The following is a 111,237-nucleotide window of genomic DNA, read 5'->3' on the forward strand; positions in this document are numbered from 1 at the left end:
AATGAAGCGCAGGCCGAGTACAAGAAGGCATGGACCGCCCTGGCGCAGGACGCGGCCTATCGCAAGCTGGTGGAGGTCAAGCTCAACGCCGTGGGCGTCGACCCGGCTTCGCTCTCGGCCCAGGCCTCTTCCTGAAACGGATTTGATTCATGACCCTGTCGAAGCTCTCCACGCCCCTCGCTAGCGTTCTGCGGGCCACCTGTGCCGGCATCGTTGTGGCTGCCCTGGCCGCCTGTTCCGGCACGTCGAAGCCCAAGCCGGACGAACTGCCGGCCAATCCTTCGGTGCTGGGCGTCAGCCAGGCATGGAGCGTCAAGCTGCCGGCGGTGAGCTTTCCGTTGAGCACTGCGGTCAGCGGCGACCGGGTGACAGTGGCGGCTTCCGACGGCACCGTGGTGGCCATCGACGCGCGCCAGGGGCGTGAGCTGTGGCGCGCCCAGGCCGGCGCGCCGCTGTCGGCAGGGGTGGGCAGTGACGGCCAACTGGCTGCTGTCGTGACCCGCAACAACGAGCTCGTCGCCATCGAGGCGGGCAAGGTCATCTGGAAGGAGCGCCTGCCTGCCGAGACGTTCACGCCGCCGCTGGTGGCGGGGCGCCGGGTGTTTGTCCAGACGGCCGACCGCACCACGGCAGCTTTCGACGGACAGACCGGCCGGCGTCTTTGGCAGCAGAGCCGCGCAGGTGGGGAGACGCTGGTGCTGCGCAAGCCGGGCGTGCTGATGCCCTTTGGCGACACGCTGGTCACCGGCATCGGGGCGCGGTTGGTCGGCATGAATCCCGCCAACGGCAGTTCGCGCTGGGAAGTCCCGGTGGCTTCGCCCCGGGGCACGAACGACGTGGAGCGCCTGGTCGACTTGACCGGCAGCGTCAGCCGGGTGGGCGACAGCATCTGCGCGCGCGCCTACTACGCGGCTGTCGGCTGCGTCGATGCCCAGCGCGGCACCCTGGCCTGGACCCAACCGGCAGTGGGCTCGGAAGGCGTTTCGGGCGACGACAGCTTCGTCTACGGCGTGGAAAGCAACGGCACGGTGCTCGCGTGGCGCCGGGCCGATGGGCAACGTGCCTGGAGCATGGATCGTCTGCGCCTTCGCACGCTGACGGCGCCGCTCGCCGTCGGTCGCACGCTCGTGATCGGTGAAGACACGGGCGCAGTTCACTTCCTGTCGCGCCAGGATGGTGCCGTGCTCAACCGCCTGGTGCCGGATGGTTCGGCCGTCGCCGCAGCGCCGACGATCGCCGCCGACACGGTCGTGATCGTCACCCGCAACGGCGGCGTGTTCGGTTACCGACCCGAATGATGTCTGCACGGCCGGCGCGTGCCGGCTGGTTTTTCAATGATCCGCTCTGAACGAAGGTTTGCATGAAGCCGGTTCTCGCGCTCGTAGGGCGCCCCAACGTCGGCAAGTCGACCCTGTTCAACCGCCTGACGGGCACGCGCGACGCCATCGTGGCCGACTTTGCCGGCCTGACCCGTGACCGCCATTACGGCAGTGGCCGGGCCGGCCCACGTGAGTTCATCGTCATCGACACCGGTGGCTTCGAGCCGGATGCCGGCAGCGGCATCTACCAGGAGATGGCCAAGCAGACGCGCCAGGCCGTCGCAGAGGCGGATGTGATCGTGTTCGTGGTGGATGCGCGCGAGGGTCTGTCGGCCCAGGATCACGACATCGCCAAGGAGCTGCGCCGGCTCGGCAAGCCGTGCGTCCTTGCGGCCAACAAGGCCGAAGGCATGAAGGACAGCGGGCGACTGGCGGAGTTCTATGAGCTGGGGCTGGGCGAAGTGCATGCCGTGTCGTCGGCCCATGGCCAGGGCGTGCGGTCGCTGGTCGATCTCGCCCTCGATGCGCTGCCGCCCGTCGAAGAGGACGAAGCAGATCCGCAGGACGAGGAGGGCGCGCGGCCGATCCGTCTGGCCGTGGCCGGCCGACCCAACGTCGGAAAGTCGACGCTGATCAACACCTGGCTTGGCGAGGAGCGCCTGGTCGCCTTCGACATGCCCGGTACCACGCGCGACGCCATCATGGTGCCGCTGGAGCGCAATGGTCAGCGCTTCGAGCTGATCGACACCGCAGGTCTGCGTCGCAAGGGCCGTGTGTTCGAGGCTATCGAGAAGTTCTCGGTGGTGAAGACCCTGCAGGCCATCGAGTCGGCCAACGTCGTGCTGCTGTTGATCGACGCCACGCAGGGTGTGACCGATCAGGACGCCCACATCGCCGGCTTCATCCTGGAAGCGGGGCGGGCGGTGGTCATCGCCGTCAACAAGTGGGACGCGGTCGACAGCTACGAGCGCGAGCAGTTGCAGCGGCAGATCGAGAACCGCCTGCCCTTCCTCAAGTTCGCCGCATTGCACTTCATCTCGGCCAAGAAGCGGCTGGGTGTCGGGCCGGTGTGGCAGTCGATCGTCCAGGCCCACCGATCGGCCACGCGCAAGATGGCGACGCCTGTGCTCACACGCGTATTGCTGGAGTCGGTGCAGTTCCAGGCGCCCAAGAAGAGCGGCATGTACCGGCCCAAGCTGCGCTATGCGCACCAGGGCGGCATGAACCCGCCTGTGATCGTCATCCATGGCAACTCGCTGGAGCACGTGAGCGACAGCTACCGGCGATTCCTCGAGACGCGCTTCCGCAAGGAATTCGATCTGATCGGCACGCCACTGCGCATCGAGTTCAAGACCTCGCATAACCCCTATGCCGACAAGGACGGTTCGTGATCCGTCATCATGGTGTTTCGCCCGGGCAGTAGCCGCTCTTTTTGCGACGGCTTTCGTACGCGAATGTTGCAGTGCGGAAACCCTGTGTTAAGGTGCCCGGTCCAACAACTCTTCTTCTGAACACGGAGAATATCGTGAGCAACAAAGGGCAACTCCTACAAGACCCGTTCCTGAACACGCTGCGCCGCGAGCATGTTCCTGTCTCGATCTACCTGGTCAACGGCATCAAGCTGCAAGGCCAGATCGAGTCTTTCGACCAGTACGTCGTGTTGCTGCGCAACACGGTGACGCAAATGGTCTACAAGCACGCCATCTCGACCATCGTGCCCGGCCGCGCCGTCAACTTCTCGGTCACCGAGAGCGACGCCAGCGCCTGAGCGGCATGGGACGGGTTGGCGGACACGTCAACCCGTCCACCATGAATCAGGCTCCCCCGCATTTGTCTGAATCCATCTCCCGCCAAGAAGGCGCGGCCGTTCTGGTCGGCGTCGACTTCGGCCTTCCCCATTTCGATGGTGAACTCGAAGAGCTCGGCCTACTCGCCCAGACCGCTGGGCTCGACCCAGTCGCCCGGCTGAGCTGCAAGCGCAAGGCGCCGGATGCCGCCCTGTTCGTGGGCAGCGGCAAGGCCGACGAGATCCGTGAACTGGCCCTGATGCACCGCGCAAGCGAGGTGATCTTCGATCAGGCCCTGTCACCCGCGCAGCAGCGCAATCTCGAGCGCGAACTCGGCGTCGCCGTCTACGACCGCACCTTCCTGATCCTCGAAATCTTTGCCCAACGTGCCCGCAGTCATGAGGGCAAGTTGCAGGTCGAACTCGCCCGTCTTCAGTATCTGAGCACGCGCCTCGTGCGGCGCTGGTCCCACCTGGAGCGTCAGACGGGCGGCGCGGGCGTGCGCGGCGGCCCGGGTGAAAAGCAGATCGAGCTCGACCGCCGGATGATTGATTCGTCGATCAAGCGCACCCGCGAGCGTCTTGCCAAGGTACAGAAGCAGCGCGGCACGCAGCGTCGGCAACGCGAGCGGCGCGACACCTTCAACATCTCGCTGGTCGGCTACACCAACGCAGGCAAGTCCTCGCTGTTCAACGCGCTTGTCAAGGCGCGTGCCTATGCGGCCGATCAGCTCTTTGCCACGCTCGATACGACCACGCGCCACCTCTACCTCGGTGACGTGGGTCGGCGCGTGTCCATCTCTGACACGGTGGGGTTCATCCGCGATCTGCCCCACGGCCTGGTAGACGCCTTCAAGGCGACCCTGCAGGAGGCCGTGGATGCGGACCTGCTGCTGCATGTGGTGGATGCGGCCAATCCGCACCACCCCGAGCAGATCGCGGAAGTGCAGCAGGTCCTGGCCGACATCGGCGCGACCGAGGTACCTCAACTGCTGGTCTTCAACAAGCTGGACGCCCTGCCCGAGGAGCGGCGCCCGCTCAAGCTCGTCGACGAGATGGAACTTGACGGCGTGCCCGTGCCCCGGCTCTTCGTGAGTGCCCGTACGGGCGATGGCCTGCCGGCGCTGCGTGAGGCACTGGCCCAACGCGCCGAGTCGGCCGCGATCACCCCATGGTCGCAGCCCGAATTGCAAAGTGCCCAGCCCTGATTGGGCACAATAGCCCGCGCCAATCACACCTAATCACCGAATGAAGTCAATGCCTGTGTGGAGACGGGTTCAGGGAATGTTCAACCTGAACGATGGCCGTTGGGGTCGTAGCGACGATGCGTCGTCTTCTTCCGACGGTGACCGCCCGTCCACGAGCCGGCCCGAGGGCGAGCCGCCCGCGCCGCCCTCCAACCCACGACCGAGGAACCCGGGGCCCAACCAGGGCCCGCCGGATCTCGACGAGCTCTGGCGCGACTTCAATCGCAAGCTCGGTGGGCTTTTCGGCGGTCGGGGCGGCAACGGGGGCGGTCCTCGTCCGCCCAACTTTGGCGGCGGCAAGCCCGACATGAAGAATGCCGGCTTCGGCATCGGTGCGGTCATCGGCGTCGCGCTGCTGATCTGGCTGGGCACCGGCTTCTTCATCGTCAATGAAGGCCAGCAGGCGGTGATCACGCAGTTCGGTCGCTACAAGCAGACCGTGGGGGCCGGCTTCAACTGGCGTCTGCCGTATCCGATCCAGCGCCATGAGATCGTGGTGGTCACGCAGATCCGCTCGACCGACGTCGGCCGAGATGCCATCGTGCGTTCGACTGGCCTGCGCGAATCGGCCATGCTGACCGAGGACGAGAACATCGTCGAGATCAAGTTCGCGGTGCAGTACCGCTTGTCCGACGCACGGGCCTGGCTCTTCGAAAGCAAGAGCCCGTCCGAGACCGTGGTGCAGGTCGCCGAGACCGCCGTGCGCGAAGTCGTTGGCAAGATGAAGATGGACGCAGCCCTTGCCGAGGAGCGTGACCAGATCTCGCCGCGGGTGCGTCAGCTCATGCAGACCATCCTCGACCGCTACAAGGTGGGCGTGGAAGTCGTGGGGATCAACCTGCAGCAGGGCGGCGTGCGCCCGCCGGAGCAGGTGCAGGCCGCCTTCGACGATGTGCTCAAGGCGGGCCAGGAACGCGAGCGCGCGAAGAATGAAGCCCAGGCCTATGCCAACGACGTGGTGCCGCGTGCCGTCGGTACCGCATCGCGCCTGAAGGAAGAGGCCGAGGCGTACAAGGCCCGTGTGGCAGCGCAGGCCCAGGGTGATGCGCAGCGCTTCAGCCAGGTGCTGGCCGAGTACCAGAAGGCGCCGCAGGTCACTCGTGACCGCATGTACACCGACACCATGCAGCAAATCTATGCCAACACCAGCAAGGTGCTGGTCGAAAGCCGCCAGGGCTCGAACCTGCTGTACCTGCCGCTGGACAAGCTGATGCAGCAGAGCGGATCGCAGAACACGGCCGCGCCGGCCGACGGCGCACCGCCTGCGGTCGCAGGCACCGCCGCTCCTCAATCCTCGGCCATCCCGGTCGCTCCTTCGGGTGACTCGCGCGCCCGCGACGCTCGTTCGCGCGAGCGTGACGTCCGCTGAAACCGGGAGAACAAGAACATGAACAGAATCGGATTCATCGGCGCATCGCTGCTCATCCTGCTGGTGCTCGCCAGCTCCATGCTCTTCGTGGTCGACCAGCGCCAGTTCGGCGTCGTCTACCAGTTGGGCCAGATCAAGGACGTCATCACCGAGCCGGGCCTCAAGTTCAAGCTGCCTCCGCCGGTGCAGAATGTGTCGTACATCGACAAGCGCCTGTTGACGCTCTCCAGCATGGACACAGAGCCGATGCTCACGGCCGAGAAGCAGCGCGTGGTGATCGACTGGTACGTGCGCTGGCGCATCGTCGACCCATCGGCCTACATCCGCAACGTCGGGCTGGATGAGAGCGCTGGCGCCGTGCAGCTCAACCGTGTGGTGCGCAATGCCTTTCAGGAAAACATCAACAAGCGCACCGTGCGCGACCTGATCTCCGCCCGGCGCGAGGATGTCATGAACGACGTCCGTCGCGAGGTGCTGAGCGTGGTGCAGGGCGGCAATGCGTGGGGCATCGACATCGTCGACGTGCGTGTGACGCGCATCGATTACGTCGAGGCCATCACCGAGTCGGTCTACCGCCGCATGGAGGCCGAGCGCAAGCGCGTGGCCAACGAGCTGCGTTCGACCGGCCAGGCCGAGGGCGAGAAGATCCGCGCCGACGCGGACCGGCAGCGCGAAGTCACGGTCGCCAACGCCTACCGGGACGCGCAGAAGATCAAGGGTGAGGGTGACGCGCAGGCTGCCTCCGCCTACGCCGATGCCTTCGGTCGCGATCCGCAGTTCGCGCAGTTCTATCGCAGCCTTGAAGCCTACAAGCAGAGCTTCAACAAGAAGAGCGACGTGCTGGTGGTGGACCCGGCCTCCACCGACTTCTTCCGCGCCATGCGCAGCAGCGGCAGCAACACCTCGAACCAGCGCTGATGAACGGCGACAGCCTCTGGCAGGCGCTGGCCCTCGTGCTGGTGATCGAGGGGCTGGTTCCCTTGCTCTCGCCGGGCGGCTGGCGCCGCGCCTTTGGCCAGCTGCTCCAGTTGCGTGACGGCCAGCTTCGTTTCTTCGCGCTGTGCAGCGTCGGGGTCGGCCTCGCCTTGCTCTGGCTGGCGAGCTAAGTCGCCCACTCCCGCCGCCGCCTGGCGGCTCAAGCAGCCGGCGCGGTCGCGGTGCGGCTTGGCGCCTGCCGAAGGGCTTGCACGTTGCCCCTTCGGGCAATCAATGCTCAGCCGACTTCATGGGCCCGTCGCCGAGGGCCGTTAGAATCCCGTTTTAACCACGGCCTACACGCCATGTCCGCCTGGGTCCTCCCGGATCACATTGCCGATGTGCTGCCCTCCGAGGCGCGCCACATCGAAGAACTCCGACGCCAACTTCTCGACACCGCCCGCGGCTACGGCTACGAGCTGGTGATGCCGCCGCTCATCGAGCATCTGGAATCACTGCTTTCGGGCACCGGCGAGGCGCTGGACCTGCAGACCTTCAAGCTCGTCGACCAGCTTTCCGGCCGCAGCATGGGGCTGCGTGCCGACACCACGCCCCAGGTCGCCCGGATCGACGCGCACCTTCTCAATCGCCAGGGCGTCGCGCGTCTATGCTACTGCGGGCCCGTTCTGCATGCGCGGCCCGACGGTCCCAATGCCACCCGCGAGCCGCTGCAATTCGGTGCCGAGATCTACGGGCATGCGGGCCGCGAGGCCGACCTCGAAGCGCTCGAACTGGCCCTGGCGACGCTGCGCGCGGCCGATGTGCGCGATGCGCTCGTGGATCTGGCGGACGTGCGCATCGTGCGTGCCCTGTTGGCAGGTGCCGCGGCACCCCGCGACACCCTGGAGCGTGTGCATGCGGCCCTGGCCGCCAAGGACGCCAGCACGCTGGCGGAACTCACGCGCGGCTTCCCTGCGCCTGCGCGCGATGCGCTACGCGTCCTGCCTGAGCTCTACGGCGATGGTCAGGTGCTGGACGAAGCCGAGCGTGTCCTGTCCGCGTTCCCCGAGGCCCTTTCGGCTCTCGCGGGCCTGCGCTGGCTGTCGGCCCAGCTCGCCGAACTGGGCACCACCCGCGTGAGCTTCGACCTCGCCGACCTTCAGGGCTATGCCTACTACAGCGGGGCCCGCTTTGCGATCTACGCTGACGGCGCCAACGACTCGCTGGCGCGGGGCGGCCGGTACGACGAGGTCGGTGCCGTCTTCGGCCGCAACCGGCCGGCGGTGGGCTTCAGCCTGGATGTGCGCAGCCTGGTGGCCGTGGTGCCGCGGCCGTCCCTGCGGGCGGCCATCCGCGCGCCATGGAGCGACACCGACGCCGGCCTGCGCGGTGCCATCGCAGCCCTGCGTGCTGGTGGCGAGACGGTCGTCTGCGTGCTGCCGGGCCATGAGAGCGAAATCGACGAATTCCACTGCGACCGCACGCTGAACTGCGTGGGCGGCCGGTGGGAAGTGCAAGCCATCTGATCAACGAGAACATTCATGAGCGTGACAACCGGACGTAACGTGGTCGTCGTCGGCACCCAGTGGGGCGACGAGGGCAAGGGCAAGCTGGTCGACTGGCTGACGGAAAGCGCCCAGGGCGTGGTGCGCTTCCAGGGCGGCCACAACGCGGGCCACACGCTGGTCATCAATGGCGTCAAGACGGCGCTGCACCTCATCCCCAGCGGCATCATGCGCCCTGGCGTGACCTGCTACATCGGCAACGGCGTGGTGCTGTCCTGCGCCAAGCTCTTCGAGGAGATCGAAGGGCTGGAGAAGGCGGGCGTCGAAGTGCGTTCGCGTCTTCGCGTCTCCGAGGCCTGCCCGCTGATCCTGCCGTTCCACGCCGCGCTCGACGTGGCGCGCGAGGCCTACCGCGAGAAGGGCGGCATCGAGAAGATCGGCACCACCGGCCGCGGGATCGGCCCGGCCTACGAAGACAAGATCGCCCGCCGCGCGCTGCGCGTGCAGGACTTGAAGCACCCCGAGCGCTTCGCGCAGAAGCTGCGCGTGCTGCTCGATCTGCACAACCATGTGCTGACGCAGGTGCTGGGCGCCGAGGCCATCGACTACGACACGGTGTATGCCGAGGCGATGAAGCACGCCGAGATCCTCAAGCCCATGATCGCGGACGTGTCGCGTGAGCTCAACGAAGCCCACCGCAACGGTGCCAACCTGCTGTTCGAAGGCGCGCAAGGCACGCTGCTGGACGTGGACCACGGCACCTACCCGTACGTCACCTCGAGCAACTGCGTGGCCGGCAACGCGGCTGCTGGTTCCGGCGTCGGCCCCGGCATGCTGCACTATGTGCTGGGCATCACGAAGGCCTACTGCACCCGCGTGGGCGGCGGCCCGTTCCCCACCGAGCTGGACTGGGAGAAGCCAGGCACCGTGGGTTACCACCTCTCGACGGTTGGGGCCGAGAAGGGCGTGACCACCGGCCGCTCCCGCCGGTGCGGCTGGTTCGACGCCGCGCTGCTCAAGCGCTCGGCCCAGGTCAACGGCCTGTCGGGTCTGTGCATCACCAAGCTCGACGTGCTGGACGGCATCGAGGAACTCAAGCTGTGCACCGGCTACGAACTCGACGGCGAGCACATCGACATCCTGCCGCTGGGCGCCGACGAGATCGAGCGTTGCGTGCCGGTGTACGAAACCATCGAGGGCTGGTCGGACAGCACCGTGGGCGTCACCCAGTACGACAAGCTGCCGGTCAATGCCCGGCTGTATCTTCAGCGCATCGAGCAGGTGACGGGCGTGCCCATTGCCATGATCTCGACCAGCCCCGATCGTGACCATACGATCATGATGCGCCATCCCTACCTCGCCGATTGAACCCGCCCGGAGCCCACGAACCATGTTGACCGAAGACGGCAAGCACCTGTACGTCAGCTACGACGAGTACCACAACCTCATCGAAAAGCTCGCGCTCAAGATCCACCAGTCCGGCTGGGAGTTCGACAACATCCTGTGCCTGGCCCGTGGCGGCATGCGGCCCGGCGATGTGCTGTCGCGCATCTTCGACAAGCCGCTGGCCATCATGTCCACGAGCTCGTACCGCGCCGAGGGCGGCACCATCCAGGGTCACCTGGACATCGCCCACTACATCACCACGCCCAAGGGCGAGATCGCGGGTCGCGTGCTGCTGGTGGACGACCTGGCCGATTCCGGCCACACGCTGCAGGCCGTGGTGGAACTGCTGCGCACCAAGTACTCGCCGATCACCGAGTTGCGCAGCGCGGTGCTCTGGACCAAGCAGCTGTCGGTGTTCACGCCCGACTACTCGGTGGAGTACCTGGAGACAAATCCCTGGATCCACCAGCCCTTCGAAGGCTACGACACGATGCGGCCCGAGAAGCTGCTCAAGAAGTGGTCTGTCTGAAGAGGGGCTAGCATCGGTGGCATGAGCGCATCTGCCACCGATCTGATCCATCACCCCTACCTTCCCCCGTCGAGTTTCGAGGCCCCGCAGCCGGGCATCTTCAAGGCCTCGACGGTCTTCTTCCCCAACGTTGCCGCCATGCGCGCGCGCGACTGGAAGAGCAAGGGCGGCTACACCTACGGCCTGCACGGAACCCCCACCACCTTCCTGCTCGAGGAGCGGCTCGCCGCCCTCGAAGGCGGCAGCCAGTGCCTGCTGGCCCCCAGCGGGCTGGCGGCCATCTCGCTGGTGGCGTTGTCGCTGCTGAGTCGCGGCGACGAGGTGCTGATTCCCGACAACGCCTACGGGCCCAACAAGGCGCTGGCCACTGGCGAGCTGGCCAACTACGGGGTCACGCACCGGCTCTACGACGCGATGGATCCGGCCGACCTGGCCGCGAAGATCTCCGAGCGCACGCGGCTGGTGTGGATCGAGGCGCCAGGCTCGGTCACCATGGAGTTCCCCGACCTGCCAGCGCTGGTGGACGCGTGCCGGGCCCGGGGCGTGGTCAGCGCGCTGGACAACACCTGGGGTGCGGGCCTGGCTTTCAATCCCTTCGACCTCGTTGGCGACGGCAAGGGCGTGGACATCTCCGTCCATGCGCTCACCAAATACCCGAGCGGCGGTGGCGATGTGCTGATGGGCAGCGTGGTGACGCGCGACGAGGCGCTGCACCTGAAGCTCAAGCTCACGCACATGCGCCTGGGCGTCGGTATCGGTGCCAACGACGCCGAGGCGCTGCTGCGGGCGTTGCCCAGCGTGCATCTGCGCTATTCGGCTCATGACCGTGCGGCACGCACCCTGGCCACCTGGCTGGGCGAGCGTGAGGAGATCGCGCAGGTGCTGCACCCCGCACTGCCAGGCTCGCCCGGCCATGCGCACTGGCAGACCCTCTGCGGCGCCAGCGACCTGGCGGCAGGACTCTTCTCGGTGGTGTTCGACGGTCGCTTTGCCGTGGAGGCCATCGACCGCTTCTGCGACAGCCTGAAGCTCTTCAAGCTGGGGTATTCCTGGGGCGGGCCGATCAGCCTCGTGGTGCCTTACGACATCGGTCTGATGCGGGACCCTGCCGTCAGTCACTGGCCGCACAAGGGCACCCTGGTGCGCTTCTCCGTGGGATTGGAGCGGGTGGAGGACCTGCAGGCCGACCTGGCACAGGCGCTCGCGCAGCTCTAGCCAGGCGCCTCAGGAAGGCATGGTCGAGCGCGCGCCTTCGGCCGCCGCCGGTAGGCGCCTCATCCGTTATCGCTTACATTGATCCACGTGCGCCCCAAGCCCGGGGCGTTTTTTTGACAACAGAGAGGAGTACGCGTGGCCACACCCAACTACGGTTACGAGAAGCGGCAGCGGGAACTGGCCAAGAGGCAGAAGAAGGAAGAGAAGCTGCGGGCCAAGGCGGATCGCAAGATCGCGCCCAGCAGTCCGGGTCTGGCGCCCGGGGATCCCGAAACGGATGTGGCCTCGCTGGAGCACGATGCCCCCACCGTGCCCGAGACGCCCACCAAGAACGGCTGATCGCCTTTGTTGCCGAGTCCGCCGCTTCAGCGCAGCAGCTTGCGCACGGCGGGCCAGACGTTTTCGAGAATGCGCGGATGCGCGATGGCCAGCGGATGAATGCGGTCCGCCTGGAACATCGATGCCGCATCCGGCCCATCCGCCACGTTCTTCAGCAGGAAGGGCACCACGTCGGACTGGGTTGCCTTTCCCACGCGGGCGAAGATCTCCCCGAAGCGCCGCGTGTAGTCCGTCCCGTAGTTGGGCGGCACCTGGATCCCCACCACCAGCACCTTGGCCCCGGCCGCCTGGCTGGCCTTCACCATCTGCATCAGGTTGTCCTCGGTCGATGCCAGCGGCAGACCGCGCAGTGCGTCGTTGGCGCCCAGCTCGAGGATCACGTGCGTGGGCTTGTGCTGGGCCAGCAGGGCCGGTAGCCGGGCCCGGCCGCCGGAGGTGGTGTCACCGCTGATGCTGGCGTTGACGACCTTGGCGGCGATCTTCTGATCGGCGAGGCGCTTCTCCATCAGCGCGACCCAGCCGTCCCCGCGCTTGAGGCCGTATTCAGCCGAGAGAGAGTCGCCCACCACCAGGATCACGGGCGCCTTGCCCGGTGCAGGCTGCGCGAGGGCCGAAAGACCCCACGGGCCCGCCGCCGACAGGGCGAGCGCGGCGCGCAGGATAAAGTGACGTCGAATCAGCACGCGAGTCCTTTCGAATTCATGTCCAACACCGTGGAAGCCATCGTCGCCGTCGAACACGTCCACAAGTCCGTCGCCGATTCCACAGGCACGCTGGACATTCTGCAAGACATCCATTTCACCCTCGGCGCGCGGGAGACCGCCGCGATCGTGGGTGCGTCGGGCTCCGGCAAGAGCACGTTGCTGTCCATCATCGCGGGGCTGGACGTCCCGTCGAAGGGGACCGTCAAGCTGGCAGGTGAGGACCTCTTTGCCGTGGACGAGGATGATCGGGCCGCACTGCGTGCACGCCAGGTCGGCTTCGTGTTCCAGAGCTTCCAGTTGCTGGGCAACCTGACGGCCCTGGAGAACGTCATGCTGCCGCTCGAACTGGCCAACCGCAGCGATGCCCGGGCCGCCGCCACGGAGATGCTGGCGCGGGTCGGGCTGGGGCAGCGCCTGGGCCACTATCCCAAACTGCTCTCGGGCGGCGAGCAGCAACGCGTGGCGCTCGCCCGCGCCTTCGTCGTGCAGCCGCGCCTGCTGCTGGCCGACGAGCCCACCGGCAGCCTGGACTTCGCGACCGGTGAGCAGGTCATGCAGTTGATGTTCGACCTCAACCGCGAACTGGGCACGACGCTGCTGCTGGTCACGCACGACCGGGCGATTGCGCAGCGCTGCGACCGCCGGATCACCATCGCCGCCGGCCGGGTGGCGCAGGACGAATCGACGCCCGCGCCGATGGTCGCCTGATCGCGCCGCGCGGGGGCGTCCAGTGCGCTACCGCTCGACGCCAGCCGGTCCCGCTCCTATACTCCCCCGGAGTATCGAAGGAGCCGCCTTGCCGCATTCCGCCGAAGAGAAGAAGCGCGTCATCACCCGGCTGCGCCGCATCCGCGGCCAGACCGAGGCGTTGGAGCGCGCGGTGGAGGCCGGCACCGACTGCGGCGCGCTGCTGCAGCAGCTGTCGGCGCTGCGTGGCGCCGCCACGGGCCTGATGGCCGAGGTGCTCGACAGCCATCTTCGCGAAACCTTCGGCACCGCCGGCGAACGGCCTGCCGACGCCCAGGCGGAGATCGAGCAGGTGATGCGCATCGTGCGCAGCTACCTGCGCTGAGACCATCTTCGTTTCCCTACCCATTCACTCATCAGGAGAACCGACCATGAAATCCCGCGCCGCCGTTGCCTTCAAGGCCGGAGAACCCCTGCAGATCGTCGAACTCGACGTGGCCCCGCCCAAGAAGGGCGAGGTGCTGGTCAAGATCACCCACACGGGCGTCTGCCACACCGACGCCTTCACCCTGAGCGGCGACGACCCGGAAGGCCTGTTCCCGGCCGTGCTGGGCCACGAAGGCGCCGGCATCGTGGTCGAGGTGGGCGAGGGCGTCACCAGCGTCAAGCCCGGCGACCATGTCATCCCGCTCTACACCGCCGAATGTGGCGAATGCCTGTTCTGCAAGAGCGGCAAGACCAACCTGTGCGTGGCCGTGCGCGCCACCCAAGGCAAGGGCGTGATGCCCGACGGCACCACCCGCTTCAGCTACAACGGCCAGCCCGTCTACCACTACATGGGCTGTTCCACCTTCAGCGAGTACACGGTGGTGGCCGAGGTGTCGCTGGCCAAGATCAGCCCCGATGCCAATCCCGAGCAGGTCTGCCTGCTGGGCTGCGGGGTGACCACCGGCCTGGGCGCCGTCAAGAACACCGCCAAGGTGCAGGAAGGCGATTCGGTAGCGGTCTTCGGCCTGGGCGGCATCGGCCTGGCCGTGATCCAGGGCGCCAAGCTGGCCAAGGCCGGCCGCATCATCGCGATCGACACCAACCCCTCCAAGTTCGACCTGGCGCGAACCTTCGGCGCTACCGACTGCATCAACCCCAAGGACTTCGACAAGCCGATCCAGCAGGTGATCGTGGAGATGACCACCTGGGGCGTGGACCACAGCTTCGAGTGCATCGGCAACGTCAACGTGATGCGCGCCGCGCTGGAATGCGCGCACCGCGGCTGGGGCCAGTCGGTGATCATCGGCGTGGCCGGGGCGGGGCAGGAGATCGCGACGCGGCCCTTCCAGCTGGTCACCGGCCGCAAGTGGCTGGGCACGGCCTTCGGCGGCGTCAAGGGCCGCTCGCAGTTGCCGGGCATGGTGGAGGACGCGATGGCGGGCCGCATCCAGCTGGAGCCCTTCGTCACGCACACCATGCCGCTGACGGGCATCAACGAGGCCTTCGATCTGATGCACGAAGGCAAGTCGATCCGCTCCGTCGTCCACTACGCCTGAGCGCGCGCACACGATGGAACGCATCGAACACCACGCCAGCTTCGGCGGCCGCCAGGAGGTGTGGAAGCACACCAGCGCAGTGCTGGGCTGCGAGATGAAGCTGGGCGTCTACCTGCCGCCTGCGGCACTGGCCGGTGAGGCCTGCCCGGTGCTGTACTGGCTGTCGGGCCTGACCTGCAGCGAACAGAACTTCATCACCAAGGCGGGCGCGCAGCAGCATGCGGCGCAGCAAGGGCTGATCCTGGTGGCGCCCGACACCAGCCCGCGCGGCGAGGCCATCGCCAACGATCCGGCCTACGACCTCGGGCAGGGCGCCGGCTTCTACCTCAATGCCACGCAGGCGCCGTGGGCGCCGCATTTCCGCATGGAGGACTACGTGGTGCAGGAGCTGCCCGCGCTGGTGGAACAGCACTTCGCCACCACCGCGCGTCGCGGCATCTCCGGCCATTCGATGGGCGGTCACGGGGCGCTGACACTGGCGCTGCGCCACCCGGGCCGCTATGCGAGCGTGTCGGCCTTCTCGCCCATCGTGGCGCCGACGCAGGTGCCCTGGGGCCAGAAGGCCTTCGCGGCCTACCTGGGCGAGGACCGCAGCGCGTGGGCGGCCCATGACGCGGTCGAGCTGATCGGCACCGCCACCGAGCGCCTGCCGCTGCTGGTGGACCAGGGCGAGGGCGATGAATTCCTGGCCGGGCAACTGAAGCCGGAGCTGCTGCAGAAGGCCTGCGATGCCGCGGGCCATCCGCTCACGCTGCGAATGCAGCCGGGCTACGACCACAGCTACTACTTCGTCGCCAGCTTCATCGGCGACCACGTGGCGCACCACGCCAAGGCCCTGAAAAGCGCCTGAAGCAGAGAGGGCGGCTCGCGCCGCCCTCGGCATCACTCGGCGGTGATGTTCCCGGTGCGCACCACCTCGGCCCAGCGCGTCGCGTCCCTGGCGATCAGCTTGCCGAAGTCGGCGGGCGTCGAATGCGCCGGCACCATGCCCTGCGCCTCGAAGATCGTCGCCACCTCGGGCTGCTTGAGCACGTCGGCGATCTCGCGGTTGAGCCGGTCGACGACCGCCTGGGGCGTGCCCTTGGGCGCCAGCACGCCGTACCACATGTCCACGCTGCCCATCTTGAGACCGGCCTCGGCCAGGGTGGGCGTCTGCTGCAGTTGCGGCACCCGCTTGTCGCTGCCCACGGCGAGAGCCTGCAGCTTGCCGGCCTTGATGTGCGGCAGGGCCACATGCACGGGCAGGAACATGGCGTCGAGACGGCCGCCCAGCAGGTCGGTCACGGCGCCGGCCGTGCCCTTGTAGGGCACGTGCAGCATGTCGATGCCCGAGGTCTGCGTCAGCAGCGCCATCGAAAGGTGGTGCGGCGTACCCACCCCGGGCGTGCCGTAGGTCAGCTGGCCGGGTCGGGCCTTGGCCTGGGCCACCAGATCGGCAGCCGTCTGGGCCTTCTGCACCTGCGGATTGGTCACCAGCAGCAGCGTGCCCCACGACGTGAGGGTTACCGGCGCGAAGTCGTTGACCGGGTCGTAGGGCAGCGACTTGTACAGGCTCTTGTTCATCACCAGGGTGTTGACCTGCACCAGCAGCGTGTAGCCGTCGGGCGCGGCGCGGGCCACGCGCTCGCTGCCGATGTTGCCGCTGGCGCCGGGCACGTTGTCCACCACCACCGGCTGGCCCAGGGTCTTGGGCAAGCGGGCCGACAGCTGGCGGGCCACGATGTCGATCCCTGTGCCAGGCGTGTAGGGCACCACCAGCGTGATTGGGCGGTCGGGCCAGGCCCAGGCAGGGGCGGCGGCCGTCATCGCGGCGGCCACCAGGGGCAGCCAGCGCATCCATTTCGTCGTCTTCATGTCTCCACTCCTGCCGCATGCCGCGGCGTTCGATCGCAGGTTGCGCCAGCGCAAGGCGGCGCGTCGAATCAAAGGCTATTGGGCCAGCGCCCAGCCATGAAGTGAAATTCAGGAATCACATGCATTGATTAGCCGTGGCAATGAATGCGCAGAGCGACAGTGCGTGCTCAGCGGGACATCGTGGGCAGCAGCTCGACCAGCACTTCGTCGAAAGCCTGCATTGCCGCCGTCTGTGCCGCACCGCGTCGCGACACGCGGTAGAAGCCCAGCTTGAGCTGCGGACTGCCCAGCACTTCCATGGCCACGCGGTGGTGCCGACAGGCGGCCACTGCGAAGGTGGGGATGACGGCATGGCCGAAGCCCGCCTCCACCATCGAGATCATCGTGGCAATGAAGCTGACCGGTTGGGTTTCCGCGGGTACCACACCCAGGCGGTGCAGGTGGGTGTCGATGCTGCGCTGTATCGGGTTGTCCGTCGGCAGCGTGATCAGTCGCGTGCCGCGCAGCGAGGTCCAGTTGCTGCGGCCCACTGCGGCGGGCGGCTCCTCGGCGGGCGAGACCTTCATCAGCGCGAACTCGGCGATCTGACGCCGCACCAGCCCCGCGCTCACCTTGAAGAAGAAGCCCAGCCCGATGTCGGCCGCGCCCGACTCCACCAGCGACTGCACGCCCTGCAGGTCGCTGTCCATGAGCTGGATGCGCACCTCCGGTTGAGCCTGGCTGAATCGCGCCAGCATCTGAGGCAGCAGGTGCGAAGACACCAGCGGCGTCGCTGCGATGCGCAGCTGCTGCCGCGTGCGCTGGCCCAGGGCGCCGACCTCGGCGCCGGCATCGTCCAGCTGTTGCAGCACGTTCTCTGCCACGGCGGCGAAGCGGCGGCCGGCCTCGGTCAGCTGCACCGCGCGCGTGGTGCGGTCGAAGAGCCGGGCGCCGAGCTGCTTCTCGACCTCGCGCACCAGGATGCTGAGACCGGCCTGGGTCATGTGCACCCGCTCGGCCGCCCGGGTGAAGCTGCCGGCCTGGGCGACGCTCAGGAAGGCGCGGATCTGCCGCATGGTCAGGTTCATATGCCGATTTTATGAGTGCATGTCATACCTAAACTTGTCTGATGCCTGGCGCTACGGCCCAATACCGCCATCGCCTACATGACATCGGGACCGCACACCATGACCGCAGACAACGCAAGCACCGGCATTCCGCACGAGAAGACGCAGGTCGTCATCGTCGGCGGCGGCCCGGTGGGCATCGGCCTGGCCATCGAACTGGGCCAGCGCGGCATCCACTGCACGCTGGTGGAGCGCCACCGCGAGCCGCAGCCCATTCCCAAGGGCCAGAACCTGACGCAGCGCACGATGGAGCATTTCCATTTCTGGGGCGCTGAAGCGGCCCTGCGCGCAGCCCGCACCATTCCGCCCGAATACGGCATCGGCGGCCTGACGGCACATGGCACGCTGCTGAGCCCGTACCACTATGACTGGCTGCAGCGCGAACTGGTGCGGCCCTACTACTTCACCGCCAACGAGCGCCTGCCCCAGTACGCCACCGAGGCGGTGCTGCGTGCGCGTGCTGCCCAGTTGCCCACCGTGCGCGTGCTGTACGGCTGGACGGCCGAGGACGTGCGCGTGGACAACGACACGGTGTACGCCGAGGTCGCCGAGACTGGGGGCGAGGGCCGCCGCGTGATCGAGGGGCGCTACCTGGTGGGCTGCGATGGCAGCCGCTCCAAGGTGCGGGCCCAGGCCGGCATCACGCAGACGCTGTCGGACCACGACCGCATGATGGTGCTGCTGGTGTTCCGCTCCGAGGGCCTGCACCAGCTGCTGTCGCGCTACCCTGGCAAGTCCTACTACAACGTGCTGCAGCCCGAACTGGACGGCTACTGGAAGTTCTTCGGCCGTGTCGACCTGGGCAGCACTTGGTTCTTCCATGCGCCGGTGCCGCCCGGCACCACGCGCGACAACTTCGACTTCAAGCGCTACCTCCACGAGGCGGTGGGTGCCGAGTTCGAGGTGGACTTCCAGCACATCGGCTTTTGGGACCTGCGCTTCGCCATCGCCGACCGCTACCGCGCCGGCCCGGTCTTCATTGCGGGCGACGCGGCCCACAGCCATCCGCCTTACGGCGGCTACGGCGTCAACACCGGCTTCGAGGATGCGCGCAATCTGGGCTGGAAGCTGGCCGCCACGCTGCAGGGCTGGGGCGGCGAGGCGCTGCTCGATTCCTACGACGCGGAGCGCCGGCCGGTGTTCGCCTCCACCTCCCGCGACTTCATCGCCCGCTCCATCGAGATCGACCGCGACTTCCTGCGTGCGCACGACCCGGCCCGCGACCCCGCCGCCTTCGAGCAGGCGTGGAATGCGCGCAGCAGCGGCGCTGTCGGCGAGGTGCAGTCCTTCGAGCCGCATTACGAAGGCTCGCCGATCGTGCTGCATGGCCCGGGCGCGGAGCCTGGTCCATGCAGCGCGGTGGGCAGCCACAGCTTCCGGGCGCGCCCCGGCCACCACCTGGCGCCGGCCGCTTTGCACGACGGCCGCAATGTTTTCGAGGCGCTGGGCGAGGGCTACACGCTGCTGGCCTTTGGCGCAGCGGACGACGACGTGGCGGCCATGGTCGAGGCCGCGGCAGCGGCGAAGCTGCCCTTGACCGTGGTCCGCGACACGGCGGAGGGCGAGCGTCAGCGCTACGGTGCCGCGCTCGTGCTGGTGCGTCCGGATCAGTTCGTCGCCTGGTCCGGCGACGGCCTCGCCAGCACCGGACAGGCGCAGCAGGTGATGGACACGGCGAAGGGCAGCGGGGCCGCCGGCTCCTGAACGGCGCGGGCAGCGACGCCTTGCACTGTCCCTTGGGCGCCAGCCGAGGCGACCGCGCCCTCGGCCGGCGCGCCCATGCGGCGCCCGCCGACAAGCCCGGCGCATGCGCAGGAGGGCGGCTCCCCGGTCGCCGCCGATAATCCCGCGCGATATGTCTTCCTCCCCCAAAGTGATCTTCGGCTTCCACGCCGTGGGCGTGCGGCTGAAGACCTCGCCGGGTTCCGTCCTCGAGGTGCTGTTCGATCCCACGCGGCGCGATGCCCGCATGAAGCAGTTCATCGCCCGCGCGCAGGAAAGCGGCGTGCGCCTCATCGAAGCCGACGGCGTGCGCCTGGCGCGCCTGACAGGCGGCCATGGCCACCAGGGCGTGGCCGCCCGCGTCGAGCCCGTGGCCCAGACCCACTCCCTCGACGAACTGCTCGACCAGCTCGAAGCCGCGGGCACCGTGCCGCTGCTGCTGGTGCTCGATGGCGTGACCGACCCGCACAACCTCGGCGCCTGCCTGCGCGTTGCCGACGGTGCCGGCGCCCAGGCCGTGATCGCGCCCAAGGACCATGCCGCCGGCATCAATGCCACCGTGGCCAAGGTGGCCAGCGGCGCCGCCGAGACGGTGCCCTACTTCATGGTGACCAACCTGGCGCGCACCCTCAACGAGCTGAAGGAGCGCGACATCTGGGTCGTGGGCACCAGCGACGACGCGCCAGGCACTCTCTACCAAAGCGACCTGCGCCGCGCCACGGCCCTGGTGCTGGGCGCCGAGGGCGCCGGCATGCGCCAGCTGACCCGCAAGACCTGTGATGAGCTCGTGAGCATTCCCATGGCCGGCGCGGTCGAGAGCCTGAACGTGTCCGTGGCCAGCGGCGTGTGCCTGTACGAGGCGATGCGCCAGCGGCAGGCGGCCGTCGCACCCTGATGACGAAAGAGCAAGAAGCCATGAACGACAACAACGACGACAACACGCTGCCCGGCCAGGGTGCCGCCTTCGAGCCCTCTGGCAAGCTGGCCTTCGACATGACGCTGGCGCTGTACCTGGACCTGGTGTCGCTGCTGGAGCGCAACGGCGTGGTGAGCTACCGGCAGATGGCCGCACGCGTGCTCAGCATCAGCATGAACGCGCGTGAGGACGGCAACCAGCCGTTGGCCTCGGCGCTCGAAGGCATCGCCCAGGGCTTTGCCGGCCGGGGCGACGGGCTGTCGATCAACACCCTCCGGGTGGCCAACGACCTGCGCAACGACGAAGCCATGGGGGACATCCCCATGCGGCCCGAAGGCCTTTGACGGGATCTCGTCCGCGCCCGCTTCAGCGCGGCGCGGTGGCCGGATCGGCGTAGTCCCGGCCGCGTGCCAGCAGCTCGGGCGTGCCGATGACGGCGTTGAGCTGATCGAAGTCCAGCATCTGCGGCCGCAGCGATCCCGTGCTCCCTTCCAAGGCCAGCGTCTGGAAGTAGTGCTGCAACCCGGCGGCCACCCAGCGGGCGGTACCGCCGGGGAAGATGACGATGCGAAAGCCCAGGTCCCCCAGGTCGGCCGCCCGGCTCACCGGTGTCAGCCCACCTTCGATCATGTTGGCCAGCAGCGGCAGACGCGGGCCGAAGCGTCGGCAGGCCGTGGCCATGTCCTCCCGCGTGCGCAGCGCCTCGATGAAGAGCCCATCCACGCCGCATTCCGCATAGGCCTCGGCACGTGCGAAAGCGGCCTCCAGGCCCTCGACGGCCACGGCATCGGTGCGGGCGAGGATCAGCGTGTCGGCATCGCGTCGCGCATCCAGGGCGGCCTTGAGCTTGCCGCACATCTCCGCCTGGGACACCAGCGCCTTGCCGGCCAGATGTCCGCAGCGCTTTGGAAAGTCCTGGTCCTCGAGCTGGATCATGGCGGCACCGGCGCGCTCCAGGTCGCGCACCGTGCGCTGCACGTTCAGGGCATTGCCGTAGCCGGTGTCGGCGTCGACGATGACGGGCAGGTCGACGCGGTCGGTGATGCGGGCCAGCACCTGGGCCGTCTCGGTGGCCGTGGTCAGCCCGACATCCGAGCGACCGAGCTGCGTGTACGCCACGGCACCTCCCGAGAGGTAGAGGGCTTCGAAGCCCGCCTGCTGCGCGAGCAGGGCCGTGAGCGCGTCGTAGACGCCAGGCGCCAGCAGCGGGCGTGGCTCGGCCAGGCGTCGGCGCAGGGCGGCGCCGGGGGCGGTCCGTGCGCTCATTCCGGCCGCGCTCCGGTGGCCGTCACGATCCGGCCCCAGCGCTGGATCTCGCTCTTCACGAAACGGGCGAATTCCTCGCGGCCCGTGCCCATGGCGATCAGGCCCTCGGTCTTGAAGCGTTCCTTCATGGCGGGCGTGTCGAGCGATTCGCGTGCGGCGCGAGAGAACTGCTCGGCCAAGTCCGGGTTCATGCCGGCCGGGCTGAAAAGGCCATACCAGGCGCTGAAGTCGAAACCGGGGATGACCTCCGCGATGGCAGGAACGTCCGGAAACTCGGGCAGCCGCTGTGCGCTCGTGATGCCCAGGGCCTTCACTTTGCCGGCGCGGATCTGCGGCTGCACGCTGGCCACCCCTGCGATGGCCAGTTCGATCTGGCCGGCGATCACGTCCTGCAGCGCCGGGCCGGTGCCCTTGTAGGGCACGCTCGTGATCTTCAGGCCGGCGTCGAGCTTGAGCACCTCGCCGGCCAGATGGTTGGCGCTGCCCAGGCCAGCAATGGCGATGTTGAGCTTGCCGGGCCGGGCCTTGGCCAGGGCGATTAGCTCGCGGATGTTGTTGGCGGGCAGTGAGGGGTGGGCGACCAGGATGCCGGGCAGCGAGGCGATACCCGCCAGCGGCGTGAAGTCGGCGACGGGGTCGAAGGGTAGCTTGTCGTAGAGCGTGGGATTGATGGCATGGCTGGTGTAGCTCAGCAGCAGCGTGCCGCCATCCGGTGCGGCCTTTGCCACGGCCGCCGCGGCGATGTTGCCGGCCGCGCCGGGCCGGTTGTCGATGACGAACTGCCGGTTCATGCGTGGGCCCATCTCGTGGCCCAGCGACCGGGCCACGATGTCCGTGCCCCCGCCCGGCGTGGCGCCGACCAGCAGCCGGCTGACGGTCTGTGCCTGCAGTGGCCCGAAGGCCAGTCCCAGCGGAGCGGCGCCCAGGGCGCGTATCAGATGACGTCGTTGCATGGTGTTTGTCTCCTCGTGTGCTCTGTCGGCCTTGCAGGGCTCAGGCGGCGGCCGCCTCGCGCGTGACCAGGGGTCGCCATGGCCGCCAGGCCATGCCCAGGACCCGTGCCTGTCGCTCCTCATAGTCGAGGAATTCGCGGGTGATGGCGCTGCCGCGCACGCCACCTCGCACCGCGCCGGCGCGCACGTCGCCGTAGTACTCCTCCCACTGCGGCGGCAACGGCTGGGACGAGGGCACGGCCAGCCACAGGCGCAGCAGGTGGCGCTTCTGGTCGGCTTCGTCGAAGTCCTCGAAGGGCGTGCGCGAATGCAGCGTCACATAGTTGTTGAGCAGCTGCATGTCGCCGCGCTCCAGTTCCATCGAATAGCACAGCTTGTCGCTGGGCATCAGCTGGTCGAGCAGGTCCAGCGCCTCGACCTGCGCGGACGTCAGCCGCGGCACTTCGTCGAAGTCGCGCTGCGCGGCGTCGGTGTTCTTGCGGTTGGTGCGGGCGCAGAAGTACACCGGGTCGTCGCCGAAGATCGGGCAGCCGTAGTAGGGCGGCTGCACCGGGTCCTGCGTACCCTGGTAGCTGTGGAACCAGCGCTGCTGCAACACCGGCATCAGGTCGGGCCGCAGCCGCTGCACCTCGTCGCGCAGTGCGATGGAGCTGATCACCTTGCTAGTGCCACCGCTGCGCGCCGTGCGCCGGCAGAGCAGGGCGACCACGTCGCAGGAATCCTGGTGGAAGTCCAGCCCCGCATTGGTGTTGTAGCCGCGCCCGCCCTTGACCTTGTAGCTGGCGCCGATGTCCCGCACGTCGTTGATGATCTCGCTGGCGCGGTTCTGCGTACGACCCACGCCCATGTACAGGCTCATGCCCCAGTAGGCCAGGCGCGTGTCCGCCTCGCTCCAGCGCTCGACGGGAAAGCCCTTGAGCAGGCACATGCCCCAGCGCCCCTGTGTTGCCTCGATGGCGCGCCGCAGCACGGCCTGGGCGGCAGCGGGCAGCGGGAAGTCGGCCTGCGTCATGGCGAGCAGCGGCTTGTCCAGCCCGCGGGCATGCGTGAGTGCTGCGTCGAAGCCCGCCACCTCGGCGGGGTTCATGCGCAGGATCCAGCTGTCGTCCTGGGCCACGTCCCGGGCCAGCCAGGCCCGGGCTTCGAAAGGGGGATGCATGGTGCGTGTCTCCTGCCCGCCGGGGGATGCCGCGCATCGCGAGACCCGGCGTGGGCTGATGGGAGTCAGTCTAGGTTTGCCCAGGATCAAGAAAAAGCGATGATTCTTGACTCTCAACATCAAGGACGTTGATGAAGGTCGAAGCCTTTGCCACCCTGCATGCCGTGATCCGGACAGGCAGTTTCGCCGGCGCTGCCGCGCACATGAACCTCACGCCCAGCGCGGTGAGCATGCAGATGAAACAGCTGGAGCAGTACCTGGGGCTGCCGCTGTTCGACCGCTCCGGCCCGCAGGTGCGCCCGCGCGTGGCGGCCTTCGACGTTGCTGCAGCCATGCGCGAGGGCCTGCAGCGCATCGACGAACTTCGCCGCCGTCCCACCATGGCAATCGAGGGCACCGTCCGTCTGGGCATCATCGAGTCGCTGCTGCCCTCGCTGTTGCCGGGCACGTTGTCGGCGCTGCAGGCGGCGCATGGCCGACTGACCGTGCGGCCCGTGCGGGGCCGCAGTGCCTCGCTGATCGCGGACGTGAAGGCGGGCCAGATCGACGCGGCGGTGGTCGCCATGCCGGCCAAGGGCGGCAGCGACCGGCTCAGATGGTGGCCGCTGGCCCGGCGCGAACTGATGATGATCGCCCCGCCCGACGCGCCGGAGGCCAGTCCCACGGCGCTGCTGCGCCGCCACGACTGGATCCGCTACGACCGCTCCACCGTCACCGGCGCCATGGCTGCGCGGCATGTACTGTCGCTGGTGCCGGACAAGCGCGGCAGCCTGGAGCTGGATTCGGCGCCGGCCATCATCGCCATGGTCAGCGGCGGCCTGGGCGTGTCGATCATCCACCTGCTGGATGCCGCCTTGTGCCAGGCCTATCCGGTGCGCGAACTCCGCCTGGGCCGCAACGCCCCGACCTTGGAGCTCACGCTCGTCACCCGCAAGAGCGCCGACGACGACCGCGCGCTGGCCGTGGTGCGCGAGGCCCTGGCCGACCAGTTGCGCGAGGCGGCTCAACCGCCGCGGCCCGCCTCGCGCACCCGCGCGAGCAGGTAGTCGATGAACACCGTCGTCGCCCGCGTGTGGTGGCGGTTGGGCATGTACAGCATGTACATGTGGTTGCCGAAGATGGACAAGCGCCATTCGTCCAGCGTGGTCAGCACCTCGCCGCGGTCCACCGCGTTGCGCACCACGTAGTCGGGCACGATGCCCACGCCCAGGCCGGCCTCGATAGCCTGGCGCAGGAACTCGAAGTTCTCCGAGATCAGTGTCGGCTCCAGCAGCACCTCGTGCCGCTCGGCGCCCAGGTAGGCCGCCACGCGCAGCTGGCGGCCGATCACCATGGCCGTGATCAGCGGCGACTGGCGCAGCGCCTCCAGCGACTGCGGCAGGCCGTGCGCCTGCGCATAGGCGGGCGAGGCGCAGGCCACGTAGCGCACCCGGCCCAGATCGCGCGCGACCAGGTTCTGCGGCGGCTCGGACATGACGCGAATGGCGATGTCCACCTCGCCCTGCAGCAGGTCTTCCACCCGGTTCTCGAACACCACGTCGAGCACGATGCCGGGGTACTGCCGCTTGAAGTCGATCAGCCAGGCCGCCATCACCTGCTGACCGTAGCCGCTGGGCACCGACAGCCGGATGCGGCCCTGCAGGCTCTGCCCCAGCATTTGCACCGATTCGCGCGCGGCCAGCAGCTCGTCGCGGATGGCGCGGCCGTGCTCGTACAGCCGCTGGCCGATCTCGGTGGGCTCGATGCGGCGCGTGGTGCGGCGCAGCAGCTGCTGGCCCAGGGTGCGCTCGAATTGGGCCAGGCGGTAGCTCACGTTGGCGCGGCTCATGCGCAGGCGGCGCGCGGCCTCGCTCAGGTTGCCAGCTTCGATGATCTCCACCAGCAGGGAGAGCATGTTCAGGTCCATCGTCAAATCCCATTTGACAGTCTGTCAAGCAAGCGGCGGATTGTCATCCAGGGCGAGCGGGACAAGAATGCGACGTTGCCGGCGCAATGCCGGCTTGTGCCTTTCCTGGAGACAGCCGCCTCATGACATCGACCCCCGCCACGCCTGCCGACGCCGTCCGCCAACTGATCCAGGGCGAGATCCTGCAGATCACCGTCGACAACCCGCCCGTCAACGCGCTCTCGGCCGCGGTGCGCCGCGGCCTGCTGGCCGCCATCGAAGCCGCGGACGCAGAGCCACGCGTGAAGGCGGTGCTGATCGTGGGGCAGGGTGCCAACTTCATCGCCGGGGCCGACATCCGCGAATTCGGCCAGACGCCGCAGCCGCCCTCGCTGCCCGAGGTGTGCAACCGCATCGAGGCCTGTAGCAAGCCCGTGGTCGCTGCGCTGCGCGGGGCGGCCCTGGGCGGTGGCCTGGAGATCGCGATGGCCGCGCATTACCGCGTGGCGCTGGCCGATGCCAAGCTGGGCCTGCCCGAGGTGCAACTGGGCCTGATGCCCGGTGCCGGCGGCACGGTCCGGGCGCCTCGCCTCATCGGCGCCGAAGCGGCCCTGGAACTCATGCTGAGTGGCCGCCACGTCAAGGCCAAGGAAGCCCTTTCGCTCGGCCTGGTGGACCGCCTGGCCGAGGGTGACGACGCCGTGGCCGCGGGCCTGGCCTACGCGCAGGCGCTGCTGGCCGCCGATGCATCGGTTCGCCGCACCCGCGACGCGCAGGGCCTGGCCGACCGCGCTGCCGCGCAGGCAGCCATCGATGCCGCCCGCGCCGACACCGCCAGGAAGTCGAAGAACCTGTTCTCGCCCCACAAGATCGTCGAGGCCGTGCAGACCGCACTCGACAAGCCCTTCGACGAAGCCATGACGCTGGAGCGTCAGGCCTTCATGGCCTGCATCGACAGCCCGCAGCGCGCCGGCCTGATCCATGCCTTCTTCGCCGAGCGCGAAGTGGTGAAGGTGCCCGAGGCCCAGGCCGCGCAGCCGCGCAAGCTGGACAAGGTGGGCATCGTCGGCGGCGGCACCATGGGTGCCGGCATTGCCGTGTCGGCGCTGGACGCCGGCCTGCCGGTGGTGATGGTCGAGCGCGACGATGCCTCCATCGCCCGCGGTCAGGCCAATGTCGAGAAGGTCTACGACGGCCTGATCAAGAAGGGCCGCATGACGCCCGAGGCCAAGACGGCCGTCATGGCGCGCTTCAGCGGCAGCACCGACTACGCCGCCTTCGCCGACGTGGACCTGGTGATCGAAGCCGTGTTCGAGGACATCGAGGTCAAGAAAGCCGTCTTCAAGGAACTGGACCGCGTCTGCAAGCCCGGCGCCGTGCTGGCCACCAACACCTCGTACCTGGACATCGACGCCATCGCCGCCAGCGTCTCGCGTCCCAAGGATGTGATCGGCCTGCACTTCTTCAGCCCGGCCAACATCATGAAGCTGCTGGAGATCGTGGTGCCGGCCAAGGTCAGCGCCGACGTGGTCTCCACCGCCTTCGCGCTGGCCAAGAAGATGAAGAAGGTGCCGGTGCGCGCCGGCGTGTGCGACGGCTTCATCGGCAACCGCATCCTGGCCGTCTACAAGCAGGCCGCCGACTACATCATGGAAGATGGCGCCAGCCCCTACGAGATCGACGAGGCGGTGCGCGGCTTCGGCTACCCGATGGGCCCCTTCCAGGTGACCGACCTGGCCGGTGGCGACATTGGCTGGGCCACGCGCAAGCGCCGCGCTGCCACGCGCGACCCGAAGGCGCGCTACGTGGAAGTGGCCGACCGCGTGTGCGAACGCGGCTGGTTCGGCCAGAAGACCGGCCGCGGCTTCTACCTGTATCCCGAAGGCGCCCGCACCGGCCAGCCCGACCCGGAGGTGCTGGCCATCGTCGACGCCGAGCGGCAGAAGAAGGGCATCGTGCCGCGGAAGTTCACGCCCGAGGAAATCATGCGGCGCTACATGGCGGCCATGGTCAACGAGGGCGCCAAGGTGGTGGAGGAGGGCATCGCCCTGCGGCCGCTGGATGTGGACGTGACCTTCCTCTATGGCTACGGCTTTCCGCGCTTCCGCGGCGGCCCGATGAAGTACGCCGACATGGTGGGCCTGCCCAAGGTGCTGGAGGACATCCGCACCTTTGCCAAGGAAGACCCGCTGTTCTGGAAGCCGGCGCCGCTGCTGGAGAAGCTGGTGGCCGAGGGCCGCGACTTTTCGAGTCTGAACCAGGCGCGCTGAGCCGCCTTTCTCCTTTTCTTTTTGACCGACACCTTTCATGCGCCGGCAGGCGCAGGGCGGTGCTCACCCCAAAGGACCACCCATGGACCTGAGATTCACGGCCGAGGAAGAGGCCTTCCGCAGCGAGGTGCTGCAGTTCCTGCGCGACAAACTGCCCGTGCGCATCGCCGATAAAGTCAAGCGCGGGCTGCGCCTGACGCGCGAGGACATGACCGAGTGGCACGGCATCCTCAATGAACGCGGCTGGCTGGCCAACCACTGGCCGAAGCAATACGGCGGCCCGGGCTGGGGCGCGGTGCAGAAGTTCATCTTCGAGAACGAATGCGCCTTGGCCGGCGCCCCGCGCATCGTGCCCTTCGGCGTCAACATGCTCGGGCCGGTGCTCATCAAGTACGGCAGCGAGGCGCAGAAGCAGTACTGGCTGCCCCGCATCCTGAGCGGCGAGGACTGGTGGTGCCAGGGCTATTCCGAACCCGGCTCCGGTTCGGACCTGGCCTCGGTCAAGACGACGGCGGTGCTGGACGGCGACCATTACGTGGTCAACGGCCAGAAGACCTGGACCACGCTGGGCCATCACGCCAACATGATCTTCTGCCTGGTGCGGACCAACCGGGAGGCCAAGGCGCAGTCGGGCATCAGCTTCCTGCTGGTGGACATGGACTCCCCGGGCGTGGAGGTGCGGCCCATCATCACCCTGGACGGCGAGCACGAGGTCAACGAAGTCTTCTTCACCGACGTGCGCGTGCCCGCCGCCAACCTGGTGGGCGAGCAGGACAAGGGCTGGACCTATGCCAAGTACCTGCTGACCTACGAACGCACCAACATCGCGGGCGTGGGCTTTTCGGTGGCGGCGCTGGAGAAGCTCAAGCGCATCGCCGCCAAGGTGCATCGCAATAGCCGGCCGCTGGCGCAGGACCCGCTCTTCGCCGCCCGCCTGGCCAAGGTGGAGATCGACCTGGAGAACATGAAGACCACCAACCTGCGAGTGATCGCCGCCGTGGCCGGCGGCGGCGTGCCGGGGGCGGAAAGCTCCATGCTCAAGATCCGCGGCACCGAGATCCGGCAGGAAATCTCCTCGCTGGCCCGCCGCGCCATGGGCCCCTATGCCCAGCCCTTCATCGAGGCCGCCCTCCACGAGGGCTGGGACGAGCCCGCCGTCGGCCCCGAAGAGGCCGCGCCGCTGGCCGCCCAGTACTTCAACAACCGCAAGCTGTCGATCTTCGGCGGCTCCAACGAAATCCAGAAGAACATCATCTCCAAGATGATCCTCGGCCTATGAACTTCGAGCACACCGAAGACCGCCGCATGCTGGCGGATTCCCTGGACCGCTTCATCGCCGACCAGTACGGCTTCGAGGCACGCGACCGCATCGCCAAGAGCGACGAAGGCTTCAGCCGCGCGCACTGGGCGCAGATGGCGGAGATCGGCGCCATCGGCGCGCTGCTGCCCGAAGCCGTGGGTGGTTTCGGCGGCACCGGCTTCGACGTGGCCGTGGTGTTCGAGAGCCTCGGCAAGGGCCTGGTGGTCGAGCCCTTCCTCGGCGCGCTGGTGGTGGGCCAGGCCCTGGCCGCCGCGGGCAACGAGGCGCAGCAGGCCCGCTTGGCCGGCCTGGTCGATGGCAGCACCCTCGCCGCACTGGCGCACGACGAGCCCGGCTCGCACTACGAAGCCCACCGCGTGGCGACGCGCGCCGTCCGGCAGGGCGATGGCTGGCGCCTCGACGGCGCCAAGGCCGTGGTGGCGCTGGGCGCGCAGGCCGACCTGCTGCTGGTCTCGGCCCGCACCGGCGGTGCCATCGACGATGCGCAGGGCCTCTCGCTCTTCCTGGTGCCCGGCGATGCGTCCGGTCTGATGCGTCGCGACTGCCCGCGCATCGACGGCGGCCGCGTGGCCGAACTGACGATGGAAGGCCTGCAACTGCCCGCCGATGCGCTTTTGGGTGCGGAAGGCGAGGGCGCCGCCCTGCTGGAGCGCGCCACCGGCTGGGGCGTGCTCGCCCTCTGTGCCGAGGCCCTGGGCGCCATGGAGATCGCCAAGCGCGACACGCTGGAGTACCTGCGCACCCGCAAGCAGTTCGGCGTGCCCATCGGCAGCTTCCAGGCCCTGCAGCACCGCATGGCCGACCTGCTGCTGGAGGTGGAGCAGGCCCGCTCCGCCGTCATCAATGCCGCTGCAGCCATCGACGGCGACGACCGCCTGGCGCGCGAGAAGGCGCTGTCGGCCGCCAAGTACAGCGTCGGCCGCATCGGCACGAAGGTGGCGGAAGAGAGCATCCAGCTGCATGGCGGCATCGGCATGACCTGGGAGCTGCCGCTGTCGCACTACGCCAAGCGCCTGGTCATGATCGACCACCAGTTCGGCGACGAGGACCACCACCTGGCGCGCTACATCGCGCTGAGCGCGGAGGTGGCGGCATGACGATGCGCCTGCCGCTCGAAGGTGTGCGCGTGCTGGATCTCTCACGCGTGCTGGCCGGCCCGATGTGTGCCCAGGCCCTGGGCGATCTCGGGGCCGAGGTCATCAAGGTCGAGCATCCCGGCCGGGGCGACGACACGCGCGACTGGGGCCTGCGCGTGGGCGCGCGCAACACCAGCTACTTCAACAGCGCCAACCGAAACAAGCGCTCCATCGGCATCGACCTGGGTACGGCCGAGGGCCAGCGACTGGCGCGCGAGCTGGCCGCCAAGTGCGACGTGCTGATCCAGAACTTCAAGTTCGGCGGCATCGAGAAGATGGGCCTGGGCTACGACGACCTGCGCGCGATCAACCCAGGCCTGGTGTACTGCTCGATCACCGGCTACGAGCGTGGCGGCGCCGAGAAGGCGCGCCCCGGCTACGACCTGGTGGTCCAGGGCGAGGCCGGCCTGATGGCGCTCAATGGCGAGGAAGGGCAGGGCCCGCTCAAGTTCGGCGTGGCGGCGGTGGACATGTTCACCGGCATGTACTCGGCGCAGGCCATCCTGGCGGCGCTGTTCGACCGCCAGCGCACCGGCCAGGGCCGGCATGTGGAGATGGCGCTGTACGACTGCGGCCTGATGATCACCGCCTACTACGGCATGGAGGCGCTGCTGCAGGGCGGCGATCCGCCCAAGTACGGCAATGCCCATCCGTCCATCGTGCCCTACGGCGTGTTCGACGCGGCCGATGGCCCGGTCGTGGTCACCGTGGGCAACAACACGCAGTTCCAGCGCTTCTGCACCGACGTGATCGAGCGGCCCGAGATGGCCACCGACGAGCGCTATGCCACCAACCTCGTGCGTTCGCGCAATCGCCACACGCTGCTGCCCGAACTGCGCGCCGAACTGGCCAAGCGCCCGCGTGCGCTGCTGCTCGAGCGCATGCGCGCCGCGGGCATTCCCTGCGGCGAGGTGCTGGGTCTGCTGGAGGCACTGCAGTCCCAGCGCACCGCCGATGCGGGGCTGCTGACCCGCTACTCCGAGGCCGACGCCCAGGACGTGCCCGTGTTTGCGCCCCCTTATCGCCTCGATGGCGCCCGTGTTCCGGTGCGCCGCGCGCCGCCAGGCCTGGCCCAGCACACGGAGGACGTGCTGGGTGAGTTGCTCGGCCTGGACGCGAGCCGCGTCGCGGCGCTGCGGCAGTCCGGCGCGCTCTGATCGCCAGTTGCTCAGAGTCCGTTCGGGCTGAGCCTGTCGAAGCCGGGTACGCGCCTATCAAAGCCCTTCGACCCTTCGACGAGCTCAGGACAGGCCAAGCTCAGGGCGAACGGGTGAACCGATCTGCATCTTGGGTGCAGCAGTCGGCTTTCTTTTTCGACGACACGGTCCCACGAGGACCTGGAGACATCACCATGACCCAGCGAGCCCCCATCGCCCGCCGCCTTCTCCTCGCCGCCACGGCTGGCGCCTTCGGCCTGGCCGCGTTGCCGGCCATCGCCCAGGCCTGGCCCGAGAAGCCCATCAAGCTGATCGTGCCCTTCCCGCCGGGCGGCCCCACCGACACCGCCTCGCGCCTGGTCGGCCAGAAGCTGGCCGAGCGCCTCAAGCAGCCGGTCGTGGTGGAAAACCGCGCCGGCGCGTCCGGCACCATCGCCGCGCAGTTTGTCGCCAAGAGTGCGCCGGACGGCTACACGCTCATGATGCTGGCCACGCCCACGCTGCTGGCGCCGCACCTGTACAAGAGCGCTGGCTACGACACCGCCAAGGACTTCGCGCCCGTCGCCACGGTGTACGACCTGCCGATCGTGATGGTGGTCAACCCCACCGTGCTGCCGGACGTGAAGACGCTGCCCGACCTCATCGCCAAGGCCAAGGCCGAAGGCGGCAAGCTCAACTACACCAGCTCGGGCCCGGGCAGCTTCGGCCATTTGACGACCGAGATGCTCAAGGACCTGGGCGGCTTCGACATGCAGCACATCGCCTACAAGGGCGGCACGCCGGCCGTGACCGACCTGCTGGGCGGCCAGGTGCCGGTGATGTATGCCGACCTGGTCGCGGCCCTGCCGCACATCCAGGCCGGCAAGCTGCGCGCCATTGCCGTCGGCTCGCCGCAGCGCATCGCGCAGCTGCCGGACGTCAAGACGGTGGCCGAGCAGGGCTTCAAGGGCTTCGACGCCGTGTCCTGGGGCGGCCTGCTGGCGCCGGCCGGTACGCCGCAGCCGGCCATCGAACGCGTGAGCCGCGAGGTCAAGGCGATCCTGGCGGAGCCCGACATCCAGAAGCGCCTGATCCAGGCCGGTGCCATCGCCGAGTACCAGGCCCCCGCGCAGATGGCCGGCCGCATGCGCACCGACTTCGACAAGTGGGGCAAGGTGATCCGTGACAAGCAGGTGGCGGTGAACTGATGGCCGCCGCCGCGTCTTCCTCACAGGGCTGGCCGCCGCGGCATCCGCCGCTGGCCGCGCCGTTTCCCGTGCGCAGCCGGGCCGACATCGAACGGCTGGCCGCCACGCCGCTGACTGAGGCGCTGCCTGCGCGCAGCACCTACGAGCTGATCCGCAACGCGGCATTGGCCTTCGGCGACAAGACGGCACTGACCTTCCTGCGCGACGGCAACCCCGACACGCCGCCGCTGCGCTGGACCTACGCCGAGCTGCTGGCCCGCATGCACCAGACGGCGAACGCGCTGCATGCGCTGGGGCTGGGCGCGACGGACACGGTGGCGGCGCTGCTGCCGGGCTGCCTGGAATACCACCTGGCCCACTGGGGCGGCCAGGCGGCCTGCATCGTGCAGCCGCTCAATCCGCTGCTGACCGAGGACAAGCTGGTGGCGCTGCTGGAGGCCACGGGCGCCAAGGCGTTGATCGCCTACGGCGCGCCGGAAGATGCCGACTACTGGGCCAAGGCCCTGCGCCTGCAGGCGCGCGTGCCGGGCCTGCAGCATGTGCTGCGCGTGGCGCCGCATGACGAGGTGCCCGCGGATGCGCCGGCGTTGCCGACCGGTGCGCTGCACTTCCAAGAAGCGCTGGCGGTGCAGCCCGGCGACCGTCTGCTGAGCGGCCGCGTGATCGCCGCCGGGGACGTGGCAGCCTGCTTCCACACCGGCGGCACCACGGGCGCGCCCAAGCTTGCCCTGCATACGCACGGCAATCAGGTCTTCACCGCCTGGGCCAGCGTGGTCACGCAGGGCACGAACAGCGCGGACGTGGGCATCGCGGGCTTTCCGCTGTTCCATGTGGCCGGCGTGCTGCCGGGCGCGCTGGCCTCGCTCTCGGCCGGCGCCGAAGTCGTGATCCCGACCACGCTGCTGATGCGCAACCGCGAGGTGGTGCGCAACTACTGGAAGCTGGTGGAGCGGTACCGGCCGACCGTGCTGGCCGCCGTGCCCACCATGCTGGCGGCGCTGGCCAATGTGCCGCTGGAAGGCGCGGACATCTCTTCCATCACCTACTGCCGCACCGGCGCGGCGCCACTGCCGGCGGAGCTGGGTGCGCGCTTCGAGCGGCTGTTCGGCCTGCATGTGCACGAGAGCTTCGGCATGACCGAGATGGCTGGCATCAGCAGCGTCACGCCGCGCGGCGTGCATGCGCCGGCCGGTTGCGTGGGCTTCGTGCCGCCGCATGCGCAGGTGCGCATCGTGGCCCTCGACGCGCAGGGCGGTGCCAGCGCGCGCGAGGTGGCGCCGGGCGAGACGGGCATGGTGCTGTTCAAGTCGCCGAACGTCTTTCCGGGCTACCTGGACCCGCGCGACACCGCCAAGGCCTTCACGCCCGATGGCTGGCTGGCCACGGGCGACCTGGGCCGGCTGGACGCGCAGGGCCTGCTGCACCTGGCCGGCCGCGCCAAGGACCTGATCATCCGGGGTGGCCACAACATCGACCCGGGCATGCTGGAAGACGCCCTGGGCGCGCATCCGGCCGTGCAGACCTGCGCCGCCGTGGGCGCGCCCGATGCCTATGCGGGCGAACTGCCGGTGCTCTTCGCGACGCTGCGGCCGGGCGCCGAGGCCACGGAGGCCGAACTGCTGGCCTTCGCCAGCGCCCGCGTCGACGAGCCGCCGGCGCGCCCCAAATGGGTGGCGGTGCTGCCGGCCTTGCCCACCACCAACGTCGGCAAGATCTACAAGCCCGAGCTGCGACAGATGGCCGCGGTGGCGGTGGTTCGGCAGATCGTGGCGGGGCAGGGCGCGGACGCGGACAGCCTGCGCATCGAGCCCGAGGGCGCGGCCGACGTGGCCCTGCACTTCGGCACCGGCTGGACCGACGACGCGCGCGCGGCGCTGCAGGCCGCCCTGGCCCCTCTGCCCGTGAAGGTGCACCTGCGGGACGGCTGAGCATCGTCCGACGATTTCAAGTGGAAGCAAGAAAAGGAGACAAGACCATGACCTCGACCCATCCGCTCGGCCTGACCCGCCGTCACCTGCTGCGCGCCACGGCTGCGGCTGGCGCTGCCGGCCTGCTGCCCCTGGCGCAGGCCCAGTCCGGCTGGCCCGACAAGCCGATCCGCTTCGTCGTGCCCTTCAACGCCGGCGGCGCCACCGACATCGTGGCGCGCCTGCTGTCGGAGAAGCTCGCGCCGAAGCTGGGCCAGCCCATCGTGGTCGACAACCGCGGCGGCGCCGGCGGCATCCTGGGCACCGACATGGTGGCCAAGGCCGCGCCCGACGGCAGCACCTTCACCGTGGCGCTGAGCACTTCGCTTCTGATCAACCAGTTTCTCTACAGCAAGCTGCCGTACAGCCCGCAGAAGGACCTGGCCCTGGTCTCGCAGGTGGCCGTGGCGCCGGTGGTGTTGGCGGTGCACCCGAGCGTGCCGGCCAAGAACGCGCAGGAACTGCTGGCCTATGTGCGCGCCAACCGCAGCAAGGTCTCGTACGGCTCCTGGGGCATCGGCTCGTACGCGCACCTGGGCGGCGCCTTCATGAGCCGCAGCCAGAACGCCGACATGGCCCACGTGGCCTACAAGGGCGAGGCCCTGATGCTGCAGGACCTGATCGGCGGCCAGATCCAGATGGCCTTTGCCAGCGCCCTGGGCGCCAAGCCGCATGCCGACACCGGCCGGCTGCGGCTGATCGGTGTGACGGGAGAGCAGCGCATGGAGATCCTGCCGCAGCTGCCCACCCTGGCAGAGCAGGGCATGCGCGAAGACGCCTACCGCATCGTCGGCTTCGTCGGCATGGCGGCCCCTGCGCGCACGCCGCCGGAGATCGTGCAGCGCATGGCGCGCGAGGTGCGGCAGCTTTGCGAGCAGCCCGAGATCAAGGCCCGCATCGTGGCCATGGGGTTCTCGGTGGCGGCCTCTACGCCCGAGGCGTTTGCCGCCGCCTACAAGCGCGATGCGCCGGCCTGGGAGGCGCTGGTGAAGGAGTCGGGCGCAAGCCTGGACTGAGCGCCTGGGCGTCGAGGCGCCTGGCGGACGCGGGCCGCGGGCTGCACGCGCCATCGGCCTGCCTGGGGGCGGGGACCGAGGTCGGCTGGCCGTCAATCGGCTGGTGTCCAATGCGGCCATGGCTTCCCGACGAACTCCGACTCTTTCTCCCGTTCCGTCCACCCCCGCCGAGCCATCGCCCAGGACGCCCGCCGAAGCGGCCCGTGACGGCCGCACGGTCCGCGCTCTGGTGTTGCAGGGTGGCGGCGCGCTCGGCGCCTACCAGGCCGGCGTGTATGAAGGCCTGACCGACCAGCACCAAGCGATCGATTGGGTGGCGGGTGTGTCGATCGGCGCCATCAATGCGGCGCTGATCGCGGGCAACCCGCCCGAGCGACGGGTCGAGCGGCTGCGGGAGTTCTGGCAGCTGGTGTCGTCGGCGCCGGGCCAGCAGCTGCCCATCTGGGCGGGCGAGCGCCGGTTGCTCGCCCAGTTCAGCGCCAATGCGGCCGTGGCGATGGGCATTCCCGGCTTCTTCTCGCCGCGCGTCGACCCGACGCTGCTGCTGGGCGGCGCGGCACCGGTGCTCAGCTACTACGACACGTCCGCGCTCAAGGCCACGCTGGAGCGGCTGGTGGACTTCGATCGCCTCAACGACGACGGCATCCGCGTCTCGGTCGGTGCGGTCAACGTGCGCAACGGCAACTCGGTGTACTTCGACAACCACCGCGTGCGCATCGGGCCGGAACACATCATGGCCAGCGGCGCGCTGCCGCCGGGCTTTCCGCCGGTGCACATCGACGGCGAGGACTACTGGGACGGCGGCATCGTCTCCAACACGCCGCTGCAGTACGTGCTGGACGAGCACGAGCGCAACCGCCGCCTGCTCGTGCTGCAGGTGGATCTGTTCAGCGCCGTCGGCCCGATGCCCACCACGCTGGCCGAGGTGACGGCCCGGCAGAAGGACATCCAATTCTCCAGCCGCACCCGACTCAACACCGATGTGCTGGGTGCCAACGTCAACCTGCAGCAGGCGTTGGCCGGCCTGCTGGAGCGCCTGCCGCCCCAGATGCTGGACGAGCCCGGCCTGCGCGCCTTGTGCCAGCACCTGCGCAGCGAGCCCATCGACATCGTCCACCTCATCCACCGGCCCGCCGACTGGGAGCAGGACGCCAAGGACTACGAGTTCTCGCGCCTGGCTGTCGACGCACACTGGGCCGACGGCCTGCGCGACATGCGCCACACGCTGGCCCATCCGGAATGGCTGCAGCGTCAGGTGCAGGGCGGCGGCGTCACCACCTACGACCTGGCCCGGCCCGACCATGCGCGCGTGCGCCGGCCCGGTACCGAGGTCGACGCCACGGCGAAAGGCTGAGCTGCCCGATGCACTGACGCTCCCCGTTGGCCCCGCCGCATCGCAGTGATAAGGTCGCCCGCATGCCTGTTACCTCGCATCTTCCTTCCCGCCGAATCCTGGGCCTGGGCCTGATGGCCGCCGCGCTGGCGGCCTGCACCTCGGTGCCGCTGGACGTGCCCACGCCCGCACCCCGGCCGCAGCCCCCGCGCGAGCCCCAACTGTCGGCCTTCAGCACCCGCCTGGATGGCCGCAACCAGGTGCCCCCGGTGGCCAGCATGGGCACGGGCACGCTGGACGCGGTGCTCGACAAGAACACCGGCCTGCTGCGCTGGCGGCTGGCCTACAGCAACCTCAGCGGGCCGGTCACGGCAGCGCACTTCCACGGTCCGGCGTTGATCGGCATGAACGCGCCGCCGGTCATCACCATCGACGCGTCGGCCAACCGACCCTCCGAAGGCCGGGCCAACCTCACGCCCTCCCAACAGGCCGAGCTGCTGGCAGGCCGTTGGTACGTGAATCTGCACACGGCCCGCTATCCTGACGGCGAGCTGCGCGGCCAGCTCATCGAGCGCCGCTGAGCGCACGCCATGCGACTGCTCCTGCTGGAAGACGACGTCATGATCGGCGAGGCCGTGCTCGACCTGCTGCGGGCCGAGCACTACGCCGTCGACTGGGTCAAGGACGGCGAGGCCGCCGAGTCCGCCCTGCGCACGCAGGACTACGACCTGGTGCTGCTGGACCTGGGGGTGCCGCGCCGCGACGGGCTGGAGGTGCTGCGTGGCCTGCGGGCGCGCAAGCAGCGCATGCCGGTGCTCATCACCACGGCACGTGATGCCGTGCAGCAGCGCGTCGAAGGACTGGATGCCGGGGCCGACGACTACGTGCTCAAGCCCTACGACCTGGACGAGCTTCTGGCCCGCATCCGCGCTCTGCTGCGCCGCGCCGCGGGGCGCGCCGAGCCGGTCTACGAGCACAAGGGCGTGAGCCTGAACCCTGCCACGCACGAGGCCACGGTCGACGGCAAGCCGATGGTCCTGTCCGCCCGCGAATGGGCGGTGCTGGAGGCGCTGATCGCGCGGCCCGGTCTCATCCTCTCGCGGCCCCAGCTTGAGGAGAAGCTCTACAGCTGGAAGGACGAGATCAGCAGCAACGCGGTCGAGGTCTACATCCACGGCCTGCGCAAGAAGCTGGGCGCCGACCTGATCCGCAACGTGCGCGGCGTGGGCTACATGGTCCCGAAGGAATGATCCGACCGCGGCTGATGCGCTCGCTGCGGGCCCGTCTGCTGGCCTTTCTGCTGGCGGCCATCGTGCTGGCCGGTGGCATCCAGGCTGCCGTCACCTACCGCACCGTGCTGCGCGAGGCCGACGCCATCTTCGACTACCACATGCAGCAGATGGCCCTGTCGCTGCGCTCGGGGCTGCCACCCAGCGCGGCCGTCAGTGGTCTCGGTCCCTCGGAGCAGAACTTCGACTTCGTCGTGCAGGTCTGGACGCAGGACGGGCAGCGCATCTTCGAATCCGCCGACGAGGCACTGCTGCCGCAACTGGCAGTGCTGGGTTTCGCCGAGGTGAACGCGCGCGGCACCACCTACCGCGTGCTGTCGATGCAGACGCGCGGCTTGGTCATCCAGGTGGCGCAGGACATGGCGGCGCGGCGGCAGATGGCTGGCAGCCTGGCGCTGCGCACGGTCGCCCCGGTGGCCCTGATGGCGCCGCTGTTGATGCTGGTCGTTTGGTGGGTGGTGAGCGGGTCGCTGGCGCCGGTCTCGCGCGTGCGCCGCCAGGTGGCCTCCCGGCAACCCGACGATCTGTCGCCGGTGGGGGAGGAGGGCCTGCCCGAGGAGGTGCGGCCGCTGGTCGCCGAACTCAACCTGCTCTTCGAGCGGGTGCGGCGCGCTTTCGACGCGCAGAAGCATTTCGTGGCCGATGCGGCACACGAGCTGCGCTCGCCGCTGGCTGCGCTCAAGCTGCAGGTGCAACTGCTGCGCCGCGCCAGCGACCCGGCGGCCCATGAACAGGCCGTGCAGCGGCTGGCGGCAGGCATCGACCGTGCGGCCCGGCTCGTCGAGCAGCTGCTCACGCTGGCACGCAATGAGGCCCAGGCCGCAGCAGGGGCCGAGGCTGCGCAGGTCGACCTGACGGCCCTGGCCCGCGAGGCGATCGCGGATGCGGTGCCCGGTGCCGAATCCCGACGGATCGACCTCGGTCTGGCGCGCGCGGACGCGGTCTGCCTGGCAGGCCACGTGGATGCGCTGCGCATCCTGTTGCGCAACCTGGTGGACAACGCCGTCAAGTACACGCCCGAAGGCGGGCGCGTCGACGTCACCGTGCAGCAGGAAGAGGGCGGTGGTGCCCTGCTGGTGGTCGAGGACTCGGGGCCCGGCCTCGCGGAATCGGACCGCGAACGGGTCTGGGACCGCTTCTACCGGGCGCCCGACGCCGGCGCGTCAGGCAGCGGGCTGGGCCTGGCCATCGTGCGGTCGGTGGCGCAGTTGCATAGGGCGGAGCTGGCGCTGGATCGCTCGGCGACGCTGGGTGGTCTGCGGGTGCGGGTGCAGTTTCCGGTCTGAGCTGCGGCCCGCGTAGCCTGCGGCGCGAACAGCCACCGCTCATCTCCCGCGTCACGGCTCGGCCTGCCACAGGCCGGGATAGTCGTGGACCAGGCCCTCGGGGCCAACCCGAAGCTCCGCCTCGAAGCCCAGTGTCGGCGCCCAGTAGTGATAGCGCGATGCATCGAGCCGGCAGTAGCGCTGCGGCAATGCCTGCAGCCTGAGCGTCGATGGGTCGAGCCACGCCGCCGGTACCTCCGCCTGCTCTCCGGGCGCCAGCCGCAGCCGGCGCAGGGGCAGCAGGTTGGTCGCCGGCGTGAAGCCGAGGTCGATGTCGATGCAATGGGCGACCGATGGCACAGGGGTGCCGTTGAAATGCCAGCCCTGTCGCGCATCGTGGTAGATCGACAGCTGGACGTCTTCGTTGCTCAGCCAGCCTTCGACGCGGGCGGACTGCGTATGCCAGCGCGCGTCGCACACCACTTCATAGGACAGCCGTGCGCTGCCGCCGCCCCCGTCACGGAACACGGCGCAACCCTCGATCCGGCCTCGTTCACCGTCATGGCGCACGCGGCAGGCATCGTGCCCAGGGAGGTCGAGCCGGCGCCAGATCAGGGTGGCAAGAGTGCGCATGCCATGAATGATGAGGGAGGAATGAGGAGGGCTTTATGTGTCTAACCTGCAATGGCCCGGGCGAATCGGGGGCGGCAACGCGTGGCATATGCCCGGCCTCTACAATCTGCGCCCGCTTATTGGCCTTGGCGTCAGTGCCTTCCTTTGGCACTGGCCTTGTCCCGGACTGATCCGTCGACGATGCAGGCCCGTTCATGGGCAAGCAAGTGCGCGGCACCTCGCGCAGCGCCATCGACGCACTCACGATTACCCACCATGACGAATCCCACCAGCACGACCGACGATCGCGTTCGCGCACCCAGCATCGGCATGGTCTCCCTCGGGTGCCCGAAGGCCCTGACCGACTCCGAGCTGATCCTCACCCAGCTCAGCGCCGAGGGCTACCAGACCTCCAAGACCTTCCAGGGCGCGGACCTGGTGATCGTCAACACCTGCGGCTTCATCGACGACGCGGTCAAGGAAAGCCTGGACACCATCGGCGAGGCGCTGGCCGAGAACGGCCGCGTGATCGTCACCGGCTGCCTGGGCGCCAAGACCGGCGGCAGCGGCGGCAACATGGTGCGCGAACTGCATCCCTCGGTGCTAGCCGTCACCGGCCCGCACGCCACGCAGGAGGTGATGGATGCCGTCCATGCCAACCTGCCCAAGCCGCACGATCCGTTCATCGATCTGGTGCCGCCGGCGGGCATCAAGCTCACCCCGCGCCATTACGCCTATCTGAAGATCAGCGAGGGCTGCAACCACCGGTGCACCTTTTGCATCATCCCCTCGATGCGCGGCGACCTCGTCTCACGGCCCATCGGGGACGTGCTGAAGGAGGCCAAGGCGCTGTTCGAGGGCGGCGTGAAGGAACTGCTGGTGATCAGCCAGGACACCTCGGCTTACGGTGTGGACATCAAGTACCGCACGGGCTTCTGGGACGGCAAGCCGGTGCGCACGCGCATGCTGGACCTCGTGGCGGCGCTGGGCGACATCGCCGAGCCGTACGGCGCCTGGGTGCGGCTGCACTACGTGTACCCGTATCCCAGTGTGGATGAGGTCGTCCCGCTGATGGCCCAGGGCCGCGTGCTGCCTTACCTGGACGTGCCGCTGCAGCACAGCCATCCGGACGTGCTGCGCCGCATGAAGCGTCCGGCCAGCGGCGAGAAGAACCTGGAGCGCATCGCGCGCTGGCGCGAGATGTGTCCGGAACTGGTGGTCCGCAGCACCTTCATCGCTGGCTTCCCTGGCGAGACGGAGGAGGAGTTCGAGCACCTGCTGGACTTCGTACGGGCTGCGGGCATTGACCGCGCGGGTTGCTTCGCCTACAGCCCCGTGGACGGCGCCACGGCCAACGAACTGCCCGGCATGCTGCCCGAGGCCGAGCGCGAGGCGCGTCGCGCGCGCTTCATGGAGGTGGCCGAGGCCGTGTCGGCCCAACGCCTGCAGCGCCGCGTCGGCGCGACCATGCAGGTGCTGGTCGATTCGGCCCCCGGCCTGGGCCGCAAGGGCGGGGTGGGCCGCAGCTATGCCGATGCGCCCGAGATCGACGGCGTGGTGCGGCTGTTGCCACCGGAGAAGATCAGCAAGACGATGAAGGTGGGCGAGTTCACCAAGGCGCGCATCGTGGCGGCCGAAGGGCACGATCTGGTGGCGCTACCCATCTGAGGCCGTAGCGGGGCGGGGGAGGCGCAGCCTCCTTGTCCTGCGCCCGCCGCGCCAAAACAAAAAGGCCACCCGAAGGTGGCCTTTTTGCTGTGTCTTGGTGCCCAGGAGAGGACTCGAACCTCCACGATGTTACTCGCTAGTACCTGAAACTAGTGCGTCTACCAATTCCGCCACCTGGGCTCAATATTCATCGCTTTCGCGAAGAACATATCCGTTTCAGGAAAGCCTGCGATCATATCAGCGATCAGATGGATTGTGCAACTGACTGCCAAAAAATCTTTGCTGATCCATTCCAACTGGTGTCCTGCGGGGAGGCTGGACGTCTGCGGAGCAGCAATGGCTTTCACAAATAAGAAAGCCGCCGTGTTGCCGGCGGCTTTGTGTTGGTGCCCAGGAGAGGACTCGAACCTCCACGATGTTACTCGCTAGTACCTGAAACTAGTGCGTCTACCAATTCCGCCACCTGGGCCAATTTCTGTCGTACCCTAGAGGGGTTAACGTCAAAAATTTGTATGCGTTTCAGGAAAGAAGGAGATCATATCAAAAATCCCGCAGTTGCCAACCCCTTGTTGGAAGAGTTCGAAGGAACGGTGCAGGGCCACCGTGACGGTCATGGTTTCGTGCAACGCGACGACGGGGAAGCCGATGTGTACCTGCCGCCCAACGAGATGCGGGCGGTACTCCACAAGGACCGGGTCAAGGCGCGCGTCGTGCGCACCGACCGGCGGGGTCGTCCGGAAGGGCGGGTGGTCGAGATCGTGGAGCGTCCGGCGCAGCCCATCATCGGACGGCTGCTGAACGAAGGAGGTGTCTGGCTCGTGGCGCCGGAGGACAAGCGCTACGGCCAGGACGTGCTGATCCCGAAGGGCGCCACCGGCACCGCCAAGACGGGACAGGTGGTGGTGGTTCAACTCACCGAACCTCCGGCCCTTTTCGGTCAACCCGTGGGACGGGTATCTGAAGTGCTGGGGGAGATCGACGATCCCGGCATGGAGATCGAGATCGCGGTGCGCAAGTACGGCGTGCCGCATGTGTTCTCCGAGGCTTGTCTGGCCGAGGCCAAGGCGCTGCCCGACAAGGTGCGGCCCACCGACCGCCGGCATCGCATCGACCTGCGTGATATTCCCCTGTGCACCATCGATGGCGAAGACGCGCGCGACTTCGACGACGCCGTCTACTGCGAGCCCATGAAGATGGGCCGCGGCAAAACCGCGAAGACCGGCTGGCGCCTGCTGGTCGCCATTGCCGACGTCAGTGCCTATGTGAAGACCGGCTCGCCCATCGACATCGACGCCTACGACCGCGCCACCAGCGTGTACTTCCCGCGGCGGGTGATCCCGATGCTCCCGGAGAAACTGTCGAACGGCCTGTGCTCGCTCAACCCCGACGTCGACCGCCTGTGCATGGTGTGCGACATGGTGATCACCGCCGAAGGCGAGATCGAGGCCTACCAGTTCTACCCGGCCGTGATGCACAGCCACGCCCGCTTCACCTACACCGAGGTGGCGGCGATCCTGGCCAACACGCGTGGTCCCGAGGCGGCGCGACGCAAGGAACGCGTGCAGGACCTGCTGAACCTGGCGGATGTGTATCGCGCCCTGCTGGCGCAACGCAGCAAGCGCGGCGCCGTGGACTTCGAAACCACCGAGACGCAGATCGTCTGCGACGAGTCCGGCCGCATCGAGAAGATCGTGCCGCGCACGCGCAACGAGGCGCATCGGCTGATCGAGGAGGCGATGCTGGCCGCCAACGTCTGCAGTGCCGACTTCATCGCGCAGAGCAAACACCCGGGCCTCTTCCGCGTGCACGAAGGCCCGACGCCCGAGAAGAAGGAGATCTTGCGCAACTACCTGCGGGCCATGGGCGTGGGCATGTCGATCACCGACGAGCCGCATCCTTCCGAGTTCCAGGCGATCGCCGAGGCGACCAAGGGACGCCCCGATTCGCAGCAGATCCACACCATGCTGCTGCGCTCGATGCAGCAGGCGATCTACACGCCGATCAACAGCGGCCACTTCGGACTGGCCTACGACGCTTACACGCACTTCACCAGCCCGATCCGGCGTTATCCGGACCTGCTGGTGCACCGCGTGATCAAGGCGATCCTTGAGGGCGCGCGCTACCAGTTGCCGGTGCTGCCCACCCCGGGTGAGGCCCATGCCAAGCTGGCCAAGCGCCTTGCCTCCCGCGTGAAGGCACCCACGCAGGCGCCAGCCAAACTGCCGGCAGCGCAGACCAAGGAGACGCAGGCCTGGCAGGCTGCAGGCCTGCACTGCAGCGCCAACGAGCGCCGCGCCGACGAGGCCAGCCGCGACGTGGAGGCGTGGCTCAAGTGCAAGTACATGCGCGAGCACCTGGGCGAAGAGTTCGGCGGCGTGGTCACGGCGGCGACCACCTTCGGCATCTTCGTCACGTTGGACGCGATGTACGTCGAGGGCCTGGTGCACATCACCGAGCTGGGCGGTGAGTACTTCAAGTTCGACGAGGCGCGGCAGGAACTGCGCGGCGAGCGCACCGGCATCCGCTATTCCATCGGCACGCGTGTGCGGGTGCAGGTCAGCCGAGTCGACCTGGATGGCCGCAAGATCGACTTTCGGCTGGTGCGCGAGGGTGAGGACCTCACCGCCCGCGCCATGCGCGACAAAGGCGTCTCCGCGCAGGGTGTGCCCGTCAAGGCGTCGGAAAAGCGGCAATCGCGTCAGCGGGCCGCATCGAATTCGGCGCGGCACGAGGGCAATCTGCCGGCGTCGCCGATCCAGGCGCTGAAATCGGCGGTCAAGAAAGCCGCCGGCAAGATCAAGAAGAAGCGTCGTCCGCCGCGTCCCTGAGACCTTTCCCTTCACCCCGAGACCACGCCCCGGAGGCCGTCGGCTTTATGCATCGCGTCAGGTGGTGCAGCCGTCGGCCGGGCCCACTTCCATGACCGACAAGAGTTTCAACACCGCGGCCCGCGCGCCGCGCATCGCGATCGTCACCGGCGCGGGTTCCGGCATCGGCCGTGCCGCCGCCCTGGCGCTGCTGGCTGACGGCTGGTGCGTCGTGCTGGCGGGTCGCCGCCCCGAGCCGCTGGAGGCCGTGGCCGACGAGTCTGGCGCCGCCGACCGCGTCTTCGTCGTGCCGACCGACGTGGCGCAGCCCGAATCGGTGGATGCGCTGTTCGGCGCCACCTTGCAGCGCTATGGCCGTGTCGACCTGCTCTTCAACAACGCCGGTGTGAGCAATCCCCCTGGTCCCTTCGAGGACTGGACGCCCGAGCAATGGAAGGGCGTCGTGGACATCAACCTCAACGGCATGTTCTATTGCCTGCAGCGTGCGTTCCGCGCCATGCGGGACCAGTCGCCGAGGGGCGGGCGGATCATCAACAACGGATCGATCTCGGCCCACACACCGCGGCCCAACTCGATGGCCTACACGGCCACCAAGCATGCAGTGGCGGGTCTGACCAAGACGGCGGCGCTCGATGGCCGCAAGTACGACATCGCGGCGGGCCAGGTCGATGTGGGCAACGCGCTCACGGAGATGGCCGCCAAGTTCCAGCGTGGCGTGCCGCAGGCCAATGGCGAGATCGCGGTCGAGCCCACGATGGACGTCAACGTGGTGGGGCAGTCCGTGCTCTACATGGCCAACCTGCCGCTGGAGGCCAACGTGCTGTTCCACACGGTGATGGCCACCAAGATGCCGTTCGTGGGCAGAGGCTGAGCCCTGCAGTTCAGGCTGGTCGCGCCAGGGCGATGCCGGCTTGGCGTGCCAGGAGGCTGGCGCTGAAGGGCCGGTCCGCGGGCCAGCCGTCTGCGGCGGCCCCATGCCACCAGACGGCCTCGCACGCGGCCCTGTGCGGCTCGAGGCCGGAGGCCAGCGCCGAACCGACCATCCCGGCCAGCACGTCGCCGGTACCGCCCGTGGCCAGGCGGGCATTGCCAGTCGGATTGATGCTTGGGGTGTCGTCAACGCTTGCAATCACCGACCCTGAACCCTTGAGGACGACGGTGCAGCACAGGTCGCGCGCCAGTTGCGTCGCCGCTGCAAGCCGATCCGCCTGTACGGCCCCCGTGTCGGTGCCCAGCAGACGAGCGGCTTCGAGCGGGTGCGGTGTGAGCACAGTGACCTGCTGCGCCTGTGCGCGAGCCTTGAGGAGGCTGCGCCAGGCATCCTCCCGCGCGATGGCATTGAGGCCGTCTGCGTCAAGCACCAGCGATCGCGCGCGGGCCAGCACCTCGGGCAGCATGCCTTCCACCGCGGTGCCGCCCCCACAACCGCAGACCACGGCCATGCGCTCGAGCGCCAGTGACTGCGGCGCACGCCGCATGAGCGCGTGGTCGGCGGCAGGCGAGGGTGCGTCGTTGTCGAGGAGGCCCACGAACACACGGCCTGCGCCGGCGTGCAACGCTGCAGTCGCTGCGAGCCAGCCCGCCCCTGTCATCCCGGGAGCGCCGCCGATGACCGCGACGTCACCGAAGCTGCCCTTGTGACTGTCGTGCGCACGAAGGGCGGGAGTGGGGCGGCCGGGCAGTCGCGCGTCGGGTGGGGTGCCGGTCCTGTCGGCGCCTAGATCGTCGAACCATACGGTCCCGGCCAGATCGCGGCCATGGGCGGTGAAAAGACCCGGTTTGACGGTGAGCAGGCTGAGGCAGTGGCGCTGGGTTCGGCCCGCATTCCCCAGGTCGATGGCGGATCGCCCGGTGTCCGCGTTCAGGCCGCTGGGCAGGTCGATCGCCAGGACGGGTGCGCCGCTCGCGTGCATGCAGCGCAGGTGGTCGAGCATTCGGCCCTCGGGTGCGCGCGAGGCGCCTAGGCCGAGCAGGGCGTCGACGGCCAGGTCGAAATGGCGGGGCGCTTCGGCGGCGATGGAAATGCCGGCGGCCTGCAGGCGCCCCAAGGCGTCGCGCGCGTCGGCGGGCAGCCTGGCGGCGTCGCCTTCGAAAGTGACGACGATGGGCCGCCCGCCACGGGCAAGTTCAAGGGCCGCTTCGAAACCATCCCCGCCGTTGTTCCCCGGTCCACAGGCGATCCAGATACAGTGTGAATGCGGTGCCAGTGCCATGGCCAGGCGCGCCGTGGCCACACCTGCCCTTCGCATGAGCGTGTGGGCGGGCAGGCTCGCCGCCGCCGCATGTTCGATGTGGCGCGAGGCGTCGATGCCGTGCAGCAGGTGGGGCAGGGTGAGGTCCAGGCGGTGCATGGGGCGAGCATGCCTGAACGCTGGCGGCTTAGCGACGCAGAAGGCGCTCGATGCCGAGCCCGTCGATGTCCACCTCGGGCTCGCGGTGGGCGATCAGGTCCGCAAGCACGCGTGCGCTGCCGCAGGACAGCGCCCAGCCGCTGGAGCCATGGCCCAGATTCAGCCACACGCCCGGCACGCCGCTCGGGCCGATGAGCGGCGGCCCGTCCGGCAGCATGGGACGCGCGCCCTTCCATTGCTGCATGCCCATGCTCAGGTTGACACTGCCGGGGAACCAGTCCTGCAGTACCTTGTACAGCGTGGGCAAGGCGTCGGGATGGATGCGACCGGGATGGCCGCCCAGTTCCGCACCGCCAGCCACGCGCACCCGCTGACCATGGCGCGAGATCGCCACCTTGAAACGTTCGTCCATCACCGCGCTGCGCGGCGCATTCAACGGCTCGCGGATCGACGCGCTGATCGAATGCCCATAGACCGGCGCAAGAGGGATGTGCAACCCGAGTGGCGCCAGCAACGGGACGGCACCCAGGCCGGCGCAGACGACGACCGCGTCGAAAGCCGCGGACTCCGAGCCGGCAGCGAGGCTCAGGGCGCGCGGCTGCGCGGCGGACAGCGGCGCGATGTCGCAGCCGAAATAGAACTGCGCGCCCAACGCTTCGGCCTCGCGCTTGAGCAGCAGGGCGAACTGACGGCAGTTCCCCACTTCGTCCTGGGGAAGATGGATGGCGCCGGCCAATGCCGTGCCTTCGGCAAGTCCCGGCTCGATCGCGCGCGCGGTGTCGGCATCGACCAATTCGAAGGGCGCGCCAACCTCACGCAGCAGATCCAGGCCGGGCCGCACCAGCTTCTGCTCGCGGGCGCCCCGCAGCAGGACGAGACAGCCATCGCTGCGCTCGTAGGCCAGCTCGCGGTCCTCGACGATGCCGCGCAGCCGGTGCTGGCTGTAGAAGGCGAGCCGCTGCATGCGGCCGCGGTTGGCAAGGTAGGTTTCAAGGCGGCACGCCTTCTGCCAGGCCCGGATGAAAGCCATGTCGCTGCGGTGCAGCGGCCAGCGCAGTTTGACGGCGCCATGCGCCGACAACAGCGAGCGCAGCACCTTCGTCCGCATGCCCGGCGCAGCCCAGGGCGTCACATAGCCGGGGGCGATGACGCCGCCATTCGCGAAGCTCGACTCCTCCGCGGCGGCCTGGCGGCGTTCGAAGACGGCGACTTCGTGGCCGTCGCAGGCGAGTTCCCAGGCAGTGGTGACGCCGATGATGCCGGCGCCCACGATGGCGATTTTCATTGGAGGCAGAGGAAGGCAGAGACGCGCCCGCGCAGGGAAGGCGATGCGCCGAGCATAGTTCAGGCAACGTTTGTCAACGGTGATTGGCGGACGGCGGAGCGGCGCGATTCGGCCAAGGTGTGGCTGTTCCGGGGAGGGCGCCGTTCCTCGGGTGACTCTCCCGGCCCAGAGGTCGCCCCGCGGGGCGACGCACGTTCAGGATGAGTAGCGGCCGTGATACACTCCCGCGGTTTCGTCGGTCCTGGTTGCAATTTCTGCAGACCGGACGGGGTCCCGGCAGCGTCCTGCTGCGGTACCCACCGGCGGAATTCATCCGCGAACCAGCCCATTCAAGGTGTTCGCCACCAGGCCTTGCTGCCCGGGGCGATATGCGGGCTGGATTCAAGACCCAACCTTTGGAGAACTGCAATGTCCACCACCATGCGTGAGATGCTGGAAGCCGGCGTCCACTTCGGCCACCAGACCCGTTTCTGGAACCCCAAGATGGCTCCGTTCATCTTCGGCCACCGCAACAAGATCCACATCATCAACCTGGAAAAGTCGCTGCCGATGTTCCAGGACGCGCAGAAGTACGCCAAGCAGCTGGCTGCCAACCGCGGCACCATCCTGTTTGTCGGCACCAAGCGCCAAGCCCGTGAAATCGTCTCCGACGAAGCTCGCCGTGCCGGCATGCCTTTCGTCGAGACCCGTTGGCTCGGCGGCATGCTGACCAACTTCAAGACGGTCAAGACCTCCATCAAGCGCCTCAAGGACATGAAGGCCCAGCAGGAAACTGGCCTCGAGGGCATGTCGAAGAAGGAGCAGCTGACCTTCACCCGCGAGATCGAGAAGCTCGAGAAGGACATCGGCGGCATCCAGGACATGAACGCCCTGCCGGACGCCATCTTCGTGATCGACGTGGGCTTCCACAAGATCGCCGTGTCCGAAGCCCGCAAGCTGGGCATTCCGCTGATCGGCGTGGTCGACTCGAACCACTCGCCTGAGGGCATCGACTACGTGATCCCCGGCAACGACGATTCCTCCAAAGCGGTCGCCCTCTACGCCCGTGGTATCGCCGACGCTGTCATCGAAGGCCGTAACAACGCCGTCAATGACGTGGTCAAGGCCATCGCCGAAGGCGAAGGCGACGAATACGTCGAAGTCGAAGACAACGCTTCCGCCTCGGCCTGATTTCCAAGGCGGTCCGGAGAAGGGGCTTCGTGGCCCCTTTTTCGTTCCTCTGGCTACTAAAACGATCTACGGAGTTAAGACATGGCAGCAATTACCGCAAGCATGGTCGCCGAGCTGCGCGCCAAGACCGATGCCCCCATGATGGAGTGCAAGAAGGCCCTGACCGAGGCTGAAGGCAACATGGAAAAGGCCGAAGAGCTGCTGCGCGTCAAGCTGGGCAGCAAGGCCGGCAAGGCCGCCGCCCGCATCACCGCAGAAGGCGTGGTCGCCGCCAGCATCGAAGGTACCGTCGGTGCCCTGATCGAAGTCAACAGCGAAACCGACTTCGTGAGCAAGAACGACAGCTTCATCGCCATGGCCCAGGCCGCGGCGCAGCTGGTCGCCAAGCACAACCCGGCCGACGTGGCCGCGCTGGGCGCCCTGGAATATAGCCAGGACGGCTTCGGCCCCACGCTGGAAGACGTGCGCAAGGGCCTGATCGGCAAGATCGGCGAAAACATGTCGATCCGCCGCTTCAAGCGCTTCGACACTGGCGCCAAGCTGGCCTCCTACCTGCACGGCACCCGCATCGGCGTGGTCGTCGAGTACGAAGGCGACGACACGGCCGCCAAGGACGTGGCGATGCACGTGGCTGCCATGAAGCCCGTGGCCCTGTCGTCCAACGACGTGCCCGCCGAGCTGATCGAGAAGGAACGCGCCGTGGCCGCCGGCAAGGCCGAGGAGGACCGCAAGGCCGCGGAAGCCGCCGGCAAGAAGCCCCAGCCCGAAGACATCGTGGCCAAGCGCATCGAAGGCGGCGTGCAGAAGTACCTCAAGGAGGTCTCGCTGTTCAATCAGGCCTTCGTGAAGAACGACAAGCAGACCGTCGAGCAGATGCTCAAGGAAAAGGCCACGACCGTGAAGGGCTTCACCCTGTACGTCGTGGGCGAAGGCATCGAGAAGAAGGTCGACGACTTCGCGGCCGAGGTTGCTGCGCAGGTGGCGGCCGCCAAGGCCGGCGCCTGAACCTCCGCGCAAGCGGTGGCGTGCCCTGTAACGGGGCGTGCCACCGCTTTTTTCTTGCGCCCCACCACGTACACTTCCTCCCGCCTTAACTTTCTGTAGCCATTGCCTATGCACGACGCCGCCCCTGCCCATAAGCGCATTCTTCTCAAGCTGTCGGGTGAGGCGCTCATGGGCGACGACGCCTTCGGCATCAACCGCGCGACCATCGTGCGCATGGTCGAGGAAGTGGCGGAAGTGGTGCGTCTGGGCGTCGAGGTAGCGGTCGTCATCGGCGGGGGCAATATCTTCCGCGGCGTCGCGGGCGGTGCCGTGGGCATGGACCGTGCGACGGCCGACTACATGGGCATGCTGGCCACGGTGATGAACTCGCTGGCCCTGGCCGACGCCATGAACAAGCAGGGCCTGACCGCCCGGGTGATGTCGGCGATCGCCATCGATCAGGTGGTGGAGCCCTACGTGCGGCCCAAGGCGCTGCAGTATCTCGAAGAGGGCAAGGTGGTGGTGTTCGCTGCCGGCACGGGCAACCCTTTCTTCACCACCGACACGGCTGCTGCCTTGCGCGGGGCCGAGGTTGGGGCTGCCTTGGTGCTCAAGGCCACGAAGGTCGACGGCGTCTACAGCGCCGACCCCAAGAAAGACCCGTCGGCGACGCGCTATTCCTCGCTTTCCTTCGACGAGGCGATCTCCCAGAACCTCGGCATCATGGACGCGACTGCCTTCGCGCTGTGCCGGGACCAGAAACTGCCCATCAAGGTGTTCTCCATCTTCAAGCCCGGCGCGCTCAAGCGCGTGGTGCTGGGTGAAGACGAGGGCACGCTGGTGCACGTCTGAGAACAAGAGAAGACATCATGACCATTGCCGACATTCGTAGCGCGACCGAAGCCAAGATGAAGCAGACGTTGACGGCGCTGCAGGGCCATCTGGCCAAGATCCGCACCGGCCGCGCCAACCCCGCGCTGCTGGACAGCATCCATGTGGACTACTACGGCTCGCCGGTGCCGCTGTCGCAGGTGGCCAACGTGTCGCTGCTCGACGCGCGCACGATCAGCGTCCAACCCTGGGAGAAGGGCATGGGTGCCAAGATCGAGAAGGCCATCCGCGAAAGCGACCTGGGCCTGAACCCGGCCAGCATGGGCGAACTGATCCGCGTGCCGATGCCGCCGATGAGCGAAGAGCGTCGCAAGGAGATGACCAAGCTGGCGCGCAACGAGGGTGAAAGCGCCAAGGTCGCCACCCGCAACCTGCGCCGCGATGCCAACGAGGCAGTCAAGAAGCTGGTCAAGGACAAGGCGGCGTCTGAAGACGACCAGAAGCGTGCCGAGGCCGAGATCCAGAGGATGACCGACCGCTACATCGCGGAGATCGACAAGCTGGTCACGGCCAAGGAAGCCGACATCCTGGCCGTCTGAGCCCAGTTCTGTCGCGTCCCCCATTGCCAGTGTCTATTCCGGAACGCCGGAGCCAGGAGCCGACCCGTCCATGACTGCCCAACGTGTGCCGCGCCATGTCGCCATCGTGATGGACGGCAATGGCCGCTGGGCGACGCGGCGGTTTCTTCCTCGTGTGGCGGGCCATCGACAAGGTGTCGAATCCCTTCGTCGCTGCGTGCGAGCCTGCGCGGACCGTGGCATCGAGGTGCTGACTGTCTTTGCCTTCTCGTCGGAGAACTGGAACCGTCCCAAGGACGAGGTGTCCGGACTGATGGATCTGCTGCTGCTGGTGCTCCAGCGCGAGGTGCCTCGGCTGGCGGCGGACGGCGTGCAATTGCATTTCGTGGGCGACCGCACCGCGCTGTCTGCCCGGTTGGTCTCCGGGCTCTCCAAAGCCGAGGCCGACACGGCCAAGAATTCCCGGCTCGTCCTCAACATCTGCTTCAACTACGGCGGGCGTTGGGATGTGGCCCAGGCGGCGGCGCAGTTGGCAGCGCGTGGCGAGGCCATCACCGAGGAAAGCCTCAACCGGGCCATGGCTCTTTCCCACAGCCCGGACCCCGACTTGGTGATCCGGACTGGCGGTGAGCAGCGGTTGTCCAACTTCCTTCTGTGGCAGAGCGCCTATTCCGAGCTCTATTTCACGGACTGCCTCTGGCCTGAATTCGACGAGGCGGCGCTCGACCATGCCATCGAGGCCTTCCAGGGCCGCGAGCGTCGCTTCGGAAAGACTTCCGAACAACTGGTGCCCGGACTCGGTCCGCAGCACAAGCCGCTGCAAAGCCAGGTCGCCTGAGCGGCCGTCGTCATGCTGAAGCAGCGCATCATCACCGCTCTGGTCCTGCTGGCCGTCCTGCTGCCAGCCTTGTTCTATCCCTCGCCCGAACCCTTCGCCCTGGTCATGCTGGTGCTTGTGGCAGCGGCAGGCTGGGAATGGGGCCGTCTCAACGGATATCGGCAGGGCATCTCGTTGCTGTTTGGTGCCGAGATGGTGCTGCTGTGCGCCCTGTCATGGTGGTTGGGCCTGCTGTCGCGGCCCCTGCCGCTGCTGTGGTCCGTCGCCGGCGCGGCCTGGGTGCTGGGCGGCGCGGCACTGCTCAAGCTCGCGGTTCCCGGTTGGCCCCAGATTCCAAAGGCCGTGCGTGTGGTGGGCGGTCTGCTTGCGCTGTGGGCGGCATGGCTGGCGGCGGTGCAGGCACGCATGGTGGGCATCAACTTCCTGCTGTCGATCCTTGTGCTGGTCTGGGTGGCCGATGTGTTTGCCTATTTCGCGGGCCGGGCCTTCGGCCTGCGGTTCACCCGTCGCAAGCTCGCGCCGACCATCAGCCCGGGCAAGAGCTGGGAGGGCGTGTGGGGCGGTGTCGTCGGCGTCATCGTCCTGGCAGTGTGCTGGGTCTGGGCCGATCGGGCGTTTGCCGCAGGGGTGCCCAGCCTGTACACGCACCTCGCCACGCGCGGCTGGTGGCTGCTGCTGCTGGGCGTGGTGTTCCTTGCTGCGATGAGCGTGGTGGGCGACCTGGTCGAATCGCTGATCAAGCGCAGTGCTGGCGCCAAGGACAGCAGTAGTCTTCTGCCTGGGCACGGCGGTGTGCTCGACCGGATCGATGCCCTGCTGCCCACGCTTCCGCTGGCGATGATGCTGTCGTCCCTGGCCTGAACTTCTTCGAGGGATTCCGGTGAGACAACGCGTGACCATCCTTGGGGCAACGGGCTCCGTGGGCACCAGCACGCTGGACGTGATCGCCCGGCATCCTGGGCGCTATGAAGTCTTCGCATTGACGGCGGCCCGGCGCGTCAAAGAACTGGCGTCGCAGTGCCTGCGCTTCAAACCAAGGTTCGCGGTGATGGGTGACGAGCAGTGCGCGCGGGAACTGGCGTCGCAGCTTGAGGCCGCCCAGTCGACCACCCGTGTGCTGAGCGGTCCCCGGGCGCTCGAAGAGGTTGCCGCCCACCCTGAAGTCGATGCGGTGATGGCGGCCATCGTGGGCGCGGCAGGCCTACCGTCCTGCCTTGCCGCGGCCGCGGCGGGCAAGCGTTTGCTGCTCGCCAACAAGGAAGCGTTGGTGGTGGGCGGCTCGCTCTTCATGGAAACGGTGCGCCGTGGCGGTGCGACCCTGCTGCCCATCGACAGCGAGCACTCGGCCATCTTCCAATGTCTGCCTGAAGACCCGTCCAGTTGGCCGGAGCGGGTCGAGCGACTGATCCTCACGGCCTCCGGAGGACCGTTCCGCGGGCGCGATCCGGCCACGCTGTCTGACGTGACGCCAGAGCAGGCATGCGCTCATCCCAACTGGGTGATGGGCCGCAAGATCTCGGTGGATTCCGCCACCATGATGAACAAGGCGCTCGAAGTGATCGAGGCCCGACACCTGTTCGGCCTGCCGCCTTCACGCATCGAGGTGACGCTCCATCCGCAGAGCGTCATCCATTCCATGGTCGAGTTCATCGACGGCTCGGTTCTTGCGCAATTGGGCACGCCCGACATGCGGGTGCCGATCGCGTGCGGTCTGGCCTGGCCCGCGCGCGTGGCGAGCGGTTCGCAGCGGCTCGACTTTCGGCAGATGGCGTCGCTTACCTTCGAAAACGCCGACGAACGGCGTTTCCCTGGATTGAAGCTGGCCTGGCAGGTGCTCGAAGCCGCCCCCGGCACGCCGGCTGTGCTCAACGCTGCCAACGAGGTGGCGGTGGAAGCCTTCCTGAACGGCCGTCTGCGCTTTGACCGCATCCATGCAGTCAACGTCGAAACTTTGGACCGCGTTCGTCCCTCCAAAGCCGACGCCCTGGCCGACCTGCTCGACCTGGACCTTCAAGCGCGCCGCGCCGCCGAACTGGTCGTCGGCAGGCTGGCCGCCTGAACAACCTTATCCATCATGCTCACCGTCGTTGCCTTCGTCGTCGCGCTGGGGCTGTTGATCGCCGTCCACGAATACGGCCACTACCGTGTGGCCGTGGCCTGCCGGGTGCGTGTGATCCGTTTCTCGATCGGCTTTGGACCGACCTTGCTTCGATGGAAGCCGCGGCGGCAGCACCCGGGGCAGGACACCGAGTTCGTGATCGGCGCATTGCCGCTCGGCGGTTACGTGCGCATGCTGGACGAGCGCGAAGCGCCCGTCGCGGCCGAGGAGCGCCATCGCGCCTTCAACACCCAGCCGCTGAAGGCGCGCGCGGCCATCGTGGCCGCGGGCCCGGCGGCCAACCTGTTGCTGGCCGTTGTGCTGTACGCCGTCGTCGGCTGGATCGGCGTGCAGGAGCCGGCGCCGGTGATCGGGAAGCCGGCCGCGATGTCCTTTGCTGCCCAGGCCGGCCTCCAGGGCGGCGAGCGCGTGCTGCGTGCGGGCGACGAGGATCCCGACTCGCTCAGTCCGGTGGCCTCGTTCGAGGACTTGCGGTGGCAGGCGACGCGTGCAGCGCTCGATGGCCGCGACCTCCGTGTCGAAATCGAAAGCGCACCCGGCCGCGGAACGCGCGTGCTGGTGTTGCCGCTCAGCCGGATGGGCGCGCGGGATGCTGATCCGCAGATGTTTGCCAAGATCGGCCTTGCGGCGCCGTTCACCCGGCCGGTGATCGGCGAGGTCATGGCCGATGGCGCCGGGAGCAGGGCGGGCCTGAAGGCGGGCGATCAGGTCTTGTCGGTCGGCACGACGGCTGTTGTTGACGGCCAGCATCTGCGAGAGCTCATCCGCCAGTCCGTGGACGGGCGAGAAGGCCGCGCGCAACCCTGGCATATCGAGCGCGACGGGCACATGCTCACGCTCGATGTGCGCCCGGAGGTGCGCGAGGAGGCAGGCACTTTCGTTGGCCGTATCGGCGCCTACGTGGGTGCGGCTCCTGAAATGGTGAAGGTGCGGCAGGGCCCGGTGGATGGACTCGTCAAAGGCGTCCAGCGGACCTGGGAGGTGTCGGCCCTGACGCTCAAGATGATGGGCAAGATGTTGATCGGCGAGGCCTCGATCAAGAACATCAGCGGGCCGCTCACCATTGCCGACTATGCGGGCAAGTCAGCCAGCCTCGGTCTGACCCAGTACCTTGTCTTCCTCGCGCTGATCAGCGTGAGTCTTGGGGTGCTGAACCTGCTGCCGCTGCCCGTCCTCGATGGGGGACACCTGATGTATTATCTTTGGGAGGGCCTGACCGGCAGGGGCGTGTCCGACGCCTGGATGGAACGTCTTCAGCGCGGGGGTGTCGCGTTGCTGCTGGTGATGATGTCGATTGCACTCTTCAACGACGTGAATCGTCTCTTTGGTTAACCTTCAGCCGGCCCCTGGCGGCGCCGGCCTTCTTCTTCACACATGAACCAACAGATCAGTCGCTTTCGCCTGCGCAGCGTGGCAGCGGTGCTCACCAGTGCGTTGGCCGCGACGGCCGCCTGGGCAATCGAGCCCTTCACCGTCCGGGATATCCGTATCGAGGGTCTGCAGCGTGTCGAGCCCGGCACCGTGTTCGCCTCCATCCCGCTGCGGGTCGGCGAGACCTACACCGACGATCGCGGCTCCGCGGCCATCCGAGCGCTGTTTGATCTGGGCCTGTTCAAGGATGTGCGCATCGACGTGAACGGCAATGTGGTCGTCGTGATCGTCGAAGAGCGGCCGACCATCGCCGACGTCGACTTTGTCGGCGCCAAGGAGTTCGACAAGGATGCGTTGAAAAAGGCGCTGCGCGAGGTTGGCCTGACCGATGGCCGTCCCTTCGACAAGGCGCTGGCCGACCGGGCCGAGCAGGAACTCAAGCGGCAGTACATCTCTCGCAGTCTCTACAACGCCGAGGTGGTGACCACGGTCACGCCCATCGAGCGCAACAGGGTCAACGTGACCTTCACCGTGACCGAGGGCGCGGCAGCACGCATCCGCGACATCCGGATCGTGGGTGCGTCTGCCTTCAGCGAATCCACGCTGCTCGGCCTGTTCGACCAGGACACGGGCGGGTGGCTGTCGTGGTACACCAAGTCGAACCAGTACTCGCGCACCAAGCTCAACGCGGACCTCGAGACGCTCAAGCAGTACTACCTGACGCGCGGCTACATGGAGTTCCGCATCGACTCCACGCAGGTGGCGATCTCGCCCAACCGGCAAGACCTGTCGATCACCGTCAACATCCACGAGGGTCCCAAGTACGTGGTCTCTGGCGTGCGGCTGGATGGCAACTTCCTGGGCCGTGAAGACGAGTTCAAGTCGCTGATCACCATCAAGCCTGGCGAGCCCTACAACGGCGACCAGGTGACCGAGACCACCAAGGCCTTCAACGACTATTTCGCCAGCTTCGGCTACGCCTTCGCGCGCGTGCAGGCCAAGCCTGAGATGGATCGCCAGAACAGTCGGGTGGCGATGGTGCTGCAGGCCGACCCCTCGCGTCGGGTCTATGTGCGTCGGATCAACGTTTCCGGCAACAACAAGACGCGCGACGAAGTCATCCGTCGGGAATTCCGCCAGTTCGAGGCTTCCTGGTACGACGGCGATCGCATCAAGCTGTCGCGTGAGCGCGTGGATCGGCTGGGCTACTTCACCGAGGTCAACGTCGACACGCAGGAAGTGCCCGGTTCGCCAGACCAGGTCGATCTGACCTACAACGTGGTCGAGAAGCCCACCGGCTCGCTGCAGTTGGGGGCCGGCTTCTCCAGTTCCGACAAGATCTCGCTGAACTTCGGCATCACGCAGGAAAACGTCTTCGGCTCGGGCAACTACCTGGGCCTGAACGTCAACACGAGCAAGTACAACCGCACGATCTCGCTCACGACGACCGACCCGTACTTCACGCAAGACGGCATTTCGCGCACGATCAGTCTCTTCCACCAGACGACGCGGCCGTACTACAGCACTGATGGCGACTATTCGCTGGTCGCCGAAGGCGGCGCAATTCGTTTCGGCGTGCCTTTCAGCGAAGTGGACACCGTGTTCTTCGGCGCCGGTCTGGAGCGGTACCGGTTCAAGCCGGGCGATGTCCCAGACTACTCGCTGCTGGCACTCGTCAACCCGGCGCTCGCCAATTACTACCGTGAGCTGTACGGCAAGTCGATTCCGCAGGCGTACCTGGACTACTTCCGCTGCGGCTTTAAATACGGCGCCAATGGGTACGCGACGTCGCTGGATTGCAATCGCGACTCCGTCTGGGGTGTGCCACTGACAGTGGGCTGGGCGCGCGACGATCGCGACAGCGCGCTCGTGCCGACCAAGGGCCGCGTGCAGCGTGCGAACCTCGAGTTTGGCGTGGGCGGCGACTTCAGCTACGGAAAGACCAGCTATCAGTTCCAGCAGTACGTGCCGCTGTCCAAGCAGTACACCCTGGCCTTCAATGCCGAGCTTGGGTACGCCAAGGCATTCGGTGGCAAGGACTACCCGATCTTCAAGAACTTCTACGCCGGCGGTCTGGGCTCGATCCGCGGCTTCGAGCAGAACTCGCTGGGTCCTCGCGACACCGTCACCAGTGCTGCCCTGGGCGGCACGAAGAAGGCGGTGTTCAACATCGAACTGAGCACGCCTTTCCCGGGGGCCGGCAATGACCGGACGCTGCGCCTGTACACCTTCCTGGATGCAGGTAATGTCTTCGCCGACCGGCGCGTTGGCCAGACCGACGCGCAGTGGAGCGCCCAGCAGCGCCTGCGCGCCTCCTTCGGTCTGGGCGTGAGCTGGATTTCGCCGCTTGGCCCGCTGCGCATTGCCTACGCGATCCCCATCCGCCAGCAGAAGGAAGTGCCGGATCCCAACAATCCTTTCGTCCCTCTGGTGCCAGGTGACCGCACGCAGCGTGTCCAGTTCCAGATCGGGACGGCGTTCTGAGTCAGTCAATGAAGAAGATGTATTCGTGGCCGTTGGCCGCACTGTTCGCCGGCCTGATGATGACTGGCGTGTCTCATGCGCAGGACGCCTTCCGCTTCGGCGTCGTCAATCCCGACCGTGTGATGCGCGAGGCGCCCGCAGCCAAGGCGGCGCAGACACGACTGGAACAGGAGTTCCTGAAGCGTGAGAAGGATCTGAAGGACCAGGAGGCCGCTCTCAAGGCCGCTTCGGACAAGCTCGAGCGCGATTCGCCCACGCTGTCCGAGACACAGCGAACCCAGCGGCAGCGGCAGCTCGTCGACCAGGATCGCGACTTCCAGCGCAAGCGCCGGGAGTTCCAGGAAGACCTCAACCTGCGTCGCAGTGAGGAACTGCAGAAGGTCTATGAAAGCGCCCAGCGCGCCATCAAGCAAGTTGCCGAGGCCGAGAAATATGACGTCATCCTCCAGGATGCCGTCTACGTCAATCCCAAGCACGACATCACCGACAAAGTGATCAAGGCCCTGAACGCAACAGCAGCTCCGAACGGCAGCGGCGGCAAGTGACGCTGACGCCGTGAGCTTGCTTCTGGGTGAGATCGTTGCCGCGCTCGGTGGCGAGCTGCTCGGCGATGCGGCGATGGTGGTTCAACGGCTTGCGCCACTTGCGGCTGCGGAGCCAGACGCGATCAGCTTTCTCAGTCACGCGCGCTACCGCAAGGAAATGCTGTCGTCGCGCGCGGGCTGCATCATTGTGGCGCCTGCGCTGCGTGAGGAAGCTGCCAAGCGCGGCGCCTGTCTCGTCGTCGACGATCCCTACCTGTATTTCGCGCGCCTGACGCAGCTCTGGAAGGCGCGCCACGCGCCGGCCACGCCCCCTGGAATCCATCCGTCGGCCGTGGTCGACGCCGATGCCCACGTGGATGCGACGGCGACCGTGGGGCCTCTGTGCGTGATCGAGCGCGGGGCCCGAATTGGCGCAGGGACGGTCCTCAGATCGCGTGTGACCGTCAGCGAGGATTGCGTCATCGGCGAGCGCTGCCTGCTGCATCCGGGCGTGGTCATCGGCGCCGATGGTTTCGGGCTGGCGCCTCATCAAGGGGCCTGGGTCAAGATCGAGCAACTGGGCGCGGTGCGCATTGGCAACGATGTGGAGATCGGTGCCAATACCTGCATTGACCGCGGCGCTCTTGAAGACACCGTGCTCGAGGACGGCGTCAAGCTGGACAACCTGATTCAGATCGGCCACAACGTGCGCATCGGCCGCAATACCGCCATGGCGGGCTGCGTGGGTGTGGCGGGCAGTGCCGAGATCGGCGCGCAATGCACGATCGGGGGCGGGGCGGTGGTGCTCGGGCATCTCAAGCTTGCGGATGGCGTGCATGTCTCCGCCGCCACCGTCGTCACGCGTTCGATCCTCAAGCCGGGGCAGTACACTGGCGTGTTTCCCATTGATGACAACGCAGCCTGGGAGCGCAATGCCGCCACGCTGCGTCATCTGCACCAGTTGCGAGAGCGCCTGCGTGCGCTCGAAAAGCAAGCCGCCTCCGGCCTGACACCATGACGAACACGCTCGACATCCACCAGATCCTTAAGCTTCTGCCCCATCGCTACCCCTTCCTGCTGGTCGACCGGGTGCTGGACATGGAGAAGGGCAAGCGCATCACGGCGCTGAAGAACGTCACGATGAACGAGCCCTTCTTCAACGGCCACTTTCCGCATCGCCCTGTGATGCCGGGCGTGCTGATGCTGGAAGCGATGGCTCAGGCGGCCGCGTTGCTGTCCTTTCGTTCGCTGGACATCGTGCCGGACGACAACACCGTCTACTACTTCGCCGCCATCGACGGCGCGCGCTTCAAGCGGCCGGTGGAGCCGGGCGACCAGCTGACCCTCGAAGTCGAGATCGACCGCATGAAGGCGGGCATTTCCAAATTCCGTGGCCGCGCCAGGGTGGGCGACGAACTCGCATGCGAGGCCGAGCTGATGTGCGCCATGCGTCGCATCGAGGCCTGAGGCATGCCCCAGATCCATCCGAGCGCCATCGTCGATCCAGCCGCTGAGCTGGACGCGTCGGTCAGCGTCGGGCCTTATGCGGTCATCGGCCCGAAGGTCCGCATCGGAGCCGGCACGACGGTCGGTGCACATTGCGTGATCGAAGGGCGCACCACCATCGGCCGCGACAATCGAATCTTCCAATTCGCGTCGCTCGGCGCCATTCCGCAGGACAAGAAATACGCCGGCGAAGACACCGCCCTGGAAATCGGCGATCGCAACACGATCCGGGAGTTCTGCACCTTCAATCTCGGTGTACCGGGTGCGGGCGGTATCACGCGTGTGGGCCACGACAATTGGATCATGGCCTATAGCCACATCGCGCACGACTGCCGCGTGGGCGACCACACCACGTTGTCGAACAACACCACGCTGGCCGGCCACGTGGAGCTGGGAGATTGGGTGACAGTAGGCGGCCTCGTGGGGATCCATCAGTTCGTGAAGGTGGGGGCGCATGCGATGGTCGGCTTTGCCACCGCCGTGTCCCAGGACGTTCCGCCCTTCATGCTGGTCGACGGCAATCCCATGACCGTGCGCGGCTTCAACATTGTGGGACTCAAGCGCCGAGACTTTTCTGCAGGCCGACTGGCGGCCGTCAAGCAGATGCATCGGGTGCTCTATCGCCAGGGCCGTACGCTGGAGGATGCGCGCGCCGCCATCGATGCGCTCGCGGGCGAGATGCCCGAAGCCGCAGGCGACGTGCAGCTGATGAGCGCCTTCCTGTCAGGCAGCACGCGCGGCATTGCACGCTGAGATGGCGGAGGCTTTGGTGTCTTCGCGGCAGTTCGCGATGGTCGCGGGCGAGGCGTCTGGCGATCTGCTCGCAGGCCTGCTCATCGATGGCATCCGGCCCCGCTGGCCGGATGTATCACTGGTCGGCATTGGCGGGCCCCAGATGCTCGCCCGCGGATTCCAAAGCTGGTGGCCCCAGGAGAAGCTGGCCGTGCGCGGCTACATCGAGGTGCTGCGCCACTATGCCGAGATCGCCGGCATCCGCCGGCAGTTGCGCGCGCGGTTACTGCAAGAATGGCCTCAGCTGTTCATCGGTGTCGACGCCCCCGATTTCAATCTGGACCTGGAAGCGGCGGTGCGCGGCCGTGGCATCCGCACCGTTCATTTCGTGTGCCCCTCCATCTGGGCATGGCGCGCCGACCGCATCGAGAAGATCCGTGCGGCGGCCGACCATGTTCTGTGCATCTTTCCCTTTGAGCCCTCCCTGCTGGCCGAACAGGGCGTGTCCGCGAGCTATGTCGGCCATCCGCTGGCCAATGTGATTCCGATGGAAGCGGATGCAGCGGCCGCCCGAAGGGCGCTCGGCCTTGATGAGGGCCGCCCCGTGGTGGCCATCCTCCCCGGTAGCCGACGCTCGGAACTGCGCTATCTGGCCACACGCTTCTTCGCTGCCGCAGCCCACATGTGGCGCAGCCGGCCCGAGCTTCAGTTCGTGGCCCCGATCATTCCGAGTCTGCGAGCCGAGGCCGAGACGCTGTTGGCGGCCAGCGATATGGCGGGCGCGATCCGCTTGGTCGACGGGCGATCGCATCAGGTGTTGGCCGCCTGCGATGTCACGCTGATCGCCAGTGGGACGGCGACCCTGGAAGCGGCGCTCTTCAAGCGCCCCATGGTGATCGCATACAACATGAATCGCCTCACATGGCGCATGATGCATCGCCAGCAATTGCAGCCTTGGGTGGGCCTGCCGAACATCCTGTGTGGTGATTTCGTCGTTCCCGAACTGCTGCAGGATGCGGCCACGCCTCAGGCGCTGGCCGAGGCGACCTTGGCCTGGCTCGATGCGCCCGGGCGTGTGGCCGCGCTGCGCGAGCGCTTTGCCCAACTCCATGGTGAATTGATGCGCGACACCCCCACGCTCTGTGCCGATGCGATCGAGAAAGTCCTCCAAGCCTGAACAGGTGCCACTGGCCTGGGACGCGCCGGGCCTGCTGGCCGGCGTGGACGAAGCTGGGCGCGGGCCGCTGGCCGGCCCCGTGGTCGCGGCCGCGGTCATCCTGGACGAGCTGCATCCGATCAAAGGGCTGGCCGATTCCAAGGTGCTGACGCCACTTCGGCGCGAAAGGCTCCACGACGAGATCCTGGCCAAGGCCCTGTGTTGCTCGATCGCGGTCGCGAGCGTCGACGAAATCGACACCCACAACATCCTTCAGGCGACGATGCTGGCGATGCGCCGTGCCGTCCAGGGCCTGCGCCTGCGCCCGTCGAAGGTGCTGGTGGATGGCAACCGCCTGCCTCCGCTGGACGTGCTGGCAGAGGCCATCGTCAAGGGCGATGCACGGGTCAAGGCGATTTCCGCCGCCTCGATCCTGGCCAAGGTGCACCGTGACCGCCTGTGCCTTTCCCTGCACGATGAATTTCCCCAGTACGGCTTTGCAACCCACAAGGGTTACGGCACGCCCGAGCATCTGGCGGCACTGCGCCAGCATGGCGCCTGCATTCACCACCGCCGCTCGTTCTCACCCGTTGCGCAGGCGTTGCAGATCGCCGCAGTCCCCGATGTGGTCGTCCAGGTGGAAAGCACGTTGCCGACGCGCATCGCGATGCCGCTGGATCGGCTGACACCATGACCATCCGTCCAGAAGACCCCGTGCGCATCACGTCGCGCGACAACGTCGTGGTCAAGGACCTCCGGCGTCTTGCGCGCGATGGCGGCGCCTATCGGCGGATGGGTCGCCTGTGGCTCGAAGGCGACCATCTGTGTCGCGCCGCGCTGGACCGGGGCATGCAGCCGATTGCCAGTGTCTTCGCCGAGTCTTTCTGGCCGCAGGCACCCGCTCGACTCGTGGAGGCTGCGCCCAGGATCTACCTGCTTCCGGATGCGCTGCTGGCCGAGGCAAGCGGCCTCGAATCGCCCGCGCCGGTCGGCTTCCTGATGGCTTTGCCAGAGTCGATGGGGCCCCGGCCGGGCTTGGCGGCGGTGGTGCTGGACCGGCTTCAGGATCCCGGCAACGTGGGGTCCATCCTGCGAAGCGCGTCGGCGTTCGGGTTTGCGCAGGTCCTGGCGCTCAAAGGCACGGTGGCGCTCTGGTCGCCCAAGGTGCTGCGCGCCGGCATGGGCGCGCACTTCGGCCTGCAATTGGTGGAGGGCATCGAGCCTCCAGCGGTCGGCCAACTCGGCCTGCCTCTGCTTGCCACGAGTTCCCATCAGGGGGAGTGGCTGCACCGGGCGGCGCTTCCGTGGCCGTGTGCGTGGCTGATGGGGCATGAAGGGCAGGGCGTGGGGCCGATGCTGGAGGCGATGGCCACCCAGCGCATCCGCATTGCTCAGCCGGGCGGCGAGGAATCGCTGAACGTGGCAGCGGCGGCGGCCGTCTGCCTGCACGCCAGCGCCGCCCACCAGATGGCAACGACGGCCTGAACTGCTTCCCGGGCAACGGGCTCTCGCACCGGGGCTGCAGCGGCATCGTGGCGAGGATGTGCTGCATTGCACGCCGGGACGTCAGTTATGCGCGACACACTGTGCAACTTGCCCACAATGGGGCAAAATTGTTAACTTTCGTGTCAAGGACATCGGCCGAGGTGGCAAGGTTGCCAGCGTGGGTCGTGTTTGCGCTCGGTCATGCAACATCACGGTGGCAACGGAGCGGCGCCCCAGGTGCTCAATCAACTGGTCAATGCGGTCGTGGCGGCGGTGCTGCTGGTGACCGCTTTGCTGGCGGCGCTCGTCTTCAACGGATCAGTCCAACGCTTGCGCGCCGTGCACGAGATGGAGGACCAACTTCAGGTCTACCGCCTCGCGCTGAGCGCGGTCGAGCATGTGTCTGCGGAGCGTGGACCGATGAACGCCGCGCTCGGGCGCCCCGGTCAATTCGCGCCCGCCCTGGACGCCGCGCGACGCAAGACGGATGTGTCGCTTGAGGCGCTGCGTCGTGGCGCCGCTGCCTGCAACTCGTGCCAGCTCGGGCCATACGAGTTCGCCGCGATCGAGAGCGAATTGCAGCAGGCGCGCATGCAGGTCCAGAACCTGCTGACCCAGGCGGTTGCCCAGCGCGATCCAACCCAGATGAGCCTGGCCATCGACCGCATGATCGGCGTGGTCGACCTCGAATTCCGTCTCATCGACCAGTTGGGCCAGAGCCTGCAGCGGCTGGCGCCCGAGATCGCCGCCCCCGTCAACCGTGCCCGCCTGGCCGCGCGCCTGCGGGAGAGCGCAGGGCGGCTGGGCTCCAAACTCACCGTGGCCCTGGCGACGCGGCGTGATCTCTCGAGCGCCGAGCGACAGGCTGTGGCCGAACTGCTTGGGCGAATCCGGCAGCTCAGCGAACTGTTGCAGACGTCCATTCCTGCCGGCCAAGGCACCGGCGACGAGGCCCGGGCCTTCGGCCGCGTCGCGGACATCTACTTCGGCCAGGGCATGGCCTATTTCGACGCCACGCTCGAGCGGATGGCCCAACAGCGCGGACCCAGCCCGGCCGAGTTCGCGGACGCGTATGTGCCCAGCCTGGCGCCGATGGTCGCCTTGCGGGATCTGGAGACCCATCTGGCGCAGAGCCGGTTGGCCGCCTTGCAGGACCGCGCATGGTGGGTACTGACGGGTGTCCTCGTGGCCACGCTGTCGCTGGCCACGCTGCTGGCCGTCGGCGTCGTCATGCTCAACCGGCGACTGCTCTCGCCTCTGCTTGACACGGTCCACCGATTGATCGGCCTGACGCAGGAGGACACCACCTTCACGCCGCTGGCACCTGCCCAGCGCCGCCGTGGCTATGCGCGTGAACTGCGCACGATCTTCGCCGCGCTGCGTCACCTGGAGGAGTTGCTGCAGCGCTCCATCCACGTTCGCCGGGAACGCGATGCGCTGATCGCCCGTCTGCATGTGCTGGCCGGCACCGACCACCTGACCGGCCTGCCCAACCGCCGAACATTCGAGCAGCGGCTCCTGCAGGCGGGGGCGGAAAGCGGCGGCCAGATGCTGGCGTTGATCATGTTCGACATCGACCACTTCAAGCAGATCAACGACCAGCATGGCCATGAGGTGGGCGATCAGTTGCTGCGGCAGTTCGCCGACCGCCTGCGCTCGACGCTGCACCGTCCGGACCAGACGGCGCGGATCGGCGGCGAGGAGTTCGTGGTGTTCCAGGCCGTCGCCCGGCCCGCGGAGGCCATGGCGCTGGCGGAGCACCTGCGCAGCGCGCTGAGCCGCCCGTTCTCGATCCCCGACCATGGCACGATGGCGGTCACGGCCAGTTTTGGTGTGGCGCTCACGCGGCAGAACGCGAAGCTGCACACCCATGAGCTGTTGCGCCGGGCGGACCAAGCCCTCTACCGTGCCAAACGTGCCGGACGCAACCGCTGCGAGATGGCCGACTTCGACGTGTCGGCTTACACCAGCCGGCTGGAGGGTGAGGCGGCGAGGCTACAATAGGCGGCTTTTCGCAAACAGCGTCGCCCGATTCTTTTCTTCGCCAGAAAATTCCCTAGCACCGTTCGCAGCCAGCGCGGCCGCGAACCTTGGGCGACCGTCTTATCCGGAGAACCCAGTGCTTTTGTCCCTCCAAGGGTCTTTTTCGCCCGCCATCCTGGCGCTCGCTGACGGCACGGTCTTTCTCGGCAAGTCGATCGGTGCCCCCGGCACCACAGTCGGCGAGGTGGTGTTCAACACTGCCATCACCGGCTATCAGGAAATCCTCACCGACCCCAGCTACCTGCAGCAGATCGTCACGCTGACGTATCCGCACATCGGTAACTATGGCGTCAACGAGGAGGACATCGAAGCCGACAAGATCCAGGCCGCCGGGCTCATCATCAAGGACCTGCCGCTGCTGGCGTCCAACTTCCGCAAGACGCGCAGCCTGAGCGAGTACCTCGCCGCCAACGGCACCGTCGCGATCGCCGGCATCGACACCCGCCGCCTGACCCGCCACCTGCGCACCCACGGCGCGCAGAACGGCACCATCGTCGGGTTGGCTGTCGGCGAGACGCCCACACAGAAACGCATCGACGCCGCCATCGCCGCTGCCAAGGCCGCGCCTTCGATGGCCGGCCTGGATCTGGCCAAGGTGGTCTCCACCCGCCAGACCTACGAGTGGACGCAGACCGAGTGGAAGCTGGGCGCCGGCTACGGCGTGCAGATCACGCCGCGTTTCCATGTCGTGGCCTTCGATTTCGGCGTCAAGAAGAACATCCTGCGCATGCTGGCCCAGCGCGGCGCTCGCATCACGGTGGTGCCGGCGCAGACGCCCGCGGCGGACGTGCTCAAGCTCAAGCCCGATGGCGTCTTCCTGGCCAACGGCCCCGGCGATCCGGAGCCCTGCGACTACGCCATCGCCGCGGCGCGCGAGCTGATCGAGACCGGCATCCCCACCTTCGGCATCTGCCTGGGCCACCAGATCATGGCCCTGGCCTCGGGCGCCAAGACCTTCAAGATGAAGTTTGGCCACCATGGTGGCAACCATCCGGTCAAGGACCTGGACAGCGGCCGCGTCTCCATCACCAGCCAGAACCACGGCTTCGCGGTGGACGAGAAGACGCTGCCCGCCAACCTGCGGGCGACGCACATCAGCCTGTTCGACAACACGCTGCAGGGCCTGGCCCGTACCGACAAGCCGGCCTTCTGCTTCCAGGGCCACCCCGAGGCATCGCCCGGGCCGCACGACATCGGCTACCTCTTCGACCGCTTCACGGCCCTCATCGAAAAACACAAGGCGGAGGCGGTGAATGCCTAAGCGCACAGACATCAAGAGCATCCTCATCATCGGCGCCGGCCCGATCGTCATCGGCCAGGCCTGCGAGTTCGACTACTCCGGCGTGCAGGCCTGCAAGGCCCTGCGCGAGGAGGGCTACAAGGTCATCCTGATCAACAGCAACCCTGCGACGATCATGACCGACCCGGCCACGGCCGACGTCACCTACATCGAGCCCATCACCTGGCCCACGGTCGAGAAGATCATCGCCAAGGAACGGCCCGACGCCATCCTGCCCACCATGGGCGGCCAGACGGCGCTCAATTGCGCGCTGGACCTGTGGCGCAACGGCGTGCTCGACAAATACAAGGTCGAGCTGATCGGCGCCACGCCCGAGGCCATCGACAAGGCCGAAGACCGCCTGAAGTTCAAGGACGCGATGACCAAGATCGGCCTGGGCTCGGCGCGCTCGGGCATCGCCCATTCGATGGACGAAGCCTGGGCCGTACAGAAGAGCGTCGGCTTCCCGACCGTGATCCGCCCCAGCTTCACCCTGGGTGGCACGGGCGGCGGCATCGCCTACAACCCGGAAGAGTTCGAGACCATCTGCAAGCGCGGCCTGGAAGCCTCGCCCACCAACGAGCTGCTGATCGAAGAGTCGCTGCTCGGCTGGAAGGAGTACGAGATGGAAGTGGTCCGCGACAGGGCGGACAACTGCATCATCGTCTGCTCCATCGAGAACCTGGACCCGATGGGCGTGCACACCGGCGACTCGATCACCGTCGCGCCGGCGCAGACGCTGACCGACAAGGAATACCAGATCATGCGCAACGCCAGCCTGGCGGTGCTGCGCGAGATCGGCGTCGACACCGGCGGCTCCAACGTGCAGTTCTCGGTCAATCCGAAGGACGGCCGGATGATCGTCATCGAGATGAACCCGCGCGTGTCGCGCTCGTCGGCGCTGGCCTCCAAGGCCACGGGCTTCCCGATCGCCAAGGTCGCGGCCAAGCTGGCCGTGGGCTACACGCTCGATGAACTGCGCAACGAGATCACGGGCGGCGCCACGCCGGCGTCCTTCGAGCCCAGCATCGACTACGTGGTCACCAAGATCCCGCGCTTCGCCTTCGAGAAGTTCCCGCAGGCCGATTCGCGCCTGACCACGCAGATGAAGTCCGTGGGCGAGGTGATGGCCATGGGCCGTACCTTCCAGGAGTCCTTCCAGAAGGCGCTGCGCGGCCTGGAAGTGGGCGTGGACGGCATGAACGAGAAGACCCAGGACCGCGAAGTGCTCGAGAAGGAACTGGGCGAGCCCGGCCCCGAGCGGATCTGGTACGTGGGCGATGCCTTCGCCCAGGGCCTGAGCGTGGACGAGGTGTTCGACCTGACCAAGATCGACCGCTGGTTCCTGGTGCAGATCGAGGAGATCGTGAAGATCGAGCTCGAGCTGGAGACCAAGACGCTCGACGACATCGACGCCTACACGCTGCGCGTGCTCAAGCAGAAGGGCTTCTCCGACCGCCGCCTGGCGCGCCAGCTCAAGACCACCGACAAGGCCATCCGCGACAAGCGCCGCGCCCTGGGCATCCGCCCGGTCTACAAGCGCGTGGACACCTGCGCGGCCGAGTTCGCAACCGACACGGCCTACATGTACTCCACCTACGACGAGGAGTGCGAGGCCGAGCCGACGACCAACAAGAAGATCATGGTGCTGGGCGGCGGTCCCAACCGCATCGGCCAGGGCATCGAGTTCGACTACTGCTGCGTGCACGCGGCCCTGGCAATGCGCGAGGACGGGTACGAGACCATCATGGTCAACTGCAACCCCGAGACCGTCTCGACCGACTACGACACCTCCGACCGCCTGTACTTCGAGCCGCTGACGCTGGAAGACGTGCTGGAGATCGTCGACAAGGAAAAGCCCAGCGGCGTGATCGTGCAGTACGGCGGCCAGACGCCGCTGAAGCTGGCACTTGACCTGGAGGCCAACGGCGTGCCGATCATCGGCACCACGCCCGACATGATCGATGCCGCGGAAGACCGCGAGCGCTTCCAGCAGCTGCTGCACGAGCTGGGCCTGCGCCAGCCGCCCAATGCCACGGCGCGTACCGAGGGTGAGGCGCTGGAAAAGGCCGCGGCACTGGGCTACCCGCTGGTGGTACGCCCGAGCTACGTGCTGGGCGGCCGCGCGATGGAGATCGTGCACGAGCAGCGCGACCTGGAGCGCTACATGCGCGAGGCCGTCAAGGTGAGCAACGACTCGCCGGTGCTGCTGGACCGCTTCCTGAACGACGCCGTCGAATGCGACGTGGACTGCATCCGCGACGCCGAGGGCGCCACGCTCATCGGCGGCGTGATGGAGCACATCGAGCAAGCCGGCGTGCACTCGGGTGACTCCGCCTGCTCGCTGCCGCCCTACAGCCTCAAGGCCGAGACCATCGCCGAACTCAAGCGCCAGAGCGCCGCCATGGCCAAGGCGCTGAACGTGGTCGGCCTGATGAACGTGCAGTTCGCCATCCAGGAAAAGAATGGCCAGGACGTGATCTACGTGCTGGAAGTGAACCCGCGCGCCTCGCGCACGGTGCCGTATGTGAGCAAGGCCACGGGCATCCAGCTAGCCAAGGTCGCAGCCCGCTGCATGGCCGGCCAGTCTCTGGCCAGCCAGGGCGTCACCAAGGAAGTCACGCCGCCGTACTTCAGCGTCAAGGAAGCGGTGTTCCCCTTCGTCAAGTTCCCGGGCGTCGATCCGATCCTCGGCCCGGAGATGAAGTCCACCGGCGAGGTGATGGGCGTGGGCAAAACCTTCGGCGAGGCCTTCGTCAAGAGCCAGTTGGGCGCCGGCACCATCCTGCCGAAGTCGGGCAAGGTCTTCATCTCGGTGAAGAACAACGACAAGGCCCGTGCGGTGGAATGCGCTCGCGGCCTGGCCAAGCTGGGCTTCGAGCTGATCGCCACCAAGGGCACGGCCGCGGCCATCCAGGCGGCGGGCCTGGCGTGCGCGGTGGTCAACAAGGTGACCGAGGGCCGTCCGCACATCGTGGACATGATCAAGAACAACGAGATCGCCCTGGTCATCAACACGGTGGAAGAGCGCCGCAACGCCATTGCCGATTCCCGCCTGATCCGCACCTCGGCGCTGCTGGCCCGTGTGACGACCATCACGACGATCTTCGGCGCCGAAGCGGCTGTCGAGGGCATGCAGCACCTGCAGGACCTGGGCGTGATCTCGGTGCAGGAGATGCACGCGGAGCTGGCCGGCGCCTGACCGCCGCAGGCGAGCGAGTCCCTGGGGCTCGCCCGCTTGCATGGCACGGGCGGCTCGCTAGAGTGCGCGCATGCCGTCCGTACCGCCTGCGATTGCCGAGCACCGACGTCTCTGGAGCACGGAGGCCGTCGGATGCAACGAGCGGCTGGACTATTGGGTCGGCGCGATCTGCGAGGCCTTCCTCGAAATGGACTGCAGCTCGCGCGAGGCCGAGGCCTTCGGCGGCCAACTCGCAAGCCGTGACGTCGAGGAAATCTCGGTCAACCAGGTCATCGCATCCACGCAGGATGTCTACAGAACGCCGGCCGGCATTGCCCGCAGCCGGCGTTCCCATTTCTACCTGATCGGTCAGGCCGACCGGCCCTGGCATGTGCGCCAGGGTGGCCAGGTGGCGCACCTGCGTCCTGGCGATGCGGCACTGGTCGATGCCGCGGTGCCGTACGAGCTGCACTTTCCGCAGGGCGTGCATTGCGTGTCGGTGCAGCTTCCACGGGCATGGGTTGCGCAATGGTTGAGCGGGCCGGAGGCGCATGGTCCCCGTGTGGCGTGGCACGACCAGGGCTGGGGCCGCAGCCTGGGGGCGTTGCTGGTACAACTCGCGCGCGATCCGGACACCGTGGCCGCCATGCCCGCGCCCATGTTCGCGCAGCACCTGGGCGCACTGATGGGCGCAGCCTTCGAGACGCCGCAGGCGGGGGAGGGCGCCAGCGTCAGCCTGCACGGCCGCCTGCTGACCCTGATGCGCGCGCAGCTCGACCAGCCGGGTCTGCGGGCCGAGATGTTGGCCCACGAGGCCGGCGTCTCGCTGCGCACGCTGCACCGCGCCTTTTCCGCGGCGGGCGGCACCTTCGCGGGCACGCTCAGGTCCCTGCGCATGGAGCGGGCGCAGGCGCTGTTGACGCAGCCCCGGCTCGCCGATCTGGGCGTCGGCGAAATCGGCCGGCGCTGCGGCTTCGCCGATGCGTCGCACTTCGTGCGTGAGTTCCAGCGGAGCGCGGGGTCTACGCCGGCCGCCTGGCGTCGCGAGCGCTGAGTTGCGGGCGTTTGGTCGCGCGCGGTCGCGCGGTTGGATCGGGCCATGCCTGCTGAGCCGGTTGCGGTGGTCGTGCAGCACAGCGGTCGCCATGGCACGCGGCGTCCATGCATGTGGCTCGTGCAGGCCATCGCGGGACGACGGGGTCCACTAAGGTTGCCCTGCGGCGGCCACGGCTCTTCGCTGGGGTCGGCTGCCTTGATCACTAAATGGAGCAACCTCATGGCAGACACCTACGTTCTCGTGCATGGCGCCTGGCACACCGGCGCCGAGATGGAAGCGACCGCGCATTACCTGCGCCAGCGCGGTCATGTCGTCCACTGTCCCACGCTGGCCGGAAATCGTCCGGGCGACGACCGATCCGTCATCGGCCTGGCCGATGCCGTCGACTCCCTGGTGGCTTTCATCGAGCAGCAGGATCTGAAGGAGGTCCGGCTAGTAGGACACAGCTATGGCGGCATGGTCATCAGCCACATGCCGCACCGGCTTCCGGGGCGCATCCGTCGGCTCGTCTATTGGAATGCGTTCGTGCCTCTGGATGGGCAATGCCTCAACGACATGGTGCCGCCACACTACCGAGAACTCTTCGACGGCGTGGCGGCAGCCAATGGTCAGGCGGTGATGCTGCCTTTTCCGATCTGGCGCGAATCCTTCATCAACGACGCCGATGAGGCCGTGGCGCGCAGCACCTATGCGCTGCTCAATCCGCACCCGTACCGCACGTTCACGGAGCCCGCCGTCCTGCCGGAGCCGCTGGCCGCGCTGCAGGTGGGCAAGAGCTACCTCAATGCCCAGCAGGACACCGCGCTGCCACACAGCCTGCCGTGGCATCCGCGTCTGTCCGAGCGGCTGGGGCTGTTCCGCCTGGTGGAGTGCGCGGGCAGCCATGAGCTGTGCTTTTCCAATCCCGAATTGCTGGCGACGAGGATCGAGCAAGCGGGCCGAGACTGAGCGGCGAGTGAGGCTCGGGCAGGCCCACCTGCATCGTCCGTGCGGGTTTTGAGCCTGCCGCAACAGCCGGCATAATCGATCCACCGACACCGCCCGGCTCCGGCCCGGCGGTGTCGTTCTTTTTTGCCGCCGGCCCATGCCGTGGTGCGCGTTGCGCAACGGCGAGGCAGCCCTCCTCGTGATGGGTCGCCCGGGCTTCTTTGACAGACCAGAACGACGACGGACATGGCCACCATTCCCATCACCAAGCGCGGCGCAGAGAAGCTGCGCGAAGAACTCCATCGCCTGAAGACAGTGGAGCGTCCCTCCGTGATCAACGCCATCGCCGAGGCGCGTGCCCAGGGCGACCTGAGCGAGAACGCCGACTACGACGCCGCCAAGGACCGCCAGGGCTTCATCGAAGGCCGCATCCAGGAAATCGAAGGCAAGCTGTCCGCAGCGCAGGTCATCGACCCTTCCGAAATCGACGGCGGCGGCAAGGTCGTCTTCGGCGCCACGGTGGAGCTGGAGGAAGAGTCCACCGGTGACACGGTCAAGTACCAGATCGTCGGCGAGGACGAGGCCGACCTGAAGCAGGGCCTCATCAACATTTCCAGTCCCATCGCCCGTGCTCTGATCGGCAAGGAAGAAGGCGACGTGGCTGAGGTGCAGGCGCCCGGTGGCGTCAAGCGCTACGAGATCGTCGGCGTCAGCTACGCCTGAGCACATGGCCTGGAAACCGCGGGCGGCCCTGATGGCCGCAGGGCTCTGGTGGGGCAGCCTCACGGCCATCGGCTTTGTCGCCGTCCCGTTGCTGTTCATGCATCTGCCGACACCGGCGCTGGCCGGGGCCACCGCGGCAAAACTTTTCTCGGCCCAGACCTGGGTGACGGTGGGCTGCGTGCTCCTGATGCTGGTGGCGATGGGGCGCCAGGACGACGGCGAGCCGCAAACCCCGCCAGGCGCAGTCATGTTGATGCTTGGCGGCCTGCTGTTGGCCCTGCTGGTGGAGTACGCCGTCGCGCCGCGGATCGTCGCGCGCGAGAACCTTCGCCTGTGGCACGGCGTGGGGACGGCCATGTATGCGGCGCAATGGCTGTGTGCGGGTGCGACCCTGTGGCGTAGAGCCTAGCGAATGCGTCCATCGCCACTTGGTGGCACCATGGCCGGTCATACCAACATCAAGAGTGACCATGGAGTCCCAGATCATCGAGATCACTGCCTCGTCCGTGGGGCAGTTGCAAGAGAACCCCGGGTGGACTGCTGCCCTCGAGTCCGGCAAGGTGCTGTACTTTCCGCGTCTGGGTTTCGACCTCAGCCCTGAGGAGCAGGCGCTGCTGCGACCCGAGATGCGGGATCCGAAGTCCCGCAACATCAGCCTCGATGCCGAAGGGCGGCTCAAGGGCCTGGCCGGTGAAGCCGACGTCCAGGCGGCGGTGAAGGCCTGGATGGGGCGCTTCAGAGCACAGTCGCAGGAACTGATCGCGCGGCTGCTGCCGGGGTACCAGGGCAAGCTGCGTCTGGCACCAACGAGCTTGCGTCCTTCGGAGGTGGAAAGCCGCGAGCAGTCATGGCGTGCAGATGATCGCCGGCTGCATGTCGATGCCTTTCCCTCGCGGCCCAACCGAGGCGAGCGCATCCTGCGTGTCTTCACCAACATCCACCCCGGCGGCGGCGAGCGTGTATGGCGCGTCGGTGAGCCCTTCGAAACGGTCGCCCGGACCTTCCTTCCGCGCGCCAAGCCCTATGCGCTCTGGCAGGCCAAGGCACTGGCGGCGCTGCACGTGACCAAGTCACTGCGCAGCGAGTACGACCACCTCATGCTCCAGCTGCACGACGGCATGAAGCGCGACCTGGACTATCAACGAACTTCGCCTCAGCAGACCGTCCACTTTCCGGCAGGTGCGACATGGGTCTGCTTTTCGGACCAGACCTCGCATGCCGCGATGTCGGGCCAGTACATGATGGAGCAGACCCTGTTCCTGCGCGCTGGCGGTGAATACGACCACGCGGCCAGCCCTTTGGGCATCCTATCGCGGCTGAAGGGGCGGGCGCTGGTGGGCGCGGAATCGTCGGCCTGACCAAGGTCGACGCCGGCCCCCGGCTACTCGCGCCAGTGCGCGTCGACCCAGGTCGCAGGCTCGATGTGCCGAAAACGCCGGTTGCGTCGGCCTGCGAGGGCGTCCGGCGGGTTGCATTCACCGTGGAAGATGACGATCCGGGCACCGGGTGGCACCACAGGCGGCTTCCACAGATTGGTGGGCCAGGGCGGAATGCTGTGGTACTTGAAGCTGGGACACCACTCGGCCGGCCAGTAGTTCAGCTTGCCCTGACGATGCATGAAGGCAGACAGATACGCCTGCTCGTTGCGGTACTGCCGAGGCACCTCGTCCATGTGGGCGCGGAAGTACGCCAGCACGTCCGCATGGGCGCCAAGCTCGAAGCGGTACACCGAGGAATTGCCCGTCACCCGTTCGCCGAACCGCCAGAAGCGCGGGTAGTCGTGAATGATGAGGAACTCGCCCGGGTGCTCGAAGAAGGCATCCAGGCCGCCGACGATCACCACGTCCAGGTCGACGAACAGGGCCGTGCCGCGCAGGCCATGCAGATCGGCCTCGAACGTCGTGAGCTTGCGCCATGCACGGTCTGGCTGGCCGGGCTTGAGCTCCATGGCCAACTGCGGGATGGGCAGGCAGCGCACCTCGGGGCGGATGCCGCGGTCGTCGTCCGTGAGGCAGACGAAGCTGAAGTCGCCGGTGATGTGCCGGCGGGCCATCGCATAGAGGCGGTTGACGTAGTGAGGCCCGTATTTGGTGCCCCACTTCATGCACAGGATGTGCCGCTGCCTTTCCGCCGGCGCGCCGACGGCAGCGCCAGCGGCTGGAATCGCGCTCACGCGTCAGTCCTGCCGCTTCTTGATGGATTTCTGCTTCGGCTTGGCCCGCTTGACCAGTCCGCCCGGCGTGAGGCGCTGGTTGCCCAGCACGCGCAGCATCTTGACCTCCGGCCGCTGGCCACCGCGCTTGCTGTACTTGAGGATCTTGACGTCGCGCGGACCGGGCATGCGGTCTTCGTCCTCTTCGCGGGCCTTGGCCGGCTTGGGACGCCAGAGGACCAGCAACTTGCCGATGTGCTGGATCGGGGCTGCATCGAGCGCGTCGGCAAGTTCCCCCAGCATGGCATCGCGGGCGAGGCGGTCGTCGGAGAAGACGCGGATCTTGATGAGGCCGTGTGCCTTGAGGGCTGCGTCGGCTTCCTTCTTGACGGCGTCGGTGAGCCCGTCGCTGCCGATCATGACGATCGGATCGAGATGGTGGGCGTCCGCACGATGCGCCTTGCGCTGTGCGGGAGTCAGTTGAATGGCGGGCATCCCCGTATTATCGAGCCCGCATGAAAGTTCGCACCCAGAGCAAGAAGGTCAACAAGGCTTGGCTCAACGATCACGTCAATGATCCCTACGTCAAGCTGGCCGCCAAGGAGGGCTATCGCGCCCGGGCAGCCTACAAACTCAAGGAAATCGACGAGGCTTTCGGCCTGGTGCGCCCCGGGCAGGTGGTGGTGGACCTGGGCTCCACGCCCGGCGCCTGGAGCCAGTACCTTCGCCGTCGCATGGCCCCGGTCGGCGCTGCGCAGGGGGAACTGGACGGCACGCTGATCGCCCTCGACATCCTGCCGATGGAGTCCATCGAAGATGTAGTCTTCCTGCAGGGAGACTTCCGCGAACCAGAGGTGCTGGCCCAACTCGAGGCCGCGGTTGCCGGGCGCCCTGTGGACCTTGTGGTGTCCGACATGGCACCCAACCTCTCCGGCATCGAATCGGCCGACGCGGCACGCATCGAGAACCTGGTGGAACTGGCCGTCGATTTCGCGCTCCATCACTTGCGTCCCGAGGGGGCGCTGGTCACCAAGGTTTTTCATGGCGCTGCCTATGACCCGCTGGTCCGGCTGTTCAAGGCCACCTTCAAGGTGGTCAAGCCCTACAAGCCAAAGTCTTCACGCGACCGGTCCTCAGAAACTTTCTTGGTGGGTATCGGGCTGAAGTCCTGATGCACGGGCCATACGGCACGATTTGAAATTTTGTAACCGTGCTGGCGCTATGGACGTCATAGGCGTGTAGGACTTTTTTGCAGCTTGAAAAGCCTAAAATAACCGCCAACTAGCATCGTGCAAGGGTTCACGATGGCGCGTTCCCCGCGCGCATTACGACTGGAGCTTCGTTTGAACAACAATCAGTGGTTTTCCAAGATCGCCGTCTGGCTGGTCATTGCCATGGTGCTCTTCACGGTGTTCAAGCAATTTGACACCCGCGGCGCCATGGGCTCTGGCACGGTGAACTATTCCGAGTTCCTGGAGCAGGTGCGCAACAACCAGATCAAGAGCGCGGTTATCCCCGAGGGGCTTGCTGGCGGAGAGATCACCGCCATCACTAACGATGACCGGAAGATCCGCACCAACGCGACTGTTCTGGATCGCGGCCTGGTTGGCGACTTGATCGACCACAACGTCAAGTTCGACGTCAAGCCGCGTGAAGAGGGGTCCTTGTTGATGACCCTGCTGGTCAGCTGGGGCCCGATGCTTTTGCTGATCGGCGTCTGGGTGTACTTCATGCGCCAGATGCAGGGCGGGGGCAAGGGTGGTGCCTTCAGCTTCGGCAAGAGCAAAGCCCGCATGCTGGACGAGAACAACAACACCGTGACCTTCGCTGACGTCGCGGGTTGCGACGAGGCCAAGGAAGAGGTCAAGGAGGTCGTCGACTTCCTGAAGGATCCCCAGAAATTCCAGAAGCTGGGTGGCCGGATCCCCCGTGGCCTGCTGTTGGTGGGTCCTCCGGGTACCGGCAAGACTTTGCTGGCCAAGTCGATCGCTGGTGAGGCCAAGGTGCCGTTCTTCAGCATTTCTGGCTCCGACTTCGTCGAGATGTTCGTCGGTGTCGGCGCGGCACGCGTGCGCGACATGTTCGAGAACGCCAAGAAGAACGCGCCGTGCATCATCTTCATCGACGAAATCGATGCGGTTGGCCGCCAGCGGGGCGCAGGCCTGGGAGGTGGCAACGACGAGCGCGAACAGACTCTCAACCAGATGTTGGTCGAGATGGACGGCTTCGAAACCAACCTGGGTGTGATCGTGGTTGCTGCGACGAACCGCCCTGACATCCTGGATGCTGCACTTCTGCGCCCGGGCCGTTTCGACCGTCAGGTGTACGTGACATTGCCTGACATCCGCGGTCGCGAGCAGATCCTGAGCGTGCACATGCGCAAGATCCCTGTCGGCCAGGACGTCAACCCGAGCATCATTGCCCGCGGCACGCCCGGCATGTCTGGTGCCGATCTGGCCAACCTGTGCAACGAAGCCGCGTTGATGGCGGCCCGGCGCAACGCCCGTGTCGTCGAGATGCAGGACTTCGAGAAGGCCAAGGACAAGATCTTCATGGGCCCTGAGCGCAAGAGCATGGTCATGCCCGAGGAAGAGCGTCGGAACACGGCTTACCATGAATCCGGCCATGCGCTGATCGGAAAGATGCTGCCCAAGTGCGACCCGGTCCACAAGGTCACCATCATCCCCCGCGGCCGCGCCCTGGGCGTGACGATGAGCCTGCCCGAGAACGACCGCTACAGCTACGACCGCGAATACATGCTGAACCAGATCAGCATGCTGTTCGGCGGCCGGATCGCCGAAGAGGTGTTCATGAACCAGATGACGACGGGCGCTTCGAACGATTTCGAGCGTGCCACCAATCTGGCTCGCGACATGGTCATGAAGTACGGCATGAGCGAGGCGCTGGGCCCGATGGTCTATGCCGAGAACGAAGGCGAGGTTTTCCTGGGCCGCTCGGTGACCAAGACCACCAACATGAGCGAAGCCACCATGCAAAAGGTGGATTCGGAAGTGCGCCGGATCATCGATGAGCAGTACGCCCTGGCGCGCCGCCTGATCGAGGAGAACAGCGACAAGATGCACGCCATGGCCAAGGCCCTGCTCGAATGGGAGACCATCGATACCGAGCAGTTGGATGACATCATGGCTGGCCGGCAACCGCGTCCGCCCAAGGACTTCACTCCGCGCACGCCATCTTCCGGTGGCGGCGGCAGCGGTGGTGCCCCGGCCGTCAAGCCGGATCCGGCGCCGACCGCAGCGTGATGCCTGCCATGCGAGGCATGCAGACGGGGCCCTCGGGCCCCGTTTTCTTTGGTTGGCAGGCGGGCCGCTTCCTGCTCGATCTGAGCCGTCCGTTGGTGATGGGCATCGTCAACGTCACGCCGGATTCCTTCTCGGATGGCGGGTCGCACGCCGACGCCTCGGCTGCTCTGGCGCACTGCGAACAACTCATTGCCGAGGGGGCTGACATCCTCGACGTCGGGGGCGAATCGACCCGGCCCGGGAGTCCCGCCGTGCCGCTGGAGGAAGAGCTTCGGCGGGTGGTGCCAGTGATCCGCGAGGCGGTGCGACTCGGCGTGCCTGTGTCGATAGACACCTACAAGCCGCAGGTGATGCACGCAGCGCTCGACCTGGGCGCGGACATCATCAATGACATTTGGAGTCTTCGCCAACCGGGCGCTCGAGACATCGTCGTCGCCCATCCCAGTTGCGGCATCTGCCTGATGCACATGCACCGCGACCCACAGACCATGCAAGCGACGCCGATGACGGGTGACGCCGTAGCCCAGGTGATGGACTTTCTGGCAGCTCAGACCCAGCAACTGCGCGCGCTGGGCGTGGCGGCGGCGCGTATCGTGGTCGATCCTGGCGTGGGCTTCGGCAAGACGGTTGAGCAGAATTTCGCACTCCTCGCCCGGCAGCAGGCCTTGGTGCAACTTGGTCTCCCGATCCTTGCGGGATGGTCGCGAAAATCCTCGCTCGGGACCGTCACGGGATTGGCTGATGCCGCGCAGCGTGCCCTGCCCAGCGTGGTGGCCGCAGTGCTCGCGGCGGATCGCGGCGCTCGTGTGCTGCGCGTGCACGATGTCCGCGAAACCGTGCAGGGGCTGGCCGTGTGGTCGGCCATGCAGTCGCAGGCGAAGATGCAATCCCTCTGATCACAACAACAAGAACCTGACGCATGACCAGACAGTATTTCGGCACGGATGGCATCCGTGGCACCGTGGGGCAGGCCCCGATCACTCCAGACTTCGTGCTGCGCCTTGCGCATGCGGTGGGCCGCGTGCTCAAGCGCAAGGAGGCGCGGCCCACCGTGCTCATTGGCAAGGACACGCGCATCTCGGGCTACATGCTGGAGTCGGCCATGGAGTCCGGATTCAATTCGGCGGGTGTGGACGTGCTGCTGCTCGGCCCCTTGCCGACGCCCGGTGTGGCCTATCTGACGCGTGCGCAGCGGGCCAGCCTGGGCGTCGTGATCAGCGCGAGCCACAACGCCTATCCCGACAACGGCATCAAGTTCTTCAGCGCGCAAGGTACCAAGCTCAGCGACGAGTGGGAGGCCGAGGTCGAAGCCGCGCTGGAGGAACTGCCCGTTTGGGTCGACTCCGCCGGGCTCGGCCGTGCTCGACGGCTGAGCGATGCAGCGGGCCGCTACGTCGAATTCTGCAAGAGCACCTTCCCGACCGATCTCAGCCTGCGGGGCATGCGCCTCGTGGTGGACGCCGCCCACGGCGCGGCCTACCAGGTCGCGCCCAACATCTTTCACGAGCTGGGTGCAGACGTGACGAGCATCGGCGTGCGGCCCGACGGACTCAATATCAACAAAGGCGTGGGTGCCACCCACCCCGGGGCCTTGGTGGCCGAGGTCAAGGCCCAGGGTGCCGATTACGGCATTGCGCTCGATGGCGACGCCGACCGACTGCAGATGGTCGATGCGTCGGGCCGGCTGTTCAACGGCGACGAACTGCTGTACCTGATGGCCATGGACCGCATCGCACGAGGCATGCCCGTCGAAGGTGTGGTCGGCACGCTGATGACCAACAAGGCGGTGGAAGTGGCCTTGCGCAGCGCAGGCATCGATTTCGTCCGTGCCAAGGTCGGCGATCGCTACGTGCTGGAAGAGCTGGAGCGCCGGGGCTGGCTGCTGGGTGGAGAAGGCTCTGGGCATCTGCTGGCGCTGGACCGTCACACCACGGGCGATGGTTTGGTCAGTGCTTTGCAGGTGCTCCAGGCGGTCGTGCGCCGAGGGCGCAGCATGGCCGAATTGCTCGCCGAAGTGCAGCTGTTTCCGCAGAGCCTCGTCAACGTCCGACTTGCTCCGGGACAGGACTGGAAGTCCAACCGAACACTCGCCGAAGAAAGCGCGCGTGTGGAGACCGAACTGGGCGACCGCGGCCGGGTGCTGATCCGCGCGAGCGGTACGGAGCCGCTGCTGCGCGTGATGGTCGAGGCTCCCGACGAAGCGCTGGCGCAGGCGTTGGCCTCGCGCATCGCGGCCACGGTCGCTGCAGCCTGAAGGTCAACCTACATGCAAGCGCGCGTCGTCGCTGTTCATGCCAGTACCGTGCATGGCTTCTCCAAGTTCGAGGAAGCGGAGATCGTGTTGATTGAAGGGCAGGGCGTCGAAGGGGACGCCCATGCGGGCACGACCGTGAAGCACCGCTCGCGCGTCGCCCGTGACCCGCTGCAGCCCAATCTGCGACAGGTCCACCTGCTGCATGCGGAGCTGTTCGACGAACTGATGGCAAAGGGTTTTCCGGTCTTCCCCGGTGAGATGGGCGAGAACATCACGACGCGTGAGCTGGACCTGCTGAGTCTGCCGACCGGCACTCGGCTCCGGCTCGGCGACAGCGCCGAGCTGATGCTCACGGGCCTGCGGAATCCCTGCAAGCAGATCGACCGCTTCCAGCCCGGCCTGATGGCCGCCGTGCTAGAACGCGATGCCCAGGGCCGAACTCTGCGCAAGGCGGGCGTCATGGCCGTGGTGACCGCAGGCGGCAAGGTGGCCGCGGGCGATGCCATCACCCTGTTGTTGCCGGACCAACCTCATCGGCCCCTGGAGCCCGTCTGATGCGCATCTGCCTTGTCGACTACCGCGATCCGCAGCAGGCCGATGCGCTGGTGCGGTTGCTCGATGCCTACGCATGCGATCCGGCCGGCGGAGGTCAGCCGCTCGACGCGGAAGTGAAGCGCCAGTTGCCGGCCGCTCTGGCGGCACGATCCCACGCCTTCAGCGTGCTGGCCTTCGATGCGCAAGGCGAGCCCGTCGGCCTCATCAACTGCTTCGAAGGCTTCTCCACGTTCGCGTGCCGTCCCCTGGTCAACGTCCATGACGTGGTGGTGTTGTCCAAGGCACGCGGCCAAGGCGTGGCGCAGCGCATGCTGGCTTGCGTGGAGGAAGAGGCGCTTCGGCGCGGCGCCTGCAAACTGACGCTCGAAGTGCTTTCAGGCAACGCGCCCGCGCTCAATGCCTACCGGCGCGCGGGCTTCGACGGCTACGAACTGGATCCAGCGTTCGGCCAGGCCGTGTTCCTGCAGAAGAAGCTCTAGCGCGCTTTTCGGCCAGGGCCAGCCTGGCACCTCAGGCGACACAACGCAACACCCAGAAAAAAGCCGCTGCAGCCCCGTCGAGGCCGCAGCGGCTCTTCCATCCAATACGCTCAGAAGCGCGTCACGGGGGGCTCGGCAGAAGCCTTGTCGGCGGCGTATTTACCCAACTCCCACTTGGCGATCGCATTGCGGTGCACTTCGTCCGGACCGTCCGCGAAGCGCAGGGTGCGGGCATTGGCGTAGGCATAGGCCAACGGGAAGTCATCGCTCATGCCGCCGCCGCCGTGCACCTGCATGGCCCAGTCGATCACCTGGCACGCCATGTTTGGCGCCACCACCTTGATCATGGCGATGTCCGTCTTGGCAACCTTGTTGCCGGCAACGTCCATCAGCCAGGCCGCCTTGAGCGTCAGCAGGCGGGCCATGTCGATGCGGCAGCGCGCTTCGGCGATGCGCTCCTGCGTCACCGTCTGCGCGGCAACGGCCTTGCCGAAGGCAACGCGAGAGGACGCGCGGCGGCACATCAGCTCCAGCGCACGCTCGGCCAGGCCGATCAGGCGCATGCAGTGATGGATGCGGCCTGGGCCCAGGCGCCCCTGGGCGATCTCGAAGCCGCGGCCCTCGCCCAGCAGGATGTTGCTCGCCGGCACGCGCACGTTCTCGAACACCATCTCCATGTGGCCGTGGGGTGCATCGTCGTAGCCCATCACGTTCAACGGGCGCAGGATCTTGATGCCGGGCGTGCCAGCGGGCACAAGGACCATGCTCTGCTGCGAATGCTTAGGAGCCTCCGGGTCGGACTTGCCCATGGTGATGAACACCTTGCAGCGCGGGTCGCCGGCGCCCGAGATCCACCACTTGCGCCCATTGATCACGTACTCATCGCCCTGGCGCTCGATGCGAGTCTCGATGTTGGTGGCGTCGCTGGAGGCGACAGCGGGTTCGGTCATGGCGAATGCCGAGCGGATTTTGCCGTCGAGCAGCGGCGTGAGCCATTGATCGCGGTGCGCGTCGGAGCCGTAGCGGGCGATGGTCTCCATGTTGCCGGTGTCGGGCGCCGAGCAGTTGAACACCTCGGGCGCCCATGGCACGCGGCCCATCAGTTCAGCCAGCGGCGCGTATTCCATGTTGGTCAGGCCGCCGCCCTTCTTCTTGGCCAGCTCGGCCGTGTCGTTGGGCAGGAACAGGTTCCACAGGTCCTGGCCGCGGGCCTTGTCCTTCAGGCGCTCGATCACCTGCAGCGGCGTCCAACGCTTGCCGGCATCCGTGTTGGCTTGCATCTCCTGCGCGTACTCCGCCTCCGCCGGATAGACGTGCTCGTCCATGAAGTCGCTGACGCGCTTTTGCAGGTCTTTGACCTTGGGGGAAAAATCGAACTCCATGCTGTCTCCGGTGGGTGGGTGTCGGGTCGTGGAAGGCTGAATGGCGCTCTCAGGCGCGCTTGGCGAACTGCCAGGCCAACTGCGCCATGGGGCGTGCGCCCTTGGCGGAGTTGACGGCCTGCTCGCTCGAAGCAGTGCCGGCCTCAACCCGCTTGGCGATGCCTTGCAGGATGGCGGCGATGCGGAACAGGTTGTAGGCGAGGTAGAAGTTCCAGTCCTGTGCGAGCGCTTCGGGCGTGGTCAGGCCGGTGCGCTCGCAGTAGCGGCGCACATATTCCTTCTCGGAAGGAATACCGAGCGGCGCAAGGTCCACGCCGCCAATCCCGCGGAAGGTCCCTGCCGGGATGTGCCAGGACATGCAGTGGTAGCTGAAATCCGCCAAGGGGTGGCCCAAAGTGGAAAGCTCCCAGTCCAGTACGGCGATGACGCGCGGCTCGTCGGCCGCGAACATGATGTTGTCGAGCCGGTAGTCGCCATGGACGATCGACACCTTCGACGCGTCGAGCGCGCTGGCCGGAATGTTGGCGGGCAGCCAATCGAGCAGACGTTCCATCTCGTCGATGGGCTGGGACAGTTCGCCGGCGCCGTCGGTCGACGCCTTGTATTGCTTGCTCCAGCGGCCGATCTGGCGCTCGAAGTAGTTGCCAGGTTTCCCATAGTCGGCCAAACCGCGCGCCCCAAAGTCGACCGTGTGAAGGGCCGCCATGACGCGGTTCATCTCGTCGTAGATGGCTGCGCGCTCGGCGTTGGCCATACCGGGCAGTGTCTGGTCCCACAGCACGCGGCCCTGCATGCACTCCATGACGTAGAAGGCGCGGCCGATCACGGACTCGTCCTCGCACAGGGCCAGCATCTTGGGCACCGGCACATCGGAGCCCGCCAGGCCATGCATCACCTTGTACTCGCGCTCCACAGCGTGGGCCGACGGCAGCAGTTTGGCCACCGGACCCGGCTTGGCACGCATCACGTACTGGCGACCGGGGGTCAGCAGCTTGTATGTGGGATTGGACTGACCGCCCTTGAACATCTCGATGCTCAAGGGCCCCTTGAAGCCTTCAACATGCTTGGTGAGCCAGGCTTCGAGGGCCTGCACGTCGACCGCATGCTGGGAGGACACCGCGCGAGTGCCGACGAAGGTACTGAAATCCTGGCTCATGTCTCTTGGCTTTGTTCTTCAAAAGGGACGGGGCAGACCCCGCGCGCGGCGGCCGTGCAGGTCAGCTGTCGGCCTGCGAGATGCGGGCAAGCGCTTCCCGGTCCAGCACCACCAATCCCGCGGGCTCGATGCGAATCGCACCCTCGCGCTCCATCGTCTTGAGCTCCTGGTTGACGCGTTGCCGAGAGGCACCCAGCAACTGCGCGAGCTCTTCCTGCGCAAGCTGCAGACCGATGCGCGTCTGGCTGCCGTCGGCCAGGTTGGGAACGCCATAGCTGCGCACCAGATGCACCAGCTGCTTGGCCAGGCGCGCGCGCAAGGGCAAGGTGTTCAGGTCTTCCACCAGGCCGAACAGCGTGCGAATGCGCCGGGCCTGTAGACGCATCAACGCCTCGTAGAGCTCCACGTGTGCGGCGAGGATCTTGTGGAAGTCCGCACGCGCCACGCACAGGATGGTGGTGTCGCCATGTGCATAGGCATCGTGCGTGCGCCGGTCGCCGTCGAACATTGCGACGTCGCCGAACCAGATGCCCGGCTCCACGTAGGTGAGCGTCACCTGCTTGCCCGAGACCGCCGTCGAACTCACGCGGACGGCTCCCCGCGCACACGCGATCCACTGGTCGGGCGGATCGCCGCGCGCCGCGATCAGGTCGCCGTCCTTGTAGCGTTTGACGAAGGCACATCGGAGGATGTCGTGACGGAGCGAAGGAGAGAGGGAAGTGAACCAGCGGCCACCGTTGATGGCTTCTCGTTCTTCGATGGTAAGAATGGGGTCATCCATGGCTTGTCGTTTGCGTGACTGGGTTGGGCTGGCATGTCGCAGGGGCGACCCGCGTGCTCATTGGTAGTGGGGCGTGGTCTTGCCAAGAAAGGCGCCGATGCCGATGCCCGCGTTGGCGTGGTGGAGGTTGCGCACGAAGTGCTCCCGCTCAAGCCCGAGGTGCTCGCCCAGCGTGCGGCCCCGGGCCTCGCCCAGAAGCTCCTTGATGCTGGCCAGCGCATTCGGTGCACGTCCTTCGAGTTTTCGCGAGAGCGCCATCGCCTCGTCGAGTGCGCTGCCGGTTTCCGTCAGTGCGTTGATCAGCCCGAGTTCGTGCAGACGCGCCGCCGCGATGCGCTCACCATTCATCAGCCATTCGGTGGCCAGCTGACGTGGGAGCCATTGGGCGAGGTGCCAGCTCAGGCCGCCATCGGGAGAGAGGGCCACGCTGCTGTATGACGCCGCAAATACGGCATCGCGCGCCGACACCACGAAATCGCAGGCCATCGCCAACGAGAAGCCAGCGCCTGCAGCGGCTCCTTCCACCGCCGCGATCACCGGCTTGGGAAAGCTGCGGATGGCCTCGATCCAGTTGTGCAAGGCGTCGATGCTTTCGGCCTGCACGCTCGGATCGCGTTCGCGGTTGGCCTGCAGGCGTTGCAGCGATCCACCTGCGCAGAACCACTTCCCTTCGCCGACCAGGACCACGCAGCGGACATCCGGGTTGTTGCCGGCACCGTGCAGGGTTTCCACACCGGCGGCGTACATCTCAGGGCCCAACGCGTTGCGCTGCGCGGGGTTGGACAAGGTCAGGATCATGGTCTGACCCTGGGTGGTGCTCTTCAATTCCGCGCTCATTCGACGTGTTCCTCCGTGGGCTTGAGCCAGGGCAAAAGGGGCATGGCAGTGGTCTCCATAAATGCAAAAACCCGGCGATTGTGATCGTGAGGATCACCGAGGATGTGCGGTCGCCTGCGAAGAAAAGCGGACGCGCGCGGCCCTTTCCGGTCGCTCATTGGGTCGAGCCTGTTAGAAAGACGCATCTTTTTTGTTCATAAACGTCAGGGCGGTGTGAAAATATTTAAACCTTTTACTTCGACTCAGCCCTCTGCCGTGCCTCCGAAATCTGCATCGACTGCTTCGTTTGTACTTGGGCTGGGGCTTGTGCTTCCCGTTGCCGCCTCGGCGTTGACCATCGGTCGCCCGGAAGGCCAGGTCTGGATCGGCAAGCCGCTGGACCTGCGCGTGCCTGTACAACTCGATGGCGGTGGCGGCGCCTGTCCGCTGGTGGGCGTCAAGCTCGGGGACGCAGCAGTGGCGGATCGGGATCTGAGCACGACGATGGAACCGGGCCGTTCGCCCGACACGCCCTGGCTGCGGATCCGCTCCGCGCGGCAGGTCGATGAGCCCGTGGTCACAGTGAATGTTCGAGTGGGTTGCGGGGCCAGCATGGTCCGTGAATTCACGCTGCTGGCTGATCCCCCACCGGTGTCGGCAATCGATGCCGACCGCAACGAGCGGGTGCGGGGTGCGGCACTGCCGCCCATGGCGGCAGTGCCCAGCCGCCAGGCGGCACGCAGTTCCGGCGGAAGCGCTCGCGCTGCCTCGGCGGGGCCGCGGGAGGGCTCGCAAGCACAGCGCGCCGGCGGCCCAGTGCGGGCCGCACGCCCGGCCAATCAGGCGGGCAGCGGCGGGCGGTTGCGGGTCGACGCGCTCGATCCGCGTGCGGCGGCCGCCGCGGCTGCTGCGGCCGGCGCCGCTGGCGCGGCTGGCGCTTCCGGTGGCGTGCAGGACTACACACTGCCGCCGGCGTGGCTGAAGATCGCGACCCGGTTGCGGACCATCGAAGGTGCCGCAGCGGCACCGATCCCGCAAGCCGGTGCCAGCGACGCCGCCGCGATGCCAGCCCTGGGCGCGAGTGCACCGGACGTTTCGGCAGCGGCAGAGCAGCAGGCGCAAGCCTTGCGAACGCAGGTGGCACAGCGTGACCGAACGATCCAGAGCTTGCAGGGGGAATTGGCGCAGGCCCGTCAGGCTGCAAGCGAACGACCGTGGTGGCTGTGGCCGCTCCTTCTGTTGCTGGCTTTGCTGCTCGCGGTGGCGGCGCTCCTGTGGCGCCGGTCCCGCCGGCAGGCTGCGGAGGCGTCCTGGTGGCAACCGAGCGGCACCGATCCGGACGTCGATCCGCCGCCTTCCAGCCAACCCGCTTCCAAGCTCGGACTGGTCACCGCAGCTGCAGTAGGCGCAGCCGCGGTCAGTCCGCTTGCGACACCGCTCGACGTTCCGGTGGTGACCGATCCTGGGCCGGACACGATCTCGACCCAGCCGCCCGACGGCCCCGAGCCGGTCAGCGCGGACAAACTGCTCGATGTGCAGCAGCAAGCCGAGTTCTGTCTGTCGCTGGGGCAGCTTGACCAGGCCGTGGGCGTGCTGGCGGATCATCTGGACGAATACGGCAGCACCAGCCCGCTCATGTACATGGAACTGCTGCGGCTTCTACACTCGCAGGGGCGCAAGGCCGATTACGCGACCACGCGGCGCGAATGCCGCAAGGCCCTGGGGCTGGACCTGCCCGCCTACGAGGACTTCAGCGACAGCGGCCGCGCCCTGGCCAGCTATCCCGAGGCGGTCGAGCGCATCGAGAAGGCGTGGCCGCGGCGCGAGGTTCTGGGCGTGCTTGAGGAACTGCTCTTCCAAAGCGTCGATGCGCAGGGAAAGGCGCCTTTTGAATTGCCGGCGTATCGGGAACTGCTGGCGCTCTATGGGGCTGCGCAGGAGCGCCTGGCCAACGGCGGCATGATGCCTGCCGATGGCGCCACGACGACGGCAATGGGTTTGCTGGCGCCGGTGGCGGTCACGCAGCCGCCGACCGCACCGCTGCCGCTGTCCGCTGTGGACATGACGCTGCCGGCTATTGACGCGCCCGGACCGGCGCCGGGCACCATCGACTTCGACCTCTCCGACCTGGAGGCCACGTCCATCGACACCATCCCGAAGGCACTGAGAGGCAATGACGACCATCTTTCGGGGCCGGGCCCGAAGGATGGGATCGGTGCTGATGCTGCGCCGACCGTCCCGAACGACTTCGATCCGGTCCCGCCGGATTTTCAGCTGTTCGATCCGGAGCTTGAGGACAGCATCCGTCCGGGTACGTCGATCAAGAAGTCCTCCGACCACTGACCGGACGCAAAGGCCGGCGACGGCCCGCCTTCCTCAAAGGCTGCGACGTCGGCGCGCGACATGCACGCTCAGGAGCATGGCGGAGACTAGGCAGGCAAGGCCGCACCAATTCATCCAGGAGGAAGGGCCACGCGCCAGCAGCCAGCCACCCGTGGCCGCGCCTGCGGCTTGGCCGAGATACATCGCAGAGCTGTTGAGCGCAATGGAGGCCGTGGCCAGGCCCGGCGCGAGGGCCACCAGCCGCGCCTGCTGGGAGGAATTGGCGGCGAAACATCCCAGGCCCCACGGCAGGAGGAGGGCAGTCAACGCTGCCCAGCCGCCTGCCAAACCGAGCGGCCAAACCAGCAGACTCAGGCTGATCAGTGCCATGGCCACCATCGCCATGCCCCCACTGCCCAATTTGTCCATGTAGCGGGTGGCCAGCAGGTTGCCGACCACGCCACACAGCCCCAACCACAGCCAGATCATGCTCAGCTGAGCCGGGCTTGCTTGGAACTGCTGCACGAGCAGCGGTCCGAAGTAGCTGAACAGCACGAACTGGCCAGCTGCCTGCAGCAGTGTGATGGCGACGACAGCCATCAGGACAGGATGGAAGAGCACCTTCCGCCAACCCTCTCGCGACAGCGGGGGCGGCCGGATGCCGTCGGGCATCGTGCGCCAGATCCAGACCGAGCCCAGGGCAGTGAAGACGGCAATCACCGCGAAGGCCGCGCGCCATCCCAAATGTCCGCCCAGGAAGGCGGCCATGGGCAGCCCGAGCACCGAGGCGAGCGACCATCCCAGGAAGATGAAGGCCACCGCGGACGCGCGGCGGTGTGGGGCCACCAGCAAGCCCACGCAGGCGGCGGCCTGAGGCGTGAAGATGGCAGGCGCCACCAAGGTGGCCATGCGCACGGGCAACAGTGTGCCCAGCGTGGGCATCAGGGCGGCCAACAAATGGCCGACCGCAAACCAGGCCAGGGACAGCGCCAGTAACCGTCGACGGTCCCATCCGGCTGCCATGCCTGCGAGAAGTGGCGCGCCCACGCAGACGACCAGCGCGCCCGCGGTGATCAGTTGCCCGACCGCGGCGACCGACGTCGAGAACGAAGCAGCCAACTCGGGCAATGTCCCCGGCACCACCATGACACCGGTGCCAATGGCGAAGTTGCCGAAAAGCAGAGCCCACAGCGCCCCTGGCCAGGGCGCCTCACGCCTCAACGTCGCACCTGCAGTGCTCCAGGATTGACGATGTTGGTGGGATTGCCGCGGATGAAACTCACCACATTGTCGAAGGCCTGGCCGAAATACAGCTCGTAGCTTTCCTGCTCCACATACCCGATGTGCGGCGTGCAGATGCAGTTCTCCAGCCGAAGCAGGGCATGACCCTGCAGCGGCGGTTCGCTCTCGAAGACGTCGATCGCGGCCATGCCCGGCCGTCCCCGATTGAGCGCTGCGAGCAGCGCATCGGATTCGACCAGCTCCGCGCGGCTCGTATTGACGAACAACGAGGTCGGCTTCATGCGCGACAGGTCTTCCAGCGTCACGAGCGCGCGTGTCTCATCGTTGAGGCGCAGGTGCAGTGTTAGCACGTCCGACATCTCGAAAAGCGCTTCTCGGCTGGGTGCCGTCTGGAAGCCGTCGTTGCGTGCCCGCTGGCAACTTGCATCGCGACCCCAGATCACGACTTGCATACCAAAAGCCTGCCCATAGCGCGCCACCAACTGCCCGATGCGGCCGTAGCCCCAGATGCCCAGTGTCTTGCCCTTGAGCACAGAGCCCAGGCCAAAGTTGGGCGGCATCGACGCCGACTTGAGACCCGACTGCTGCCAAGCGCCATGCTTGAGATTGCTGATGTACTGGGGTAGTCGGCGCGTGGCCGCCATGATCAGCGCCCATGTCAGTTCGGCCGGCGCCAGCGGCGAGCCCGTGCCCTCGGCCACGGCCACGCCGTACTCGGTGCAGGCATTGACGTCAACATGCCCGCCCACGCGGCCTGTCTGTGAAATCAATTTGAGGCGCGGCAGCTTCTCGACCAGCTGTCGTGAAATCTGGGTCCGCTCGCGGATCAGCACGATGACGTCGGCATCGCGTAGCCTGACCGACAGTTGCCCGATGCCCTTGACCGTGTTTGTATAGACCTTGGCGGTGTAGGCATCCAGCTTGGCGGCGCAGCTCAGCTTGCGCACTGCGTCCTGGTAGTCGTCGAGGATAACGATGTTCACTGTTTTCAGATCCTTGGTAAGTCGTTGAGTTGGGCTTGAATTCCGCTCTAAGCTGCTGTCACTCAAGACTTTTTCCGCTATCTGGCCGACTGGCGGGTCGGTCGCATCAGTTGGGTTCGTATGACTACACTCCGCCCCTCGGTGTAGGTTTTGTGTAGCTTTTTTCGGCTGCCTACACCATCCATTTTGGGGGTGTAGATGGCGTTCTATGACGCGCGTGCGGCAAAGCTGCTGCAACCGGGTCAACACATTGTCGTGCAGGACTGTCCGGGCCTTCGGCTTGTGGCAGGCAAGACGAGTAAGACCTGGGTGTACCGGTACCGCAGCCCCACCGATGCCGCGCTGCGCCAGGTGAAGATCGGCGCGTTCCCGGCGCTCGGTGTGGGCGAGGCCATTAGCGAGTGGCAGCGCCTGCGTGACCAGCGCGAGGCAGGCACCGATCCTGCGCAGGCGAAACGCGAGAACCGTGCCCGCGCCATCAGCGCGGCGGCGGCGAAGCAGTACACCATCGGCCAGATGGTCGAGGACTATGCGGCCGGCTACCTTGCCAACAACCGGGAGCCCAAAGGCGCCCACGCTGTGGGTCTCCGCTTGCGGGCGGCGCATGCATCGCACGCCGACATTCCGGCTGCGGCCACGACGCGCGCCCTGGTGTTCAGCACCATCGAGGCGCTGCTATCGACACCGGTGGCGGCAAAGTCGGTGAAGGTGGAAACGGCCGCCGCGTGGCGCTACGCGGTCGAGGCGGGGAAGATTCCTGAGGATTTGCCGAATTGGTGGGGCGAGAAGACCTCGCACCGCTTCCGCAGCAAGGGCGCGCTACGCGCCGGTGAGCACAAGGGCACCGCAAAACGCGTGCTGGCGCCGCAGGAGCTGCGCGTGCTGATGCGCGAGGACCTGAACCTTTTCAGCAGACAGGTTGCGCAGTTCCTGCAGTTGCAGCTGTGGACGTGCACGCGCGGGGGCGAACTCTGCCAGATGCGACGCAATCAGATCGCCCAGGAGAAGGACGGCTGGTGGTGGATCATCCCGAAGGCCGAAATGAAGGGCCGACACGTGCAGGCCGCGTTCGATCTGCGGGTGCCGCTGGAGGGAAGGGCCAAGACTATCGTGCTGGAATTGCTGGCCCGCGTGCCGGCCGACGTGCCCTGGCTCTTTCCGAGCCGCAGCCGCGATGGCCAGATCAGGGGCCAGAGCCAGGCGTACATGCAGAGCAAGGTGCACTACATGCAGCCCTACAGCAACGCCCGTGAGGATCACGCCCGCGAGCGGCTGAAGGTCACCCATTGGTCACCGCACGACCTGCGGCGGACTGGCCGCACAATGCTGGCGCAGATGGGGTGTCCCCACGAAGTGGGGGAGGCGATCTTGGGCCACGTGCTCCCAGGCGTGGCCGGCGACTACAACCTTTACCGCTACGACGCCGAGCGTCGGCTTTGGCTCAGGCAGCTCTCGGATCGGCTGGAGCAGATTGCTGGGACGAGCCCGCTTGAGCATCTGCCGCACGCTTGACGGCCCGTGGCTTCTTGGCGCCGGTGTTCATGGGCGGTGGCAGGTCGGATATCGGTAGCGCCACAAGCCATGCATCCAACTCCGCGCGCAGCCAGCCGGTCCGCTTGTCGGCCAGCCGTCGCGGCTGCGGCGCTTCTCCACGCCGTACCGCACGGCCGAAGGTGCTCTCACTCAGTCCGCAATAGGCTGCGGCCTGTGGACGCCTCAGGGCGGCCGGATAACCGATCTCGGTTGTCACTGGGCGTTGACGAAACTTTGTCATCGTTGTTCCTCCGCAGGCTGGCGCATGTCCGTGGGTCTCTGTTGCTCTTTGTGCGCCTTTTCGTAATGGGCTTGGCTGCAGAAGCCCTGGGCCATCCATCCGATGTTGGAGGGCCGGCCGCAGAAGCATTGCGGTAGCGGGTTGGACTGGTTGGCATCGAACCACGCCTGCGGTTCGCGCCCGTATGGCGCGTCCTCGTCGGGGATGTGCCCGGGGCCGGCCAAGCCGTTCTGAATCCACTTCATGGCGGCCTCGGCGCCCGCGCCGTGCTGCCATTCGATCCACGCGGCCTGGTTGCCGGTGATGTGGTCGTGCAGCACGCTGGCAAGGACGTTCAACGTGCTGCCTGGCTTCTGCGCATCTTGGGCAGCCAGGCGGGCCGCAGCTCGCATGCCCAGCGCGAAGCCCAGCCACAGCACATCCGTGCGCGGGTCCACGTAGTGCGAGAACACATTGCCGGTGGCCGCAGCGTCGAGCTTGGTGTGCTGCTGCAGCGCCGGGGTATCTCGAATGCTCTTCTCGAAAGCCTCGCGCATGCGTGCCACCGACACCGCGCCGGCACGGTCGAGCATGCGAAGGGGCAGGACGTCGCAAGCTGGCAGCTCGCCGGCCGCCTGCGCGGCCTGCCATCCATCACAGAACTTCGCCAGGTCGTCGGCCATCGAGGGATCGGCCGGATCGGCGTCGTAGGTCGCCGAGAAGGCGGCAAACATGCGGTCGCGGTCGCGGTCGCGGTCGTTCGGCAGCTGCGTGGGCTGCAGGGCCTGGCAGGCAGCGAGCAGCGCGGGCGTGCGCTCGAAGGCCGAGAACGGATCGCCGGCGGACGGGGCTGCCTGGATGCGGTCGGCGGTCATGATGCCTTCCTCCCTTTCGCGGGCGGCGCTTTCGCCTTCGTGTAGGCACCGCCGTGGCGGCCCGCCTTGTTGAGGCCTTGCAGGGTGCTGCGGTCGCGCCCTTCTGCGCGGGCGCGCTCCACTGAGCGGGTGCTCGTCGCGCGCTTGGCGGCGTGCACCTGCAGAGCGGCGCCGATGGTGCTGCCGCTCAGTGCGGCGACTTGGCAAAAGGCGGACAGCGGCGATGCCGGCCGGCCAGCAGGCCAGCGCGGATCGCGGCCCGCGGGTAGGGGCGTGGTCTTCATGCGGGTTCCAGGGGTAGAGGAGGAGGGAGAGGGGCGAGGGCGGGGCGAGGTCATGCGGCCAGCCTTTCCGCCGCGAATTCGCGATAGTTCGCCGCCACGAGCAGGCGCATGGGCAACGGGCTCACGCTGTTGCCCGCCATGCGCACCTGTGCCGTCTTGGTCAGCGGCTTGCTGCCGGCGGTGCGGTCGATGACATAGGAGGGCGGGAAGTCCTGTGCGTTGTAGAGCTCGCGCGGCACCAGCATGCGCAGCGTGATGTCCACGATCACCCAGGGCTCGCCCTGCAGCCAGACGGTCACCAGCGCGAGGCGGTCATGCGTGGTGATGGTGGTCATCGGCTCGCGCAGGTCGGCCCATTGGCCGCCGCTGGCGTGGTAGCGCATGAGGAAGGCGGCGCAGCGCAGCGCGCCTGCCTCGTGCTCTTTGCTCAGCTCGTACTGCACGAGGGCGTGATGCTCGGCGCTGGCCGTGATGGTCGACGCGGGTTCATCCATGGCCCGGCCGTTGCAGTCGCGGCGCAGCGTGACCATGTGCGCCGCCGTGAGCTGCTGCTGACTGCCCGATGTGGTGACGGTGGAGACGCCTTCGCGTAGGTCGCGGGCATGGCTGCTGTTGAACCCGCCATTCGCCTGCACCATGAACGCGGACGCGAGGCCGTGGCTGGTGCTGCTGGCCGTGACCGTGCCGAGCGCGTCGCGCAGGTCGTTGGCTCCAGCACTGCGGCGCTTGGTCTTGCCGCTGCCCTCGCCGTGGCCGGCCTGAACGAGACAGGCCGCAGCGGTGGCGAACTTCTGGCCGCCGGCAACGATGGTGCCAAGGGGCTTGCGCGGATCGAGTGAACGCGGCTCCTGTCCCGGGCGCTCCCCGTAGCCCATCTGCACGAGGTGCGCCGCCGTCATGGCCATCTCGCCGCGGCGGGCAGCCGTGACGGTGGGCAGAGGCTCGCGCGGGTCATAGTTGCGATGGCCGCCCTGATGCGTGAGCGGCAACAGGTGCGCCGCAGCGAGGGCGGTCTCGCCACCCTTGGCCGTCGTGACCGTGCGCAACGGCTTGCCAATGTCGAAGGCGGTATCCCTCGTGTGCGTGACGGGCACCAGCGCGGGCGACATGCCGGCGACGATGAACGGCTCTGGCGTGTCCAGCACATATCTGCGCATGCCATGGGCGATGCGCCGCATGGTGGCCTCGGCCAATGGCTTCTTACGGCCAAAGATGCTCGTGCCCGGAATGCTCCAGTCGATGCAGTCGGCCGCCGGGCGATGCGGCTGGAGTCCGGCGCGAGGCCGCTTGGCGTGCGTCTGCGCGGGCCACACGATGGGCAGGCCATCGCAGCGGGCGACCATGTACAGCCGCGTTCGCGTGCTGTGCGCGCCGAGGTCCGCATTGCAGATCACGCGCCATTCCACCTTGTAGCCCAGCGCGCGCAGTGCCCCGACGAAGTGCTCCCAGTTGCGACCCTTGCGGGTGGGATCAGGCACAAGGAACTGATTGCGCCGAGGCACCCGCTCCCCAGGCTCGGCCACGCGGTGCACGAGCTTTCCCGAAACGGCATCGCGCGCGCGGTCGAGCGTCAGCACGCGGCCAGTGGCTGGATCGCGCTTGGCGATCAGCGGGGACCACAGCAGCATCTGCTCGACGTTCTCCAGCGTGATGACGTCCGGCCGCGCCTTGCCGGCCCAGCGCAGCACCTGCCAAGCAAGCGAACGGATCTCGGATTTGCGCGGCTGGCCGCCGAGCGCCTGGGAATGGTGGGTGCAGTCCGGCGATGCATGCAGCAGGCCCACGGCCTGGCCGCGCGTCACAGCCAGCGGATCGACCTCGCGGATGTCGGCGCGGTAATGGCGCGTCTGCGGGTGGTTGACTTCGTGCATGCCGATGGCCTCGGCATCGTGGTTGATCGCCACGTCCACCGGGCGACCAATGGCCTGCTCGATGCCGGTCGACGCACCGCCGCCGCCTGCGAACAGGTCGATCACCAGCTTGGCCGCCAGCGGCAGCAGGAATTGCGGGGTCAGCATGCGCGCTCCCGCGCCACGCGCTGGGCGTGCTGCAGGGCCTCGAAGCGGTCGAGGAACGCCTGCCGCCAGTCCTGCCAGGTCATGGCCGCGCGCTCGGGCGAATCCAGGCGCAGCCAGGTGATGGGCTCGATCCGCTCGGCCGGGTCATCGTCATGCAGTACGGCCCAGGGCTTGCAGCGATCCGGGTGCCAGGCCGTCAGGTCGCGCCGCTCGGTCGCCAAGGCGATCAGGTCGATGTGCTTCAGCACGGCGCGGGCCGCAACGAAGACCGTTTCCAGGCCCAGCGCACGGCGGAAGCGCTTTGCATGCGTCGCCTCGAAGTACGTCCAAGCATTGGTGCCGCCCGCGGCGCAGGCCACCGCGTTGACGGCGCGCTTGGCCGGGCTGCTCAGGTCTTGCGTCACGCACTCGTGCGCGTCGTGCCACAGCGCACCAAGCCGCACGTGCACCGAGCGGCCGAGGCGCTCGGCGATGTCGCAGCACAGCAGCGAGTGCTCGGCCACGCTGTAGGGGCGCGACGTGGCGCCGTGGAAGCGGTTGATGAGCGACAGCTGATGGGCGACGGCCTCGATGTCGACAGGCTGGCCGGCATCCGTCATGGCGGGCCCACCGAGCAAGTGGTACTCGCCGCCGGTGGGGGTCATCACCCACGTCATGATGGCTGCCCCTCGGGTTGGCTGGCGTCCTGCGCCTGGCTCTGTCCCAGCTCATCACGCATGCGCTGCAACTCGGCCTCGTAATACGCTTTGAAGCTGCCGGCGGCGGCGCTCTCGAAGGGGTAGGGGCATGCGTCCTCGACAGGACGGCGGGCCCGCGCTGCCGCCTGCGCGTGCAGCTTCACGGTGGACAGAGCCACGATGGAATGGGTCATAGGCGAGGGAGAAGGGGAAAGGGGAGGCGCACCGCAGGACACGGCCCGCGGCGGTTGGGGAAGGGCATCGGCGCTGTCGTCATGCGTCAGGGCAGGCCAGCGCGGCGGGGCCAGCTCGCCGCGCTCCACGAAGCCGACGATTTCGTCCCGGTTGGCGTGCAGCCGGTCGAGCTGCAGATTCAGGCAGTCGCCCGCCCGCAGCTCGGGATGGGCCTGCATGAACGCCTCGGCCGCGGAGCCGATCCACATGGCGCTAAGCATCTGGATGCCGCGCTGCGAATGACGCTCGCCGAGCAGCAACTGCCAGCCGTGGTCGTGGCCGTCGCGCGGTGAGGCCAGCTGCACCCGGAAGGGCGGCCGACGCAGGAAGAACATGCCGGACGTCTTCATGGTCGATCAGTGCAGCAGCAGCCAGCCCAGCAGCAGGGCCAGCAGCACCACGCAGGCGAAGAGGCACAGCACTGGGCCAATGCCTTTGTTGGGCCGGTAGTCGTCGCCGAGCGCGGCCTGTGCCTGCGTGATGAGCTGCACCAGCTGGGCGCGCTCGCGCAGGTCCGGCGCCTCGGGCGGGGCGATGGGCGTGTGATCCATGGCGATGCGTCGGATCAGCGCGGAGGCCAGTGCTCGGGCAGGTCGCGCTCGCGCGCGGCCAGGCGGGCACCTGCGATGGCGTCGGCGACGGCAGGAGAGGGCGCTGCCTCGTGTGCGTCGTCTGTGCCGATAGTGGCGGCCAGGATGAAGGTCGCGACGAGGGCGGCAAGCGCCCAATCCGTGAGGGCTCGCCTGATGCGCGCACGAGTGGTCGCGTGCACAGCACGCCTCTTCATGACTTTGCCCCCAAGGGCGCGACGCCCGACACCCGCACGAGAAAGCCGAAGTCGTCCACGGTGGCGAGATAGCCGCTGCTGATCGACGCGCCCGGATTCATGACGTCGTAAAGCTCGGCGGCCAGCGGCGCGCGGGGATAGGCGAGCCAGTAGCTCCCGCCTGCGCTCCACGATTCAGGGATGCAGTAGGGCAACTCCGGCATGGAGCGATCAGCATTGAGCCCGCGCTCGATGTTGTCGAACTCCCGGCGGTCCATCTGCTCGCGTCGCGCTTCGGCATCGGCCTGGGCAGACGTGATGACGGGGACGCGGAAGCCGGCGCCCATGTCGAGCACGCCAACGCGCAGCGCCTTGTCGGCGGCGGGGACGGGCAGCGAGGCCCACGAGTCCGGCCCCTGGGGATGACTGGGGCACCGGTAGAACGCCTGGCGGCGCGCGCCACGCTGGCGCATCCAGATTTCGGCGCGGGGCTCGCGCGCAGGTGCTGTGCAACCGGTGACCGCCGGTGCGGGGTTGGCATGTGCCATGTGGCCTCCGTCAAAGTGACGTGGCGATTCTACAAACGTAGAAGTACAAAAATCAACAAGCGTAGAAAAACACAGCTTGTCACGTTTACAGGACAATGCACCAAAAATGGGAATTCAGTTTTTGTTCAGGAAAGTGCTAGCGCGCGACCAAGCCGTCGCGCATCGTCAGTTGGTTCGGTTGAGTGATGCGCCCCCTGCAGCGCATCGGCATGCCACGGCCTCGCGGAGGGGCTGGGCGACACAGTGCCCATGACAGGCACCGGCCAGCCGCGCCGGTAGCCTGCCCGCCGCCTATCTGCCCCCGCGCGGGGTAGGGCGGCAATCAATCCCTGTTGCTTTGCGCCGCCTTACGTTGGCGGTGCTGCGCGAGCGCGACCACGTTCGATGGTCTACGCGCGGGATGCGTTCGCCTGTCGCTTGCTGTGCGCGCGCGCAGCGTCCACCAACGCCCGGACGTATGTTTCAGCCAGCAGCCGGTCGCGCTCGCCGAGGCGGCGCCAATCCTGCTCCGACACGCTTTCGAAGGGCCACGCCCCACGCGCGGAAGCGAGGGCGCTCACAGGTGCTGCTGCGCGCGGGCCCGCGGACTTTGCACGCACCACATAGGTGCCGTCTGCCTTGGTGTCGAGATGCAGCTGCTCGGTGTCCAGCAGCTGCTCCAGCGTCAGCCCGAAGGCTCGGGCCAGCGCAGGCCCGAACTGGGACCGCGTGCTGTTTCGCTTCTCCAGCGCACTGATGGTTCCGACGTCTACGTCGGACAGCTCGGAGAGCTGTTCAAGCGTCCAGCCGAGCGTGGTGCGGTAGCGCCTGATTTGACTGCCGAGAGAAGACATGAGGCGCACGGTATACATGTGTTGATCTACAGAGAAGGACAGATGTAGACAGCCAAATTTCTACAGTTGTAGAATTTGCTGATGGATGCAATCGCAAGAGCAATCGAGGCGGGCGGTGGGCCGGCCGAGGTTGCCCGTCGACTGGGCGTGACGACGCAGGCTGTGTGCTTTTGGCGCGACGGCAGCCGCAAGCTGCCTGTGCGCTACGGCGCGGCCATCGAGTCGGCATGCCATGGGCTCGTCACGCGGCGGGACCTATGGCCGGACGACTGGAAGGCGATATGGCCTGAGCTGGTTGAGCTCGGGAGCGCGTCCGTCGCGTTCGAGGAAGGGCGGCAGCGGGACGCCATGGGCCTTCATGTCTAGATTGCTGGTCCTCGCCCCAGTGGTGCGGCGCCTCTATCGCGTGGGAGGTCGAAGCTGCAGACGCTTCGCGTGCTCTGCTGGATCGCCAGCTGTAACGTCTTGGAAGCGCTGCCGTGCGCCTCCATCCGCTGGACGCAGAACTCCAGCCACTTACGCAGCCCGTCCACCGTGAAGGGCTCGGCGTCCCCGTCTTCGTCCGTCGCGTCAGCGCTGCGGGTTGCAGGCGCGCCCTGGTGTGCCCGCAAGGCGGCGCACTCCACTTCGACGGACAGCGCGAGCTGCCCCACCACAAATTCCAAGGCGTCAAGCCGATCTTCAACCGTGGGCGCGTTGCTGTCGTGCTGCGGTGTGTCTGTGCTCATCTGGGGGAGTCCTTTCTGTGCACATGAGTTTCACGATGTCGAGCGGCGCAAGCCATGTCGACGGACGGGGCTCGCCCGACACGGGCGGCCCGATGTCGATTGACGACGCGGTCTATCACGTCGTTCATGGCGGCCCGGGCGGCGTCGAGTCCCTGGCCCCGCGCCTGGGCATGCCCGTGGGCACGCTGACCCACAAGGCCAACCCCAACAACACGACGCACTTCCTGCGTCCGCGCGAGCTGGTCGATGCGCAGCTGTTCACCGGCCAAGCCCACGTCCTGCACGCCATGGCGGCGGCGCTGGGCTTCGTGTGTACCCGCGCCACGCCCGACCAGATCGGCGGCGACCCGGTCGAGGCCGTCATGCGCCTGCAGATGGCCGAGGCCGATTTCGCGCGTGCCGTGGCTGACGCGGTACTGGTGGGCGAGGGCAGGGTGACGCGCAACGAAATCCGGCGCGCGGAGGCGATGGCCCAGGAGCTGATTGCCACCGTGGGCCACGCGCTGGCGATGCTGCGCGGCCGAATGCGCCCCGCGCCGCCACCTGCAGAACTGTGAGCGCCGGCACGTGAGTACACGAATCATGGGCCTGTGCTGGCCCCTGACCATGCGACCGCCCCCAAAGGCCGTGCTCATCGCACTGGCCGACATGGCGAACGATGAGGGCTTCTGCTGGCCCAGCATCGAGCGGCTGTGTGAGCGGACCTGCTACGGCAGGACGGCGGTGATCGAAGCGATTGGCTGGCTGGAGTCGGTGGGCATCGTGCGTGCCAACCGGACCAACGGGCGCAAGACGACGTACTGGGTTGAACCCGAGAAATTCGCTGCAAACGCAGCGGGCGAGCCGTCATTGAATGCGCCAAACCAGTCCGCCACGCGAACCGGTCCGCCAGGCGTACCGGTCCGCCACACGGACGGGACCCGTCCGCCACGCGGACCGGTACCAGTCCGCCACGCGGACACTAATCGTCATAGAACCATCAAGGAATCAAAACCCCCCTTGCCCCCCGCTGTCGCGGAGGGCGCGCACACGTCCCATCGCAATTCCACGGAGACCGGCCCGGCAGATGCCGAAGCTGCAGCATCTGCAGCCGACTTCGAGGTCCTCGTCGCGATGTACCCACGCCGCAAGGCTCTGGAGCGTGCCCGGCGGGCCTGGGTGGCCCTGGCACCGGACGCAGCCTTGCGCCAGACGATCCTGGCCGCTGCAGAGGCACAGGCCAGCGGCGCAGAGTGGCAGCGGCTGCGCAGCGAAGGACGCGATCACCTGATCCCCATGCTGTCGTCTTGGCTGCACGGGCGCCGATGGACCGACGAGGCGCCGGTGCCTGCAGCAGTGGCAGCCGCGGCGGGAGCGACACCGGGCGCCCCCTGGGACGCCACGCGCAGCGGCATCGAGGCCATGGGCGAGGCCCTGGGCCTGGGCCGATGGGACGAGGGCGCTTTCCAGGCTGGCTGCGGCCGGGCCTTCCCGGTCTACGCATCGGCCGTGCGCCGGGCCCGCGAGGCAAAGGGAGGCAACCATGCGCATTGACGCCTCCGTGACGGTGGACGAGAAGGTCCGCCACCTGGCCGACCGGCTCACCGGTCCGCAGTTCGCCGCGGCGCAGGCGGCCGCCATCAACGATACGGCCTTCAAGGTGCGGGGCGTGATGGTCGCCGCGCTCACCAGCGCCTTCGACCGGCCAACACCGTTCGTCGCACGCTCGCCCAAGGTGCTGCAGGCCACGCCGGAAAACCTCACGGCCCGCATCATCCCCACGCTCGATGCGCGGGGCGTGTGGACGCCGGGCGGCAAGATCGGCGTTGATCCGCAGCACGTGCTCCAGGCGCAGGAGTTCGGCGGGCGCCGGGCCGACAAACGCAGTGAGGTCGCACTGCGCCGCGCCGGCATCCTGCCCGCGGGCATGCAGACGGCCATCCCCGAGCGTCCCTATCCCGGCAGCGACGACGGCCGCGGCAACCTGCGCGGCGCCTTCCTCTCGCAGCTCATCAGCTACCTGCAGGCCAGCAATGAGCAGGGCTACCGGGCCAACATGACCGACCGCCGAAAGGCCCAGCTGCGCAATCAGCAGGGCATCGGCTCCATCGCCAATCGCAAGGTCTACCAGACCACGCTCGGCGTTCGCTACTTCGTGGCTTATGGCCGGCTGCGTGGTGGGCGAGGCCGCCACCTGGCCCCGGGCGTGTGGGCCGCGCGTGGCACCCATGACAGCGATGTGGCACCCGTGCTGCTGTTTGTGCGCCTGGCCGGCTACCGGCCGCGCATCAGCATGGACAACATCGCATCGAAGGCGCAGGCCAGTGATGTGCTGGCCCGGCGCATGCGCTACCGCATCCGTCAGGTGGCGGGCGTTTGATGAAAGACACCGACATGCATCGATCACGTTTCGCGTGGAACACCGCGCGGTGTTCCATGGCCGAGGCCGCCGAGGCTGCAAAACCAGTCCGCCACGCGGACCGGTCCGGCACGGGTCCCTCCTGTGGGGTCACCAGTGCGGGTAATTCGCACCGCGGCCTCGGACTGTTCACCGATGTTCCTAAGGGGGTTAAGTGAAGGTCATCCCACTGTTGGACCAGCCCATATCCCAGGCTGAGTTCGCTCAGCTCATCGGCGTCAGCGAGGCGCGCGTGAGTCAGCTTGTGAGCGAGGGCGTCATTGCCCGCGGCGATACGGCATCGGCTTGGCTGCTCGGCTACTGCGAGCGCCTGCGCGATCAGGCGGCCGGCCGTGCAGGCGCGGAGGCCGGCGGCCTCGACCTCGTGCAGGAGCGCGCTGCCCTCGCGCGGGAGCAGCGCATCGGCCAGGCCATCAAGAACCAAGTGGCCCGCCGTGAGTTCGCCGCCGTGGGTCTGCTGGCCGATGTGCTTGCGCGCGCTGCCAGCGCCGTGGTCGACCGCTTCGATCAGCTGGAGGGCACGCTGCGCAAGGCCGTGCCCGACCTGCCGGACGAGGCGAAGGTCGCCGTGCTGCAGGTGGTCGCGCACGCGCGCAACGAATGGATCCGCGGAACCGAGCGCCTCGTCGCCGAAGAGGTCGACGCCATGATGGCGGCGGAAGAAGAGTTGCAGCAAGAAGAAGACGACCGCTGGGCCGGTCTACCGGACGCGACAGGCCATGAGTCTTAATCCTCCCACGCTTCATCCGGAAACGGCCGAGGCCATCAAGGCCGCCGTCCGCCTGGGCCTCGACAGCCTGCGCGCCGACCCGCCGCAGCGACTGGGCGACTGGGCCCAGGACGAATTCAAGCTGGCCGGTGAAAGCAGCCACACGAAGGGCGCCTGGCTCGCCTGGGCCTTTCAGGTCGGCATCCTCGACTTCATGAGCGATGACCGTATTGAGGAACTTGACGTGATGAAGGCCAAGCGCGTCGGCTACACGAAGATGATCACCGCCTTCGTTTGCTACAACATCGCGCACCGCCGCCGGAAGCAAGCCCTGTGGCAGCCCACGGACGACGACCGGGACAGCTACGTCAAGAGCGAGATTGACCCGCTGCTCGATCCGCAGACGGGCGTGGCCGCGGTCAACAAGGCCCGCAAGCGCGGCAAGGGCCCCAATGACGAGACGATCAAGCTCAAGAGCTTCCGGGACAGCGTCCTGCACCTGCTCGGTGGCAAGGCCGCGCGCGCGTTTCGCCGAATCACGGTGGCCGTTTCCATCCTCGATGAGATCAGCAAGTTTGACCGCAGCATCGAGAAGGCCGGCCCGCCGCGCGGCCTGGCTCGCGGCCGATTGGAGGGCGCGCCGTATCCGAAGCTCGTGTGCGGCTCCACGCCGCTGCTCAAAGGGCTGTGCCACATCGAGGACGCGGCCAACGAGGCCGAGGGCTTCGTGCGCTTTCACATCGAGTGCCCGCACTGCGGCGCCGATCACCCGCTGATGTGGGGCGGCAAAGATAAACGCCACGGCTTCAAGTGGGACCGCGGGCACCCGCAGACGGTGCACCACGTCTGCCCGCACTGCCATGAATCCATCACGCAGGCCGACTACCTTCGCGGCGGCATGCCGCAGCAGGGAGAGTGGGTGTGCGAGCGAACCGGCAAGCGCTACGGGACCGACCGCACCTGGCGCGACAGCGCCGGCACGCCCTGCCGCCCACCGCGCAGCCTGGCCGTGCACGTCTGGACGGCGTACAGCCCGCAGCGCGCGTGGTCCGACATCGTGGAGGAATTCGAGAACGGCCTGAGGGCACTGGAGAAGGGCGACGCCGGCCCCATGCAGCTCTTCGTGAACGAGACGCTGGGCGAGACGTGGGAACTGGCCGGCGAGCGCACCGATGAGCACGTCCTGCAGGCCCGCGCCGAGCCCTACAAGCTGCAGACGGTGCCGGTGGGCTGCCTGGTGCTCACGGCCGGCGTCGACGTGCAGCGCAACCGCTGGGAAATCACGGTATGGGGATGGGGCAGGGGGCTGGAGTCCTGGGTGATCGACGTCGTCGTGATTGAGGGAAATCCGGCGGTGGACGAGGAATGGGCGGCTGTCACCGCGCAGCTGCAGCGCCGCTATCGGCAGGACTGGCACGGCGGCAGCCTGGGCCTGAGTGCCATCAGCATCGACAGCTCGGACCAGACGCAGGCGGTCTACAACTGGGTCAGCAAGGCACAGCACGTCCTGCCGCAGCTGCGGGCCATCAAGGGCGATGGGAACGAGGCCATCAGCATCCTCGGGCCCAGCAGCCTGCAGGAAGTGAACTGGCGGGGACGCAAGATCGCGAGGGGCATCAAGCTATGGCGCGTGGGCACGGACGCGGCTAAGGACCTGTTGCTCGGACAGCTCGCCATTGACCAGCCGGGCCCAGGCTACGTGCATTTCTCTAACGAGCTACCCCGCGACTTCTTCGAGCAGCTTACGGCAGAGCAGCGCGTGCTCGCAAAGCTCAATGGACGCGATGCCTATCGATGGGTGAAGCGACGGCCACGCAATGAGCAGCTCGACAACCGCAACTACGCGCTGCATGCGGCTCTCGGTCTTGGACTGGACCGCTGGCCGCAGGAGCGATGGGTCAAGCTCGAAGCTGCTCTGCAGCCTGCCAAAGATCTGTTCGCGTCAGACATGTTGTCAGCCAGGCACCCTGACGCATCAGCTAACTCAGATCCTAAGCCGTTGCCGCTTCAGACTTCGCCTCAGCGGCACAACGCCGCTGAAGACCTTCTATTCGACCCCATCGCGCTATGAAACGATTGCCTATTCCTGCTGACGACCCACTGGCGATCATCGAAGACGAAGCTCGTTCCGTCGCAGTGCAGTATGGTGCTCAGTGGTCGAACGAGGCTGCGACGACGTTCATGCGGCGTCTCGCCGAGCGGCTTGGAGGAGCGCAGCTGTACGTGCCCCGGCTCAGCATCTCAGCGCGGCGTACGCGGGATGAACAGATCCGCGCGCAGTTTGACGGCCGCAACGCCCGCCAGCTCGCCCGTGAGTTTCATACCTCTGAACGGACTGTCCGCCGCGTCCTGGCCCGTGGTCACCTCGAAGCGCCTTAACACCTTGGTGCGGACAGGACACCTATCAGCTTCTCAAGGTCCAAGGGTTTCGTAAAGCAGTGCGTGAAGGGTCCCGAAAGCCGCAATCCATCGACGCGGAGTGCATTGCCCGAGACGGCCAACAGCATCGGAGCCTTCGCGCCCAGCTCTTTCAACAGGTGATTGGCTGCCACCTCGCCATCCATGCGGGGCATCTCGAGGTCGAAGACGACAAATGTTGGCAGAGTTCGCCGGACAGACTCGATAGCCTCAACACCATCGTATGCAACACCGACGGTGCAATGTTCAATAGTGTCCTGGAGGATCAACTTGAGCAGTTGAGCAGTATCCTCATCATCATCGACAACAAGGATGTGAAAGTCGTTCATGAGTGCCTCAAAACCAACCAAGATGCGACTTTCAGAGTTCATCACCCTTCGAGCCGACGACATCTTGGAAGAGGCTGTGCAGTTTGCTCAAGCGCTGCCGGCACTGGCGCGCGCTTCACGAGCAGAAGTACGAGACCACTTCAGGGAGTGCCTGGACGAAATTGTCATGCGGATGCATGCGGTCGAGGGTAGGACAGAAGCGGGAGAACCTGATGGTGCTCAAGACGCTGCGGAGCCCATGACTGCGGCCCAAGATCATGGAGCAGCACGCGCGAGGGACGGACTCACCGTGGTTGAACTTGCCGCGGAGTACCGAACATTGCGTGCGTGTGTGCTGAGACTGTGGCGAGACGAATGCGGGCCTCAGCCTGAGGATCTGGACGATCTGATGCGCTTCAACGAGACCATCGATCAGGCTCTCATGGAGTCGATTGAACGGTTTGAGGAACAGGTGGAGTACTGGCGACGAATTTTCCTTGGCGTGATCGGGCACGACCTGCGGGCCCCGCTAAACGCTATTGCGCTGACTGCAGAATTGCTGCGGCTCAAGGCAAAAGAGGACGTAGCTCGCCACACTGCCGTCATCGCCCGGGCAAGCAAACGCATCGGCAGCATGCTCGATTCACTGCTTGAGTACGCAAGCAATCGTCCTGGCTCTCCAATGTCGCTTCGGAAAACGGACGTAGACATAGCTGTGGCCATGGAGGATGAGATTCAGATTCTCCGCGCTGCGTTTCCGTCCAGACGCATTGAACTGTCCCTTGTCGAGCCGGGCGAGGCCATGGTCGATGCCTCTCGACTGCGGGAAGCCGTAGCGAACCTGGTTTCTAACGCGGCACAGCATGGCTCTGGCGAAACGGTCGATGTGGCGGTGCGGGGGGCGGAGGGTCAATTGGTGGTCGAGGTGTCCAACGATGGTCATCTGTCGGAACATGAGCTTTCCAACCTGTTCGAGCCGTTCAAAGCGACGCGCAGGGACTTTCACGGCCAGCAGGCGAATCTAGGTTTGGGCTTGTTCATCTGTCGTCAGATCGTGGACGCGCATGGCGGCAAGATCAGCATTGCATCTAACTCGGGACGCGTGCGCGTCAGCATGCAGTTTCCTAACCAGTGATGTTGGCTTGAGGCGTAACTCCCATAACTGAGTGGCGCTTAGGCAGTTAGCTTGGACAACTGTCTGTGACTTTGCCTCTGTGACTTGGCTCGCCGCATCAGGTCTCATCCATGGATGGGCCTGTATCGTCATTCAACCGACCAAGAACTGCAGCAGCTTCGCGGCAAGCTGTTCGCTTCGCTGCACGAGCGCCTGACGGGCCCCACCTCGGCGACGGTTAACGGCCGAGGCGTCCAGTACCAGCAGCGCACCGATGAGCTGCGCCGCGAGCTGGCGGATATCGATGCCGAGCTGAATCGTCGCGCTGGCGTACCGCTGCGCGGCCCCATCTACCTCGTATGACGATGGGCCGCCGTGCAAAGCGCTTCGGTCGAAGCGTTTCCCTCGCTGTGCCTGAGTCCGGGGCTGCGTCTAGCCCCAGCATGGCCGCTCACCATGCGGCCGGCCATGACCATGCAATGTTCGATTGGCACCCGGGCGGCGGCAGCGCGGATGCGGACCTCCTGCCGGACCTGGACCTTCTCACGGCCCGCTCGCGCGACCTCACGCGAAACAACGGCCTCATGGCCGGCGGCATCCAGACGCTGCGCGACAACATCGTCGGCGCGGTGCTGCGCCTCTCGTCCACGCCCGATTACCGGCTGCTCGGATGGTCCCGCGAGAAGGCCCGGGAGTGGGGCAACAACACCGAGGCCCATTTCCGGTCCTGGGCCGAGACCACGGAATGCGATGCCGGCCGCTCGCTCAACCTGCTCGGCCTCACGCTGCAGGCGCTAAGCGGCAGCATGGTCAACGGCGACGGCCTGGGCCTGCCGCTGTGGCTGCCGCGCTCGGGCAGCTCGTGGGCGACCCGCATCATGCTGGTGGAGTCCGACCGGCTCGCCACGCCGCCGGCCATGGCGGCCATGCCGCACATCCGCGGCGGGATCGAGTTCGACCGGTACGGCGCGCCGACCTTTTACAACGTGCGTCGCAGCCATCCGGGCGATGCAATGGGTGCATGGGCTTCCGGCGCCGACGAATGGGAGCGCATCCCCGCGTTCACCGCCTGGGGCCGCCGCCGCGTCCTTCACCTGCACGACAAGGAGCGCACGGGCCAGTCGCGCGGTAAGCCCATCGTTGCCGCGGTCATGCGCGAATTCCACATGGCCGGCAAATACTCCAGCAACGAGCTGGAGGCCAGCGTCGCCAATTCGCTGGTAGCGGCTTTTCTTGAGTCGAACCTCGACGAGGAATCGGCCGGTGCGCTCTTCGGGCAGGATCCGCGCGCGGCGTGGGGCGAGTCCGTCAAGCAGGCGCGCAACCTGCGCCGCATGCAGGGCGCGGCCATCATTCCGCTGCCCGTGGGCGCCAAGGTCTCCAGCTTCACGCCGGGCCGGCCCAACGCCGCCTTCGAGGCGTTCATGCTGGCCGTGTTGCGGCACGTCGCCGCGGGCCTCAATCTCCCCTATGAGCTGCTGCTGAAGGATTTCAGCAAGACCAACTACAGCAGCGCCCGTGCCGCGCTGCTGGAAGCCTGGCGCTACTTCCACGGCCGACGCCGCTGGCTCATGGATTACTGGCTGCGGCCCATCTATGAGCTGTGGCTCGAAGAAGCCATCAATTCCGGCCTGGTCGAAGCCCCGGACTTCTACGCGAAGCGCTATGCCTTCTCGCGTTGCCGCTTCATCTTTGGCGGCCGTGGCTGGGTGGACCCGGTCAAGGAAGCCAACGCGGCGCAGATCCGCATGGCCGCCGGCATCTCCACCCTGGAGCAGGAATGCGCAGAACAGGGCTGGGACTACGAAGAAATCATGGACCAGCTCGCGCTGGAGCGCCGCATGCGCGCCGCGCGTGGCATTCCTGAGCCGGCCGCGCCCGCTGCTGCATCGCCGGCCGCAGAGCCAGACGACACCGAGGCGCTGCCCGAGGACGCCGAAGCGGAGGGCCTCCCCCAATGAACCACTACCCCCATCTCGCTTCGCGCGTGTTCAACACGCCGTTGCTGATTCATCCGCAGAAGCTGGACGCCATCGTCTCGGGCCTGGGCCAGCGCCTGCTGGGTTCGCCGCTCGCGCCAGTCGCTGCCGCGGCCGTCGCGAGCGCCGAGGCCCCGGCGCCTGCCATGTTCAGCACCCGCAAGGGTGCCCGCGCGGAGCGCGGCTACATGGTCACCGATGGCGTTGCCGTCCTGGGCGTGCAGGGTGCCCTCGTGCACCGCTCGCAGTTCGTCATGGCCGACAGCTCTTTCCTGCTGGGCTACAACCAGATTGCGGCCGATCTCGAAGACGCCATGGGCAATGCCGACGTCCACGCCGTGCTGCTGGCCTTCGACTCGCCCGGCGGCGAAGTGGCCGGCGCCTTCGAGCTGGCCGAGCGCATGCAGGACATGAGCGGTCGCAAGCCCATGCGCGCCATCGCCGACAACCTCGCCGCGAGCGCCGCCTACCTGGCCGCCAGTGCCGCCGACGAAGTCGCCATCACGTCCACGGCCTATGCAGGCTCCATCGGCGTCGTCATGCGCCATGTGGACTTCTCCCGCGCGCTGCAAAACGACGGTGTGGCCGTCACGCACATCTTCGCGGGGGACCACAAGGTTGACGGCAACCCCTATGAGCCGCTGCCCAAGGAAGTGCGCGCCGCACTGCAGGCCGACGTCGAGGGCCTCTACACGATGTTCGTCGACGCCGTGGCCAAGCACCGCGGCATCGAGGCCGAGCAGGTGCGCGGCACCCGCGCCGCCGTCTTCCGCGGCGCTGCCGCCGTGGACGCGCGCTTGGCAGACCGCGTCGCCACGGCCGATCAGCTCCTCACCGAATTGGCCGCCCTGCGTGGGCGGTCGTATCCCGCCGGGCCTGGTGCCCGCGTCGCAACCGCCCTCACCACAGGAGCTTCCATGAGCGGCAATTCCCAAGAGCAGGGCGGCGCCCCGTCCGCCCATTCCAACAACCCGGCGGCCAGCTCGGTCAGCGCTGCGGACATCGAGCGCGCCCGTGCCGAAGGCGCACAGGGCGAGCGTGCCCGCGTCACGGCCATCCTGGGCCATGCCTTGGCCGCAGCGCATATGCCGCTCGCGCTGCAGTGCATCGCGACGGGGCTGAGCGCCGACCAGTCGACGGCCATCCTCGGCGCAGCGGGTCCGGCCGCTTCGGCGGTGCCCGCAGCCATCCCGGCCGCAGCCGCGGCGGCTGCAGGCGGGGGTGAGTTCGCCCGCGCCATGGCCGCCATCGGCAATCCCGCCGTCAGCGGTGTCGAAGGTGCTGCACCGCAGGCCGAGCAGCCCGGCGCCGTGTCCGCCACCTGGGACCGCGCCTTCCGCATCAGCCCGGCCGGCCGCTGATTCGGCCCCCGTCTTCATTCCCCTTCTGGAGTCATTTCCCATGACCGTTTTCGTTGAAGGCCGCCACGCGGCCGAGCACCTTGTCAGCGAGGCCAACGGCACTCGCTCGCGCGACACCGTCACCCTCGTGGCCAGCGCCGTCTATCCGGCTGGCGCCGTGCTGGGCAAGGTCACCGCCTCGGGCAAGTTCACCGTCCTTGACCCGGCCGCCCATGACGGTAGCGAGACCGCTGCTGCCGTCCTCTTCGACGCCGTCGACGCCACCGCGGGCGACCGTCCGGGCGTCGTGAACAGCCGCGACACCGAGGTCCACGGCGCCGCCCTGGCCTGGCCCGATGGCATCGGCGCTCCCGAGAAGGCCGCCGCCCTGGCCCAACTCGCCGCCCTCGGCATCGTCGCGCGCTGATCCCGCGCGGCTTCTCTCTTCCATCACAAAAGGAACCCAGATGGCCCACATGGACGTCTTCCGTCAGCGCGCATTCCACATGGTCGAGATGTCGGCCGCGGTGCAGCGCGCTCCCTACAAACCCAACTTCCTCGGCTCGCTGAACCTGTTCACGACCAAGCGCGTGCGCACGCCCACGGTGTCGGTCGAGGACAAGGGCGGCGTGCTGTCGCTGATCCAGACCAGCGAGCGCGGAGCCCCGATTAGCGAAGGCGAGCGCGAGAAGCGCAACCTTCGCGACTTCCGCACCGTCCGCATCGCCCGCGGGCACACGCTCTACGCGCACGAAATCGACGGCATCCGGGCCTTCGGCACGGACAGCGAGCTGCAGATGGTGCAGAACGAGGTGGCCGAGATCATGAGCGGCGAGACGGGCCTGCGCGCCGCCGTCGACCTCACGCACGAGAACATGCGCTTGGGCGCGATCCAGGGCGTGGTGGTCGACGCTGACGGCTCCACGCTCTGGAACTGGTTCGACGCCTTCGGCATTCAGCAGCCGGGCGAGATCGATTTCGACCTCGACGCCGCCAACCCGCAATCCGGCGCCGTGCGCACGAAGTGCAATCAGGTGGTGCGCAGCATGCAGCGGGCCGCGCAGGGTGCGTGGAATCCGCAGACGTCCGTGGTGGGCCTGTGCGGCGATGCGTTCTTCGACCAGCTCACCAGCCACGCCGAGGTCCGCAGTACCTACTTGAACCAGCAGGAGGCCGCCGACCTGCGCGGCGCCGTGGGTCGGGTGTTCAGTTCGTTCACCTATGGCGACATCACCTGGATCAACTACCGCGGCACCGACGACAACGCCACGGTGGCCATCGGCACCGACAAATGCAAGTTCTTCCCCGTGAACGCCCCGGGCGCCTTCGTGCAGGCGTTCTCGCCGGCCGAGTTCCTGCCGTTCGTGAACACGCCCGGCCAGGATGTCTATGCCATCGTGGTCGAGGACAAGGAACGCCAAGCCTGGGTGCGGCCCGAGATCTACAGCTATCCCCTGTTCATGTGCACTCGCCCGGGCATGCTGCTGCGCGCGAAGCGGACCTGAGCGGACACGGCATCGTGAACATCGTTGCTCCCTTCGCGGGCATCGAACGCCTGGTAAATGGCGGCGCAGCGGCGCTGCTGGCGAACGCCGTCGCCCAGGTCGACGGCGGCGAGCCCTTCGGCGTCGTCTTCGAGCGCATGCCGGCTGTCTTCGACGGCATGGTCGAGTCCACCGGGCCCACGGCCTCTTTCGACCTGGCGAAGGCGCCGAGCCTCGCCATGGACTCGGCGCTCGTGATCGACGGCGTGACGTGGTACGTGGCCGGTGGCCTCACGCCCGATGCCTC

At 67.3% G+C, this 111,237-nt stretch carries 111 protein-coding genes and 2 tRNA genes (2 of these 113 cut by a window edge); 81 read left to right on the forward strand and 32 right to left on the reverse strand.

Annotation, left to right across the window (positions count from 1 at the left end):
• The 13 genes from BXA03_RS01920 to BXA03_RS01980 all read left to right on the forward strand — a co-directional run.
• Positions 1-135, forward strand: partial view of a YfgM family protein gene (locus BXA03_RS01920; RefSeq protein ID WP_076503465.1) — the end only. 534 nt of this gene lie to the left of the window's left edge; the window shows 135 of its 669 coding nt (coding positions 535-669); its start codon lies off the left edge, out of view; it ends in the stop codon at positions 133-135.
• Positions 136-149: 14 nt separating this feature from the next.
• Entirely contained in the window at positions 150-1,298 is a 1,149-nt protein-coding gene (bamB, locus tag BXA03_RS01925; protein ID WP_076503466.1) for an outer membrane protein assembly factor BamB, read from the forward strand.
• A 62-nt stretch (positions 1,299-1,360) separates the two neighbouring features.
• Positions 1,361-2,710: a ribosome biogenesis GTPase Der gene (gene der, locus BXA03_RS01930; RefSeq protein ID WP_076503467.1), complete on the forward strand. Its 1,350-nt coding sequence runs from the start codon at positions 1,361-1,363 to the stop codon at positions 2,708-2,710.
• Between the two features lie 116 nt (positions 2,711-2,826).
• Positions 2,827-3,087, forward strand: a complete 261-nt coding sequence (hfq, locus tag BXA03_RS01935) for an RNA chaperone Hfq (RefSeq protein ID WP_196933677.1) — start codon at positions 2,827-2,829, stop codon at positions 3,085-3,087.
• A gap of 62 nt (positions 3,088-3,149) precedes the next feature.
• Positions 3,150-4,313 carry a GTPase HflX gene (gene hflX / locus BXA03_RS01940; RefSeq protein ID WP_200803318.1) on the forward strand — a complete coding sequence of 388 codons (1,164 nt, stop codon included), beginning with the start codon at positions 3,150-3,152 and terminating at the stop codon, positions 4,311-4,313.
• A 76-nt stretch (positions 4,314-4,389) separates the two neighbouring features.
• On the forward strand, positions 4,390-5,721 hold the full coding sequence (gene hflK, locus BXA03_RS01945) for an FtsH protease activity modulator HflK (RefSeq protein WP_076503469.1): 1,332 nt from the start codon (positions 4,390-4,392) through the stop codon (positions 5,719-5,721).
• An 18-nt stretch (positions 5,722-5,739) separates the two neighbouring features.
• Positions 5,740-6,639, forward strand: a complete 900-nt coding sequence (gene hflC / locus BXA03_RS01950; protein ID WP_076503470.1) for a protease modulator HflC — start codon at positions 5,740-5,742, stop codon at positions 6,637-6,639.
• The gene (locus tag BXA03_RS01955) at positions 6,639-6,827 is read left to right on the forward strand and encodes a DUF2065 domain-containing protein (RefSeq protein WP_076503471.1); all 189 of its coding nucleotides are present in this window, start codon (positions 6,639-6,641) and stop codon (positions 6,825-6,827) included. Before hflC ends, BXA03_RS01955 begins: the two co-directional genes overlap by 1 nt.
• A gap of 174 nt (positions 6,828-7,001) precedes the next feature.
• Positions 7,002-8,162: an ATP phosphoribosyltransferase regulatory subunit gene (locus BXA03_RS01960; RefSeq protein WP_076503472.1), complete on the forward strand. Its 1,161-nt coding sequence runs from the start codon at positions 7,002-7,004 to the stop codon at positions 8,160-8,162.
• Positions 8,163-8,177: 15 nt separating this feature from the next.
• Positions 8,178-9,509: an adenylosuccinate synthase gene (locus BXA03_RS01965; RefSeq protein WP_076503473.1), complete on the forward strand. Its 1,332-nt coding sequence runs from the start codon at positions 8,178-8,180 to the stop codon at positions 9,507-9,509.
• A gap of 22 nt (positions 9,510-9,531) precedes the next feature.
• Positions 9,532-10,056, forward strand: coding sequence for a phosphoribosyltransferase (locus BXA03_RS01970; RefSeq protein WP_076503474.1), 525 nt, complete (start codon positions 9,532-9,534; stop codon positions 10,054-10,056).
• A 21-nt stretch (positions 10,057-10,077) separates the two neighbouring features.
• Entirely contained in the window at positions 10,078-11,271 is a 1,194-nt protein-coding gene (locus tag BXA03_RS01975) for a PLP-dependent transferase (RefSeq protein WP_076503475.1), read from the forward strand.
• 135 nt (positions 11,272-11,406) lie between these two features.
• Positions 11,407-11,610: a hypothetical protein gene (locus BXA03_RS01980; protein ID WP_076503476.1), complete on the forward strand. Its 204-nt coding sequence runs from the start codon at positions 11,407-11,409 to the stop codon at positions 11,608-11,610.
• A gap of 26 nt (positions 11,611-11,636) precedes the next feature.
• Here the strand turns inward: BXA03_RS01980 and BXA03_RS01985 are convergent, their stop codons facing one another.
• On the reverse strand, positions 11,637-12,290 hold the full coding sequence (locus BXA03_RS01985; protein WP_076503689.1) for an arylesterase: 654 nt from the start codon (positions 12,288-12,290) through the stop codon (positions 11,637-11,639).
• Between the two features lie 21 nt (positions 12,291-12,311).
• On the opposite strand from BXA03_RS01985, the gene BXA03_RS01990 reads away from it, so the two are divergent.
• From BXA03_RS01990 to fghA, 4 genes are all read left to right on the forward strand, one after another.
• Complete coding sequence (locus tag BXA03_RS01990) at positions 12,312-13,022, forward strand: ABC transporter ATP-binding protein (RefSeq protein WP_076503477.1); 711 nt, start codon at positions 12,312-12,314, stop codon at positions 13,020-13,022.
• Positions 13,023-13,110: 88 nt separating this feature from the next.
• Positions 13,111-13,386, forward strand: a complete 276-nt coding sequence (locus BXA03_RS01995; protein WP_058641269.1) for a metal/formaldehyde-sensitive transcriptional repressor — start codon at positions 13,111-13,113, stop codon at positions 13,384-13,386.
• A 46-nt stretch (positions 13,387-13,432) separates the two neighbouring features.
• Complete coding sequence (locus tag BXA03_RS02000) at positions 13,433-14,545, forward strand: S-(hydroxymethyl)glutathione dehydrogenase/class III alcohol dehydrogenase (protein ID WP_076503478.1); 1,113 nt, start codon at positions 13,433-13,435, stop codon at positions 14,543-14,545.
• A gap of 13 nt (positions 14,546-14,558) precedes the next feature.
• Positions 14,559-15,395: an S-formylglutathione hydrolase gene (fghA, locus tag BXA03_RS02005; protein ID WP_076503479.1), complete on the forward strand. Its 837-nt coding sequence runs from the start codon at positions 14,559-14,561 to the stop codon at positions 15,393-15,395.
• Positions 15,396-15,427: 32 nt separating this feature from the next.
• Here fghA and BXA03_RS02010 read toward each other — a convergent pair whose 3' ends face one another.
• Positions 15,428-16,399 carry a tripartite tricarboxylate transporter substrate binding protein gene (locus BXA03_RS02010; RefSeq protein WP_076503480.1) on the reverse strand — a complete coding sequence of 324 codons (972 nt, stop codon included), beginning with the start codon at positions 16,397-16,399 and terminating at the stop codon, positions 15,428-15,430.
• Positions 16,400-16,566: 167 nt separating this feature from the next.
• Positions 16,567-17,466 carry a LysR family transcriptional regulator gene (locus tag BXA03_RS02015; RefSeq protein ID WP_076503481.1) on the reverse strand — a complete coding sequence of 300 codons (900 nt, stop codon included), beginning with the start codon at positions 17,464-17,466 and terminating at the stop codon, positions 16,567-16,569.
• Between the two features lie 99 nt (positions 17,467-17,565).
• Here BXA03_RS02015 and BXA03_RS02020 point away from each other — a divergent pair, with 99 nt between their 5' ends.
• From BXA03_RS02020 to BXA03_RS02030, 3 genes are all read left to right on the forward strand, one after another.
• Positions 17,566-19,209 carry an FAD-dependent monooxygenase gene (locus tag BXA03_RS02020; RefSeq protein ID WP_076503482.1) on the forward strand — a complete coding sequence of 548 codons (1,644 nt, stop codon included), beginning with the start codon at positions 17,566-17,568 and terminating at the stop codon, positions 19,207-19,209.
• Positions 19,210-19,360: 151 nt separating this feature from the next.
• Positions 19,361-20,122: a 23S rRNA (guanosine(2251)-2'-O)-methyltransferase RlmB gene (gene rlmB, locus BXA03_RS02025; RefSeq protein WP_076503483.1), complete on the forward strand. Its 762-nt coding sequence runs from the start codon at positions 19,361-19,363 to the stop codon at positions 20,120-20,122.
• Between the two features lie 20 nt (positions 20,123-20,142).
• Positions 20,143-20,487: a hypothetical protein gene (locus tag BXA03_RS02030; protein WP_076503484.1), complete on the forward strand. Its 345-nt coding sequence runs from the start codon at positions 20,143-20,145 to the stop codon at positions 20,485-20,487.
• Positions 20,488-20,509: 22 nt separating this feature from the next.
• Here the strand turns inward: BXA03_RS02030 and BXA03_RS02035 are convergent, their stop codons facing one another.
• The 3 genes from BXA03_RS02035 to BXA03_RS02045 are packed head-to-tail and all read right to left on the reverse strand — an operon-like array spanning position 20,510 to position 23,521.
• Complete coding sequence (locus tag BXA03_RS02035; protein ID WP_076503485.1) at positions 20,510-21,409, reverse strand: isocitrate lyase/PEP mutase family protein; 900 nt, start codon at positions 21,407-21,409, stop codon at positions 20,510-20,512.
• Positions 21,406-22,362, reverse strand: a complete 957-nt coding sequence (locus BXA03_RS02040) for a Bug family tripartite tricarboxylate transporter substrate binding protein (RefSeq protein WP_076503486.1) — start codon at positions 22,360-22,362, stop codon at positions 21,406-21,408. The genes BXA03_RS02035 and BXA03_RS02040 overlap by 4 nt, the downstream gene beginning before the upstream one ends.
• Positions 22,363-22,402: 40 nt before the next feature.
• A complete protein-coding gene (locus BXA03_RS02045) occupies positions 22,403-23,521 on the reverse strand; it encodes a TauD/TfdA family dioxygenase (RefSeq protein ID WP_076503487.1) in 1,119 nt (372 codons plus the stop codon).
• Positions 23,522-23,652: 131 nt separating this feature from the next.
• Between BXA03_RS02045 and BXA03_RS02050 the strand changes: the two genes are divergently transcribed.
• Positions 23,653-24,567, forward strand: coding sequence for a LysR family transcriptional regulator (locus BXA03_RS02050; protein ID WP_076503488.1), 915 nt, complete (start codon positions 23,653-23,655; stop codon positions 24,565-24,567).
• Here the strand turns inward: BXA03_RS02050 and BXA03_RS02055 are convergent.
• Complete coding sequence (locus BXA03_RS02055; protein ID WP_076503489.1) at positions 24,525-25,427, reverse strand: LysR family transcriptional regulator; 903 nt, start codon at positions 25,425-25,427, stop codon at positions 24,525-24,527. The genes BXA03_RS02050 and BXA03_RS02055 overlap by 43 nt on opposite strands.
• A 122-nt stretch (positions 25,428-25,549) precedes the next feature.
• Between BXA03_RS02055 and BXA03_RS02060 the strand changes: the two genes are divergently transcribed.
• From BXA03_RS02060 to BXA03_RS02110, 11 genes are all read left to right on the forward strand, one after another.
• Complete coding sequence (locus tag BXA03_RS02060) at positions 25,550-27,676, forward strand: 3-hydroxyacyl-CoA dehydrogenase NAD-binding domain-containing protein (RefSeq protein ID WP_076503490.1); 2,127 nt, start codon at positions 25,550-25,552, stop codon at positions 27,674-27,676.
• A gap of 82 nt (positions 27,677-27,758) precedes the next feature.
• Positions 27,759-28,955, forward strand: a complete 1,197-nt coding sequence (locus tag BXA03_RS02065) for an acyl-CoA dehydrogenase family protein (protein ID WP_076503491.1) — start codon at positions 27,759-27,761, stop codon at positions 28,953-28,955.
• On the forward strand, positions 28,952-30,094 hold the full coding sequence (locus tag BXA03_RS02070) for an acyl-CoA dehydrogenase family protein (RefSeq protein ID WP_076503492.1): 1,143 nt from the start codon (positions 28,952-28,954) through the stop codon (positions 30,092-30,094). Before BXA03_RS02065 ends, BXA03_RS02070 begins: the two co-directional genes overlap by 4 nt.
• On the forward strand, positions 30,091-31,290 hold the full coding sequence (locus BXA03_RS02075; protein WP_076503493.1) for a CaiB/BaiF CoA transferase family protein: 1,200 nt from the start codon (positions 30,091-30,093) through the stop codon (positions 31,288-31,290). The genes BXA03_RS02070 and BXA03_RS02075 overlap by 4 nt, the downstream gene beginning before the upstream one ends.
• Before the next feature lie 194 nt (positions 31,291-31,484).
• Positions 31,485-32,477: a Bug family tripartite tricarboxylate transporter substrate binding protein gene (locus BXA03_RS02080; protein WP_076503494.1), complete on the forward strand. Its 993-nt coding sequence runs from the start codon at positions 31,485-31,487 to the stop codon at positions 32,475-32,477.
• On the forward strand, positions 32,477-34,405 hold the full coding sequence (locus BXA03_RS02085) for an acyl-CoA synthetase (protein WP_076503495.1): 1,929 nt from the start codon (positions 32,477-32,479) through the stop codon (positions 34,403-34,405). The genes BXA03_RS02080 and BXA03_RS02085 overlap by 1 nt, the downstream gene beginning before the upstream one ends.
• Positions 34,406-34,452: 47 nt before the next feature.
• Complete coding sequence (locus BXA03_RS02090) at positions 34,453-35,460, forward strand: Bug family tripartite tricarboxylate transporter substrate binding protein (protein WP_076503496.1); 1,008 nt, start codon at positions 34,453-34,455, stop codon at positions 35,458-35,460.
• Between the two features lie 118 nt (positions 35,461-35,578).
• Positions 35,579-36,814, forward strand: a complete 1,236-nt coding sequence (locus tag BXA03_RS02095; protein WP_076503497.1) for a patatin-like phospholipase family protein — start codon at positions 35,579-35,581, stop codon at positions 36,812-36,814.
• A 62-nt stretch (positions 36,815-36,876) separates the two neighbouring features.
• Positions 36,877-37,374: a CHRD domain-containing protein gene (locus BXA03_RS02100; protein ID WP_076503498.1), complete on the forward strand. Its 498-nt coding sequence runs from the start codon at positions 36,877-36,879 to the stop codon at positions 37,372-37,374.
• Positions 37,375-37,383: 9 nt separating this feature from the next.
• The gene (locus tag BXA03_RS02105; RefSeq protein WP_076503499.1) at positions 37,384-38,043 is read left to right on the forward strand and encodes a response regulator; all 660 of its coding nucleotides are present in this window, start codon (positions 37,384-37,386) and stop codon (positions 38,041-38,043) included.
• Positions 38,040-39,368 (forward strand): ATP-binding protein, encoded by a 1,329-nt coding sequence (locus BXA03_RS02110; protein WP_076503500.1) that lies wholly within the window; start codon positions 38,040-38,042, stop codon positions 39,366-39,368. The genes BXA03_RS02105 and BXA03_RS02110 overlap by 4 nt, the downstream gene beginning before the upstream one ends.
• 51 nt (positions 39,369-39,419) lie before the next feature.
• On the opposite strand, the gene BXA03_RS02115 is transcribed toward BXA03_RS02110, so the two are convergent.
• Positions 39,420-39,980, reverse strand: coding sequence for a putative glycolipid-binding domain-containing protein (locus BXA03_RS02115; protein WP_076503501.1), 561 nt, complete (start codon positions 39,978-39,980; stop codon positions 39,420-39,422).
• A 255-nt stretch (positions 39,981-40,235) separates the two neighbouring features.
• Here BXA03_RS02115 and rimO point away from each other — a divergent pair, with 255 nt between their 5' ends.
• Entirely contained in the window at positions 40,236-41,627 is a 1,392-nt protein-coding gene (gene rimO / locus BXA03_RS02120; protein WP_076503502.1) for a 30S ribosomal protein S12 methylthiotransferase RimO, read from the forward strand.
• Positions 41,628-41,722: 95 nt separating this feature from the next.
• On the opposite strand, the gene BXA03_RS02125 is transcribed toward rimO, so the two are convergent.
• Positions 41,723-41,807, reverse strand: a tRNA-Leu gene (locus tag BXA03_RS02125).
• Between the two features lie 204 nt (positions 41,808-42,011).
• Positions 42,012-42,096, reverse strand: a tRNA-Leu gene (locus tag BXA03_RS02130).
• 43 nt (positions 42,097-42,139) lie between these two features.
• Between BXA03_RS02130 and rnr the strand changes: the two genes are divergently transcribed.
• Together rnr and BXA03_RS02140 are read left to right on the forward strand one after the other, a co-directional pair.
• Entirely contained in the window at positions 42,140-44,455 is a 2,316-nt protein-coding gene (gene rnr, locus BXA03_RS02135) for a ribonuclease R (RefSeq protein WP_076503503.1), read from the forward strand.
• Between the two features lie 91 nt (positions 44,456-44,546).
• On the forward strand, positions 44,547-45,326 hold the full coding sequence (locus BXA03_RS02140; protein WP_076503504.1) for an SDR family oxidoreductase: 780 nt from the start codon (positions 44,547-44,549) through the stop codon (positions 45,324-45,326).
• A 10-nt stretch (positions 45,327-45,336) separates the two neighbouring features.
• Here BXA03_RS02140 and BXA03_RS02145 read toward each other — a convergent pair whose 3' ends face one another.
• A complete protein-coding gene (locus tag BXA03_RS02145) occupies positions 45,337-46,806 on the reverse strand; it encodes a bifunctional ADP-dependent NAD(P)H-hydrate dehydratase/NAD(P)H-hydrate epimerase (protein WP_076503505.1) in 1,470 nt (489 codons plus the stop codon).
• 28 nt (positions 46,807-46,834) lie between these two features.
• Positions 46,835-48,091, reverse strand: coding sequence for a D-amino acid dehydrogenase (locus BXA03_RS02150; RefSeq protein WP_076503506.1), 1,257 nt, complete (start codon positions 48,089-48,091; stop codon positions 46,835-46,837).
• Positions 48,092-48,499: 408 nt separating this feature from the next.
• On the opposite strand from BXA03_RS02150, the gene rpsB reads away from it, so the two are divergent.
• The 24 genes from rpsB to BXA03_RS02270 all read left to right on the forward strand — a co-directional run bounded on the left by rpsB (position 48,500) and on the right by BXA03_RS02270 (position 74,437).
• Complete coding sequence (gene rpsB / locus BXA03_RS02155) at positions 48,500-49,261, forward strand: 30S ribosomal protein S2 (RefSeq protein WP_076503507.1); 762 nt, start codon at positions 48,500-48,502, stop codon at positions 49,259-49,261.
• A gap of 81 nt (positions 49,262-49,342) precedes the next feature.
• The gene (tsf, locus tag BXA03_RS02160) at positions 49,343-50,266 is read left to right on the forward strand and encodes a translation elongation factor Ts (RefSeq protein WP_076503508.1); all 924 of its coding nucleotides are present in this window, start codon (positions 49,343-49,345) and stop codon (positions 50,264-50,266) included.
• Positions 50,267-50,374: 108 nt separating this feature from the next.
• Positions 50,375-51,097 carry a UMP kinase gene (gene pyrH, locus BXA03_RS02165; protein WP_076503509.1) on the forward strand — a complete coding sequence of 241 codons (723 nt, stop codon included), beginning with the start codon at positions 50,375-50,377 and terminating at the stop codon, positions 51,095-51,097.
• A 17-nt stretch (positions 51,098-51,114) separates the two neighbouring features.
• The gene (frr, locus tag BXA03_RS02170; RefSeq protein WP_076503510.1) at positions 51,115-51,675 is read left to right on the forward strand and encodes a ribosome recycling factor; all 561 of its coding nucleotides are present in this window, start codon (positions 51,115-51,117) and stop codon (positions 51,673-51,675) included.
• Positions 51,676-51,745: 70 nt separating this feature from the next.
• The gene (uppS, locus tag BXA03_RS02175) at positions 51,746-52,492 is read left to right on the forward strand and encodes a polyprenyl diphosphate synthase (protein ID WP_076503511.1); all 747 of its coding nucleotides are present in this window, start codon (positions 51,746-51,748) and stop codon (positions 52,490-52,492) included.
• A 12-nt stretch (positions 52,493-52,504) separates the two neighbouring features.
• Positions 52,505-53,353, forward strand: coding sequence for a phosphatidate cytidylyltransferase (locus BXA03_RS02180; protein WP_076503512.1), 849 nt, complete (start codon positions 52,505-52,507; stop codon positions 53,351-53,353).
• Between the two features lie 19 nt (positions 53,354-53,372).
• Positions 53,373-54,551, forward strand: coding sequence for a 1-deoxy-D-xylulose-5-phosphate reductoisomerase (ispC, locus tag BXA03_RS02185; protein WP_076503513.1), 1,179 nt, complete (start codon positions 53,373-53,375; stop codon positions 54,549-54,551).
• Between the two features lie 12 nt (positions 54,552-54,563).
• Positions 54,564-55,943, forward strand: coding sequence for an RIP metalloprotease RseP (gene rseP, locus BXA03_RS02190; protein ID WP_076503514.1), 1,380 nt, complete (start codon positions 54,564-54,566; stop codon positions 55,941-55,943).
• A 42-nt stretch (positions 55,944-55,985) separates the two neighbouring features.
• Positions 55,986-58,466: an outer membrane protein assembly factor BamA gene (gene bamA / locus BXA03_RS02195; RefSeq protein ID WP_076503515.1), complete on the forward strand. Its 2,481-nt coding sequence runs from the start codon at positions 55,986-55,988 to the stop codon at positions 58,464-58,466.
• Positions 58,467-58,483: 17 nt separating this feature from the next.
• Positions 58,484-59,011 carry an OmpH/Skp family outer membrane protein gene (locus tag BXA03_RS02200; protein ID WP_076503516.1) on the forward strand — a complete coding sequence of 176 codons (528 nt, stop codon included), beginning with the start codon at positions 58,484-58,486 and terminating at the stop codon, positions 59,009-59,011.
• Positions 59,012-59,021: 10 nt separating this feature from the next.
• Positions 59,022-60,008: a UDP-3-O-(3-hydroxymyristoyl)glucosamine N-acyltransferase gene (gene lpxD, locus BXA03_RS02205; RefSeq protein ID WP_076503517.1), complete on the forward strand. Its 987-nt coding sequence runs from the start codon at positions 59,022-59,024 to the stop codon at positions 60,006-60,008.
• The gene (gene fabZ / locus BXA03_RS02210; RefSeq protein ID WP_076503518.1) at positions 60,005-60,457 is read left to right on the forward strand and encodes a 3-hydroxyacyl-ACP dehydratase FabZ; all 453 of its coding nucleotides are present in this window, start codon (positions 60,005-60,007) and stop codon (positions 60,455-60,457) included. The genes lpxD and fabZ overlap by 4 nt, the downstream gene beginning before the upstream one ends.
• A 3-nt stretch (positions 60,458-60,460) precedes the next feature.
• A complete protein-coding gene (gene lpxA, locus BXA03_RS02215; RefSeq protein WP_076503519.1) occupies positions 60,461-61,249 on the forward strand; it encodes an acyl-ACP--UDP-N-acetylglucosamine O-acyltransferase in 789 nt (262 codons plus the stop codon).
• Position 61,250: 1 nt separating this feature from the next.
• On the forward strand, positions 61,251-62,405 hold the full coding sequence (lpxB, locus tag BXA03_RS02220; protein ID WP_369822383.1) for a lipid-A-disaccharide synthase: 1,155 nt from the start codon (positions 61,251-61,253) through the stop codon (positions 62,403-62,405).
• Positions 62,377-63,078 (forward strand): ribonuclease HII, encoded by a 702-nt coding sequence (gene rnhB, locus BXA03_RS02225; protein WP_076503520.1) that lies wholly within the window; start codon positions 62,377-62,379, stop codon positions 63,076-63,078. Before lpxB ends, rnhB begins: the two co-directional genes overlap by 29 nt.
• Entirely contained in the window at positions 63,075-63,869 is a 795-nt protein-coding gene (locus BXA03_RS02230) for a TrmH family RNA methyltransferase (RefSeq protein WP_076503521.1), read from the forward strand. Before rnhB ends, BXA03_RS02230 begins: the two co-directional genes overlap by 4 nt.
• Positions 63,870-64,133: 264 nt before the next feature.
• Positions 64,134-65,873, forward strand: coding sequence for a GGDEF domain-containing protein (locus BXA03_RS02235; protein WP_159444694.1), 1,740 nt, complete (start codon positions 64,134-64,136; stop codon positions 65,871-65,873).
• A gap of 115 nt (positions 65,874-65,988) precedes the next feature.
• Entirely contained in the window at positions 65,989-67,173 is a 1,185-nt protein-coding gene (gene carA / locus BXA03_RS02240; RefSeq protein ID WP_076503523.1) for a glutamine-hydrolyzing carbamoyl-phosphate synthase small subunit, read from the forward strand.
• A complete protein-coding gene (carB, locus tag BXA03_RS02245; protein WP_076503524.1) occupies positions 67,166-70,393 on the forward strand; it encodes a carbamoyl-phosphate synthase large subunit in 3,228 nt (1,075 codons plus the stop codon). The genes carA and carB overlap by 8 nt, the downstream gene beginning before the upstream one ends.
• A 70-nt stretch (positions 70,394-70,463) precedes the next feature.
• Positions 70,464-71,426: an AraC-like ligand-binding domain-containing protein gene (locus BXA03_RS02250; RefSeq protein ID WP_076503525.1), complete on the forward strand. Its 963-nt coding sequence runs from the start codon at positions 70,464-70,466 to the stop codon at positions 71,424-71,426.
• Between the two features lie 222 nt (positions 71,427-71,648).
• Positions 71,649-72,377 (forward strand): alpha/beta hydrolase, encoded by a 729-nt coding sequence (locus BXA03_RS02255; protein WP_076503526.1) that lies wholly within the window; start codon positions 71,649-71,651, stop codon positions 72,375-72,377.
• A 225-nt stretch (positions 72,378-72,602) separates the two neighbouring features.
• Positions 72,603-73,079 (forward strand): transcription elongation factor GreA, encoded by a 477-nt coding sequence (gene greA, locus BXA03_RS02260; RefSeq protein WP_017757706.1) that lies wholly within the window; start codon positions 72,603-72,605, stop codon positions 73,077-73,079.
• 4 nt (positions 73,080-73,083) lie between these two features.
• Complete coding sequence (locus BXA03_RS02265; protein ID WP_076503527.1) at positions 73,084-73,488, forward strand: DUF4149 domain-containing protein; 405 nt, start codon at positions 73,084-73,086, stop codon at positions 73,486-73,488.
• A gap of 61 nt (positions 73,489-73,549) precedes the next feature.
• Positions 73,550-74,437: a Kdo hydroxylase family protein gene (locus BXA03_RS02270; RefSeq protein ID WP_076503528.1), complete on the forward strand. Its 888-nt coding sequence runs from the start codon at positions 73,550-73,552 to the stop codon at positions 74,435-74,437.
• A 23-nt stretch (positions 74,438-74,460) separates the two neighbouring features.
• Here the strand turns inward: BXA03_RS02270 and BXA03_RS02275 are convergent, their stop codons facing one another.
• Both BXA03_RS02275 and BXA03_RS02280 read right to left on the reverse strand, forming a co-directional pair.
• Complete coding sequence (locus tag BXA03_RS02275; protein WP_076503529.1) at positions 74,461-75,183, reverse strand: glycosyltransferase; 723 nt, start codon at positions 75,181-75,183, stop codon at positions 74,461-74,463.
• Positions 75,184-75,255: 72 nt separating this feature from the next.
• A complete protein-coding gene (locus BXA03_RS02280; protein WP_076503530.1) occupies positions 75,256-75,726 on the reverse strand; it encodes a YhbY family RNA-binding protein in 471 nt (156 codons plus the stop codon).
• Between the two features lie 20 nt (positions 75,727-75,746).
• On the opposite strand from BXA03_RS02280, the gene BXA03_RS02285 reads away from it, so the two are divergent.
• The 6 genes from BXA03_RS02285 to BXA03_RS02310 all read left to right on the forward strand — a co-directional run bounded on the left by BXA03_RS02285 (position 75,747) and on the right by BXA03_RS02310 (position 81,782).
• The gene (locus BXA03_RS02285) at positions 75,747-76,403 is read left to right on the forward strand and encodes an RlmE family RNA methyltransferase (RefSeq protein ID WP_076503531.1); all 657 of its coding nucleotides are present in this window, start codon (positions 75,747-75,749) and stop codon (positions 76,401-76,403) included.
• Between the two features lie 132 nt (positions 76,404-76,535).
• Positions 76,536-78,494, forward strand: coding sequence for an ATP-dependent zinc metalloprotease FtsH (ftsH, locus tag BXA03_RS02290; protein WP_076503532.1), 1,959 nt, complete (start codon positions 76,536-76,538; stop codon positions 78,492-78,494).
• An 8-nt stretch (positions 78,495-78,502) separates the two neighbouring features.
• The gene (gene folP, locus BXA03_RS02295) at positions 78,503-79,390 is read left to right on the forward strand and encodes a dihydropteroate synthase (protein WP_083715843.1); all 888 of its coding nucleotides are present in this window, start codon (positions 78,503-78,505) and stop codon (positions 79,388-79,390) included.
• 23 nt (positions 79,391-79,413) lie between these two features.
• Positions 79,414-80,748 (forward strand): phosphoglucosamine mutase, encoded by a 1,335-nt coding sequence (gene glmM, locus BXA03_RS02300; protein ID WP_076503534.1) that lies wholly within the window; start codon positions 79,414-79,416, stop codon positions 80,746-80,748.
• A gap of 12 nt (positions 80,749-80,760) precedes the next feature.
• The gene (locus BXA03_RS02305; RefSeq protein WP_076503535.1) at positions 80,761-81,303 is read left to right on the forward strand and encodes an MOSC domain-containing protein; all 543 of its coding nucleotides are present in this window, start codon (positions 80,761-80,763) and stop codon (positions 81,301-81,303) included.
• The gene (locus BXA03_RS02310) at positions 81,303-81,782 is read left to right on the forward strand and encodes a GNAT family N-acetyltransferase (RefSeq protein ID WP_076503536.1); all 480 of its coding nucleotides are present in this window, start codon (positions 81,303-81,305) and stop codon (positions 81,780-81,782) included. Before BXA03_RS02305 ends, BXA03_RS02310 begins: the two co-directional genes overlap by 1 nt.
• Positions 81,783-81,892: 110 nt before the next feature.
• Here the strand turns inward: BXA03_RS02310 and BXA03_RS02315 are convergent, their stop codons facing one another.
• From BXA03_RS02315 to BXA03_RS02330, 4 genes are all read right to left on the reverse strand, one after another.
• Positions 81,893-83,164 (reverse strand): acyl-CoA dehydrogenase family protein, encoded by a 1,272-nt coding sequence (locus BXA03_RS02315; RefSeq protein ID WP_076503537.1) that lies wholly within the window; start codon positions 83,162-83,164, stop codon positions 81,893-81,895.
• A 49-nt stretch (positions 83,165-83,213) separates the two neighbouring features.
• On the reverse strand, positions 83,214-84,320 hold the full coding sequence (locus tag BXA03_RS02320) for a phosphotransferase (protein ID WP_076503538.1): 1,107 nt from the start codon (positions 84,318-84,320) through the stop codon (positions 83,214-83,216).
• Between the two features lie 61 nt (positions 84,321-84,381).
• Entirely contained in the window at positions 84,382-85,101 is a 720-nt protein-coding gene (locus BXA03_RS02325) for a Crp/Fnr family transcriptional regulator (RefSeq protein ID WP_076503539.1), read from the reverse strand.
• Between the two features lie 57 nt (positions 85,102-85,158).
• Positions 85,159-85,938 carry an oxepin-CoA hydrolase, alternative type gene (locus BXA03_RS02330; protein WP_076503540.1) on the reverse strand — a complete coding sequence of 260 codons (780 nt, stop codon included), beginning with the start codon at positions 85,936-85,938 and terminating at the stop codon, positions 85,159-85,161.
• A 330-nt stretch (positions 85,939-86,268) separates the two neighbouring features.
• On the opposite strand from BXA03_RS02330, the gene BXA03_RS02335 reads away from it, so the two are divergent.
• A complete protein-coding gene (locus BXA03_RS02335; RefSeq protein ID WP_076503541.1) occupies positions 86,269-88,260 on the forward strand; it encodes a hypothetical protein in 1,992 nt (663 codons plus the stop codon).
• Between the two features lie 33 nt (positions 88,261-88,293).
• Here BXA03_RS02335 and BXA03_RS02340 read toward each other — a convergent pair whose 3' ends face one another.
• Together BXA03_RS02340 and BXA03_RS02345 are read right to left on the reverse strand one after the other, a co-directional pair.
• Complete coding sequence (locus BXA03_RS02340; RefSeq protein WP_076503542.1) at positions 88,294-89,460, reverse strand: MFS transporter; 1,167 nt, start codon at positions 89,458-89,460, stop codon at positions 88,294-88,296.
• On the reverse strand, positions 89,457-90,464 hold the full coding sequence (locus tag BXA03_RS02345) for a D-2-hydroxyacid dehydrogenase family protein (protein ID WP_076503543.1): 1,008 nt from the start codon (positions 90,462-90,464) through the stop codon (positions 89,457-89,459). Before BXA03_RS02345 ends, BXA03_RS02340 begins: the two co-directional genes overlap by 4 nt.
• A 198-nt stretch (positions 90,465-90,662) precedes the next feature.
• Between BXA03_RS02345 and BXA03_RS02350 the strand changes: the two genes are divergently transcribed.
• Positions 90,663-91,976, forward strand: a complete 1,314-nt coding sequence (locus tag BXA03_RS02350) for a tyrosine-type recombinase/integrase (protein ID WP_076503544.1) — start codon at positions 90,663-90,665, stop codon at positions 91,974-91,976.
• Here the strand turns inward: BXA03_RS02350 and BXA03_RS02355 are convergent.
• The 10 genes from BXA03_RS02355 to BXA03_RS02400 all read right to left on the reverse strand — a co-directional run bounded on the left by BXA03_RS02355 (position 91,906) and on the right by BXA03_RS02400 (position 98,470).
• Entirely contained in the window at positions 91,906-92,337 is a 432-nt protein-coding gene (locus tag BXA03_RS02355; RefSeq protein ID WP_369822385.1) for a helix-turn-helix transcriptional regulator, read from the reverse strand. The genes BXA03_RS02350 and BXA03_RS02355 overlap by 71 nt on opposite strands.
• The gene (locus BXA03_RS02360; protein ID WP_076503546.1) at positions 92,235-93,092 is read right to left on the reverse strand and encodes a hypothetical protein; all 858 of its coding nucleotides are present in this window, start codon (positions 93,090-93,092) and stop codon (positions 92,235-92,237) included. Before BXA03_RS02360 ends, BXA03_RS02355 begins: the two co-directional genes overlap by 103 nt.
• Positions 93,089-93,376, reverse strand: coding sequence for a hypothetical protein (locus tag BXA03_RS02365; protein ID WP_076503547.1), 288 nt, complete (start codon positions 93,374-93,376; stop codon positions 93,089-93,091). The genes BXA03_RS02360 and BXA03_RS02365 overlap by 4 nt, the downstream gene beginning before the upstream one ends.
• Before the next feature lie 50 nt (positions 93,377-93,426).
• Positions 93,427-95,394 carry a DNA cytosine methyltransferase gene (locus tag BXA03_RS02370; protein WP_076503548.1) on the reverse strand — a complete coding sequence of 656 codons (1,968 nt, stop codon included), beginning with the start codon at positions 95,392-95,394 and terminating at the stop codon, positions 93,427-93,429.
• Positions 95,388-96,038, reverse strand: a complete 651-nt coding sequence (locus BXA03_RS02375; protein WP_234983567.1) for an HD domain-containing protein — start codon at positions 96,036-96,038, stop codon at positions 95,388-95,390. Before BXA03_RS02375 ends, BXA03_RS02370 begins: the two co-directional genes overlap by 7 nt.
• A gap of 8 nt (positions 96,039-96,046) precedes the next feature.
• A complete protein-coding gene (locus BXA03_RS02380) occupies positions 96,047-96,655 on the reverse strand; it encodes a hypothetical protein (RefSeq protein ID WP_143476188.1) in 609 nt (202 codons plus the stop codon).
• Between the two features lie 6 nt (positions 96,656-96,661).
• Positions 96,662-96,856, reverse strand: coding sequence for a hypothetical protein (locus tag BXA03_RS02385; RefSeq protein WP_076503551.1), 195 nt, complete (start codon positions 96,854-96,856; stop codon positions 96,662-96,664).
• A 14-nt stretch (positions 96,857-96,870) separates the two neighbouring features.
• On the reverse strand, positions 96,871-97,077 hold the full coding sequence (locus BXA03_RS02390) for a hypothetical protein (RefSeq protein WP_076503552.1): 207 nt from the start codon (positions 97,075-97,077) through the stop codon (positions 96,871-96,873).
• 11 nt (positions 97,078-97,088) lie between these two features.
• Entirely contained in the window at positions 97,089-97,619 is a 531-nt protein-coding gene (locus tag BXA03_RS02395; protein WP_076503553.1) for a hypothetical protein, read from the reverse strand.
• A gap of 389 nt (positions 97,620-98,008) precedes the next feature.
• On the reverse strand, positions 98,009-98,470 hold the full coding sequence (locus BXA03_RS02400; RefSeq protein WP_076503554.1) for a helix-turn-helix domain-containing protein: 462 nt from the start codon (positions 98,468-98,470) through the stop codon (positions 98,009-98,011).
• A 63-nt stretch (positions 98,471-98,533) separates the two neighbouring features.
• On the opposite strand from BXA03_RS02400, the gene BXA03_RS02405 reads away from it, so the two are divergent.
• Positions 98,534-98,818 carry a transcriptional regulator gene (locus tag BXA03_RS02405; RefSeq protein ID WP_076503555.1) on the forward strand — a complete coding sequence of 95 codons (285 nt, stop codon included), beginning with the start codon at positions 98,534-98,536 and terminating at the stop codon, positions 98,816-98,818.
• On the opposite strand, the gene BXA03_RS02410 is transcribed toward BXA03_RS02405, so the two are convergent.
• The gene (locus tag BXA03_RS02410; RefSeq protein WP_076503556.1) at positions 98,815-99,180 is read right to left on the reverse strand and encodes a hypothetical protein; all 366 of its coding nucleotides are present in this window, start codon (positions 99,178-99,180) and stop codon (positions 98,815-98,817) included. The genes BXA03_RS02405 and BXA03_RS02410 overlap by 4 nt on opposite strands.
• A 92-nt stretch (positions 99,181-99,272) precedes the next feature.
• On the opposite strand from BXA03_RS02410, the gene BXA03_RS02415 reads away from it, so the two are divergent.
• The 6 genes from BXA03_RS02415 to BXA03_RS02440 all read left to right on the forward strand — a co-directional run bounded on the left by BXA03_RS02415 (position 99,273) and on the right by BXA03_RS02440 (position 104,666).
• The gene (locus BXA03_RS02415; protein ID WP_143476189.1) at positions 99,273-99,737 is read left to right on the forward strand and encodes a phage regulatory CII family protein; all 465 of its coding nucleotides are present in this window, start codon (positions 99,273-99,275) and stop codon (positions 99,735-99,737) included.
• Between the two features lie 70 nt (positions 99,738-99,807).
• Entirely contained in the window at positions 99,808-100,713 is a 906-nt protein-coding gene (locus BXA03_RS02420) for a helix-turn-helix domain-containing protein (protein WP_159444695.1), read from the forward strand.
• Positions 100,703-101,539: a hypothetical protein gene (locus BXA03_RS02425; protein ID WP_076503559.1), complete on the forward strand. Its 837-nt coding sequence runs from the start codon at positions 100,703-100,705 to the stop codon at positions 101,537-101,539. Before BXA03_RS02420 ends, BXA03_RS02425 begins: the two co-directional genes overlap by 11 nt.
• 193 nt (positions 101,540-101,732) lie before the next feature.
• On the forward strand, positions 101,733-102,308 hold the full coding sequence (locus BXA03_RS02430; RefSeq protein WP_076503560.1) for a hypothetical protein: 576 nt from the start codon (positions 101,733-101,735) through the stop codon (positions 102,306-102,308).
• Positions 102,298-104,358, forward strand: coding sequence for a phage terminase large subunit family protein (locus tag BXA03_RS02435; RefSeq protein ID WP_076503561.1), 2,061 nt, complete (start codon positions 102,298-102,300; stop codon positions 104,356-104,358). The genes BXA03_RS02430 and BXA03_RS02435 overlap by 11 nt, the downstream gene beginning before the upstream one ends.
• Complete coding sequence (locus tag BXA03_RS02440; protein WP_083715823.1) at positions 104,355-104,666, forward strand: Mor transcription activator family protein; 312 nt, start codon at positions 104,355-104,357, stop codon at positions 104,664-104,666. The genes BXA03_RS02435 and BXA03_RS02440 overlap by 4 nt, the downstream gene beginning before the upstream one ends.
• Here the strand turns inward: BXA03_RS02440 and BXA03_RS02445 are convergent.
• On the reverse strand, positions 104,663-105,034 hold the full coding sequence (locus BXA03_RS02445; RefSeq protein WP_159444696.1) for a response regulator: 372 nt from the start codon (positions 105,032-105,034) through the stop codon (positions 104,663-104,665). The genes BXA03_RS02440 and BXA03_RS02445 overlap by 4 nt on opposite strands.
• Between BXA03_RS02445 and BXA03_RS02450 the strand changes: the two genes are divergently transcribed.
• From BXA03_RS02450 to BXA03_RS02480, 7 genes are all read left to right on the forward strand, one after another.
• Positions 105,033-106,148, forward strand: coding sequence for a sensor histidine kinase (locus BXA03_RS02450; protein WP_083715824.1), 1,116 nt, complete (start codon positions 105,033-105,035; stop codon positions 106,146-106,148). The two genes, BXA03_RS02445 and BXA03_RS02450, sit on opposite strands and share 2 nt — an antisense overlap.
• Before the next feature lie 114 nt (positions 106,149-106,262).
• Positions 106,263-106,490, forward strand: coding sequence for a hypothetical protein (locus BXA03_RS02455; protein ID WP_076503565.1), 228 nt, complete (start codon positions 106,263-106,265; stop codon positions 106,488-106,490).
• A gap of 2 nt (positions 106,491-106,492) precedes the next feature.
• Complete coding sequence (locus BXA03_RS02460) at positions 106,493-108,088, forward strand: phage portal protein (protein ID WP_083715825.1); 1,596 nt, start codon at positions 106,493-106,495, stop codon at positions 108,086-108,088.
• Entirely contained in the window at positions 108,085-109,467 is a 1,383-nt protein-coding gene (locus BXA03_RS02465) for a S49 family peptidase (RefSeq protein ID WP_076503567.1), read from the forward strand. Before BXA03_RS02460 ends, BXA03_RS02465 begins: the two co-directional genes overlap by 4 nt.
• A gap of 40 nt (positions 109,468-109,507) precedes the next feature.
• Positions 109,508-109,873, forward strand: a complete 366-nt coding sequence (locus BXA03_RS02470) for a head decoration protein (RefSeq protein ID WP_076503568.1) — start codon at positions 109,508-109,510, stop codon at positions 109,871-109,873.
• A 40-nt stretch (positions 109,874-109,913) separates the two neighbouring features.
• Positions 109,914-110,951 carry a major capsid protein gene (locus tag BXA03_RS02475; protein ID WP_076503569.1) on the forward strand — a complete coding sequence of 346 codons (1,038 nt, stop codon included), beginning with the start codon at positions 109,914-109,916 and terminating at the stop codon, positions 110,949-110,951.
• Positions 110,952-110,965: 14 nt separating this feature from the next.
• A protein-coding gene (locus BXA03_RS02480; protein ID WP_143476190.1) for a head-tail joining protein crosses the window boundary here: on the forward strand, positions 110,966-111,237 show its 5' portion. The gene runs 49 nt beyond the window's last position; 272 of the gene's 321 nt are visible here — the first part of the coding sequence; it begins with the start codon at positions 110,966-110,968; its stop codon lies off the right edge, out of view.

Source organism: Pseudacidovorax sp. RU35E, from assembly GCF_900156165.1.
Lineage (GTDB): Bacteria > Pseudomonadota > Gammaproteobacteria > Burkholderiales > Burkholderiaceae_C > Xenophilus.

What these genes read in the sequence shown, in the direction of transcription:
- bamB (WP_076503466.1), top strand. Translation starts at nt 150, where the DNA reads ATGACCCTGTCGAAGCTCTCCACGCCCCTCGCTAGCGTTCTGCGGGCC.
- der (WP_076503467.1), top strand. Translation starts at nt 1,361, where the DNA reads ATGAAGCCGGTTCTCGCGCTCGTAGGGCGCCCCAACGTCGGCAAGTCG.
- hflK (WP_076503469.1), top strand. Translation starts at nt 4,390, where the DNA reads ATGTTCAACCTGAACGATGGCCGTTGGGGTCGTAGCGACGATGCGTCG.
- hflC (WP_076503470.1), top strand. Translation starts at nt 5,740, where the DNA reads ATGAACAGAATCGGATTCATCGGCGCATCGCTGCTCATCCTGCTGGTG.
- BXA03_RS01955 (WP_076503471.1), top strand. Translation starts at nt 6,639, where the DNA reads ATGAACGGCGACAGCCTCTGGCAGGCGCTGGCCCTCGTGCTGGTGATC.
- BXA03_RS01960 (WP_076503472.1), top strand. Translation starts at nt 7,002, where the DNA reads ATGTCCGCCTGGGTCCTCCCGGATCACATTGCCGATGTGCTGCCCTCC.
- BXA03_RS01965 (WP_076503473.1), top strand. Translation starts at nt 8,178, where the DNA reads ATGAGCGTGACAACCGGACGTAACGTGGTCGTCGTCGGCACCCAGTGG.
- BXA03_RS01970 (WP_076503474.1), top strand. Translation starts at nt 9,532, where the DNA reads ATGTTGACCGAAGACGGCAAGCACCTGTACGTCAGCTACGACGAGTAC.
- BXA03_RS01975 (WP_076503475.1), top strand. Translation starts at nt 10,078, where the DNA reads ATGAGCGCATCTGCCACCGATCTGATCCATCACCCCTACCTTCCCCCG.
- BXA03_RS01990 (WP_076503477.1), top strand. Translation starts at nt 12,312, where the DNA reads ATGTCCAACACCGTGGAAGCCATCGTCGCCGTCGAACACGTCCACAAG.
- BXA03_RS02000 (WP_076503478.1), top strand. Translation starts at nt 13,433, where the DNA reads ATGAAATCCCGCGCCGCCGTTGCCTTCAAGGCCGGAGAACCCCTGCAG.
- fghA (WP_076503479.1), top strand. Translation starts at nt 14,559, where the DNA reads ATGGAACGCATCGAACACCACGCCAGCTTCGGCGGCCGCCAGGAGGTG.
- BXA03_RS02010 (WP_076503480.1), bottom strand. Translation starts at nt 16,399, where the DNA reads ATGAAGACGACGAAATGGATGCGCTGGCTGCCCCTGGTGGCCGCCGCG.
- BXA03_RS02015 (WP_076503481.1), bottom strand. Translation starts at nt 17,466, where the DNA reads ATGAACCTGACCATGCGGCAGATCCGCGCCTTCCTGAGCGTCGCCCAG.
- BXA03_RS02020 (WP_076503482.1), top strand. Translation starts at nt 17,566, where the DNA reads ATGACCGCAGACAACGCAAGCACCGGCATTCCGCACGAGAAGACGCAG.
- rlmB (WP_076503483.1), top strand. Translation starts at nt 19,361, where the DNA reads ATGTCTTCCTCCCCCAAAGTGATCTTCGGCTTCCACGCCGTGGGCGTG.
- BXA03_RS02030 (WP_076503484.1), top strand. Translation starts at nt 20,143, where the DNA reads ATGAACGACAACAACGACGACAACACGCTGCCCGGCCAGGGTGCCGCC.
- BXA03_RS02035 (WP_076503485.1), bottom strand. Translation starts at nt 21,409, where the DNA reads ATGAGCGCACGGACCGCCCCCGGCGCCGCCCTGCGCCGACGCCTGGCC.
- BXA03_RS02040 (WP_076503486.1), bottom strand. Translation starts at nt 22,362, where the DNA reads ATGCAACGACGTCATCTGATACGCGCCCTGGGCGCCGCTCCGCTGGGA.
- BXA03_RS02045 (WP_076503487.1), bottom strand. Translation starts at nt 23,521, where the DNA reads ATGCATCCCCCTTTCGAAGCCCGGGCCTGGCTGGCCCGGGACGTGGCC.
- BXA03_RS02050 (WP_076503488.1), top strand. Translation starts at nt 23,653, where the DNA reads ATGAAGGTCGAAGCCTTTGCCACCCTGCATGCCGTGATCCGGACAGGC.
- BXA03_RS02055 (WP_076503489.1), bottom strand. Translation starts at nt 25,427, where the DNA reads ATGGACCTGAACATGCTCTCCCTGCTGGTGGAGATCATCGAAGCTGGC.
- BXA03_RS02060 (WP_076503490.1), top strand. Translation starts at nt 25,550, where the DNA reads ATGACATCGACCCCCGCCACGCCTGCCGACGCCGTCCGCCAACTGATC.
- BXA03_RS02065 (WP_076503491.1), top strand. Translation starts at nt 27,759, where the DNA reads ATGGACCTGAGATTCACGGCCGAGGAAGAGGCCTTCCGCAGCGAGGTG.
- BXA03_RS02070 (WP_076503492.1), top strand. Translation starts at nt 28,952, where the DNA reads ATGAACTTCGAGCACACCGAAGACCGCCGCATGCTGGCGGATTCCCTG.
- BXA03_RS02075 (WP_076503493.1), top strand. Translation starts at nt 30,091, where the DNA reads ATGACGATGCGCCTGCCGCTCGAAGGTGTGCGCGTGCTGGATCTCTCA.
- BXA03_RS02080 (WP_076503494.1), top strand. Translation starts at nt 31,485, where the DNA reads ATGACCCAGCGAGCCCCCATCGCCCGCCGCCTTCTCCTCGCCGCCACG.
- BXA03_RS02085 (WP_076503495.1), top strand. Translation starts at nt 32,477, where the DNA reads ATGGCCGCCGCCGCGTCTTCCTCACAGGGCTGGCCGCCGCGGCATCCG.
- BXA03_RS02090 (WP_076503496.1), top strand. Translation starts at nt 34,453, where the DNA reads ATGACCTCGACCCATCCGCTCGGCCTGACCCGCCGTCACCTGCTGCGC.
- BXA03_RS02095 (WP_076503497.1), top strand. Translation starts at nt 35,579, where the DNA reads ATGGCTTCCCGACGAACTCCGACTCTTTCTCCCGTTCCGTCCACCCCC.
- BXA03_RS02100 (WP_076503498.1), top strand. Translation starts at nt 36,877, where the DNA reads ATGCCTGTTACCTCGCATCTTCCTTCCCGCCGAATCCTGGGCCTGGGC.
- BXA03_RS02105 (WP_076503499.1), top strand. Translation starts at nt 37,384, where the DNA reads ATGCGACTGCTCCTGCTGGAAGACGACGTCATGATCGGCGAGGCCGTG.
- BXA03_RS02110 (WP_076503500.1), top strand. Translation starts at nt 38,040, where the DNA reads ATGATCCGACCGCGGCTGATGCGCTCGCTGCGGGCCCGTCTGCTGGCC.
- BXA03_RS02115 (WP_076503501.1), bottom strand. Translation starts at nt 39,980, where the DNA reads ATGCGCACTCTTGCCACCCTGATCTGGCGCCGGCTCGACCTCCCTGGG.
- rimO (WP_076503502.1), top strand. Translation starts at nt 40,236, where the DNA reads ATGACGAATCCCACCAGCACGACCGACGATCGCGTTCGCGCACCCAGC.
- rnr (WP_076503503.1), top strand. Translation starts at nt 42,140, where the DNA reads ATGCGTTTCAGGAAAGAAGGAGATCATATCAAAAATCCCGCAGTTGCC.
- BXA03_RS02140 (WP_076503504.1), top strand. Translation starts at nt 44,547, where the DNA reads ATGACCGACAAGAGTTTCAACACCGCGGCCCGCGCGCCGCGCATCGCG.
- BXA03_RS02145 (WP_076503505.1), bottom strand. Translation starts at nt 46,806, where the DNA reads ATGCACCGCCTGGACCTCACCCTGCCCCACCTGCTGCACGGCATCGAC.
- BXA03_RS02150 (WP_076503506.1), bottom strand. Translation starts at nt 48,091, where the DNA reads ATGAAAATCGCCATCGTGGGCGCCGGCATCATCGGCGTCACCACTGCC.
- rpsB (WP_076503507.1), top strand. Translation starts at nt 48,500, where the DNA reads ATGTCCACCACCATGCGTGAGATGCTGGAAGCCGGCGTCCACTTCGGC.
- tsf (WP_076503508.1), top strand. Translation starts at nt 49,343, where the DNA reads ATGGCAGCAATTACCGCAAGCATGGTCGCCGAGCTGCGCGCCAAGACC.
- pyrH (WP_076503509.1), top strand. Translation starts at nt 50,375, where the DNA reads ATGCACGACGCCGCCCCTGCCCATAAGCGCATTCTTCTCAAGCTGTCG.
- frr (WP_076503510.1), top strand. Translation starts at nt 51,115, where the DNA reads ATGACCATTGCCGACATTCGTAGCGCGACCGAAGCCAAGATGAAGCAG.
- uppS (WP_076503511.1), top strand. Translation starts at nt 51,746, where the DNA reads ATGACTGCCCAACGTGTGCCGCGCCATGTCGCCATCGTGATGGACGGC.
- BXA03_RS02180 (WP_076503512.1), top strand. Translation starts at nt 52,505, where the DNA reads ATGCTGAAGCAGCGCATCATCACCGCTCTGGTCCTGCTGGCCGTCCTG.
- bamA (WP_076503515.1), top strand. Translation starts at nt 55,986, where the DNA reads ATGAACCAACAGATCAGTCGCTTTCGCCTGCGCAGCGTGGCAGCGGTG.
- BXA03_RS02200 (WP_076503516.1), top strand. Translation starts at nt 58,484, where the DNA reads ATGTATTCGTGGCCGTTGGCCGCACTGTTCGCCGGCCTGATGATGACT.
- fabZ (WP_076503518.1), top strand. Translation starts at nt 60,005, where the DNA reads ATGACGAACACGCTCGACATCCACCAGATCCTTAAGCTTCTGCCCCAT.
- lpxA (WP_076503519.1), top strand. Translation starts at nt 60,461, where the DNA reads ATGCCCCAGATCCATCCGAGCGCCATCGTCGATCCAGCCGCTGAGCTG.
- lpxB (WP_369822383.1), top strand. Translation starts at nt 61,251, where the DNA reads ATGGCGGAGGCTTTGGTGTCTTCGCGGCAGTTCGCGATGGTCGCGGGC.
- rnhB (WP_076503520.1), top strand. Translation starts at nt 62,377, where the DNA reads ATGCGATCGAGAAAGTCCTCCAAGCCTGAACAGGTGCCACTGGCCTGG.
- BXA03_RS02230 (WP_076503521.1), top strand. Translation starts at nt 63,075, where the DNA reads ATGACCATCCGTCCAGAAGACCCCGTGCGCATCACGTCGCGCGACAAC.
- carB (WP_076503524.1), top strand. Translation starts at nt 67,166, where the DNA reads ATGCCTAAGCGCACAGACATCAAGAGCATCCTCATCATCGGCGCCGGC.
- BXA03_RS02250 (WP_076503525.1), top strand. Translation starts at nt 70,464, where the DNA reads ATGCCGTCCGTACCGCCTGCGATTGCCGAGCACCGACGTCTCTGGAGC.
- BXA03_RS02255 (WP_076503526.1), top strand. Translation starts at nt 71,649, where the DNA reads ATGGCAGACACCTACGTTCTCGTGCATGGCGCCTGGCACACCGGCGCC.
- greA (WP_017757706.1), top strand. Translation starts at nt 72,603, where the DNA reads ATGGCCACCATTCCCATCACCAAGCGCGGCGCAGAGAAGCTGCGCGAA.
- BXA03_RS02265 (WP_076503527.1), top strand. Translation starts at nt 73,084, where the DNA reads ATGGCCTGGAAACCGCGGGCGGCCCTGATGGCCGCAGGGCTCTGGTGG.
- BXA03_RS02270 (WP_076503528.1), top strand. Translation starts at nt 73,550, where the DNA reads ATGGAGTCCCAGATCATCGAGATCACTGCCTCGTCCGTGGGGCAGTTG.
- BXA03_RS02275 (WP_076503529.1), bottom strand. Translation starts at nt 75,183, where the DNA reads ATGAAGTGGGGCACCAAATACGGGCCTCACTACGTCAACCGCCTCTAT.
- BXA03_RS02280 (WP_076503530.1), bottom strand. Translation starts at nt 75,726, where the DNA reads ATGCCCGCCATTCAACTGACTCCCGCACAGCGCAAGGCGCATCGTGCG.
- BXA03_RS02285 (WP_076503531.1), top strand. Translation starts at nt 75,747, where the DNA reads ATGAAAGTTCGCACCCAGAGCAAGAAGGTCAACAAGGCTTGGCTCAAC.
- ftsH (WP_076503532.1), top strand. Translation starts at nt 76,536, where the DNA reads ATGGCGCGTTCCCCGCGCGCATTACGACTGGAGCTTCGTTTGAACAAC.
- folP (WP_083715843.1), top strand. Translation starts at nt 78,503, where the DNA reads ATGCGAGGCATGCAGACGGGGCCCTCGGGCCCCGTTTTCTTTGGTTGG.
- glmM (WP_076503534.1), top strand. Translation starts at nt 79,414, where the DNA reads ATGACCAGACAGTATTTCGGCACGGATGGCATCCGTGGCACCGTGGGG.
- BXA03_RS02305 (WP_076503535.1), top strand. Translation starts at nt 80,761, where the DNA reads ATGCAAGCGCGCGTCGTCGCTGTTCATGCCAGTACCGTGCATGGCTTC.
- BXA03_RS02310 (WP_076503536.1), top strand. Translation starts at nt 81,303, where the DNA reads ATGCGCATCTGCCTTGTCGACTACCGCGATCCGCAGCAGGCCGATGCG.
- BXA03_RS02315 (WP_076503537.1), bottom strand. Translation starts at nt 83,164, where the DNA reads ATGGAGTTCGATTTTTCCCCCAAGGTCAAAGACCTGCAAAAGCGCGTC.
- BXA03_RS02320 (WP_076503538.1), bottom strand. Translation starts at nt 84,320, where the DNA reads ATGAGCCAGGATTTCAGTACCTTCGTCGGCACTCGCGCGGTGTCCTCC.
- BXA03_RS02325 (WP_076503539.1), bottom strand. Translation starts at nt 85,101, where the DNA reads ATGGATGACCCCATTCTTACCATCGAAGAACGAGAAGCCATCAACGGT.
- BXA03_RS02330 (WP_076503540.1), bottom strand. Translation starts at nt 85,938, where the DNA reads ATGAGCGCGGAATTGAAGAGCACCACCCAGGGTCAGACCATGATCCTG.
- BXA03_RS02350 (WP_076503544.1), top strand. Translation starts at nt 90,663, where the DNA reads ATGGCGTTCTATGACGCGCGTGCGGCAAAGCTGCTGCAACCGGGTCAA.
- BXA03_RS02355 (WP_369822385.1), bottom strand. Translation starts at nt 92,337, where the DNA reads ATGGATGGCCCAGGGCTTCTGCAGCCAAGCCCATTACGAAAAGGCGCA.
- BXA03_RS02360 (WP_076503546.1), bottom strand. Translation starts at nt 93,092, where the DNA reads ATGACCGCCGACCGCATCCAGGCAGCCCCGTCCGCCGGCGATCCGTTC.
- BXA03_RS02365 (WP_076503547.1), bottom strand. Translation starts at nt 93,376, where the DNA reads ATGAAGACCACGCCCCTACCCGCGGGCCGCGATCCGCGCTGGCCTGCT.
- BXA03_RS02370 (WP_076503548.1), bottom strand. Translation starts at nt 95,394, where the DNA reads ATGCTGACCCCGCAATTCCTGCTGCCGCTGGCGGCCAAGCTGGTGATC.
- BXA03_RS02375 (WP_234983567.1), bottom strand. Translation starts at nt 96,038, where the DNA reads ATGACCCCCACCGGCGGCGAGTACCACTTGCTCGGTGGGCCCGCCATG.
- BXA03_RS02380 (WP_143476188.1), bottom strand. Translation starts at nt 96,655, where the DNA reads ATGAAGACGTCCGGCATGTTCTTCCTGCGTCGGCCGCCCTTCCGGGTG.
- BXA03_RS02385 (WP_076503551.1), bottom strand. Translation starts at nt 96,856, where the DNA reads ATGGATCACACGCCCATCGCCCCGCCCGAGGCGCCGGACCTGCGCGAG.
- BXA03_RS02395 (WP_076503553.1), bottom strand. Translation starts at nt 97,619, where the DNA reads ATGGCACATGCCAACCCCGCACCGGCGGTCACCGGTTGCACAGCACCT.
- BXA03_RS02400 (WP_076503554.1), bottom strand. Translation starts at nt 98,470, where the DNA reads ATGTATACCGTGCGCCTCATGTCTTCTCTCGGCAGTCAAATCAGGCGC.
- BXA03_RS02405 (WP_076503555.1), top strand. Translation starts at nt 98,534, where the DNA reads ATGGATGCAATCGCAAGAGCAATCGAGGCGGGCGGTGGGCCGGCCGAG.
- BXA03_RS02410 (WP_076503556.1), bottom strand. Translation starts at nt 99,180, where the DNA reads ATGAGCACAGACACACCGCAGCACGACAGCAACGCGCCCACGGTTGAA.
- BXA03_RS02415 (WP_143476189.1), top strand. Translation starts at nt 99,273, where the DNA reads ATGTCGATTGACGACGCGGTCTATCACGTCGTTCATGGCGGCCCGGGC.
- BXA03_RS02425 (WP_076503559.1), top strand. Translation starts at nt 100,703, where the DNA reads ATGCGCATTGACGCCTCCGTGACGGTGGACGAGAAGGTCCGCCACCTG.
- BXA03_RS02435 (WP_076503561.1), top strand. Translation starts at nt 102,298, where the DNA reads ATGAGTCTTAATCCTCCCACGCTTCATCCGGAAACGGCCGAGGCCATC.
- BXA03_RS02440 (WP_083715823.1), top strand. Translation starts at nt 104,355, where the DNA reads ATGAAACGATTGCCTATTCCTGCTGACGACCCACTGGCGATCATCGAA.
- BXA03_RS02450 (WP_083715824.1), top strand. Translation starts at nt 105,033, where the DNA reads ATGAGTGCCTCAAAACCAACCAAGATGCGACTTTCAGAGTTCATCACC.
- BXA03_RS02445 (WP_159444696.1), bottom strand. Translation starts at nt 105,034, where the DNA reads ATGAACGACTTTCACATCCTTGTTGTCGATGATGATGAGGATACTGCT.
- BXA03_RS02455 (WP_076503565.1), top strand. Translation starts at nt 106,263, where the DNA reads ATGGGCCTGTATCGTCATTCAACCGACCAAGAACTGCAGCAGCTTCGC.
- BXA03_RS02460 (WP_083715825.1), top strand. Translation starts at nt 106,493, where the DNA reads ATGGGCCGCCGTGCAAAGCGCTTCGGTCGAAGCGTTTCCCTCGCTGTG.
- BXA03_RS02465 (WP_076503567.1), top strand. Translation starts at nt 108,085, where the DNA reads ATGAACCACTACCCCCATCTCGCTTCGCGCGTGTTCAACACGCCGTTG.
- BXA03_RS02470 (WP_076503568.1), top strand. Translation starts at nt 109,508, where the DNA reads ATGACCGTTTTCGTTGAAGGCCGCCACGCGGCCGAGCACCTTGTCAGC.
- BXA03_RS02475 (WP_076503569.1), top strand. Translation starts at nt 109,914, where the DNA reads ATGGCCCACATGGACGTCTTCCGTCAGCGCGCATTCCACATGGTCGAG.